The sequence below is a fragment of the Nocardia cyriacigeorgica genome, assembly GCF_010868145.1.
Classification (GTDB): domain Bacteria; phylum Actinomycetota; class Actinomycetes; order Mycobacteriales; family Mycobacteriaceae; genus Nocardia; species Nocardia cyriacigeorgica_D.
The window spans coordinates 173,015-260,359 of sequence record NZ_JAAGUY010000005.1; the positions used below are offsets into that span (position 1 = coordinate 173,015).

Consider the following 87,345-nt stretch of genomic DNA (forward strand, 5'->3'; position numbering starts at 1 on the left):
CATCCGCCACCTGCGCAGCGTCCGGGTTCGCGGGTTCAACCGGCTGCGGCCCCACCTACTGCGCCGCAACAATAAGAACAGGTGAGCGGCGTATCCGTCGTCCGGGAGGGCGCGGCCGGCCCCATGGTTGTCCGGCTGAGCGCGGTGTGCGCGCTCCAGTGGACCGCGGGATGCCACCGGATCGGTGTCGGGGGGCATGCCCAGGGTAGGAAGGCATAGGGCGAGCTGATCTAGGCTCGGCCGGTGGATATCGACTGGCCCGACCTGCGTCAACGATGCCGCCTCGACGAGGACGAGGCGATCGTGGCGTTGAACAAACCCGCGGGCATTTCGGTGACCGGCGAACGGCACGACACCGATATCGTGCAGGCCGCCGCGGCCGTCGGCGAGACACTGTATCCGGTGCACCGCATCGACAAGGTGACCTCGGGAGTGGTGCTGCTGGCCAAGGATCTGGCCGCGCACGGCGGGCTGACCAGGCAGTTCAACAAGCAGACCGCGCGCAAGGCCTACCTCGCGATCGTCGCGACGCCCGAGGGAGAGCAGCTGCCGGACACCGGCACCATCGACCTGCCGTTGAGTGTCGGCCGCAAGAACCGGGTGCGGATCGCGGCCCCGAGGGAGAGCATCCGGTCAGCCGGCGATCGGTGGTTCGTCGACCAGGCCGATCTGCTCGAAGGCAAGAACTACCCGTCGACCACCCGCTTCGCGACAGTGCTGCGCCACGGCGACTACACCGTCCTCGCGCTGCGCCCGATCACCGGCCGCCGCCACCAGATTCGCGTCCACCTGGCCTGGATCGGCCACGCCATCGCCGGCGATCCTCTGTTCGACAAATCCGCCACCCACGACCGGACTTACCTGCACTCCTGGCGACTGGGCATGGCCGCGGATTGGCGGACTCCGCCCGAGCTGAACCTCGAGGCGGCGCCTGGGGACGCCTTCTGGGCGCCGGTGGCCTCGGCGTCGGAGGATCCGGCCGAGCTGCTGGATTCAGCTGCCATTCGGCTGAGTGATTGAGCCACCGCGCAGCTGGTATGCCAGCTCGGTCGAACTACCTCCGACAGGGTCGGCGAGCGGCAGATCTCGCACGACGTTCGAACCACGTCCGATAGCAGGCATCGGCGTCGACCGCTGGAAAGTTCAACATGAATCACCTCACACCTTTCTTATCGGCGAAATAGCGGTGGCGAGCCTCATGACGACAACGATTCCGCTGGTCAACTACCCTCATACCCGGCGCCGCTCGAGGTGCGGTGCACTCTGTTTCGCAATGGAGCGATCCCCCAGAGAAAGCAGATGGGCATGATCCTGGTGGCACAGGTCAGCGACACACATTTCGATCTCGGACCCCGAAACGCCGAACGCGCGGAGCGGGTCATGGCCTACCTTGCCGACCTACGCCGGCGACCGGACGCCATCCTGGTCACCGGCGATGTCACCGATTCCGGTAAACCCGATCAATACGCCGAGGCCCGCATCGCCCTACAGGCCGATATCCCCGTGTACGCCATCCCCGGCAACCACGACGATCGCGGCGCGTTCCGCGAGGTCCTGCTCGGAGAACCGTCGTCGGTGGAACCGATCAATCGCACCCACCGGGTCGGCTCGTTGACACTGGCACTGCTCGATTCCAGTGTCCCGGGCGAGCCAAGCGGACAACTCACCGACGACACCTATGACTGGCTGCGCGGCGTTCTCGCCGATGCCCCCGCCGATGCCCCGATCCTGTTGGCATTGCACCATCCGCCCGCACACCTGTTCAGCCCGGTGGTCGACGAGATCGCGCTCGCCGAACCGGAACGTCTGGCCGAGATCGTCGCAGGCGATGATCGCGTTCTCGGTGTGCTCACCGGCCACGCGCATTCCGCCGCGACCACCACTTTCGCGGGCAAACCGCTGCTGATCGCACCGAGCACCGCGTCGGTGCTCGGTGGTGAATGGGAGCTCGCGCTGCCCGATCATGTGATGGACTATGCGCCGGACCCGGCGGTCGCATTGCATGTCATCGACGAGAACCACCGTCTGACAACACATTTCCGCAGTGTTCCGATGGGCGGATGGATCGGCGTCGCACCGATGTGAGCCAGGCGACGCCGTCTGCCGGAGTCCGCCATCGAAAGACGCGGGAAGCATTATCGGCGCCCGAAGGCGCAGAGAGTCGCCACTGGCGGTAATTCATAAATCGCATATATGCGCCTGAACAAGGCCGGTGAACGCTTCGGAAATATTGCCGATACCTTGTGGCTACCACCGGATTACCCCGGCGCAATAATTCCCAAAATTGGGAATTGTCGCCAGAATATGTGTTCTCCTGGAACCGCTATCCTCGCTGCTCTAGCCAAGATTCACACGCGGTTGTCCAGGAAGTTCGCATGCCACCCTTTCCGCCGTCGTCGGCTCTGCACGCCCGTAAACCGATAGCCCGATTGGAATCACCCCACGGATGGTTCGCTGTCGGCTGGAGCCGCGAATGCCGCCCCGGATCAGTGTTCACCACCCGCCTGAATTCCCGCGAGATCGTGGTATTTCGTACCGAATCAGGGAAACTCGTTGCCGCGGACGCCTATTGCCCACACCTCGGCGCACATCTCGGGCAGGGCGGCAAGGTGGTGCGGGAAGAAATCCGCTGTCCGTTCCACGGGTTTCGCTTCTCGACCACTGGTGCCTGCACGCACAACCCGTACGGCACGCCACCGCCTGCCGCGCGGCTCGGCACGATTCCGGTTCTCGAACGCTACGGCGCGATCCTGGTCTACTCCGGCCCGGAGACCACACCAGCATGGGAACCACCCGACGACGACAGCTCGCAATGGCGTGGCCTGCTCGTGCGCAGCCATAGCTTCCACGGACATCCGCAGGAAGTCACCGAAAACAGTGTCGACCTGGGCCATCTGCGTATCCTGCATGCGTTCGGCGAGGTCCGGGCAGCGCAACCGCTGACCGTTGACGGGCCGTTGCTCCGGGCCGGCTACGGCATCCGCCGCCGACTGATCGGTCAGGCCGGAATGGATGCGACATTCGATCTGGTGGCCGCTGGCCTCGGTGTATCGATCGTCGAATTGACTTTGCCGGCTTTCCGAGTTCGGTTACGCCTGCTCGTCCTCCCCACCCTCGAATCCGATGGGAAGGTCGTGCTGCGGCTCGCCGTCAGCGCCCGCCGCAGCCGAAAGGTGCTGAGCACAGCGCTTTCGGCGATCCTCGCCCGCATCACCTTGGCAGCTTTCTCCCAGGAAGTGCGCAGGGATATCGACATCTGGCGGCACAAAACCTATCTCGCCCGGCCCGCAATCGCCGACGGTGACGGCCAGATCGGCCGATACCGCCAGTGGGTCAAGCAGTTCTACTCGATGGATGGAGCACTGTGAACACTCGGCTCAACCGGGCCCCGCTCCGGCGGGCCGCGCTCGCCGCCGGAGCGGGCGCCGGACTCCTCATGTGGCGCGGATGGCGCGCGCACTGCCGTCCGCCGCAGGTACCACACGGATTCCGCGCCGCGCCGGTGGTCCGGATCGGGGCGGATGCCATCCCGATCCTCGGCGTCGTGTCGCGATTGCACAATGTGGTGACCCGGCCGGTGGAGATGGTGCACGATGCCGCCCGCGTGCACGGCAGCGTCTTCACCCTGCGCGTGCCGACCCGATTCGACCTGACCTACCTAACCGACCGCGCGGCCTATGATCAGGTCCTCGCTCTGCCCGCCGAGCACGCCATGATGGGCCCGGTCTTCGGCAATGTGCCGACCGTCGGCTTCTGGTTCCCACGGCAGCACAGCGACCACGATTCGCTGCAGGAACTCGCGCTGACCGGTAAGCGGATCATGGCGGGCCTGCTGGCACCGCATCGCGTCGCCGGCCTCGCGCCACTCACCGACACGGTGATGGCGGCCCACATCGATAGTTGGGGACGAACCGTCGACTTGGCCGAGGCGTTCCCACGCGCGATCTACGAGATCTCCGGACGGTACTTCGCCGGAGACGAGTTCTGGGACCGATACGGCGACCGCATCACCCCGTTGCTGCGCGCCATCGCCGATGGCATCGAGGTACCGCGCGCCACACTGGCGGTTACCCCGGCGCGGTGGTTCATGCGCGAATACCGCGCCACCAAACGGCTGGCCGCGATCCTGCGGGAAGCCGCCGAGGTGATGCCTGCATGCCTGCTGTTCCAGTCGATTCGAGCCGCGGGCGTCGCCACCGGGGACACGGCGTGGATGGCGATGTACGTGTTGTGGAATGCCGTCACCTATCCGGGCAGCTACGGACTGTGGACATTGCTCGATGTGGTGTCTCGCCCGCAGGTGTATCGGACGGCGCTGTCGTCCGACGATCCGGTGACCTATCTCAGCTGGTGCCTCTGGGAAACGATCCGGCTGAATCCGGTGTCGTCGCTGGTGCGCGCGCTGAGCAAACCGTTCACCTACGAGCAGGACGGCGTGGCCTACCATCTGCCGGCCGGCACCATCGTCGGGGTCGCACCGTCACTGCTCAATCAGGACCCGGACGTCTGGGAACATCCAGGCCGCTACCGTCCGGAACGGTTCGCCGAGCTGAACAATCCCCGGCGGGCGCTATTCGGTTCCGGCCCGTTCGGCTGTGTCGCGGGCGAATTCTCGCGTCAGCTGGTGGCCGAGGTGTGCGTGAAGATCCTGCGGAGCGCGGAGATCAGATTGCTCGACGGACTACCGAACCGGCAGTGCCGCGTACACCTGGCCTATCCGGACCGGCCGGTCCCGGTGGCACGCATGCCGATCGGAGCCTGATCTAATGCAGCGCACAGGTTTCGAGGTCTCGGTCGTGGTACCCGCACCTCCCGATAGGGTTCGCGACTTTCTGGCCGATCTGCGCGAATCCATCCGGATCCATCCGTTGATTGTTCGGGTGGACCGGCTCAACCAGCGCATGCCCGGCATCGACAGGTACCGGATACGCGACCGGATGCGGATGGGCCCGATGACCATCGCATTCAGCTATCTGGTCGAAACAACCCGCACACCGGAAGGCGATATTGTCTCCGACGCCTACCAATTCCCCCGCATCCACCTGCACAACGTCACCTCCTGCACCCCGGTCGACGGCGGAACCCTCGTCCATGAGCAGGTCACCATCACCGCGCCGCGGCTGCTGGTGGCAACGGTGCGCCGTGAAGGCGCCCGCGCCCACCGCACGATGCTGGACAACCTCGCAGCGGTGCTGGCCGAGGATCAGAGTCGGCGCGACCTGCGATAGGCAGCAGGCGTAGTCCCCGTCCATCGCTTGAACGCGTAGATGAATGTCGACGCCTCCGCATATCCCAACCGGATCGCCACATCACTCACCGACAGTGGTGTGGTGCTGAGCATTTCCTCGGCGAGGGCTCGGCGCATTTCGTCGAGGAGGGCGCGGTAGCTGGTGCCCGCGGCGTCGAGGTGGCGGCGGAGAGTGCGGGTGCTCATGTTCAGATCTCTTGCCACCGAGTCGATTCCGGGTGGGGCGGCCAAACCGTCGGCGCCGCCGTGTGGGACCAGGCGGGATCTGACCTCGGCGGCGATGCCGGTGCGGGCGCGACGGCGGTGCACCAGGTCCCGGCATTGGGCCAGGCAGATCGCGAGGGTGTGTTCGTTTGCCTGCGGTAGCGGCTGGTCGAGGGTGAGGGGGTCGAGCGCGAACAGGTTCTGTGGACGGTCGAAGCGCGGGCGGACCACCGTCACCTCGGCGATGCGGTCGGCGTATGCCGGTTCGGGGAAGGTGAATTCGGCTCTGGTCAGTGGCATGTGTTTGCCGATCAGGTCGCTCATCACCTGGTGCATCGCGGTCACATCACGCTCGATGAGGAACTGACGCACGTCGGCGGGCACCGATTCTGCATGAATCCACCCGATGAACTCGTCGTCGAGCAACTCGGTCACCGGCAGGCAGAAGGTGAAACTGAGGTCCAGATAGCGCAGTGCGAACGCGATGGCCTCGCCGAGCGTCGGACTGCTGATGCAAGCGAAGCCGAAGATGCCGAAGGTGGTGATCCGGTATCGCTGGCCGACCTCGACCCCGAGGGCGGGGCGGTCCGGCAGCGCACGGACCAGATTGCGGACCACCGTCAGTTCCGTGCGCGCATCGATCTGAGCGTCGGGGTCGTGCAGTAGCCGCTCGGTGAGGCCGGTGCCATCGAGCATCCGTTCCACCGGAACGCCGTGCTCGCCGGCGTAACCGGCGAGCAGCGCCACACTGGCCACACCGCGCGGGAAGTCCCAATCACGTACCGGGCTGTCCACCATGCCGCCCAGTATGGCCGAAAGTGTCGATTACCAGGAGAGCTCCGCGCAACGACGAGCGGAATCGGAGGTCTCCACCTGCAATGTGGCGTGACTGATATGGAAGCGCTCGGCCAGCAGATGCTGGGCGGTGCGGAGGACCTGCTCGCTGCTCGCGCCCTCCGCGGTGGTGATGTGCGCGGAGGCGACCTCCATGCCCGAGGTGAGTGTCCACACGTGCAGGTCGTGCACATCGGCCACCCCGTCGACCGCGCCCAGTTCGGCGGCGACCTGCTCGACGTCGAGCTCCTCCGGGCTGTGCTGGAACAGGATCCGCAGCGAGCGCTTGGCCAGCACATAGGTCCGCGGCAACACCCACAGACCGATCGCGACACCGATGATCATGTCCGCATAGCGCCAGCCGGTGGTGAGGGTGATGGCCGCCGACAGCAGCACTCCGAAGGATCCGATCATGTCGGCGAACACCTCGAGATAGGCGCCGCGCACATTCAGACTCTCCTTGGCACCGCTGCGCAGCAGCAGGAAGGAGACGACATTGGCCAGCAGACCGACAACGCCGACGATCAGCACCGGCCACCCCGGCACCTCCGGCGGTTCACCGATGCGCATGAGCGCCTCGTAGAGCACATAGCCCGCCACCAGGAACAGCAACACCGCATTGGCCAGGGCCGCGATCACCTCGGCGCGGTAATAGCCGAAGGTGCGGGTGTAGGTGGGGCGGCTGCGGCGGGCCAGCAGGATGGCCGAGAGCGCCATACCGATGCCGACCACGTCAGTGAGCATGTGCGCGGCGTCCGACAGCAGCGCCAGCGAACCGGTCGCGAACGCGAACGTGAACTCGACCGCCATGAATCCGAGGCCGATGGCCAGCGCGAGCGCCAGGCGGCTCAGATATTTCCCGGACGCGCTCTCCGGCGCTATCCCATGCCCATGCGAATGATCATGTCCCACACCTGACAACATATGCGTACATGCGCATGGATGCAACACCTTCATGTCGGGCTGGCAGACTTGTGCCGTGAGTGATGTGTCCACCGAATCGGCCGAGCGCGCCGAACACGGCCCGCTACGGCCGATCGAGCTGGCCACCGGCGCGGTCCTCGGCGGTGTCACCGTCGGCCTGGTGACGATCGGTTCGGTGGTACCACTCGCGACCGCCTTGCAGCTGGTCGCCGCGGTGCCGATGGGCCTGCTGGCACATCGCTACCGCTTCCGTGCCGTGGCAACCACAACCGTCGCGGCGGCGCTTGTCACCTTCGTCGCGGCCGGGTTGCTCCCGGCCATGGGGATGGCGGCCTCGGCCACCATCGGCGGCATCATCGGCGGGGTCAAACGCAGACATGGCGGCATCGTTGCCGTCTTCGGGTTGTCGCTGATCGCCGGTCTGGCGTGGGCAGCCTTCTCGATCGGTTTCCTGCTGGTGTTCTCCACCTCACGCAACCTGCTGTTCGACACTATCCGCAATACCTCCGAAGGTGTGAAAGACCTCGCCGGGCGGGCGCCCCAACTGGAGCCGCTCGGCAACGGCGTCGCCGAACTGACCGATGTGGTGCTGCGCTTCTGGTGGATCTATATCGGTGGCGGCGTGCTGTTCGGCACGATGCTCACGGCTGTCATCTCCTGGTTCGTTCTGGGATCGGTCCTGGATCGGCTGGACTGGCTGCCCGGCAGCGATCGGCTCGACGCCCCCGTCGACGACCGGCCGGTGGCACCGCTGCCGGTGACCATGCGCGAGGCCGGATATCGGTATCCGGGCGCGAGCACCGATGCGCTCACCGGGATCGATCTCACTGTCGAGGTCGGCGAGTTCGTGGCAGTCGTCGGCCACAACGGCTCGGGCAAATCGACTCTGACCCGCCTGCTCGCCGGACTGCCACCGTCCACCGGCATCGTGGAACGGCCCGGCTCGGCCGGACTCGGACATCTGGGCGGCACCGCGCTGGTGCTGCAACGACCGGAGAGCCAGACCCTCGGCGTGCTCGTCGCCGATGACGTCGTCTGGGGTCTGCCCGCCGTGCTGGCCGAGCAGGTCGACGTCGACGGCCTGCTGGGCGAGGTCGGCCTCGACGGCATGGGCGAGCGCGAAACCGCCGCCCTGTCCGGTGGTCAGCAGCAGCGCCTCGCTGTCGCGGCGGCACTGGCGCGCCGACCCGCGCTGCTGATCGCCGACGAGGCGACCTCGATGATCGACCCCGACGGCCGCCGCGAGCTGGTCGCACTGCTGGCCCAGCTGCCCAAGCGCCACCGGATGGCCGTCGTGCTGGTCACCCATCACGAAGCCGACGCGGCCGCCGCCGACCGGGTCGTGCATCTGGCCGGCGGTCGCGCGGTGGATCGACTACCCGCCTGGCCGAAACCGGGTATCGATCAGCGCCGCCATCCGATGGGCGAGCCGATCATGAACCTGCGCGATATCCGCCACACCTACAACCGAGGCACACCGTGGCGGGCACCGGCGCTGCACGGCGTCGATCTATCGGTCCGCCGGGGTGAGGCATTGCTCGTCGTCGGCGGCAACGGCTCGGGTAAATCCACCCTGGCCTGGATCATGGCCGGACTGATCACGCCGAGCGCTGGACACTGCGAGCTCGCCGGGAAGCCGGTCACCTCGCAGATCGGCCGGGTCGCGCTGGCGTTCCAGCACTCGCGGCTGCAACTGCAACGCCAGACCGTCGGCGAAGAGATCGCCGATTGGGGAGGCCGGGCCACCGGGTCCGGCGCGGTCGGGCGCGCATTGGATGCGGTCGGCCTCGACCGCTCGCTGGCGGCCAGGTCGATCGAGGAACTCAGCGGCGGGCAGGCCAAACGAGTCGTGCTGGCCGCGATCGTCGCCAGCAGACCACAGGTGGTGGTGCTGGACGAGCCGCTGGCCGGACTTGACCCTGAGGGCCGCGCCGATATCGTCGACCTCCTCGCCCGGCTTCGCGATTCGGGGCTCACGCTCATCGTCATCTCGCACGATGTCGACGATGTCGCCGCCATCTGCGACCGGACGGTGCATCTACGCGACGGCCGGATCGCCGAATCGGTGCACGCGAGCGAACCGGGCGCGGCCTCCGAGTCTGTGGCACAGCACGCCAGAACCGCACCTCGAGGAACACCGCTACCCGGCGCCGCGTGGCGGATCGAACAGGGAGGCCGGCCATGAGCATCGTGCTGCTGCGACAGGTCCCGGTGGCCAGCCCGATCCACCGGCTGTGGGCCGGAACCAAGATGATCGGCGTCTTCCTGATCAGCGTGCTGCTCATGTTCTGGCCGACCTGGCCGATCCTCGGCATCATGACCGCGTTCCTGGTGCTGGTCGGCGTCCTCGCCCGGCTGCCGCTCGGCACGTTGCCGCGACTGCCGTGGTGGTTCTGGGGGCTGGCCGCGGTCGGCGCGCTGATCAACCTGCCGGTCGGCGGCGCGGCGGTCCTGAGATTCGCGCAAGTCCTGGTGTTCAGCCTCATCCTGGTGGCCGCATCGTTCCTCATTGCCTGGACCACCCCGATGAGCGAGATCGCGCCCGCACTGGCCAAGCTCGGCGCACCGCTGCGCAGACTGCGCGTTCCGGTGGACGAGTGGGCCGTGGTGGTCGCGCTGACGCTGCGCGGCCTGCCGTTGCTGATCGAGGAGATCCGGGTCCTGCACGCCGCGCGGCGCCTGCGCCCCAAGGACGACCTGCTGCACCGTGCCGCCGACAACGGTCTGATCGACATCCTGACCGCGGCGATGGCGGTATCCACCCGGCGCGCAGGCGAATTGGGTGAGGCGATCACCGCACGCGGCGGCACCGGGCAGCTCACTGCCAACCCGGCCTCACCGAGTCGCGTCGACGCGGTCGCGCTACTCGTTGTCGTCGCGGTGTGCGCCGGTTCCGTCATGATCGACTTGCTGTTGCTGTGACACACTGGTGGTCGGATCGGCCCGGATCACGGCACCCGCGAAATCGATGGAACCGAACGCAGGCCCACCGCGTCGAAATGGGTATACGGACCGAGTCTCGGAACAGGGGTAGGCGATGAATGACGACCGGGAAGCCATGCGCTCCCGCAACGACGCGTTGCGCGCTCAGGTCGGCGACATGCTCGAGACCTTCGAACGGCAGCGCCAGGATCTGGCCGCCGCGCAGCAGCGGATCGCTACCGCACAGGTCACCGCGTGGTCGTCGGACAATCTCGTCCGGGTGACGAGCAATGCCGCAGGCATTCCGCTGGATGTGCACATCGAACCCGATGCGTTCAAGCGCTCCAACCCGGAACGGCTCGGCCGCTCGATCACCGAGGCCGTCCAGGCCGCCGCCCGCGAAGGCGTGCAGGTCTCGCAGCAGGCGTTCGCGCCGATCGAGGCCGCCGCCGACAATCTTCCCGATCTGCCGGATCTGGTGCCCGGCGCACCGAGCATCCGCGATCTGGTCGACAGGCTGATCCCGGAACCGCCCGCCGTGCAGGACACCACGCCGCCCGCGTCGTCACAGCCTCCGCTCGACGATGACGACGAGGACGAGTACTACCGCAACCGCAGCTACCTCGAGGGCCGTTGATGAGTACGCTGAAGGCCGATCCGGAAGCGATCAAGGCCACCGAGCCGGGGTTCCAGAGCTTGGCCACCCAGGTGGCCGATGCCCTGAGCACCCTGAAGTCCGCGCTGGACGCCGAGGGCGAATGCTGGGGCGCCGACGAGATCGGCGAGAGCTTCGCCGGGAACTACACCCCGGGTGCCGAGAAGGCACTGAAAGCGGTGGAGATCCTCAGCACCACGCTATCGGCGATGGGCTCGGGCGCGACGACCACGGCCACCTCGCTCGAGGGCCAGGACCAGGCGATCGCCGCCGCATTGAGCAAGGACTCCGCCTAGCCGCTCCCTCATCAGATTCTCAATAGCTTTGCGCTATAACGGGCGGCAGGTTTGGTACTGGCCCAAACCTTCCGAAATACCCGTAATTCCGTCGTATCAAACCAGCCTCCGGTTGTAACGTGGCGTGCAGGAGAGCTGTCCACTTGATCACAAGCTCCGTGCGCGGGGCGGGGAAGTTCCACAGCGCGCGGAGCGTTCGGTAGGGAACCTGATGAAGATGGGAACAACAGAATGATCTTCCGTAAAATCGCCGCGTTGGTGGTGCCGGTAGCGGCTGCCATCGTGGTCGGCGCAGGCACAACCCATGCGCAGCCGGCCGCGGCCCCCGTACCCGATATCGGGTACGAGGCCAAGCTGGTCGGCGACAGAATCATCACCACACTGACCGGGGGTACGTTCGAAGTCGCCGGTAATACCTTGAATATCAAGGACTCCGCTGGCAATACGGCGATCAGCATGCCGTTGGCCTTCCGGCAGGACGGGCTGGAATTCCCGATGCCTCGCACTGTTCGCAACGAGGGGCGCGAGCTCGAGCTCACCGTCGTCAAGGACTACACGCAGGCGCGGCCTGTGCCTGTCACGCCGGTCGCATCGTTGGAGGAGAACCAGCGGGCACAGGATGCCTTCTTGGCACAGTTCGGGATCGCAACGGCCATCGGCGGATTCATCGGCACGGTGATCGGCGCAATCGTTGGACTCGTTGGAATCGCGCTCGGCCCAACCGTCATTGCGAGCGTCCTCGCCGGCGCAGCACTCGGCGGAATCATCGGCACCGTGGTCGTCGGCGGACCCACCCTGCTCATCGCCGGAATTGATCTGATCAACACGCTCGCCGCCCCGCCCGGCAGCACCAAGTGGATGGACCAGACCGGCAGGAACTGATCAGGAACCCACCCAGAAACACGACACTGGGCCGATCGCAGCCAGCGCGATCGGCCCAGTTCCGTTCACAGACCCGGAATCCCGGCCGGAGCGTCGGCCCGCGGCATACCGGATTCCGGCAATGCGCAGGGCTGCTTCAGCCCTGCTTGCGCACTGCGTTCTTCGCGGCTTCCTGCGCGGTGTCGACCTTGTCGGCGAACTTTCCGCCGGTCTTCTGATCGACGATGTCGCCTGCCTTGTCGATGACGGTGTCCACCTTGTCGGCGTTCTTCGCCGCCAGGTCCATCGCCTTACCGGCCAGGTTCTTGAAATCCACGTGCACTCCTCGGTGTCGAGCCGCGTTCGAATCGCGATCACCGTACCCGCGCTCACGGCGCTCGCCCGGATACGGCAGAGTGATTGCACCACATTCGACACCGGTTTGCTCAATTGTTGCCAGATGAATTCAGTTGGTGCGACCCAACCAGGCCGGATGCCAGAGCCTTCCGCTGTCGGTCCAGTTCATGAAGCGCACGGTGCCGCTCAGTTCCGGGGTCACCCAGGTGGCGTTCTTGGTTTCCTCGCGCGACATCTCGTTGACGAAGGGGCTGGTCTTGCGACGGCGCCGGTGCAGTCGCGCGTACAGGGTGCGCAGCTCGTCATCGCTGAAGCCGGTGCCGACCCGGCCGATGTAGACCAGTTTGCCGTCGTCGGGAATGCCAACCAGCAGCGAGGAGAACGGCCGGGCTTCGCTACCGCGCCAGCCACCGACCAGCACCTCCTGGGTACGCCAATTACGTTGTTTGACCCAGGAATGGCCGCGTTTGCCGGGCAGGTAGACCGAATCCCTGCGCTTGGCCACCACACCCTCGGTCCCTTCGGTGCGGCTGATCTCCAACGCGTCAACGCCATTGCCCTCCAACTGCGGCGGCACCATCAGCGCGGGCACGGCGGCGGCCAGCGCCTCCAGTACCTGACGTCGATCGCTGTAGCGTTTGCGCAGCAGCGAGGTGCCGTCGAGGTAGAGCAGATCGAAGGCGACCAGTTCGGCGCGGCGGGTATTGGCTTGCAGTAGAGCGAGATTGGCGACGCCATTCGGATCGAAGACCACCGCCTCACCGTCGAGCACCACCCGGTGCTCGGACAGCTCCTCGGCGAGCGCGGCGATCTTCGGATAGCGCTCGGTGACGATATTGCCCGCGCGGCTGCGCAATGTCGGTGTCCCGTGGTCGAATTCGACGATCAGCCGGTAGCCGTCCCATTTCGTTTCGAAGACCCATTCCTCGGGATCGAGACCGGCGACTTCGCCCGACGTGGCGAGCATCGGCGACAGCCCGCGGGGCAGATCTGTGCCGCCGGTAGCCGCGCCGTCGCCCTCCGCCGGCTGCTCCTTCATCAGATGCATCAACCAGTTCTTGCCACCGGTACGGATCAGCGCGTACCGACCCCGCAACCGCTCACCTCGCAACACAACGATCACCTCGTCGTCGCGCCACTTCTCGGTCTCGTACGTACCCGAGTCCCAGATCGTCATCTCCCCGCCGCCGTACTCGCCCTTGGGGATGGAACCGTGGAAGTCCAGGTATTCCATCGGATGGTCCTCGGTATGGACGGCGAGGCGGTTGTCTTTGGTATCGGTCGGCGGGCCCTTCGGCACCGCCCAGGACACCAGCACGCCGTCACGCTCGAGCCGCACATCCCAATGCAATCTGCGCGCGTGATGTTCCTGGATGACATACCGATTCCCCGGCCCAGGCGTCGGCGGTTGCGCGGGGACGGGTTCCGGTGTGCGGGAAGGGTCGCGCATCGACCGGTAGGTGCTCAGCGCATCGGGACGTGACGAATCCCGCTGGGCCAGTGTCGGATCGAGTTCTTCCAGCAGATCGCCGTCGGCCTGGTATCGGGCCAGGACTTCGTCGAACCGCAGATGACGCAGTGATTCCCGATCCTCGATCTCCTCCCAGCTGCGCGGCGCGGCCACATTCGGCTCGGCGCGCCCGCGCATGGAATACGGCGCGATGGTGGTCTTGGCCGGATTGTTCTGACTCCAGTCCAGAAAGACTTTGCCCGCACGCACTTTCTTCGCCATCGTCGCGGTGACCAGTTCCGGATGCATCTTCTCCAGATTGGTGGCGACCTGCTTGGCGACCGTGGAAGCACCGCCGGGGCTCAGCACCCGATCCAGCGGCACATACAGGTGAATCCCTTTGCTACCACTGGTGACCGGGAAGGCACGCAAGCCGATGCCGGCGACCATATCCCGCACCTCTAGCGCGACCGTGGCGCATTCGGCGAGCCCGGCCCCAGGACCAGGATCGAGGTCGAAGACCAATCTGGTTGCCGGACCCATCTCATTTCCGTCGAATCGCCATTGCGGCACATGGACTTCCAAGGAGGCCTGCTGGCCCAGCCAGGCCAGTCCGGCCTCGGAATCGATCACCGGATAGGTGACGGTGCGGTCGGAATGGCGTATTGAGCGCCGTACCAGCCAGTCGGGTGCATGGGCGGCGAGGTTCTTCTCGAAGAACGAGGATTCGGCGACACCGTTGGGCCAGCGTTTCCTGGTGACCGGACGTCCGGCGACGTGCGGGAGCATGGCGGGTGCGATCGCCGTGTAGTAGGCGATGACCTCGCCTTTGGTGGTCCCGGTGTCCGGGTAGAGCACCTTGTCCAGGTTGCTCAGTTCTATCTCGATATCGGGCTGCCCCGCCGCGTCTCGAAAGCTGCGGCGCAACCCGTTGTCCGCGACCCGGCGGCGGGAACCGGCGTTCATTCGGTCCCCGCCGCGGGCGGCCTGCGGACGGTCAATGCCCTGCGGGCGGTCTCGGCTGCGAGAGCGGACTAGGCCTGCGGACCCGGCTGTCCGCCCGGCTGCTGACCCGGCTGGCCGGGCTGCTCCGGCGGAACGGCCTTCTTCGCCGCTTCCTTGCCCTTCTCGATCTTGTCGGAGTACTTGCCCTTCGTCTTCTGATCAATGAAGTCGCCACCCTTGTCGATGGCTTGATTGATCTTGTCCGAATTCTTGGCAGCGGCCTCCTGACCCTTGCCGACCAGGCCCTTCAAGGTGTCCATCAAGCTCATATGCCCTACGTCCTTCCCTGTGCCGTCGATGAGGTGTTCACCCGATATCTTTCCACCACAACTGCCCGGACGGCAGGTCATCGGGATCCAGACGCTCGCCCGGCTTGGGCACTGCCACGGTGGTGCCCGCCGCGCGCGCCGCCGTCACCATCCGCTGTACCGGTTCCGACCACCCGTGGAAGGCCAGATTGAACGTGGCCCAGTGGATCGGCACCAACAGGCCGTGGCCGGCATCGCCCACGCACAGATCGGCGTGCGCGCGCACCGCCTCCTCCGGGTTCATGTGCACGTCGGTCCAGCGCTCGTCGTAGGCGCCGATCGGCAACAGCGTCAGATCGAACGGCCCGAGCTTGGCGCCCGCCTCGGCGAAGGCCTTGGTGTATCCGGTGTCGCCACCGAAATAGACGCGCCGGGTGGGGCCTGCCAGCGACCACGACGCCCACAGTGTGGTGTTGCGGACCAGGCCGCGGCCGGAGAAATGCCGAGCCTCGACACAGGTGATCGTCAGGTCAGTGCCGTCGCGGTCCCGGCCGAGAGCGGATAGGGAAATCGAACCGCCCCAGTCCAATTCGATGATCCGGTCGTCGGGCACACCCCAGTGCCGCAGATGTGCGCCGATACCGACGGGCACGACGAACGGCGCGCTCTGCGCCGCGACCAGCGCGCGCACGGTGGCGGCGTCGAGGTGGTCGTAGTGGTCGTGGGAGATGATCACCGCGTCCACCGGTGGCAGTTCCGACAGCGGTGCGGGCACCGGATGCATCCGCGCCGGGCCGACCAGCGGTGACGGCGACACCCGTTCGCTCCACACCGGATCGGTGAGGATCCGGTAGCCGTCCACCTCGATCACCGCGGTCGCATGCCCGAACCAGGTGACGGCGAGGTCGGCCGCCTCCGCGGGCAGCTGCGGCGTCACCAACGGCACCGGGCGCGCCGGGCGACCGGCATTGCGCTGGGTGAGGAACGAACGCAGCAGCGAGGGCGCCGCGCCGGGCGCGATCTGGCTGCTCGGCTCGGTGTTGTGGAACTGCCGGTTGCGGTAGCTGGTGGCACCGGTCGCATACGGCTGGATCGCCGAGATCGACGCCCCCATCGCCGAGGGCAGACCCCACAGCGCCCGCGCCACCCAGGTGACCCCGAGCGCGCCCGCTGCGCCGGTGACGATTCGTCGCATCCGCATCATCGCCCCGTGAACTTCGCCGCGCGCTTTTCTTGCCTGGCCAGGCGGCCCTCCTGGGCGTCGGCGCTGGTCCAGGCAGCCTCCAACGCCTCGCGCTGCTGGATATTGTCCGGTTCGCGGGTGCCGTCGTCGTTGAGCACCAGTTTGAGATGGCGCAGCGACAGCGGCGCCAGTTCCGCGATGGATTTGGCCCAGGCCTGCGCGTCGGCGAGAGTGCCGAGCCGGTTGGCGAAGCCGAAGCTGTAGGCGTCGGATGCCGAAATCGGCTCCGCACCGAGCAGCATGGTGCGGGCGGGTCCACCGCCGATCAGTGACACCAGGCGCCGTGCGGTCCACCGATCGACGGTGATGCCGAGCTTGGCGGCAGGGATGGCGATATAGGAATCCGGAGCGAGAACACGCAGGTCAGAGGCGAGGGCCAGCTGCACGCCCGCGCCGAGCGCGGCACCGTTGATCGCCGAGATCACCGGGACCGGCGCCGACTCGATGGTGTGCAGCATCTCCAGCAGACGATCGAGGAAATTCTCCGAGTACACCCCACCCAGATCGGCACCCGCGCTGAAGATCGGCCCTCGGCCGGTGAGCACGATGACCCGCGCCTGCTCGGCGGCATCGAGCACCGCATCACGCAGCCGCACGACCAGATCGATATTCAGGGCATTCCGACGGTCCTCGCGCTGTAGTTCGATGGTGACGACATCACCATCGCGGCTGACACCGAGCATGCTTCCTCCCCAGCTGAACGAAATCCGACTGTTGAGTTCATGCTGCCACAGGAGCTGACACAGGCCGGCGACGGCGCGAATAGCATCGGAAGCTGTGCTGTCCGATCACATGACAACCTCCGCCGCCGCCGATCCCGGCGCACCGGCGGCGGACTATCCGATCCTGGTGATCGGTGCGGGCCAAGCCGGATTGTCCGCGGGTTATCACCTGCGCAGGCGCGGGCTGGTCCCCGAACGAGACTTCCTGATCGTCGATCACGCGCCCGGTCCCGGCGGCGCCTGGCAGTTCCGGTGGCCCTCGCTGACGCTGACCACGGTGAATCGGGTCCACGATCTGCCGGGGATGTCATTCGCCGATACCCTGCCGCCGGGATCGGAATCGGCACCGGCCGCCACCGCGGTTCCGCACTACTACGAGCTCTACGAAAAGCGGTTCGACCTGCGGGTGCGGCGACAAGTGCGGGTCACTGTGGTGTGTGACCGCCGTACGCACGACGCTCCGGCGGGCGAAGGTTCCGGTCAGCACAGCGGGCCTTCGAGCCGGGCCGATGGTGCCGGGCGCGGCGGGCTGCTGCACGTCGAGACCGATTCCGCAGGCACGATCCGGGTCCGCGGTCTGATCAACGGCACCGGCACCTGGGAGCACCCGTTCATCCCGCGTTACCGGGGCGCAGAGACGTTCTCCGGGCGTCAGCTGCACACCCGCGACTATCACTCCGCCGGCGACTTCGCAGGCAAGCATGTGGTCGTGGTCGGCGGCGGCATCTCGGCGGTGCAGTTGCTCGATGAGATCTCCGAGGTCACCACGACCACCTGGGTGACAAGGACCGAGCCGAAGTTTCGCGAGACCCCATTCCAGGAGGACGACGGCAGGCGTGCGGTAGCGATCGTCGAAGACCGGGTCCGGCGGGGGCTGCCGCCCGGCTCGGTGGTCTCGGTGACCGGACTACCGCTCGATGACCGGCTGCGCGACGCCAGGGACCGCGGCGCACTGCACCGCCTGCCCATGTTCCATCACATCGAACCCGACGGAGTGCGCTGGGCCGATGGCACCTTCCAGCCCGCACAGGTCATCCTGTGGGCGACCGGCTTCCGCAGTGCACTCGACCACCTCGCGCCGCTGCGGCTACGCGGGCCAGGTGGCGGCATCACCATGACCGGACGGCTGGCCACGCAGGTCGCCGTCGATCCGCGCATCCATCTCATTGGGTACGGGCCGTCGGCCAGCACCATCGGCGCGAACCGGGCGGGGCGGGCCGCCGCGGTCGAACTCACCGATCACCTGGGTGTGGGCAGCCGCTGACCGAGTCTCTAGTCGAGCCCGGCGGCGAAGGTCGCCGGGTCCGGGCCGACGCGTCCACCGTCGTCGAGTGCGCTGATCGCGGCCATCTGTTCGCCGGACAGCTCGAACCCGAAGACATCGAAGTTCGACACGATCCGCGATGGAGTCACCGACTTCGGGATGACGATATTGCCCAGCTGCAGGTGCCATCGGATGATCACTTGGGCGGGCGTGCGATCCACCGCCGAGGCGACCTCGGTGATCACCGGGTTATCGAGCAGGGTGCCCTGGCCGAGCGGGCTCCACGCCTCGGTCGCGATCGCATGTGCGGCGTGGTATTCGCGCAGCTCACGCTGGGTAAGCCGGGGATGGAGCTCGATCTGGTTGACGGTGGGGATCTCGCCGGTCTCCCCGATCAACCGCTCCAGATCCGGGACCCGGAAGTTCGACACCCCGATCGAACGCACCCGACCGTCGGCTTTGAGCGTCTTGAAGGCCTTGTAGGTGTCGACGAAGCGATCCGCGGACGGCGCGGGCCAGTGGATCAGGTACAGGTCGAGATAGTCCAGGCCCAGGCGTCCCATACTGGCGTCGAAGGCACGAAGTGTGGAGTCGTAGCCCTGTTCGGAGTTCCACAGCTTCGTCGTGACGTAGACCTCGTCACGCGGGAGCCCGAACTGGCGGATGGCCCGCCCCGTCCCCTCCTCGTTGCCATAGATGGCCGCGGTGTCGATGCTGCGGTAGCCGGCCTCCAAAGCGGCCGTGACCACGGGAAAGACATCGTCGGCCGGAACCTGGAACACCCCGAACCCGAGCTGCGGGATCACGTTCCCGTCGTTCAGCACGATCGAGGGAACTGCGCTGGTCTCGCTTCTGAAGGTCACTGTTCCGAAGGTAGAAGCGCCGGGCCGCATGGTCAACGAGCAGCTGCTACGTGTCTCGGTGGGCGAGCCGCCGCACCGGTACAGCAGCGGACCGCTCAGGTCCCCGCGTGGGGGAGGCCGAGACGGCGGTAACGGAGATGGCGGGTGGCACGCAGCTCGGTGACCGGGGTGGCACGCAGGCCGGCCAGTTCGCCGGCGATGGCGGCGACCATGCGGCGGGCGAATTCGATGGGCTCGTCTGCCGCGTCCGGCTTCTCGTCGACGATGCGGTCGACGATGCCCGCGGTCTGTAGATCGGCGGCGCGAATGCCCTGGGACTGCGCCAATTCCGGGGCGTGCGCGGTATCGCGGTGGACGATGGCACTGGCGCCCTCGGGCGGCAGCGGGGCGAGCCAACCGTGCGTTGCGGCGAGGACCCGATCCGCCGGTAACAGGGCGAGCGCGCCCCCGCCGGTGCCCTGGCCGAGCAGGACCGAAACGGTTGGGGTGTCCAGAGTGACGAGATCGGAAATGCACCGCGCGATTTCGGGGGCGAGGCCACGCTCCTCGGCCTCCTTCGACAGGGCAGCGCCGACCGTGTCGATCACCAGCACCAGCGGCAGCCGCAGCTCCTGAGCGAGCTGCATACTGCGCCGCGCCTCCCGTAATGCCGCCGGGCCCATGGTGTTCTCCCCCACCTGACCGGCCCGGTCGTGACCGAACACCACACACGGGTGGCCGCGGAAGCGCGCCAGTGCCAGCACCACGGTCCGGTCCGTTTCCCCCTGCCCGGTGCCACTGAGCGGAACCCGTTGTGTCACATGGCGTAGCAACTCGCGCAGCCCGGGGCGGTCTGTGCGGCGCGAACTCAGTACCGACTCCCAGGCCGGGATCTCCCGCACTGCGCTGCCGTCGTCCACGCAGACCCGGCCGGCATCAATCCGTCCCTGGCCGACGCCCCCCGAAGCCTGTTCCTCATCCGGCACTCCACTGAGCACACTCAAGGCCCGGTGCGCGATGCGACGGAACACCGAAAGCCCGACCACGCCGTCGATGACGCCGTGCCGGTAGAGGTTTTCGGCGGTCTGCACACCGCTCGGGAACGGGCGGTCGTAGAGGGCCTGATACACGCGGGGCCCGAGGAAGCCGATCATGGCGCCGGGCTGCGCGAAGGTCATATGGCCGAGCGAACCCCAGGACGCGAACACCCCGCCCATGGTGGGGTCGCGCAGATAGACCAGATAGGAGTGGCCTGCGGCCTTGTGGGCGGCGACCGCACCGGCGATCTTGACCATCTGCACGAAGGCGACGGTGCCCTCCTGCATCCGGGTACCGCCGGACGTCGGCGAGGCGATCAACGGCAGGCCGAGTTCGGTTGCCCGCTCGACGGCGGTCACGATCCGCTCGGCAGCCGCCACTCCGATGGAGCCCGCGAGAAAACCGAACTCGCAGGCGATCACAGCTACCCGGCGGCCGCGCAGCAGTCCTTCGCCGGTGAGCACCGCTTCATCGGTACCCGCCCGATCCGCGGCAGCGCGCATATCGTCGCGGTATCGCGAGGACATGTTCACCGCGAGTGGCGGCTGGTCCCAGCTACGGAAGGAGCCAGGATCGAGCAGCGCTTCGAGTAGATCGACGGCGCAGATCCTCCCCGATCCCGCGCCGACGCCTACCGCCGAACCGCTGCGTCGCTGCCCGCCGGCGCCGATCAATAGCCCTGCATCACCTTGCGCAGGGCGTACTCGGTGAGCGCGACCAGCGCCTGCTTGGCCGGCTCCCGACGGCGGGCGTCGATGGACATGATCGGCACATCACCGGAGACGGCCAGCGCCTGCCTGATGTCCTCGATCGGGTATCGCGGCGCGTCGTCGAACTCATTGAGCGCCACCAGGAAGGGTAGGTTGCGCGCTTCGAAATAGTCAACGGCCGCGAAGCTGTCTTCCAGCCTGCGGGTGTCGACCAGCACCACGGCGCCGATGGCGCCCTTGATCAGGTCGTCCCACATGAACCAGAACCGGTACTGGCCCGGCGTACCGAACAGGTACAGCACCAGGTCGTCCGCGAGGCTGATCCGGCCGAAGTCCATCGCCACCGTTGTGGTGTTTTTCATCGGAATGCCGGTCAGGTTATCGATTCCGGCACTCGCGTTGGTGACCAACGCTTCGGTGCGCAGCGGAACGATCTCCGAGACGGCGCCGACCAATGTCGTTTTACCCACACCGAAGCCACCCGCGACCACGATCTTGGCCGAAGTCGGCTTGGCGGTACGGGTATCGACCTGCGCCGTCGAATCAAATACGCCGGAGTCCACTGAGAACCCTTTCGATCAGCTCGCGACGTTCATCGTCGCTGGAGTCGTCTTTCAATGTGGCGGAAACGCGCACGTGCCCCGCTTCTATGAGATCTGCCACGAGCACACGCGCCACCCCGATGGGTATACCCAATCGAGCCGCAAGTTCAGCCACGGACGGCGATTCTCTGCACAACTCCACGATGGACGTTTCGATGTTGGTCAGTTCGAACTGCCGCTCGGGGGCGACCGGATGCGATGCGACGAGGGCCTCCAGCGCGAGCTCGACCGCGGGCCGGGTACGACCCGCGGTCAGCGAATACGGGCGAACCAGGCTCGGCTCGGAGCTCCCCACACGATGATCTTCTATGTCCATCCCACCATCAGGAACCCATCGTGACGCGTGGAGTGGCCTGAACTGTCTGGCCAACACGCTCGACCAACAACGCCATCTCGTAGCCGACCTGACCGATATCACACGAGGTGTTGGTCAGGACCGCCAGATACGAACCGTCGCCGACAGCCATGAGCAGTAGGTAGCCGTGTTCCATCTCGACCACCGACTGCAATACGGTGCCGCCCTCGAACAGGTTCGACACACCCACCGAGAGGCTCGCGAGCCCTGCGGTGACGGCCGATAGCTGTTCGGCACGATCGACCGGGAGCTGTGCGCTCGCGGCCATCAGCAGACCGTCGGCCGAGACCAGCACGGCATGGGCTACGCCAGGAACCTCGTTGGCGAAGTTCGAAACCAGCCAATCCAGCTGACGGTTCGTACCACTACCACCTAGATCGGGGTTCATCGGTCTCCTTTGTCTCCGGTTAGGTTCATTGCCTTCATTGCGCGGCCATCCCGGACGCCCTGCTGGTGACGACTCAAGCTGGACCGGATCGTTTCGGGATCGCGACTCGGTGCCCGATCCACGGCGCCGCTGACGGCGCCGGGCACGAGTCGTCCACCCGGATTACGCTGCGGCAGACCGGCTGCCGTTGTAGCGGTGGGTTTGGCTTCGCTGGCCCGCTGCGCAGCCTGCCAGCCTTCGTCACCGGGTGATTCGAAGGAGGCAGCCGCCTGAGATCGGTCCGCGTTCGGATCCGACAGCCAGGCCGACATCATTTCGGCGAAGATCGGCGTTCCACCCATCACCGGGTCGCCGCTCTCCTCGGCAGGCTGCAACCGGGTCTGGAAGAACGAGGCGGTCCGCTCCGGGTTGGCACGGTGGCTGTGCCTGCCCCGATCGCGTCCGGCGTCACCGGAGCCGTTGGGCTCCGAGTGCGCACCGTTCGCCACGGGCTGGGCGCCGCCGTCCCGCTGCGGCAGTGCGACACCCGGCGCGTTCTCGACCCGCGGCGGCAGGCCGTTACCACCCGGCTGACGCTGCGGCAGGCCGCCACCGGAGCCCGTCGAGCGCTGGGGCAGGTCGGTCTGGCGCTGCGGTAGTTCGGTCGAACGCTGGGGTAGATCCATCTGACGCTGGGGTAGCTCCGTGTGACGCTGGGTGACATCCGGGCGCCGAGGCGGCAGCCCCGGCTGCGCGCTGCCGTTGGCCAGGCCACCGACGGCCTCGATCTCGCCGGACCGATCCGCCGCGGGCTGACGCTGCGGTAGACCGGACTGTCCGGGCGCACGTAGCGGCAGGCCATTCGGACCCGCTTCGCGGGGCGCCGGACCATTCTGACCCGGCTCCCGCTGGGGCAGACTACCGGCCGACGGCTCACGCTGCGGCAAACCACTCGCACCGGCCTCACGCTGCGGCAGACCACTGTTGCCCGCTTCACGCTGCGGCAGACCGCCCGTGGACGGTTCACGCTGCGGCAGACCGCTGGGGCCCGCCTCGCGCGGCGGCACACCACCGGCCGACGGCTCACGCTGCGGCAGACCACTCGGGCCGGCCTCACGCTGCGGCAGACCACTCGGGCCGGCTTCACGCGGCGCAAGACCATTCTGGCCGGCCTCACGCTGGGGCAATCCGCCCGGTCCGGCCTGTCCCGGCTGACGCTGCGGCAGGCCACCGGGGCCACGCTGCGGCAGGCCGCCACTCACGTCAGGCTGCGGAGCCTCACCGGCACCGGACTCGCGCAGCGGGAGCCCACCGGTCGGCTGCGGAACGCCATTCGAGCCGGGCTGCCGCTGCGGCAGCCCGCTGTTCGGATCACGCGACGGCGGTGTGGCGGCGGGCCGTTCGGCCTGCGGACCACCCGGACGCGGCGGTACCGGACCACCGGGGACGACACTGCGCTTGGGCATGCTCGCCGCGGCGAGCTTGCCGCGCTGCGGGCCTGTGCCCTGCTGACCCGTTGGGGGTCGCAGCGTGGCACCGGACTGCTCGGCTTCACCGCGCAGACCCGAGGCCATTGCCGAGCCGGGCTGCCGCTGCGGCAGTCCGCCACCCGGGGTGGCGGGCCCAACGGACGCGTTCGCCGCGGCCGCACGATCCTCGGCACCGGCCGAAATCGGACCGCTCACGCCGGGATCGACGGTGACCATCATGTTGCCGCCGGGAGTGCGGCTGACCGAGCGCATCTGCATCGACGACGGAGCCGACGGCCGCTGCGGCTCACCGGCCGGAGCCGGGGACGGCTGCGGTACCAGCGGACCGGAACCACTCTTGTCGGCGACGATCAGGCCGACCGGCACGTGCACCGTGACGGTGACGCCCGGGTCGCGCGCGGTATCGAAGGTCGGGCGCAGCCGCACGGTGAGCCCGTGCCGCTCGGCCAACCGGCCGACCACGAACAGACCCATGTGGCGGGCGGTATCCGGACCGGGCTCGGCGGTGGTCTCCAGCCTGCGGTTGATCTCGGCCATCTCGGTCGGCGGCATGCCGATACCGCGGTCGGCGACCTCGATCAGCAGACCCTGGTCGTGGGCCTGGGCGAAGGTGAACTTCACATCCGTTTCCGGCGGCGAGGCACGCAGCGCGTTGTCGAGCAGCTCGGCGAACAGATGCGCGAGGTCGGAGGCGGAGGGTTCCTTCAGCGAACCGCGCGGGGTGGCGCCGAGCTTGACCCGCTCGTAGTCCTCGACCTCGGAGATCGCGGCACGCAGCACGTCGGCGATCTCGACCGGCGCGGACTTGGAGCGGCGCTGCTTGGTGCCGGCGAGAATCAGCAGGTTGTCGCCGTTTCGACGCATACGGGCGGCGAGATGGTCCAGCCGGAAGAGATTCTCCAGCAGACGCGGGTCCTTCTCGTCGTACTCCATCGCCTCGATGAGCGTGAGCTGATGATCGACGAGCGACTTCGAGCGGCGAGCGAGCGTCTCGAACATGTCGTTGACCTGGGTACGCATCTGCGCCTGGTCACTGGCCAGGCGCAGCGCCTGACCATGGATGTCGTCGACGGCGCGGGCCAGCTGACCGATCTCCTCCTCGGAGCGGATCGGCATCGGCTCCAGCGGCACTTGCTCGGGCGAGGCACCATTACGCAGCTGGGCCACCTCGTGCGGCAGGTCGCTCTCGGCGACGCGCAGCGCGGCGAGACGAAGACGGTGCAGCGGCACGATCATCGACCGCGCGACGAACACGGCGAGCAGCAGTGCGGCGAGGATGGTCAGCAGCACCACGATGCTGTACATGATGGCGTCGGACCGAGCCGTATCGGCGAGGTCGCGGACACCGCCGACGATGTCGTCGGTCGAGAACGCGACCAGCGCCTCGGTGGTATCGAGGCTGGACAGGATCGACTGGCGCGCCTCGCCCAGCGGCAGCTGCCCGGATTCGGCGGCAGGCCCGGTGAGCATGCCTTCACGGGCCTCGATGCCTTGGCGCAGGTCGTTGATGTTGCGGTCGTCGGCGGGGAACCGTTCGGCGAGCAGGGCGAGCAACGCCCGTTCGGTATTGGTCGCGACCAGATAGGTCTGGGTGCCCACTTCGCGATCCTGCAGGTACACCGCAAGACCGACGACCTCGCCGAGCATGGTCGAGCGCATGTTCAGCGCGTCGACCAGGCGCAGCTTCGCCGCGTCGATCTGCGGATCACTGACCTGTGCGACGATCTGTTCGACGGCCTCGACACCGTTGCTGCGGTAGCGGTCGATCTGATCACGAGCCTCGAGCGGCGGCAGCGGCGTCGGGGACAGCCCGAGCGCGCGCACCTCCTTGGCCTGATCGAGCATCTCCTGCAGTGGCTGCTGCGCACTCGGCAGGTCGGCGAGGGCGCCGATCGCATCCTCGGTCTCGGCAATGGCCTTGTCGAGGTCGACGAGGTTTTCCTCGGTCACCAGCGACCGGCCACCGATATTGATGACCTGGGAACCCGCGACCGTCGAGGTCGCGGCACTCAGGCCGGTGACGACCGGGATGACCTCGACGTTGTCGGCGGCCGAAGCGAGCCTGTTGGCCTCGCTCCACTCGGACGAAATCTTGGACACGCCGAGGCCGACCGCGACCGCCAGCGGCACGGCGAGCACCGCCGTAACCTTCCAGCGCAGGTCCCAGTTACTGAGCTCCCAGCGCTTTCTGCCGGACCTAGCGGCGTCACGCATCTCCCACTCACTTTCCACACTGGCCCCAGCCACGCGCCATCAGCGGAACCTCCACAATCGCATGCTGGCTCGACAGACGGTGCTGGCCGAGTACTGCGGCTGGCCGAGAAATTGCGTCTACGACGGACCGAATAAGTGACATCAGATTCTAACGGATCAATAACTTCTTGGTTTACCCCGCATCGGCACACTGCCAGTGACCAGCCCGTTCCAGGCAAAACCAAAGGTCGCGGCACCCACCCGGGCGTCGCGTGAAGTCTGCCACAATCGTGCTGATCTATCGAGGCGGGCATCGAAGCGAGGCTAGGGAGCACGGGTTGAACGCGAGGAACGAGTACCGACCGGTCTACCAGACCAGCCTCGTCGATCCCGCCGAGTTCTGGGCCCATGCTGCCACCGCCATCGACTGGGAGATACCCCCGGACCAGGTGATCGATACCACGGCCCGGCCTGCGGCGCGCTGGTTTCCCGACGCCAGGCTCAACACCTCGTTCAATGCGCTCGACCGGCATGTGCGTGAACTGCCCGAGAACGGCGAAGGCGCGGGCGGCCGAGCCGACCAACCCGCCCTTATATACGACTCGGCTATGACCGGCGTCAGGGGGGTTTACAGCTACGCCGAGCTACTGACCGAAGTGTCACGGTTCGCCGGCGCGATGTCACGGCTCGGTGTCGCCAAGGGTGATCGGGTCGTGATCTATCTGCCGATGATCCCGGAGGCCGTTATCGCGATGCTGGCCTGCGCACGCATCGGCGCGGTGCATTCAGTGGTCTTCGGCGGGTTCGCCGCGCCGGAGCTCGCCGCCCGCATCGACGACGCGGAGCCGGTGCTGATCATCACCGCGTCCGGCGGGTTGGAGCCGGGACGCCGGATCGAGTACCCGCCGATCGTGATGCAAGCGCTCGACCTGGCGCGGACCACCATGCCGCGCAACGTCATCGTCAAGCAGCGGGCCGCCTTCCCGACCATCCCGTTCCCCGAGCCGCTACCGGCCACCGAATCACTGCCGAGTTCGGCCGATACGGTCGCCGCCCGCTGGCTGGATTGGGAAGACGCCATCCACGAGGCCCCGCTCGCCGAGCCGGTCTCGGTCGCGGCGGCCGATCCGCTCTACATCCTCTACACCTCTGGCACCACCGGCAGCCCGAAGGGCGTGGTCCGCGACAACGGCGGGCACGCGGTCGCACTGAGCTGGTCGATGCGCAATATTTACGACGTGAGCCCGGGCCAAGTGATGTGGGCGGCTTCGGATGTGGGCTGGGTCGTCGGCCACTCCTACATCGTCTATGCGCCGCTGCTCGTCGGTGCCACCACACTTCTGTACGAAGGCAAACCGATCGGCACCCCGGACGCGGGCGCCTATTGGCGCGTGGTCGCCGAATACGGCGTGCACGTACTGTTCACCGCGCCGACCGCGCTGCGCGCCATCCGTCGTGCGGATCCGGACGCCACCCTGGCCCACACCTACGACCTGTCCTCGCTGCGCGCATTGTTCTGCGCCGGTGAGCGACTGGACCCGACTACCTACGAGTGGGCCGTGGACACCTTGCTCGCCGAACGACCGGACTGCCCGGTGGTCGACCACTGGTGGCAGACCGAGACCGGATGGCCGATCTGCGCGAATCCGCTGGGGCTGCAGCAGCTGCCGATCAAGCCGGGGTCGGCGTCGGTGCCGGTACCCGGGTATCGGCTGCGGGTGCTGGATTCGTCGGGCAATCCGGTCGCGGCGAATGTGGAGGGCAATATCGTCATCGGCCTGCCGTTGCCCCCGGGTGCGCTCAGCGGACTGTGGCACGACGACGAGCGGTACAAACGTTCCTATCTATCGGCCTACCCCGGCCACTATCTGACCGGCGACTCCGGCTATTTCGACGACGACGGATACCTGTTCGTCCTCGGCCGCAGCGACGACGTGATCAATATGGCCGGGCACCGGTTGTCGGCGGGCAGCATCGAGGCCGCCATCGCGGGCCATGAGGCCGTCGCCGAATGCGCGGTGATCGGCCTGCCCGATGAGCTCAAGGGCCAACGGCCGATTGCCTACGTGGTGCTCAAAACCGGGGTCGAGGTGGACAAGGATCAGTTGCGCGAGGAGCTGATCCAGCGTGTGCGCACTCAGATCGGGGCCATCGCCACCCTGCACGATGCGGTCGTCGTCGCGGGGCTGCCCAAGACTCGTTCGGGAAAGATCCTGCGTAAGACCATCCGCCAGATCACCGCGGGCGAGACGTACGAGGCACCGTCCACCATCGAAGACCCAGCGGTGCTCGTCGCGCTCGAAGACCAGATCATGGCCGCGCATCCCGAGCTGTTCACCAGCCGTCCGGCCGGCGGTGACGGCAATGGAAACGGCAACTCCGGCGAGATCGTGCCGGATTCGGATCCGGTTGCCCAATAGGGTCATACATCCGTGACGTCCTCAGAGTTTTCACAGGAGCGGTTCACGCGCATGCCAGCCCCGACCAATAGCGTCGAGGCGTCCGTCACCGATCTTGTAGGAGGCAGCATTATGAACCGTTTTCGTGGCAGGGCCACCCTCGCGGCACTCACCGTGGCCGGAGCCGCCACCGTGACCGCGTTCCTCAGTCCCGCCGTCGCGTCCGCGGGCCCGATGGAGCTGGCCGCGCCGCTGCTCGAATCCGATTGTTCGTTCACACAGGTCGATGCCGCGTTGCACGACCAGGCCCCACAGCTCGCGGCCATGCTGGACGCGAACCCAGAGGTCAAGGCGGAACTGCAGGCCAAGTTCGAACAGCCGGTCGAGCAGCGTCGCGCCGAACTGCAGCGTTACATCGACGAGAACCCCGAGGCCGCGCAGCAGGCCGAGAACGATCCCCGCGCCGCCGGTCTGAGCCAGACCCTCCAGAAGGTGGCCGACACCTGCCGCAACTACTGAGCACCGGGCGCGCGGTTCGGTGATCGCACCGGGAACTGACGGCACAATGAACGACGTGACCAGCGATCGCACCGCGAACCCGACCGTCCTCGTCGTCGACGACGACGAGGACGTGCTCGCCTCGGTGGAGCGTGGGCTGCGCCTGTCCGGCTTCCAGGTTCTGGTGGCCCGCGACGGTGGCGCGGCCCTGCGCGCCGTCAACGAGCACTCCCCCGACGCCATCGTGCTCGATATGAATATGCCGGTACTCGACGGCGCCGGTGTGGTCACGGCGCTGCGGGCCATGGGTAACGAGGTGCCCATCTGTGTGCTCAGCGCCCGCAGCTCGGTCGACGACCGGATCGCCGGGCTGGAATCCGGCGCCGACGACTACCTGGTGAAACCGTTCGTGCTCGCCGAACTGGTGGCGCGGATCAAAGCGCTGCTACGTCGTCGTTCCGATACGCAGACACCAGCCACCCCCGGCGCGGTCACCGTCGGGCCACTCGAGGTGGACGTGGCCGGATATCGGGCACTGCTGAACGGCCGCGAAGTCGACCTGACCAAGCGGGAATTCGAACTGCTGTCCACACTGGCCCGCAATGCGGGCGTGGTGTTGAGCCGGGAACGACTACTGGAGTTGGTCTGGGGCTACGACTTCGTCGCCGATACCAATGTGGTGGACGTGTTCGTCGGCTATCTGCGGCGCAAGCTCGAAGTGGAAGGGACGCCGCGGTTGCTGCATACGATTCGCGGGGTCGGGTTCGTGCTGCGAGCGCCGAAATGACAGGGCGGACATGAGCGCCGGCTCGGCGCCGGATCAGCCCGGCCCATCACATGGAGCCAACACCTCGCGACCGCGCGATGCAGTCACCGGCACACCGGGCCGGACATCTCCCGCTGGCACTGCCGATCGCCCTCGTAGACGGGCCTATTCGCTGCGCACCAGGGTCGCCGGCGCGGCAGCGGCAGGCGCGATTCTCATCATCACGATCCTGAGCGTCATCACCTTTCAGACGATCGAGCGGGTCAATGTCGAGCAGACCGATCAGCAACTCACCCTCGCGTCCAGGCTGGTGCTGATCGATCCGGTGATCGCGGTCGGCCTGGTCAATCTCATCGGCCCGAACGAGAACATGGCGCTCACCGTGCGAGACGACGGCGAGCTGACCGCGACTACCGCGATCGAACTTCCCGATCTGCCACCGGGATCGCGAACGGTCACCGTGGACGGCGCGTCGTATCGCGTCCTCACCACGACCGAGAATCAGCAACCCGGCCGGACCGTGTCGATGGGCATTCCGAACGCCGACGCCGCCCGCGCCACCGCTGAACAGCAGCGCTGGGTACTTGGTGGGGGCCTGCTCGCCATCGCCGCCTCGGCCGGGCTCGGCTGGCTCTTCGGTGGCCGCGCGGTGCGGCCGATCGTCGACCTCACCAGTCAGGTCGGCGCGCGCAGCGGCTATCGCGACCCGGAACAGCCACCACAACCGGTGGACGGCTCCGGCGTGCTCGAGGCCGAGAAGCTCGCCGACGCGGTGAACACCATGCTGTCGCGGGTCGATCAAGCCCAGGGCGAAACCGCCGCCGCGCTGGAAACCGCCCGCGACTTCGCCGCCGTCTCCGCGCACGAACTACGCACCCCGCTCACTGCCATGCGCACCGACCTCGAAGTCCTGCGCACCCTCGACCTCGACGATGCCCAGCGCGCCGAAATCCTCGACGACCTGCACCGCAGCCAGGGCCGGGTGGAGGCGACGCTGTCCGCGCTGGAACGCCTCGCCTCCGGCGACCTCACCCATGAGCGCGACCACGTCGACACCGACGTCGGCGATCTGTGCGACCAAGCCGCTCACGACGCCATGCGCCATTTCCCAGGTTTCACCGTCCGCATCGACACCGATGCCGAACTCGTCACCCGCGGCCTACCCGCCGGACTGCGCCTCGCCGTCGACAATGCCCTGGCCAACTCGGTCAAACACGGCGGCGCCACCGAAGCCCTCGTCTCCGCCCACCGAGCCGATGGCGGCCACATCGTCGTATCGATCGACGACAACGGCCGCGGCATCCCACCCGACGAACGCTTTGCAGTCTTCGACCGCTTCTACCGCGGCAGCCAAGCCACCAAGGGCGGTTCCGGACTCGGACTCGCGTTGGTCGCCCAGCAGGCGCAATTGCATGGTGGGCAGGCATTTTTCGATGACGGGACGCTCGGCGGTATTCGGCTGGTCCTCGACCTACCCGCACGTCCCGCACCAATGGCCTGAGTACCGCAGATTCCGTGTGCGACGGCCGTACCGGGGCGCGGCTCAGCAGCTTCACGACTGTGCCGGTCCTTACCGAAACCTCAGAGAATCACCAACAGCCGGAACATAACCCGGTTCTAATGTCGGCGCTGTGATCGGAAAACGCGCCCGCTGGGCACTTCTCGCTACTGTCGTCGTCGGGGCCGGGGCGGTGGGTGGGTTCGCCGCCTGTGGGCGTTCATCGGCAACGCCGAGCGGGATCGCCTTGGTCAACGCCGATTCCGGGCCGACCGGTGAGCGCGTTGTTCAGGCAGTTCAGCAGGCTGGTGGTCATGAATGGACAACGGTGGCGCCGGGTGAGGCCGACAGCGACGACTACGCGGCCGTGATCACGCTTCCCGCCGACCTGACGGAGTCCATGGGCACGCTGGCCGGGCCGGACCCGCGCCGGGCGAAGGTCACGGTGGCGACGAGTCCGGGGGCGGACGCCGATCTGGTGAACGGGGCGGTCGCCACGGTGACCAAGCACATCGGCGCGGTGGGTGTGGATGCGGCGTTGTCGGCCACGGCTGCCGCCAGATCGGAGATGACGAGTGTGCAGTTCACCGCTCAGATGTTGAACGCGGGGGTGAACGTGGCGGCCGCCGGTGCCGATCAGTTCACCGCGGGCGCCGATCAGCTGCTCGGCTTTCTGGATATGGCTACAAACGGTTCCGCGCAGTTGACTTCGGCGATCGAACTGCTGAACACCACTGTCGACGGCGCCGCCGCCCAGGCCGAACAGCTCGCCACCGCTCTGGATTCGACCAACCTGACGATCGCGCAGGTGCGGCAGTCGGCGAACACGATGACGTCGGGGCTCGATCAGATCCTGCCGCTGCTACGCGGACTGCCGTTCGCCGGCGATCCGCAGGTGGCCGACGTGATCGACAAGTTGCAGGCGTTGCGCGATGTGTCCGGCCAGGCCGGTGCCCAGCTCACCGGCCTCGGCACGCTGACCGGCGCCGCCGTCGACCCGAACACCGACCTCGGCACCCTGCTGCGGACTGTGGTGTCCCGATTGACCAGTGCGAGCGATCAATTGACCAAGGGCGCCCAGCTCGCCGAATCCCTGCCTCGGCTCGCCGAAGAAGGCGGCGCCCAACTACTGGCCGCCATCGGCATGATCGAGACCGGCATCGGGCAGCTTCAAGGCATCGTCACCAACCTCAACGGTCAGACCGGCAAGGCGCTCGCAGCCCTGCCCCAGCGCGGCACGGCACAGCAGTCGGCGGTTGCCCTCGCGCTCACCGATCCGGTCGAGATCGTGCGGGAGTGAGCAGCCGGACCGGGTTCGTCGACTATCCACCCCCCACACAGCGAATGAGCGTGAGGTGGTCACACCGGAAAAGCACTGCGGCCCGCACTCCATGAGCGCGGGCCGCAGTAGGCCGGTACCGGAAGCCGGACTTACTTGACGTCCAGCAGGTCGATGACGAAAACCAGGGTCTTACCGGAGAGCTTGTGGCCCGAACCGACAGGGCCGTATGCCTGCTCCGGCGGGATGGTGAGCTGGCGGCGGCCGCCGACCTTCATCCCGGGAATGCCGTCCTGCCAGCCCTGGATCAGACCGCGCAGCGGGAAGATGAGCGACTCGCCGCGGTTCCACGACGAGTCGAACTCCTCGCCGGTCTCGAATTCGACGCCCACGTAGTGGACCTCGACGGTGCCACCGGGCACCGCCTCCGCGCCATCACCGACGGTGATGTCCTTGATGGCCAGCTCGGTGGGCGCGGGGCCCGCCTGGAATTCGATCTCCGGCTTGCTCATTCGCATATCCCCTTCGATATGTGTGTTCTAGCGGTTGGTGATCTGGTTGTAGTCGCGCGCACCGTAACCGGTGTAGATCTGGCGCGGACGGCCGATCTTCAGCGGCTCGCTGTGCATTTCCCGCCAGTGCGCGATCCAGCCGGGCAGCCGGCCCATGGCGAACAGCACGGTGAACATGCGGGTCGGGAAGCCCATCGCCTTGTAGATGACGCCGGTGTAGAAGTCGACGTTCGGGTACAGGCGACGCGAGACGAAGTAGTCGTCGGTGAGGGCCGCTTCTTCCAGCGCCTTGGCGATGTCGAACAGTTCGTCGTCACCGCCGAGCTTGGCCAGGATGGCGTCGGCGTGCTTCTTGGCGATGGCGGCGCGCGGGTCGTAGTTGCGGTAGACGCGGTGCCCGAAGCCCATGAGCTTCACGCCGTCTTCCTTGTTCTTGACCTTGCGGATGAACTCCTTGACGTCGCCGCCCTGCGCCTTGATGTCGTCGAGCATCTCGAGCACGGCCTGGTTGGCGCCGCCGTGCAGCGGGCCCCACAGCGCGTTGATGCCACCGGAAACGGAGGTGAACAGGTTGGCGTCGGAGGAGCCGACCAGGCGCACGGTCGAGGTGGAGCAGTTCTGCTCGTGATCGGCGTGCAGGATCAGCAGCATGTCAAGTGCGGCGGCGATCTCCGGGTCGACCTCGTAGGGCTCGGCCGGGAAACCGAAGGTCATCCGCAGGAAGTTCTCCACCAGGCTCAGCGAGTTGTCCGGGTAGAGGAACGGCTGGCCAACCGACTTCTTGTACGAGTACGCCGCGATGGTCGGCAGCTTGGCCAGCAGGCGGATGGTGGACAGCTCGACCTGCTCGGGGTCGCGCGGGTCCAGCGAGTCCTGGTAGTAGGCCGACAGCGCGTTCACCGCCGACGACAGCACCGGCATCGGGTGCGCGTTGCGGGGGAAGCCGTCGAAGAACCGCTTGAGGTCCTCGTGCAGCAGGGTGTGGCGGCGGATCTTGTCGGTGAACGACTCCAGCTGCGCCTGCGTGGGTAGCTCACCGTAGATGAGCAGATAGCTGACCTCGATGAAGGTCGAGCGCTCGGCCAGCTGGTCGATCGGGTACCCGCGGTAGCGCAGGATGCCCGCTTCACCGTCGATGTAGGTGATGGCCGACTTGGTGGACGCGGTGTTGACGAAGCCGGGGTCGTAGGTCGTGTATCCCGTGCTCGCCAGCAGCTTGCCCAGATCGAGACCGTCATTGCCCTCGGAGGCGTCGGCGATCGTCATCGGGTATTCGCCGCCGGGGTACGTCAGCACCGGCTTGGCGTCGTTGATGTGGTTCTCGGGCACGGAAGGATCCCTCTCAGGCTATGACCGTCGGCACCGGGTGCGGTCGGCACGGCGGTGCGCTTGACCATGACGCTAGTCGCTGCTTCGCTGGGCTCGGGCAGGAGGGTGCCCACCGCACGATCTCACAAACGTACGCAACGACGGTGAGGTCCGGGTACTCATACATGTACCGGTTCGGCCTCTGACCGGCCCACGCGGTATCGAACGAAGGCCGGGAAGGCCAGTGCCGCGACCACCACACCGACCACGACCAGCACCCCTCCGCCCGCGGCGGCGACGGCGGTACCCAGGCTCGCTGCGGCAAAACCGTGCGCAACATCACCGATCCTGGGCCCACCTGCGACCACGACGATGAACACACCCTGCAGCCTGCCACGCATTTCGTCGGTCGCCACGGTCTGCAACATGGTCATTCGCAGCGCGGCCGAGACCATGTCCACCGCCCCGCCGAACGCCGAACAGGCCAGCGCGATCCACAGCCCGGCGGCGACACCGAGACCGTGTCCGGTGAACCCGACCGCGACCCCGAATCCGACCATGGCCAGCCCCCACAGCGCGATGCACACGATCACCGCGAGCCCCTGCCGTCGCACCCGGGGAATCCAGCCGGAGAACACTCCGCCGAGCACCGCGCCGACGGACATGGACGCGAACAGCAACCCGAGGGCCACCCCACCGGTGGCCGGATCACCGAAGGTCTCATGCGCGATCTGCGGGAACAGTGCCCGCGGCATGCCGAACACCATGGCGATGATGTCGACGGCGAAGGAGGCGAGCAGGATCCGCTGGGTGGCCAGATAGGCGAAGCCGTCGAACACGGTGCGCAGGCCCGCTCGGCGCACCGAACCGGTCGGCGGCAGCGAGGGTAGCCGCCATACCGCCCACAGCGTGACCAGCAGCGCGATGGCGTCGATGAGGTACAGCGTGGACAGGCCGATCAGCGGGATGAGTGCGCCTGCGAGCACCGGCCCGGCGATGGCACCGAACTGGGTCACTGTCATAGAGAGCGAATTGGCCGCGGCGAGTTGGCTTTCCGGCAGGAGCCTGGGGATGGTCGCGCTGCGGGTGGGCTGATTGACCGCGAAGAAGGCCTGTTGCACCGCGAACAGGCCGAGCACCACCCAGACGTTGCCCGTCCCGGCGGCGGCCTGGAACCAGAAGGCGAGCGCGGTCAGGCCGGTGCCGGCGTTGGTGATCAGCATCAGCGTGCGCCGGTCCATCACATCGGCGAGCGCACCACCCCACAGACCGAACACGATGAGCGGTACCAGCCCGAACAGGCCGGCCAGGCCGACATAGCCGGAGCTGCCGGTGAGCTGGAAGATCTGGGTCGGGACGGCGACCACCGAGAGTTGCGCGCCGATGGTGGTGACGATGCCGGAGGTCCACAGCCTGCGATAGTTCGGATCGCGCAGCGGCCTGGTGTCGGCGAGCAGTCTCACCAGCCGCAGATTATTCGACCGTGGCCTGTTCGATCCAGACCTTATTCATCACATCATTGGATGCATTATCTCGGCGAGGTCAGGGCTGCAGGCGCTGGACGGTCATGGTGTCGCCCTCGATGTCCACCCGGATGCGGTTGTGCAACCGCCCCTGCCGCCCCTGCCAGAACTCGACCTCGTCGGGACGCAGCAGATAGCCACCCCAGTGCGGCGGCACCGGAATCTGATCGACGCCTGCGAACCGCTCGGTGGCCTCGGCCAACGTGCGATCGAGTTCGGCGCGCGAGGCGATCGGCCTCGACTGATGTGAGGCCCACGCACTGAGCTGGGAATCGCGCGGCCGGGACCGCCAGTAGACGGCGGTGGCCTCGGCCGAGACCCGCTGCACCGGTCCGCGCACATGCACCTGCCTGCCCAGTGCGGGCCAGACGAAGGTCGCCGCCGCGAACGGAACCGAGGCCAACTGGGTGCCCTTGGCCGAGTCGTAGTTCGTGTAGAACGTCACACCGTCGGGCGAGAGTCCTTTACACAGGACGGTCCGCGCGACCGGCCGCGGCGTGCCGTCGGCGGTCAGCGCCACGGTGGCGAGCACCATGGCGTTCGGTTCGGCGATTCCGACGGCAGTCGCCTGCTCGATCCAGTGCCGTAGCAACGGTTCCCAGCCGCCGGCCAGCCAGTTCTCGTCGAGGTCCGCATCGCGCGCGCCGGTACCGGGCGCGCCCTCACTGTCGAAAGGGCCTGCGCCGTACTCGACGCGCATGGCGGCGAGATCCGGGTAGGAATTGTCCAGGTCACGCATGGGGCAGACGTTACTCCGCAGTAGCTAGGGGCTAAGGTTTGTTGATCGGCATGTGCCGCGACCACCGTGCACCGCGAGCCATGCGACCCGACGTGCAAGGAGAGTCACTACATGACTACCAGCCCCGCGGTTCCCCCGGATTTCGTCAGCGGTCTCGAGGGCGTCGTCGCGTTCACCACCGATATCGCCGAACCCGACAAGGACGGCGGCGCACTGCGATACCGCGGGGTGGATATCGAAGATCTGGTCGCCAACCGGGTGACCTTCGGTGATGCCTGGGCGCTGCTGGTCGACGGTGAATTCGGCCACGGCCTGCCGCCCGCCGAACCGTTCCCCCTGCCGGTGCACACCGGTGACGTCCGGGTCGACGTGCAGGCCGGCCTCGCCATGCTCGCCCCGATCTGGGGCTATGAGCCACTGCTCGACATCGACGACGCCACCGCGCGGGAAAACCTGGCACGCGCCTCGGTGATGGCACTGTCCTACGTTGCGCAGTCCGCGCGCGGCATCTACCAGCCCGCGGTCCCGCAGCGGAAGATCGACGAGTGCACCACCGTCACCGAGCGGTTCATGACCCGCTGGAAGGGTGACCCCGATCCCCGGCACACCGAGGCCATCGACGCCTACTGGGTTTCGGCCGCCGAACACGGTATGAACGCCTCCACCTTCACCGCCAGGGTGATCGCCTCCACCGGCGCGGACGTGGCCGCGTCGCTGTCGGGCGCGATCGGCGCGATGTCGGGTCCGCTGCACGGTGGCGCCCCGGCGCGCGTGCTGCCGATGATCGAAGAGGTCGAGCGCACCGGCGATGCCCGCGCGCTGGTCAAGGGCATTCTGGACCGCAAGGAAAAACTGATGGGCTTCGGGCACCGGGTCTACCGGGCCGAGGACCCGCGCGCCCGCGTGCTGCGCAGCACCGCCCAGCGCCTGGCCGCACCGCGCTTCGAGGTGGCGGCCGCGTTGGAGCAGGCCGCGCTCGCCGAACTGCGTGAGCGTCGCCCGGACCGGGCCATCGAGACCAATGTCGAGTTCTGGGCGGCGGTCATCCTCGACTTCGCCGAGGTACCCGCGCACATGATGCCCGCCATGTTCACCTGTGGCCGGACCGCGGGCTGGTGCGCGCACATCCTGGAACAGAAGCGGCTCGGCAAGCTGGTGCGCCCGGCCGCCATCTACACCGGCCCCGGACCGCGCAAGCCCGACGAGGTCGCGGGCTGGTCGGTCATCTCGCACAGCTGAGTCCACCGGGCTACCGCTCCCCCAGCGAGGCAGCCCAATCGACGGCGACCGATTCACCGCGATCGACGGTGAAGAACGCCACTTCGAGTCGTTTACCGAGGTCGACGAGGCCTATCGCGGCCAACGGCACCGGCTGCACCAACCGCACCCGCCACGGCGACGGCTCGTCCCATGCGTGTAGTTCGAGGTCGAGCCGCAGGACCGGATCGTCACGGCCGGAATAGTCGGCGGCCATGGGTGTGGCGGCCAGGACCGTCGCCTCGGCGCGACGGCCGTCGGACAGGATTTTGGCGATCCCTACCCGGCCGGGGTCGGCATCGTCGGAGACATGCAGCACCACGCGCTCGCGGTCGCCCGGGTCGACCCGGCAGAAGATGACGTCACCCGGCCGCATCCGGTCCAGATCCGCCTCCCGCACGCGCTGACGCACCCTGGTCTCGTAGGGCAGCTCGCCGTCGAGCTGCACCCGCACCCAGAACACGTGCCCGGCTTCCCTGCGACGCGGGCGCACGCCGAGCACTGTGGCGGTGCCGTGCGCACCGCGCAACAACAGCTCGCGGCGTGCCGACCCCGATAGGGCGCCCCCCTGTGAGCCGATGCGCCACCGCAGCCGCGGCCGCAGACTCGACAGCGCCAACCCGACGCCGAGCAGCCACAGGCCGATTCCCGAACGTCGCGCACCCGCGATCGTCGTCACCGCCCGCGGCCTGCTCCGCCGATCCCGCCGCGCGGCCCGCGACAACCGCAGGCCATATCTGGTGTGCGACCGCCGCCCGGAGTTTGCCGACAGCATGCTCATGAGGGTTCAGGTTAGCCGGAGGGTGGTACACACCACAGCGATACCGCGACTACGCTGTTCGCCATGACCAGTGCGTTCCCGACCATTCCCGACGACCTCAAGCCCGCCGACGGACGTTTCGGCTGCGGCCCCTCCAAGGTGCGACCGGAGCAGTTGCGGTCCCTGGTCGAGGTGGGCGCCTCGGTGTTCGGAACCAGTCATCGGCAGAAGCCGGTCAAGGATGTCGTGGCGCGGGTGCGCTCGGGCCTGCGTGAGCTCTTCTCGCTGCCGGACGGCTACGAGGTCGTGCTCGGCAACGGTGGCACCACCGCGTTCTGGGACGCCGCGGCCTTCGGCCTGATCCGGGAGCGTTCGCTGCACCTGACCAACGGTGAGTTCAGCTCGAAGTTCGCCTCGGTGGCCAAGAACAACCCGTTCATCGGCGACCCGATCGTCGTCTCGGCCGATCCGGGCAGCGCGCCGGAGCCGGTCTCCGACCCGTCGGTCGACCTGATCGGCTGGGCACACAACGAGACCTCGACCGGTGTGTCCATCCCGGTGCAGCGTCCGGCCGGCTCGGAGAACGCGCTCATCGCCATCGACGCCACCTCCGGTGCGGGCGGTCTTCCGGTGAACATCACCGACGCCGACGTCTACTACTTCGCGCCGCAGAAGTGCTTCGCCGCCGACGGTGGTCTGTGGATCGCGCTGATGAGCCCGGCCGCACTGGCCCGCGTCGAGGAGATCAAGTCCTCGGGTCGCTGGACCCCCGACTTCCTGTCGCTGCCGATCGCGATCGATAACAGCACCAAGGACCAGACCTACAACACCCCGGCGCTGGCCACGCTGCTGCTGTTCGCCGACCAGATCGAATGGCTCAATGGCAACGGCGGCCTGGACTGGGCGGTCAAGCGGACCCTCGATTCGTCCTCGCGCCTGTACTCGTGGGCCGAGTCGAGCGAATACGCCACCCCGTACGTCACCGATCCGGCGCACCGCTCGCAGGTCGTCGGCACCATCGACTTCGCCGATTCGGTCGATGCCGCCGCGGTGGCCAAGGTGCTGCGCGCCAACGGCATCGTCGACACCGAGCCCTACCGCAAGCTGGGCCGTAACCAGCTGCGTATCGGCATGTTCCCGGCCATCGATCCCGAGGACGTCACCCAGCTGACCAAGGCCGTCGACTGGGTCGTGGAAAAGCTCGCCTGAGCCGTCGAAACCAGCGAGAACCCGCCGCGCCGACCGCGTGGCGGGTTCTCTTTTGTCAAGCGGGGGAAACTGCTTGGTTCGCAACGGAATAGAGCAGATTAGCCGTGCGCGGCGCGATAGGGGTAGATTTCGATGCCGCGTGTCTTGCGGCGGGATTTACAGAAGTGCACTACTGTTCCAGAACGTGGGCGGTGTCGCGAGCCGACGCGATAAGGAGGTAACGGTGCGTGAACTTCGAGTGATCGGTGTGACGCCCGATTCCGCCCATATCGTCTGTGTGGACACCGAAAGCGGCCAGAAATTCCGGCTTCCCGCCGATGACAAACTGCGTGCCGCCGCCCGCGGAGACCTTGCCCGATTCGGCCAGATCGAGATCGAAATGGAAGCGACTATGCGACCACGCGATATCCAGGCCCGTATCCGAGCCGGTGCCTCCGTAGCCCAGGTCACCGACGAATCCGGCATGCCCGCCAGCCGGGTAGAACGTTTCGCCTACCCGGTCCTGCTGGAACGGGCCCGTGCCGCCGAACTGGCGCAGAAGGCCCATCCGGTACGGCCCGACGGCCCCGCGGTGGAAATTCTCATCGATGTCGTCACCGCCGCGTTCACCGCGCGCGGGCACACCTTGGAAAATGCCGAATGGGATGCATGGAAAGACGAGAAGGGTTTCTGGGTCGCCCAGCTGCAGTGGCAGAACGGACGTTCGGAGATCGCCGCGCATTGGCGGTACCAGCCGGACGCGCACGGTGGCACGGTCTCCCCGCTCGATGATCCGGCCGCCGATCTGATCGATCCCGATTTCGGACGCGCGCTGCGTGGTCTGGCCACGATCCTTCCGGAGGAGCCGGAGGCACCTGCGCCGGTCGAACCGCCCGCCGAGCCGAGGCAGCCGCGCGAAACCGCCGCCCTCCCGCAGAATCAGCCTGCGCTCGAACAGTTCTACGAGCAGCGCGCGGTCGCCGCGGGCGGCACCACCGCACTACCCGCCGCGGGGACAACGGGCCCGATTCCGGCGGCCGGTGGTTCGGCAACCAGCGCCGCGGCCACCGGACCAAAGGCGCCGACCGCGGGTGGGCGTGTCGAGGCCGAGCCCGCCGCGCGCACCGACGTCGACACCAGAGCCGAATCCAACGGCCGCGCCGAGCCCGCCGCTGACAGTAACCCTGCCGAAGCACCCGAGGTCCTGACTGCGACAACGGAATCGGCCGAGCCCGAAGCCAAGAACGCCGTCGAGGACGCCAAGGCGGGTAACGGCAAGGCTGCCGCCAAGCCCGCCCGCACCAAGCGCGGTAAGGCGCCCATGCCGTCGTGGGAAGACGTGTTGCTCGGAGTTCGCAGCTCCGGTCACTGAGCCCGCGTCGGCGCAGGTACGCCGATGTCGTAACGGGCAAAGCCGCAGCATTGTGCGGCGGGGGCGGGTAGATTTTTCGGTGTGTTGTCGACTGCGGTCGGCGAGGGCATGCACGGAACGCGTTCGGCGCACCGTGCGTTGCCCGAAGTTCGCGGAGCTCTTTCGTGCAACTCGGGAGGTGCCGAAAAATGCTGTCCAAGGCTTCGTCACTCTGGTACGTCGACGCACCCGATCCGGCGGCGGTGCTGCAGGAGGATCACGCATCCGATCCCGAGGCCGCACGAGCGCTGGCCGAACAGCTGCACCCCGACAGCGACGTGGTGCCGATCATGGTCGGCACGCTCGGCGGCTGCGCCGGGCCCGACGCCGACGAGGTATACATCGGCTGCTATCCCGGTGTCACCGTGGTGTGTTCGCCACAGATGGCACGGGTGCGCCCGACCGCGTTGCCAACGCCGCTGATCCGGCCGCTGGCTTCCGAGCACACCTATCTGATCGCCTTCGACACCGCGCACCGCTGGGGTTCGTTCGCGCATTGGGAGCGTGGCGAATTCCGGCGCGCATTCAGCGCCAACCGAGTGAACATCCTCGAAGACGAGGGCTTGCCGCTGGTGTGGGAGCGTACTTATTGGGCGGGTGAGCATCCGGTCCGATTGCAGGTGGGCGATTTGCCCGACCCGCAGATTCTGCCGTTCGATCCCCCCGATTTCGCCGATGCGGCCAATAGCGAATGGCTCGGATTCCATTACCGCGCACCGGCCGCCGACGGCGCACTGCTGCCCGGCGATATCTCGGTATGCGGTTTCACGCTGTACCCCAAGGGACAAGCACCCGATCCCGCGACGCTGATCGCCGAGAGCCGGCCGCATCTCGCGAACGGTAAACCCCGTCGCGGACTACTGTCATGGTTGCGCCGTGGGGATCCGGTGGGGTGAGGTCACGGCACTCAGCGGGCCGGACGGTGCAGCCAGCGGCGTAGTGCTTCGGTCACCTGCTCAGGGCATTGCTCCATGAGGAAGTGGTCAGCATTGATGCGCACGAGCTCGGCGCCGTCGATATCGCGGGCGAGCTGCTCGGCGGTGGTGATCGGAATGGCTGGGTCGCGGACGCCCCAGATGATGGTGGTCGGGCAGGTGATCTCGGCCAGCCGCACCGCCAGTTCCGGCCGCTCACGCACCTGGTAGCCCGCCCAGAAATGGGCGTACCAGCGACGTCCCTCCGGTGTGCGGAGCATCTGCAGGTAGCGGTCGAGACGAGCGGAATCGAAGGTGCCGTTGCGCAGATAGCCTGCCATCCCCCAGCGGTGCACCCAGTAGATCGGTGCGGCGGCGAGCAGCGGCCGGGTGACTCGGTGCCGCGCGGCCACGGTGAACATCCCGAACAGGAGGTAGTACGGCGGGATGAAGGTGCGGTGCGCGCGCGGATTGAAGAGTGCGAAGCGACGGACCCGCTCGGGATACCGCTGGACGAATCCGAGCCCGAGGAAGCCGCCGTAGTCGTGGCAGGCCAGATGGCTTTCCGGCCAACCGTGCAGCAGCACCAGCGGATCACCGGTCCCGGCTTCGGCGTAGTGGAGCCCGGCACCGTCCACGGTGATGTCTCGCAGGGCGATCGGGGATGGGCTCGTCACGGGTTCGATTCGGTCGGTGGTCATCGTCGCCTCCTGTTGGTTGTCCCGGTATCGTCGCGCCCATGACACGGTCGGCACTTCCGGAAACGTGCGCCGAAACACCCGTGGCGAAGCTGTGGCTGCGGCCGGGGCATGCGGTCTATCTGGGGCCGAGCCTCGGACTGGCCGCACATTCCACCGCGATCGCTTCACTCGGTGTCGGTATCGATGCGCCGTTTCGGGTCCGGGTCGGCGACGGGTCCGATATCACCGCGCGTAGTTTCCTGTTCCGCGCCAGGGTGACCCACCATCTGGTCGACAGCGACGGCCGGATGTTGTTCTGCTTCTTCGACCCGACCTCCGCGCGGGTGGCCCGGTGCCTGGGTGGGATGACACGGTCGGTCGGTGGGTATTCGGTCGATCACGCCAACGAGGCCGACATCATCGCACTGTGCCGGGACCCGGTACCCGATGTCGGACGGCTACTGGAGCTGGCAAGCATCCCTGTACCCGCGGTGTGTGACCCGCGGATCGCTGCGGTCGCCGCCGCCATCCGTGCCGATCCGGCGCGCGCACAGCGCGCACCGGAAAGCGCCGGTCTCGCTGGGCTTTCCACCTCGCATTTCCTGCGCACCTTCACCGAGCAGACCGGCACCAGTTTCCGGCGCTACGTCCAATGGGCCCGCATGTTGCAGGTGGCGCGGGCCTATGCGGCAGGACATGATCTGACCCGCGCCGCGGTCGACGCAGGCTTCGCCTCACCCTCGCACTTCAGCGATACGTTCCGGGCGATGTTCGGGCTCACCCCGACCGCCTTCATCGGGATCGGCGGCGATATGCAGATCATCGACGACGAGGTGTCCCCGCAACCGGTGTGATTACCCGCCGAGCAGCAGCCCGAGCCACGCCAGCAGTACACCGATCGCGCCGCCCGCGAGCACCCAGCGGGTGACAGGTGCCGACCGCCAGCGCCATGCGGTGGGCGCAACCCCGCCGACCGCGACCAGGTTGACCGCCACCGACAGCAGCGGATGGACCTCGGCCAGTGCGGCGCCGAAAGCGTAGACCGCGACCGTCGTGAGGGCAGCGACCAGCACCGTCACAGTGATACCCGCCGACCACGGGGTCGGGTCCTGGTAGTCGCGGCAGGGCCCGTAGGGGCCGTTCGACAGATCGCTCATGTCGTCCTCACGCGTTCATAGAACGCCATCGCGGCCGCGGTCGCCACATTCAGCGAATCGGTGCCAGGGCTCATCGGGATGCGCGCGCGGACGTCGGTGGCCGCCATGGCGGTCTCGGTCAGTCCTGGCCCCTCGGCGCCGAGCAGCAGCGCTACCCGATCGCCGGTCATGGCCGTCGCGAGATTCACCGCCGCCGGATTCGGCGTCAACGCGATGATCTGGAACCCTTCGCGGCGCAGAATGTCCAGACCGTCGGGCCAGTCCGGGACGCGCGCGAACGGCACTCGCAGCACATGCCCCATCGAGACCCGCACGGCCCGCCGATACAGCGGGTCGGCGCAGCGCTCGCCGAACAGAATGGCGTCGGCGCCGAGCCCGGCCGCATTGCGGAACATCGAGCCGAGGTTCTCGTGGTCGTTCACGCCCTCGAGGACGGCGACGGTGCGCGCGCCTGCGATGACCTCGTCGAGGGTGCGTTCGGGTGGCCGGTGCGCGACGGCCAGCACGCCACGGTTGAGGTGGAAGCCGACCACCTCGGCCATGACCTCGGCCGAGGCCCGGAAGTAGGGCGCGTCGATCTGCTCGAGGTCGGCGGCCAGTTCCGTGCATCGCTTCGCGGTACCGAGCAGCGCGTGCGGGCGGAACGGCGACTCCAGCATCCGCTGTACGACCACCACGCCCTCGGCGATCACCAGTCCCTTGCCGCCGGGACGGTCGGGCCTGCGATCGACCGACTTCAGATCCCGGAAGTCGTCGACCCGCGGATCGCTCACGTCGTCGATATCCACAACCACCGCCACGCCCGACATCCTGCCAATCGCGCGGCGTCCGGCCCGACCCACCCCGAAACGTGCGGCCCACCGAGAATCAGTGTGGATTCATCGGGGTCCGTGTGTGTTGAGGACGACAACCGGTTCGGTGGCGAAACGGCCGGCCCTATCGAGGTCGATCAACGCCGCAAAAGCCTTCGCTGTGTATGTCATCTCGAGTGCGAGACCGGCGTCGGCTGCCACCTTGGCCGCCTCCGCCGCGGCGGCCGTCACGTGCCCGTATCCCGGCCCGAGCCAGCCGTACTCGGTATCAATGTCCGCCGCGGCGTCGTCGACGTGGGCACCATGCGAGTTCAGTAGACGGGCGGTCTTGCCGGCCAGGCGGGTGAGGGTAACGCTGTCGAGCGGCAGCGTGTCGTTGACGACCACGCCGAGCACCCGGGTGCGCAGCCCGGCCAGCCGCAGGCCGAGCGCGAGGCCCGCCGCGGTGCCGCCGGAGCCGACCGCCGTCACGATGTATCCAGGCTCGGGCACGGCGCCGGCGGCGACTTGATCGGCCAGCTCGAGTGCCGTCTCCACATGACCGAGCACGCCAAGCGCCGATGAGCCACCGGCAGGCAGGTAGTACGGCGGCCGGCATCGGTGTGAATGTCGAACGAACAGCCACGGCGCGATGGCGATCAGGCGGGCTTTGGAGTGCGCGAAGTGCAGTGACGCGCCGGACTCACGCAGCCGTTGCAGCTGACGCCGGATGTGGTCGTCGACGGGCTGGTCGATCAACCCCAGCGCGGTGTGGATGCCGTACGCACGGGCGTACAGCGCTGTGGCCAGGCCCCAGTTGGTGCCGAGGCCGCCGACGGTCAGGATCGTGTGGGTGCCTCGCCGATGCGCGTCGGGCAACAGCCATTCCAGCTTCCGCACCTTGTTGCCACCCCACCCGCCACGGCCGTACCCGCTCTCGTCCTTGACCCAGACAGGCGAGCGCAATCCTCGGCAGTTGATTTCACGCACGGGCGTCGGACCGTCGCCGAGCCGGTCATACGGCAGCGACAGATGCGGGAATCTCTTGTGCAGCAGGCTGTTCATTGACTACCGCCGTCTTCAGGGCCGATCCACGTGCCGCCGAGACGGGCTCCGGCATTGCCGCATGACATCCCGTCCGACAATGTTGGACCAATGACCAAATTCTCGATGCGGCGGACTATATTCCGGACCACGCGGCACCGCAACAGCGAGCTCACGAACACGTCGCAGACCGTCGGCGCCCAGTTATCAGGTCGGCGACGCGTGAAACCATGAGCATCCTCGCGGAACTCTCACCGGCGTGATCGCAAAGAAATCGAGTGCGCGTCCGGTCGTCGAGATGGCATCGTCGGTACATGGCCATCCAGGACGAAGTCGTGATCCGGTCGGCGACACCCGCCGATGCTGACGCCATCAAGCTCCTGCTCGAGGTGAGTTTCGCGACGCGCACCTCACCGGAGGAAAACGAACACAGTCCGCGGCTGTTCCCGCTGGAGCAGGCGCTGGTCGCCGAGACGGGCGGCCGGGTCGTCGGGCACACCCAGTCCGCCACGATGACGGTCACCGTCCCCGGTGGCCACGAGGTCTCCGCGGCCGGGATCTCCGGCGTCGCCGTGGCGCCAACCCATCGACGCCGCGGCATCCTGCGCGCCATGTACACCGAGCAGCATCGGCGCACCGAGGCCGCCGGGCTGCCGCTGACCATATTCACCGCGAGCGAGGGCGGGATCTACGGACGCTTCGGCTACGGACCCGCTGTGGTCGAGAAGAGCATCCGGGTGAACCGGCGTGCGGCGGCGTTCCTGCCGTCGGCACCGGATCCGGGTGGGGTCGACGTGGTAGCGCTGCCCGCCGCCGGCGAGGCGATCCGGGCCGTCTACGACCGTTGGCGTCGCGTGGTCCCCGGTGCACAGGTGCGTCCCGATGCCGCCTGGGCGATTCGCTTCGGTGATCCCGAACGTTTCCGCGGCGGCGGCACCGACCTGTTCGTGCTGCTGCATCCCGACGGTTACGCGCTGTACCGCTATCGTCACGGCCCCGACGGTTCGGTGGTCGAGGTGGTCGAACTGCGCACTGTGACCACCGACGCCCACGCCGCGCTGTGGCGCGCCCTGCTCGGCCTGGATCTGGTGGATCGGATCGAGGCCGTGGTCACTGACGGCGACCCGCTCGAGTATCTGCTGACCGATCCGCGGCTCGTTCGGACCACCGGCCGTTACGACGGATTGTGGTTGCGGCTCATGGACGTTCCCGCCGCCCTGTCGGCGCGCTCCTATCACTCCGACCTGGACGTGGTGCTCGCGGTGCACGATCCCTTCCGCGAGGCGGGCGGCACCTTCGCGCTGCGGGTCCGTGACGGCGTCGCCGAATGCGCGCCGACCGACCGGGATGCCGAGCTGGAACTCGGGATCGACGTGCTCGGCAGCCTGTATCTGGGCGCACATCCGGCGCGCGGATTCGCCGCGGCGAACCGGCTGCGAACGAAGGATTCCGGCGTGGTGCGTGCCGTGGACCAGGCATTCGCCGCCGAACGTGATGCCGAACTCGGCTGGTTCTTCTGAGCAGGAGCACGCCAGGTGCCTCAGGGGGATGCAAACCCCGGTCGATCCTGGCATGCTCGAATCATGCAGGTGATCCGGCTCATCCTCAATATCCTCTGGCTGATCTTCGCCGGATTCTGGATGGCGGTCGGCTACCTGATCGCGGCGGTGATCTGCTTCATTCTCATCATCACCATCCCCTTCGGCGTCGCCGCACTGCGCAATGCCGCCTACGTACTGTGGCCGTTCGGACGCACCACCGTGGACAAGCCGGGCGCCGGTGCGGGCTCGCTGATCGGCAACATCATCTGGTTCGTGGTCGCGGGCTGGTGGCTGGCACTCGGCCATCTGCTCACCAGCATCCCGCTGTTCATCTCGATCATCGGCATTCCGTTCGGCTGGGCGAACCTGAAGCTGATCCCGCTCGCGCTGTTCCCGCTGGGCAAGGACATCGTGGATTCGGATCAGGCATTCGCCCCGAACTACCGCTATTCGTCCTGAGTTACCGGGCGTAGCCCGTCGTCAGACCGCGCATGGCCGGAGGGAATGCGGAGGTACGCCTTATAGCGAATGCGGAGGTACGCCTTATTCGGATTCGGCGACGATCTGCTTCATGATCGTGACCGCGCGCGACAGCACATCGAGCTGATCCGGGGTCAGGCTGGCGAGCTGGTCGGTCATCCATGCCTCACGGGCGCTGGCCTCATCGGCGATCAACGCACGGCCCGTCGCCGACAGCGACACGATGATCTGCCTGCCATCGGTCGGATGTGGTTTGCGTGCCACCAGACCGAGATCGGTGAGCGAGGCGATGACCCTGGTCATCGACGGCGGCTGCACCCGCTCCCTGGCGGCGAGAGCACCGGGGGTCATGGCACCGTCGCGGTGCAGGGTGGCCAGCACCGAGAGCTGGGTCAACGAGATCTGCGAATCGGTCCGTCGCCCGCGCAGATGCCGCGTCAAACGCACGACCGCCAGCGACAGCTCACCCGCGAGCTCCCGAACATCCGATGGCGTTGTCACAGTTGTGCACGATACGGGACAGTGCCCCGAGTTCATGCATGTTCGCCCGGTCCGCGTACCTCCGCATCAGCTGCTGCCATGCCCCCAGGCCGACAACCGACTTCGTCGTCGGCGTCCACTAATCTGGCAGCGTGACCCAGAAGGTTCCGCAGATCCCACCGCGACTCACCGATCCTCGGCCTGTCCTCGCGGTCGGCAGCGCGTTGTGGGCGCTGGCCACGGTGGTGGTGTTCCTGAGCGGAGACCGATGGGAGACGGCGCGGCCGGTCTGCCTGATGGGGCTTGCGGTCGGGTTGCTCGGGTACACGATCTTCTTCATTCAGCGGCGCGGTGCGCGCCGCGGCGACAAGGGTGCGCAGACCGGGCTCTGAGCTCGGCTCGATCGGGTCAGCGGATATCGAATTCGTCGCTGGTGCCGGTGATCGGTGTCAGTGATCCATCGGCACCGCGCCGATCGGCGAAATGCTGGAATCGGTACCGGCCGGGCGTCGCATCGCCCGGAATATCCCAGGTGAACCGGGCCACCGAGATGCCGGGACCGGGTGAGCTCCAATGGAACCGCACCGCCCATTCACCCTCGTTGGCCACCCGCTCCCAGCGGCCGGACCCCGTACGCCGCTGCACTTCGAGGAAGGTGCCGTTGCGGCGGGGATTGTGTTTCGGATGCGCCGAGACGAATTCGACTTCGGCGCGGGTCCCGAGTGCGCAGACGGACGCCGGCTGCACCAGCACGTCGCCGAAGCCCCGGCCCGGTGGAGTGACATCCGGTCCGGGTGCGGGAACGAAGTTCGGTTGCATGCCGGATACATCACGCGGCGCGGGGCCACGCGCGATCTGCTGACGGGCCGCGAAGGCCGTTGCCAGTCGGGTGAATTCCTGCTGGTAGGCGCACAGGGTGTAGCGGCCGTACAGCGTCGAGGCGCCCTCGTACTGCTGGGCGTCGTACTCCTCCGGCGTGGTCACGTATTCGTGATAGGCGTTGGCGTACCCCTGCATCAGTACCTGCCCGATGTCCACGCCGAGTGCCGCGGCGACCGCTCGGCGCACCCGCAGGCCGGACACAATGGTGAACTCACCACCCGCCGCCGCGAGATACAGCTCACCGATGCGGACCAGCTGGATCGGCAGCACATTCGGCACCCACGGCACCGGCGGCAACAGACCGAGCGGTGCGGCGATCGCCTTGGGCGCCTGCGCATCGGCGAGCCAGGCGGGCGCAGGTGCGTTCGGATCACCGACCGCGGACAGGAACGGGTTGGTGACGCCCTCCGGCACCGGCCCACCCGGCAGGCCAGGGCCGTCCTCGACACTGCCTGCGATGAGCGAAACACCCGCCGCGGCCGGCGAGGTGCGGCGTGGTCGGCCGTCCGGGGTGAAGTGGCCGTCGACGGCGATATCGGCCAGATCGATGTAACACAGCATTGCGTCGACCGGCCCGTCGATCGATGTCGCCGCCGACAGCGCGGACTTCGCGGCGCGGTATTGCCGATCACCGAGGATGCGGGTGTTGTCGAATTCGTTGTCTGTCGGCCCGGAACCTGGCCGCAGATTCAGATTCGGTGACATATCACCGGAATTGGTCTGCGCGAAGGCCGCGATGAAGTCGGCTTTGCCATCGAGATATCGCACACCGTGCTCGGTGTGTTCGAAGCTGAACGAGGCGTAACCCTTGTTGTCCGAGCTGATCAACCGGTTCTTGTTGGTCATCGAAGTGTTGTGTGTGGCGAACCAGGTGATGGCGCCGACCTCACGCCCACCCTTGCGCAGCGACAACACCGTGACCGCCGGGTCGATGGCATCCGGGAAGTGCCGCTTATCGGCTTCAGGATTGCGGTCGAAGGCGATTCGAGACCGGTTGACGCTGGCATCGTGCAGCTGTGCGCGCCCCAGCGCGAGCGAGCCGGGGCCCAGATCGGCATGCGCGGCGGCGATGGCCTCGACGATGCCCTGCACCTCGGCGTCGTAGACCTGCTGCTGGAATCCGAGAATGGACAGGTTGTAGGCGTAGTCGTGGGCGGAACCACCGCAGGTGGCGTGCGAATGCGTCGAGGTCAGCAGCACGTTCTGCTCGGTGTACAGATCGCCGAATCGGCTGGCGAGCTCGAGCACGACGCCGCGGTGCACGGATTGGAAGACCATGCCGTTGTCGGCGACAACGTAGACGATCCTGCGGCCACCGGCGGCGATGATGAACGCCCTTGCGCGCGGTCGCAGGTGAATGCCCGCGGTGGTCTGGTCCTGCTGGGAGTAGCCCATCATGCCGCACTCCGCGGCAGGACCGGTGATGTCGGACAGGCCCGCGCCGATCTCGTACTCGCCGGGCTCCGCGCCTGCCGATGCCGCGAACACACCCGACAGCCCGGGCACCGCCGCGAGTGCGGCCGAGCCCACCGCAGCCCGGGCGAGCATCGTCCTGCGCGTTACCGACATCACAGACTCCCTTCGATCAGATGGCAGCGAACCACACATCTGGACGATCGTCCAGTACCAAATTTCCGGGTCGGCGAATTGACTGTTCGCGTCGCGAGCGCTTAACTCGCTCACGTGTCCTCCCGATTGAGCGTCGAAGAACGACGGGCCCACCTTATCGAGGCCGCGATCGGCCTTGCCGAGAAAAAGGGTGTAGCGGGCGTGACCACGCGCGATGTCGCGCAAGCGGCAGGCGTGTCGCTAGGTGTGGTGCATTACTGTTTCGAAAACAAGGACGCGCTGATGACCGAGCTGGTCAAAGCGCTCTCGATGGAATTGCGCGATTCCGTCGACGCCAATGAAACGGTATGGCAGGACGCAGGAACCGGAAAAGCGGCCCTGCAATCTTTGGTACGTGCGGGTCTGGAACTCATGTGGCTCAACATCGAAGCCACACCGGAACGTCAGCTGCTCACCTACGAGACCACCACTTACGCGCTGCGCGAGGGCGAGCAGACGCCCGCGAAATTGGCGATCGCGCGAGAGCAGTACGCGTTCAACGATTCGACGGTCGCCGACATCCTCGACCACGCGCGCGACGCGACGTCGACGGAATGGTCGGTGCCGGTGCAGACCTTGTCGCGATTCACCCTGAGCGTGATCGATGGGATCGTGCTGCGCTGGCTGGTGGACAACGACAGCGAGAGTGTGCGCACGCAGCTGGACGTCCTCAGCGAGATGCTGAGCACCTACGCGAAATAACACGGTCGCCGCGACCGGATCAGGCCCGGGCCTGCGGGTTTCGGATATGCGTTGTCTCGCCCTCGCGCCACCACGGCACCGAAACCGTGTCCGCCACCGCACCGGCCAAGCGGACGCGCAGCTCGTCGTGCAGCACCAGATCGCCGGAGTCGTCGGGTAGCCGGAACAGTTGGCGCAGAACCACGCCCATCGGTTCGTTCGCCCAGGTACTCACCCGCCCGGTGCTGATCACCTCGGCCGTCACGACTTCGGAGACGAGCGGAAGATCCAGCAGGGTCGCCAGCGCAGGAGCCGACTCGACGGCGCCGGTGACAAGCCGCTCCGGCGGAATCGCCAGACCGAACCACGGTTGGTCCAGGACCATCGCGTCGGCCGGATCGACCGTCGCGCCGGACAGGGCTCGCACCAGGTCGGGCAGGGCGAGCTCGGTGAGGTCGAGATGCTCCTCGGCCGCCGCGAGCAGCGCGTGGGTGCGTGCCGTGACCTGCGGTGCCGGCGTTTTCGCCGGGTCCGCGAGCGCCGTAAGCAGTGCCGCGGCGAGGTCCGGTGTGATGGCCGCGGGGTCGGCAAGGACGGGACGTAGCGCATCGATCTCGTCGCGCGAGAATCCAGGGGCGGCGAATTCGGCGAGCAGGCCGGCGAACTCCGGTTCGTCCGGATGCCGCAACACCCCGAGTGGTGTGCCGTCGATCCGAGCGAACCTGCGCAACCACCAGGCGGTGTAACCGTTCGGGTCGGCCAGCAGCGGCCGGGTCCGCTCGCCTGCGGCCAGCTGGTGCAGGGCTCGGGACCAGGCGGTGTCGTCGACCAGATCGAGATCGCGGACGGCGATCAACTCGGGCGGGTCCTCGGACAGCCCCGCCCACCAGGCCTCTTCATCCGGGAGATCGTGATCGGGGCCGGTCGGATCGGTTTCGGTGACGATCGCGAAATCCCAACCGACGCCCACCGCCCGCAAGGCCTGGGCACCGTAACGATCGACCATCTCCCGGTCGACAGTGCCGAAGGGGGAATCGGCTGCCAAGACCTCGAACAACGGCGCACCGGGCAGCAGCAGCTCATCGGCGGGCAGCAATTCGCCCGCGTCGTCGGTCACTTCGACCAGACCCAGCCACGAGGGCAACGCCGCGGGATCGGCATGGGCGGCCAGTCGCAGCACCGCATCGACGGTGTCCGGTTCGCCGGGATTGTCCTCGAGTTCCGCCCGCAACCCCGGATCCGACAGCAGATCCGACACACTCGCCTGCCGTGCCCCGAGCCGCGACAGCAGCGGATGCGTGGCCTCCGGATGGATCAGTCGCGCCCAGTGCACCGGAATCGGCACCTGCAGTTCGTCATCGAGGACGGCGGTGCGCGGGCCGGTGACCAGACGCCCGTCGGCCAGCGGCACCGCGAGCGCGCCCAGCTCCTCCACCGCGAGCGGGTCGGTGACGTAGGGCTCGAGCGCCGCATACAGCTCGCGCCACCAGTGCGGCGAGCGTTGCAGCCCGGCCGACAATTCGGCCAGACGCGCCAGGCCGATTCGGTGTACGTCGAGGACCGACAGCGCCTCGGCGTGCGGGCCGCCCGAGAGTTCCGGAATCACCAGCGGACCGAGCACCTCGGCGAGCATGTGTGCCAATTCGGGGCTGAGACCAGGGAATACACTGGCCCGGGTCGGTAGGGCGACGGCATCGTCGGCTCCCCCATCCTTCCCGATTCGCTGGACCGGGAGCCAGGGGTGGGTTTGCATTTCGCGGACGATGGCTTCGCGGAGCAAGCCGTCGGCCTCGCTGCGGGCGAAACCAGGGACCGGCACCAAGATGAGGCGATCGCGCGGTGGTAGGGCGCACGCGAAATCGGCGTACCCCGAGACCAGTTCGGCCAGATGCGCGCCTGGGAGCAGTCGGCGGCGGTCGGGCTGCATCGGGACGTCCGCGATGAGCAGGGCGGGCAGTGACAGTTCCTCGTCGGAGCGGGTAGGCGCGCGCAAGACATCCTGTGCCGCGCGCACCGGCCTACCGTCGCGGATCGGTAGCAGCCACCTCGCGCGGGGCGTTCGATACTGCCACCAGCGCTGGTCCACATCCGGGCCGGTGATCCGCAACTCCTCCACACCTGCGTCGGTCGAGGTGCTTGCCGCACTGGTGAATTCGTCATCACCGACTCGGATAGTGTGCAGCGCGGGTAGCTCGAGCAAGAGGTCGGCGGCCTCGTCCCGCATGGCCGCGAGCAAGCCCTCGGCGTCGATATCGTCGCGCAAACGCAACACGATCTCGGAATCGGTCCCGGGCGCCGGCACCGTCGAGCCCGGCCAAACCAAGCGCAGCGCGGGTGGCCTCGATTCCTCGGCAGACGGGCTACCCGGAAGGTGGATTCCGGACTGCCGCAAAGCTTCCCGAGTGCGGTCTCGGGAGAACCGCACTGATCCAGTGGTCGAACGGAGTTCGATCTCATCGCTGACCGTCAGCACCGCGGTGAAGCCGACGCCGAAGCGCCCGACGGTGGCGGCGGGATCGGACTTACCCGACGCGCGCAGGGCCGTCAGCGCATGTACGCCGGAAAGATCCAGCGGCGCACCGGTATTCGATACATGCAGAGTGCGGCCGTCGAGCCATACCGCGACCCGCCCCTGTGTTCCGGCTTTCGCAGCGGCATCGGCGGCGTTCTGCGCCAGCTCGGTCAGCAGCCGATCCCGATACCCGGCACGCACCAGATCAGCCTCGGTGGCCGCATCCTCACGCAACCGCGTCGGCGAATCCCGCCACGCGGCAAGCACACCTGAGCGCAGAACCGCCGTATCGAACGGGTCGTCGCCCCCAGGCGCGCTCAGCTCTGCGCCGATGATCCTGGCTCCGCCTTGGCGTCCGTCTCCGCCGCGGAATCAGTGTCAGCGATCTGCTCGGCACTCGCGGTGGTCGTCACATCGGATTCGGTCGCAGTGCCGTTCGAACCGGATTCGGGAGCCGAGTGGGTGGACTGGTCCGACGACTCGGAGTCGATGGTGTCCTTGGCCGCGTCCGGCTTCGCCGTCTCGGCAGCCGGCTGAGCGATCTCATCACCCGGCGTCAGCGGGGTGATTTCCGGCTGAGCGTCGTGTGCCGCGACCGGGCCCGGTGAGTCCCCGGCCTCGGCCAGCGCGGAATCGGCGATATCGGAACCCGCGATTGCGTCGATATGGTCGGTGATCGCCGCCTCGGTGATGTGGCTCGACTCGATTACCGTCGCACCGCTCAGCACGGACTCCGCGGTGACCTGTACGGCCGGAGCCTCGCCGGCATCGACATCGGAGGAGGCGACTTCCACGCTTTCCGCCGCGACCCCGTCGGTCACTGGCGCAGCGACAGCGTCACCGTTGGCACCACTCGTTTTCGACCCACCCCGCGGCGATTCCACCGCAACGATATCGAACGCCGCATCGTCGTACGCCTCGTACAACGGCGAACCGGCGCCGGTGGGAACGGTGACGTCGGAGTGGGCACCGCATCCGTACTCGGTGTGCACGACGTGACCGTCGGCCCCCATGGCGTTACCGCAGACACCGAACGCGGCCCGCAGGGCGCCGGACAGCGGGAGGTAGAAACCGCAGCGGCCACAGGTGGACGGCGCGGCCTTGGCCATCTCGGTGTCGGGCCCGAACTCGGTGTACCAGCGCTGGGCGGCCTCTTCGCGGCCTTCGAGGCTGAGTACCTGGGTGCGGCCGAGACCGACCTGATAGGCGACGTCGTCGACCTCGGGGTCACCGGTGGCGGTGTAGCCGGGCGCCAGCCGGGGGTCCCCCGGCGGCGGGGCCAGCAGATCGCCTGGCGCCAGATCGCCGGGCCGGATGCGCTGGTCCCATGGCACGAAGTCGGGCGCGATCAACGCGTCCGGTCCTGGCAGCAGCGCCGACTCGCTGACGGTCGGATGGTCCGCGCCCGGCGGCGCCGCCACCACGACCGCCCACTGCCAGCCGCGATAGCCGGGCAGCGTGGCCTCGAAGCGATGCGTCGCGGCGTTGTCGTCGTCCTCGGCGGACACACCAAGATGCGTACCGACCCCGGATGGCTCCAGCTCGAGGAGCGCACGACGGGCAAGCTCGACGGCGTCGGCCAGGATCGGCCGCACGCCGGAGTCCGAAACAGAAACTGCGCTCACGGCCTACATTTTGCCGTATGGAGACCGATCGGCGTTCGCTGGCCGTCGCTGCCCTGCTCTGCCTGCTCACCGCGACGGGCTGCGCGGGCGCCGACGACCCGGCCGAGAACGCGCCACACCTGGTCGTGGAGGTCGTAGGCACGTCGCCACACGACACGCAGGCCTTCACCCAGGGCCTGCAGATCACCGACGGAGTGCTCTACGAGAGCACCGGCATGCCGGGCGAGTCGGGTGTGCGCGCCACCGACCGCGCGACCGGCGCCGAACTCGCCACCGTGCAGCTGCCGCAGCCGATGTTCGGCGAGGGCATCGCCACGGCAGGCGACACGCTCTGGCAACTCACCTGGAAGGACGGCATCGCCTTCGCCCGCGACACGATGACCCTGGCAGAACGCGGGCAGGTCTCCTACGAGGGCGAGGGCTGGGGTCTGTGCGCCCAGGCCGGGCGCCTGGTGATGAGCGACGGTTCGGCCACCCTCACCTTCCGCGATCCGATCACTTTCGCACCCGCAGGCTCGGTCGAGCTGACGGGCCGCAACTCGGCGCGCCTGAACGAGCTGGACTGCGCGACCGACGGATCGGTCTACGCCAACAACTGGCCAACCGACGAGATCCTGCGTATCGACCCCAACACCGGCGACGTCCTCGCTGTGATCGATGCCTCCGGCCTGCTCTCCCCCGGCGAGCGCGCGGGCGCCGACGTCCTCAACGGCATCACCCAGATCCCCGGCACCGACCGCTTCCTGCTCACCGGCAAGTACTGGCCCACCATGTTCGAGGTCCGCTTCGTGCCCTCCTGATACGCGAACCGCGTCACTTTCGGCGAAATCGACGGAGAGTGCGTGAACCCCACGCACGGTTGTGGGCCAGAATTGAGGTTGTGAATACTCCCAGCGATCCCCCCGGTCCCGATCGCGGGCGGTGGGACGGCGAAGAGTACCCACCGAACGAGCGGCACCCCGGCTTCGACCGGTACCCACCGCCGAACGCACCGCGGCGACGTCGCCCGCTGCCTCCGCTACCGCCGGACCATCCGGGCACCGTCCCGCCGCCGACCCGGCCGCTGACCGAAGTCGGCCGCGATGCCGAGCGTGACAACGACCGCGGATCGGGCAAACGATTCACGCGGTCGATGCGCAAGGACGCACACGAACAACCGCGCCGCGACGACGACCGCCGTACGGAGCAGGCACCGGCCGACGATGCCGGACGTGTCGACGACCGCCGTGTCCCGCGCAAGCTCACCGTCACCAGGGTCGCGGCGCTACGCGGCAAGGAGCTCACCGAGAAGGGGTTCGCCACCTTCCAGCGCGCGGCCAAGGCCGATGGCGCCGACAAATCCGGCCTGACCGCGTTGACCTACGCGACCATGACGAACTTCGCCCTGGACGCCGCGATCGCAGTCGCACTGGCCAACACCTTGTTCTTCGCCAGCGCGACCGCCGAGAGCAAAACCAAGGTGGCGCTGTATCTGCTGATCACCATCGCACCGTTCGCGGTGATCGCGCCGCTGATCGGGCCAATGCTCGACCGTCTGCAGCGGGGGCGCAGGCTCGCGCTTGCGTCCTCGTTCGCGGTGCGGGCGGTGCTGGCGGTGGTGCTCATAGTCGACTTCGACACCTGGGCCTTGTATCCGCTGGCGCTCTGCATGATGGTGCTGAGCAAATCGTTTGCCGTGCTGAAGAGCGCGGTGACGCCACGCGTGCTACCACCAGGGATAGACCTGGTCCGGACCAATTCGCGATTGACGGTGTTCGGCCTGGTCGGCGGGACGATCGGAGCCGGCGCGATCGCGGCGATCGCGGCCGCAGCGTTCGGCTCGACGGGTGCGCTGGTGCTCGCGGTCGTCATCGCCTGCGCGGGCACCTACCTGAGCCTGCACATTCCGCGCTGGGTCGAGATCACCGAGGGCGAAGTGCCCGCCACCCTCAGCTATCACAGCGACGACCCCGCCACCGAGGTCATCCCCTCGGGCAAGAAGTCCGCGGTGCCGGCACGCAAACGCCGTCAGCCGCTTGGCCGCTCGGTGGTCACCGGCCTGTGGGGCAACAGCACCATCCGGGTGCTGACCGGATTCCTCACCTTCTATGTGGCGTTCGTCGCCAAGGCCACCGAGCACCGTCCGGTGCAGCAGGCCGCCATGCTCGGGGTGGTCGGCGCGGCCGCCGCGATCGGCAACTTCGCCGGTAACGCCAGTGGTGCGCGGATCAAACTGGGCAGGCCGTCGTTGATCGTGGTCAACTGCACCGCCGCATGCGCACTGGTCGCGCTGTTCGCGATTTTCGCCGACAACCTGCTCGGCGCGGCGCTGGCCGCCCTGGTCGCCGCCTGCGCCAGCGCCCTGGCGAAGGTGTCGCTCGACGCCGCGATCCAGGACGATCTGCCGCCGGAGTCGATCGCGTCCGGATTCGGACGCTCGGAGACGGTGCTGCAGCTGAGCTGGGTGGCGGGTGGCGCGGCCGGCGTGCTGCTGCCGACCGACTACTGGAAGGGTTTCGCGGTGGTGTCGGTGATCTTGGTGGCCGGCCTGGTCCAGACTGTGGTGAGTTATCGCGGCCATTCGCTGCTGCCCGGACTGGGCGGCAACCGGCCGCAGCACGCCGAACAGGTGGTGCCCGCACCGTCATCGGACACCACCGCCCGCATACCCGGCACCGCCCGACGCCACGGCGAGACCGCCGATATCAAACGAGGGGATCCCATCCGGTGAGCAAACTCAACGCCCGCACCATTGTCGCGCTGTTAACCGCAGGCGTGTTGCTGCTGTCGACAGCCTTCGTCGGTGTGCTGACGGTGCTCGTCCAGAACGCCGACGAGCACGATCCGGAGATCACCGCCTACGCGCACGGTCGCACGGTCACCGTGGCACCGTTCATGTACTGCACGGTCCGGATGGAGGATTGCCGCTACGGCCGGACCGTCAGCCTCGAGGTGCCACCTGGCTACCCGCTGCAGCTGTCGCTACCCAGCGAGATCGCCGATGCACCGTGGCTGATTCAGCAGGTGTACGCGCTGCCCTCCGGCGAGGAGATCGCCAAGGTGAGCAGGCACACCGATTTCCCGGATGGGGTGCGCGCCATCACCGTCGAGTCGCAGCCGGAGCCGGACCTGCGCCTGGTTGGCGTAGAGATGCAGCTGCCGATCCTGGCGCGGGACGAGACCGGCGCGGAGTTCTACGTACCGCACGCGGCCTGGTCGATCAGCACCGCCGAATAGTCACGACAGCAGAAACGGTCGTAGGCATCGCGTGATGCCTACGACCGTTGCGCTTTTCGACCTGGTACGCGCCGCTCAGTGATCGAGCTCGCGAGCGACGGCCCGCACCACCTCGGAGATCCGCTGCGCGGTCTTGCGATCCGGATACTTGCCCTTGCGCAGGTCCGGCTGCACGGTGGCCTCGAGCAAGGTGATCATGTCCTCGACCATGCCGTGCAGTTCGTCGGGCGAATGCCTGCGTGCGGCGGGCTCCTTGCGTCCCGCGCGCTCCTGACCCTGACGGACCGACGGCGGTGCCTCGAGCAGCTTCAGGCTCAGCGCCTGCGGCCCGCGACGGCCTGCGGCCATCCCGAACTCCACGCGCTGACCCGGCTTGAGGGTTTCGATGCCCTGGGGCAGCGCGGACGAGCGGACATAGACGTCCTCACCCTCGTCCTGGGAAAGGAAGCCGAAGCCCTTTTCGACGTCGTACCACTTCACCCTGCCGGTCGGCACTGCGCTCACCCGTTCATCATTCGAAACCCGGACCCTTGCGGCCCGGGCGGATCCGTATGCGAAGCACCTGCGCGGCGGCGCCGCGATCAGGCCTTGCCCTTTGTGCGAAAGAACGCGCCCCACAGGTATGCAGGACGCGCATTGCCGTCGAGTCTACCCCGGTGCCGACCGTGCAAGCACATCAGTTTTACGGTGCAGCTGTGACGAACACTCCCCCGCAACCGCCTTCGGGCGGATCGCCGCGCCGTTCCGGAGACTGGTTACTGCAGCTCGCGCTCGGTGCCTTCGCGGTCGGGTTGCTGGCGATCGTCGCCATTTTCTTGACGCCGATCCTCACCGACGGGAAGCCGGGGCTGTGGCTGTACCTGCTGGCGATGCTCACTCCGGTCGGATTCGTCTTGGCGCTGGTGTTCACACTGCGCTCCGGGCGACGAGCCAAGTGACGTAAACCGGTTACCCCGGGCGTTTGTTACCGAACCCGACTTGTGATCCTCGTCACATAACGGCCAGATAACAGAACGTTCTTGCAGCCGTCGCGACCATCCCGCACCCCGCCTAGCTGCACAGAGGCGTCTATGCCCACTCGAGACCGCTCCGAGACCACCGCGTACACGCCGGTTACCAAATGGTGATTTTTCGCGAGGATCGTCGTACCGTCTTACCCAGCCGGGACACCCGGCAACCAACCACCGGCCCGCCGCACCGAACCTCACCCCGCGGGTACCGGACCCCCGACGGAATTGAGGGGTGAGGGCGGGACGGACGACCTCTCAGTCCGGACCCGAGCGAGAGCCTCGCAGGTGCGTACGAGAGGAAGACGAACCCGATATGAGTGGACGCCATCGCAAGCCAACCTCCACCGGGCGCACCGTAGCCAAGGTCGCCGTCACCGGCGCCATCATGGGCACCGCAGGTGTGGCCCTCGCCGGAAACGCCAGCGCGGCACCCGACTCCGACTGGGATCGACTCGCGCAGTGTGAGGCCGGGGGTAACTGGGCGATCAACACCGGCAACGGTTACCAAGGCGGACTTCAGTTCTCCCCGAGCACCTGGAACGCTCACGGTGGTGGCGAATACGCCGCGACCGCGAACCAGGCCAGCCGCGAACAGCAGATCGCGGTCGCCGAGAAGGTGCTCGCCTCCCAGGGCTGGGGCGCGTGGCCGTCCTGCTCTGCCTCGCTCGGCCTGAGCAGTGGAGCCACCCCCCGTTCGGCTCCCGCCGAAGCCGAGAGCCCCCGCTGGCAGCCGGCCGCGCCGCAGCAGCAGGCCGCCGACAGCAGCCAGCAGGTGTTCGACGCCGTGGACCGCGCCATCGCGGTTGTGCAGGCGCAGGGCGTCCAGGTGCCGCAGCAGGCGCTGGACGTGTTCAACGCCGCCAAGGCCAACGGCACCAAGCTCGACCCTGCCGTCGTGAACTTCTTCGAGTCGAACCAGGGTCTGCTCCCCTCCTGACTCGAGTCGCACAACGATTGTGGCCCCGCATCCCATCGGATGCGGGGCCACAGTCGTTTTCGCGTGGGATGTGGTGGAGTTCTACTGCTCGTCGGCACCGGCCACACCGAATCAGCCCAGCCGCACCGAATCAGCTCCAGACACGCCGAATCCGTCCGCGGACATGCGTCAACGCGGACGGAGGGTCGAGAGCATCGCCGAATGCGATGAACTATCGAAGGCGACGGCCTTCATGGCGCCAACGGTCCGCGACGACGGTCTGCGGCCGGGGCGACGGCTCAGCGGTTGATAACGGTGTTCGGGTGCACGTAGGGCAGCTGATCGGCGGCCACCGGGAACTCGGTGTCCTCACCGAACGGCGACAGGTTGCCCGAGCGCGAGGACGACAGTTCGGTCACCGCATGCTCACCGTCGGCCACCTGCGGCCAGCCGTTGTCGACATAGGGCTTCTTCGATTTGTTCACCACGCGCCCATTCTGGCATGTGGTCGGCGCGAAGCGGCACATGGTCGGCACGAATCCACGGTGCGGGCGTGCGGCGCCTGCTCCGGCGGCACGCGGGCGCACATCGTAGGCTGAATCCGATGACCGGTACCGACTCTTTGGCCGACTGGCTCGGCGCCCGCGGCGATGCCGAGCTGGTTGCGCTGCTCGAGCTGCGACCCGATCTTGCGGTGCCGCTGCCGTCGTCGATGACGGTGCTCGCCGCCCGCGCCGAACAGCGCGCCTCGGTGCTGCGCTCCGCCGACGACCTCGACACCCTCGAATTCGCCATCGTGGAAATCCTCGCCGTGCGAGCAGCGTCGGCGCACGAGCCGTTGACGCGCCGTGAGTTGAAGAAGACGCTGCGCGATCGAGTCAAGGCTGCCCCGGTCGACGCCGCGGTGAAGCGTTTGACCGATCGTGCGCTGGTCTGGCTCGACGGCGACGCGCTACGTCTGGTTCCGACCGCCGCGGAAGCGCTTCCGTGGCCGATGGGCAGCACCACCGAGCTGCCGGATGCGCTCACCGAGCCGGAAGTAGCGGCCGAGCTGGCCGAGATCTCCCTCACCGAACGGGCTTTGCTGGACAAACTGGCCGCGACCGGCCCGCGCGGGCGCACCAAAGATGCCGCACCCGGCACGCCCGCCGATCGACCGGTGCAGCAACTGCTGAGCCGGCGGCTGCTACGTCCGCTGGACGAGGAGACCGTCGAGCTACCCCTCACCGTCGCCCAGGTGCTGCGCGGCGAACCCGTCACCGATCCGCACGCACTCACCCCACCGCAACCGACCACCTCCGGATATTCCCCGGCCGAGGTGAACGCAGTGGCCGCCGGCGAGGTCGGCGAACTGCTGCGCCATTGTGCGAGTGTGTTGGAAGTCCTCGGACAGGCACCCGCGCCTGCCCTGCGGGCGGGTGGGCTCGGCGTGCGGGAGACTCGGCGGATCGCCAAGCACGCGGGCACCGACGAACAGCGCACCGGTCTGCTGATCGAGCTGCTGTCCGGTGCCAAGCTGATCGATCGTGGTCTGCCGGACCCGCCACCCGATGTCGACAGCACCGACGACTTCTGGGCACCCACCCCTGCCGCGGACTCCTGGCTGGAAGCTCCGCCGGCCCGGCGCTGGGTAACGCTGGCGCAGGCCTGGCTGGAATCGGATCGGGTGCCGTGGATGATCGGCATGCGCGATGCCAACGACAAACCCCTTGCGGCCCTCACGCATGAGCTGCGCACCCCGCACGCCATGCGCGACCGGCGGGCGATGCTGCTTGCACTGGCCGAACAGCAGGCAGGCACCGCGCTCGAACCGGCCGACGCCGCGCGGATGCTGGCCTGGCGAGCCCCACGCTGGCGCAGGCATTTCCGGGTCGAAGCGGTAGAACGCACCTATGCGGAAGCGGCGGCGCTCGGCGTCATCGGCCGCGGCGCGCTGAGCGCTCCGGGGCGGGCGTTGCTTGCCGAGGAGCCGAACAGCGTCAGCGAGGCCGAGGCGGCCATGGAGCAGGCGCTGCCGGATCCGGTGGATCATGTGCTGGTACAGGCGGATCTGACGGTCATCGCACCCGGTCCGCTGACCGCGGAGTTGCAGAGCCGGATCGCGCTCGTCGCCGATGTCGAATCGGCGGGCGCCGCCACCGTCTACCGGATCAGCGAGACATCGGTGCGGCGGGCGCTCGACGCCGGACTCACCGCCGCCGAATTGCATGCGCTGTTCGCCCGCCATTCGCGCACCCCGATACCGCAGGCGCTGACCTATCTGATCGATGATGTGGCGCGACGGCACGGCCAGCTACGGGCCGGGATGGCGCAGTCGTTCGTGCGCAGTGACGATCCGGCGCTGCTGACCCAGGTCCTCACCGCTCCGGTCGCGGCCGAACTGGCCTTGCGCGCGATCGCACCGACGGTCGCGATCTCGCAGGCCCCGCTGGGCGAGCTGCTCGATCGGCTGCGTGCGGCGGGTTTCGCACCGGCCGGGGAGGATTCGGCAGGCGTGATCGTGGATTTGCGGCGGCGCGGCGCCCGGATCGCGGTCCGGCCGAACGCCAGACACGCGTATCGGCCGGTGCCGCCGAGCACCGAGCAACTGGAACTGCTGGTGCGGGAACTGCGGGCCGGTGAGCGGGCGGCCAGCGCCCGGTCGGCGCAGGCGGTGCGCACCGACGGCACCCGCACCGGAACCGCCGCGACGCTCGCGCTGCTGCAATTGGCAGCGCGCGGGCGCCGGGCGGTGAATATCGGTTACGTCGACGCGCAGGGCACGGCCATCCAACGGGTGGTGGAACCGCTGCGCATCGGCAACGGTCAGCTCGACGCGGTGGATCCGGTGACCGGCGCGGTCCGGCATTTCACTTTGCACCGGATCGCGTCGGTCGCCCTGCTGGAATAGCAGCCCTGCGGGAACAGGCGCTGATCAGGCCTTGGGATCGCCGAGGCAGAAGGTGGTCTTGGGATCGGCCACCGTGATGAACTTATTGGCCTCGGCGCCGCACAGCAGCTCATCGGCCTGCCCATCGATCCGCTGGATCACCCGGAAGCTGGCGTCGGTAGAAGCGCAGTCGGCGAAGCTATAGCCGGAGAGCATGCTGTCCGCGTAGCAGCTGTCCTGCTTGAAATTGGGCGCCAGGCACAGGAACGCGGTGGTCCCGCCGTTGAGGGTTTCCTCGTAGGAGGTGTAATCCTCCGCGCATTCAGTCTTGGTCTCGTGGGTCTGGACCACCTTGTAGACGGCCTTCTCCGATGAGCAGTCGACCGGCTCGGTCTCGGAATCGACCGCCGAGCTGCTGATGACGTTGATGCATTCGCCGACCTCGGACTTCGCCGTGTCGGACTTGCCCGCGTCTTCGAACATCGAACATCCGGTCACCGCAACCGCCAGCGCGACCGCTGCGACGAAGGCGAGCATGATGCGCGCCAGCAGCCGCGTTCCTGGGAACTTCACGTGAAAACCTCTCTCACCGAAGCGTTCACTGAATCATGAACGCGCGGGTGAGGATACCCGCACGATCATCACGGCCGCATCTGGTCGGAGTGCGGAGCCCGCTCGTCAGTAGATGCTGGACATGCCGAGCATGGACAGCGCGAGAATGCTCGGGAGCAGTCGACCGAGCATCTGGAAACCGAAATAATTCATCGATAGTGCCTTCCACATTCCGCCCACATGATGGACGTACGTCCAGTCCAAGCACTCTGTCGGTGCCGGACGGCGCGTTGTTACGCCCCATGAGTATGGCCGCCGACGGCTGACACCGCGACCCCTACGTTCAGCGGCCCTGAGCTCAATATTCCTGCCCGGCAGTGACTCTGATCACAACATGGCGCCTATGCGACGTTCACACCCTGAGGTCACCGGGGTACAAGTACTCGTCCGCGGGCGGGGCGGCCTGATCGAGCCACGCGGCGAAGAATCCGGTCAGATCGGTCGCTGATGTGGACTGGATGAAATCACGGAACTGCGGCATCGAGGCATTGCCGTAGGCGTTGGCGGTGACGAACTCGCGGATCGCGGCGAAGAAGACATCGTCGCCGAGCTGCTTGCGCAGTGCATGCAGGAACAGCGGGCCTCGGTAGTAGACGGAGGTGAATTCGTTTCCGGCGCCAGGGTTTTGCAGCGGAATGTCCCAGAAGTGCGGCATGGTCGCGCCTTCCCGCACGGTCTCGCGGTATAGCGCGTCGACGTCGACGCCCTCCATCCGCTCCGGCCACAGATAGTCGGCGGTGTAGCTGGCGAAGCATTCGTTGAGGCAGATATCGGCCCAGCTGTACACCGACACCGAATCGCCCCACCACTGATGAGCGATCTCGTGCACCACGGTCTGCAGATCGGTCCACGGCGCGTAGATCGGGCGGGTCTGGGTTTCCAGCGAGAAATTCAGATCGGCGTCGACGTAGATACCGCCGGAGGTATCGAACGGATATGGGCCGTACAGGGATTCGGTGAAGTCGAGGATCTCCGGAAGGCGCTGCTCGTGCTCGAGATTGTCCGCCGCACCGGGGGCGAAGGCGCTGAGCAACGGCGTGCCGTTGGCACGGTGCTGCTCGAGGTAGGTGAATTTGTCGATGGCGATGGTGGTCAGGTAACCGAGAATGGGTTGGCGCGATTCCCAGCTCACCGTGCGCGAACCGTCGCGCACCTCGTCACGGGTACGCACACCGTTGGACACGACCTCCCATTCGGCGGGCACCGTGGCATGCACGGTAAAGGTCGCCTTGTCGCGCGGGGTGTCATTGAGCGGGTACCAGGTGGTGGCAGAATGCGGCTCACCGACGACGAACGCACCTCCGCTGGGCGCGAAGGTCCAGCCCTCACCCTTGGCATCCACCGCGGGTCCCGCGTAGTCGACGGTCACGGTGAACGGCAATCCCGGCAGCAGCGGCAGCAGCGGCCGAACAGTCAGTTCGTGCTCGCCGTTGCGATCGAAGCCCGCGGGCATATTGTTCACCGAGACCCGCTGCACCGGCGGCCCGGCGAAGTCCAGGTTGAACGAGGTGAGAGCCTGGGTGGCGGTGGCGTCGATCCGGGTGGACCCGGTCAGCTGCCTGGCCGCAGGCTCATAGCCGATGCCGACCTCGTAATGACGCACGTCGTATCCGCCGTTGCCGTCCAACGGGTAATACGGATCGCCGAGTCCCGGCGCACCGGCCAGCGGGTCGTTCGCCGACTGGGCACCCGCCGGACCCGCGAATCCGAGCAGCAGCACGGCCGCAACCGCGACAGTTGAGAAGCCGGACAACCTCATACGAACCCAACCCCTCGTTCGACACCGCATCATCCGGTTCGCGCGCACCGGCCCCCGATGGATGGTAGTCGCCTCAGCCGGCGCGCCTGCTCAACGCCACCGACGCGCCGAGTCCGATGATCACCACGCCACCCGTCTGGTCGACCGCTTCCAGCCGCCGCGGCGAGCGCGAACCATGCCGCACCACGGGCACCGACTTCAGCCGATCGGCAACCGGATCATCACTCGGTCCAGGGTCGGCGCCTGGTTCACGATCCGAGATCGCCGGGTAGCTGCTGCGGATCCAGCAGCAGCCGTTTCGCAGAGCTGCGGCGCACCTTGTCGGCGAGGGCGAGATTGTCCGACAGCAGCCGCCACTCCACCTCGCTGATGGCGGCGCGGGCGCGTTCGATGACGTTGCCGTCCCTGGTACCCCACGCGATGGGCATGGCGTTGACCGTCTGACGCAGCTCACCGACCGCGCGCGAGGCGTGATCACCGCGGACCGCGACCGACGGCACCCGCTCGCCCGCTTTCGCCTCGTGACCAGGCAGCGCCCGCACCTTGCGGACCACAAGGGCGTAACGGGTTTCGGTGGTCTCCGGACGGCCGATATTCACCAGCGCGAGCAGCACCATCCCGCTCGGATAGGTGTGCGAGACGACGGCGGGGACCAGCTCACCTTCGGCATACAGCCGGTCGATGCGGGAACGGCGCGGTGCCCACAGCGCCACCCAGAGTGCGGTCACCGCACCCAGCGCCGAGGCCACCGCCAGCAGGTAGGACCAGGGGTGGTTCAGCCACACCAGATAGGCCGTGACCGCCGCCGCGATCGCGGCGGCGACCACCGCACTGATGCGCAACCGGCGCAGATCGGCGACAACTTCGTTGACCGCATGGGCATGGCTGCGGTCAACCACGAATTCGAAGCGTCGCACGTCTCATTCCTAGCACACGTTGTGGAGGTATTGCCTCCACTTATCCGATGGCCGGTCCCAGCAAGTCGTCAGCATCTGTAATGCGATAGGCATACCCCTGTTCGGCCAGGAAACGCTGACGATGGGCCGCGTACTCCGCATCGAGCGTGTCGCGGGCGACCACCGAATAGAAGTGCGCCTGACCCCCATCCTGCTTCGGACGCAACAGCCTGCCGAGACGCTGCGCCTCCTCCTGCCTGGATCCGAACGTACCCGAAACCTGCACCGCGACCGATGCTTCGGGGAGGTCGATGGAGAAGTTCGCCACCTTGCTCACCACCAGAACGGGGATCTCACCGCGACGGAAGGCGTCGAAAAGCGCTTCGCGCTCTTTATTTCTCGTCGACCCCTGGATGATCGGCGCGTCAAGCGCGGTACCCAGCTCTTCCAACTGCTCCAGATAGGCGCCGATCACCAGGGTGGGAGCGTCTTTGTGCTTGGCCAGAATGGATTCGACGACGGCGATCTTGGTGTGTGCGGTGGAGCAGAGCTTGTAGCGCTCCTCGGGCTCGGCGGTGGCGTAGGCCATCCGCTCCGCATCGGTGAGCGTCACCCTGACCTCGATGCAGTCGGCGGGCGCGATCCAGCCCTGGGCCTCGATGTCCTTCCAGGGCGCGTCATAGCGTTTCGGCCCGATCAGGGAGAACACGTCGCCCTCGCGGCCGTCTTCACGCACAAGGGTGGCGGTGAGGCCGAGACGTCGGCGGGATTGAAGATCGGCCGTCATCCGGAACACGGGTGCGGGCAGCAAATGGACCTCGTCGTAGATGACCAGGCCCCAATCGCGGCTATCGAACAGCTCGAGGTGCTTGTATTCGCCCTTGGTGCGACGGGTGATGACCTGATAGGTGGCGATGGTGACGGGGCGGATCTCCTTGCGCTCACCGGAGTATTCACCGATCTCGTCCTCGGTGAGCGAGGTGCGCGCCAGCAGCTCGCGCCGCCACTGCCGTCCGGCGACGGTATTGGTGACCAGGATCAGGGTGGTCGCCTTCGCCCGCGCCATGGCCGCCGCGCCGACCATCGTCTTACCCGCCCCACACGGCAACACCACCACACCGGAGCCACCCGCCCAGAACGAATCGGCGGCCATTTCCTGATAGTCGCGCAGATGCCACGCGCCGCCGGTGTAGTCGAGGTCGATCGGATGTGCTTCACCGTCGACGTAGCCGGCCAGGTCCTCGGCGGGCCAGCCGATCTTCAGCAACATCTGCTTGATGTGACCGCGTTCGGACGGATGCACGATCACCACGTCGTCGTCGAGGCGTTCCCCGAGCATCGGCGCGATCTTCTTGTGCCGGAGCACCTCCTCGAGCACGGCCCGATCCAGGCTCACCAGGGTGAGTCCATGCGCCGGATGCTTCACCAGCTGCAACCGGCCGTAGCGGGCCATGGTGTCGACGACATCGACCAGCAACGGCTGCGGCACGGCATAGCGGGAGAAGCTGACCAGGGCGTCCACCACCTGCTCGGCGTCGTGGCCCGCGGCGCGGGCGTTCCACAACGCCAGCGGCGTCACCCGGTAGGTGTGCACATGCTCCGGCGCACGCTCGAGCTCGGCGAACGGCGCAATGGCCTGCCGCGCCGCGTCGGCCAGTTCGTGATTGACCTCGAGCAACAGCGTTTTGTCACTCTGAACGATTAGTGGACCTTCAGCCACCGGTGCCTCCTGTGCAGTGCTCCCACCCATTGTTCCCGAACCCACCGACACCCACCCGCGACGACGGTACTCCCCTGATCACCGGCGGCGACGGGTCCACCGGTGCCGAACTGGACCGAGACGAACGGCCCCGGCCCACGCGAGGATCATCGACATGATCGAGATGGCGGCGATGACCGGCGTCGCGGCGGCAGCACTCGGCATGGTGCTCACGCCCGGACCCAATATGATGTACCTGGTGTCGCGGACCGTGTCACAGGGACGCCGCGCCGGATTGGTGTCGCTGACCGGCGTCGCGGCCGGATTCGGGGTGTACCTGATGGCCGCGGTCGCGGGCATCACGGCGGTGTTCTCCGTGGTCCCGGGCCTGTACACCGCAATGAGGCTGGCAGGCGCCGGGTATCTGCTGTGGCTGGCCTGGCAGGCGCTGCGGCCGGGTGGTGTGTCGGTGTTCACTCCGGCGGAGCTGCCCGCCGATCCGACTCGGCGATTGTTCACGATGGGCCTGATCACCAATCTGCTGAATCCCAAGATCGCCATCATGTACATGGCGCTGATCCCTCAGTTCGTACATCCGGGGCCCGCACCGGTGTGGTTACAGAGCCTTTGCCTCGGCGCGGTCCAGATCGTCGTCGCATTGACGGTGAACACGCTCATCGTGCTGGGTGCGGGGCAGGTAGCCACCTTCTTCACCGCTCGCCCGGCCTGGTTGCGGATGCAGCGCTACGTCATGGGGACAGCGCTGGCAGGGATAGCGACCATGGTCGCGACAGATCGCGCGCGGCCGCTGCCGGCCTGACAAACTGGCCGGTTCAGCCGATCGGGGCGCCAACGCGCAGGCGCCGGATCCCTTCGTTCAACGTCTCCTCCCGCTTGCAGAAGGTGAAGCGCACCAGGTGATTCCACTCGTCGGGATGGTCGGTGAAGACACTGACCGGCACCGCGGCCACACCGAGGCGGGTGGGCAGTTCGCGGCAGAAGGCCAGACCGTCGGTCGCGCCGAACGGACGGATATCGGCGCAGACGAAATAGCCACCGGCGCTGGAATAGACATGAAATCCGGTATCGGCCAGCGCGGCCGACAACCGCAACCGCCTGTCGGACAGCGATTCGCGTAGTGCGGTCACCCAGTCCAGTTCTTTGGTCAGCGCGTGCGCAACCGCGGGCTGGAAGGGACCACCGGCCACGAAGGTCATGAACTGTTTGGCGGCGAGCACGCCGTCGATCAATTCCGGTGCGGCGCAGACCCATCCGGTCTTCCAGCCGGTGACGCTGAAGGTCTTCGCCGCACTCGACACCACCAGCGTCCGCTCGGCCATACCCGGCAGGGTGGCGAGGCTGATGTGCTCGCCACCATCGAAGACCAGGTGCTCGTAGACTTCGTCAGCCAACACCAGCAGATCGTGTTCGCAGGCGATCTCGGCGATCGCGGTGAGGTCGGCGCGATCGAGCACAGTGCCGGTCGGGTTGTGCGGTGAGTTCACCATGATCATCCGGGTGGCGGGCGTGATCGCGGCGCGCAGGCTGTCCACATCCAGGACGAAATTGTTACCGTCGGAGACGAGCCGGGCGGTGCGCCGCCGCGCGCCTGCCAGCGCCACCGCAGCGGCATAGGAGTCGTAGTACGGCTCGATGAGCACCACCTCCTGCCCCGGCTCGACCAAACCGAGCACCGCGGCGCTGATCGCCTCGGTCGCCCCGACTGTCACCAGGACCTGGGTGTCCGGGTCGTATTCAGTGCCGTAGCGGCGTGCCCGGTCGGCGGCGATGGCATTACGCAGCACCGGCATGCCGCGCCCCGGCGGGTACTGGTTGAGCCCGTCGGCGATGGCCTGCCTGGCCACTTCGAGCATGCCCGCCGGACCGTCGGTGTCGGGGAAGCCCTGTCCCAGGTTGATCGCGTCGTGCCGGACGGCGAGTTCGGTCATCTCGGCGAAGATCGTGGCGCCGAAAGGCCGCAGGCGGGCGACGGTCGGGAGCTGCTGGCGCATAGCAGGAGCCTAGAGGAGCGCCGATGGCCCTCGATTTGCCCACAAATCGCTATCGTTGCCACCAGATAGCGAACAGCTATGTTTCACATTTATTTTCCAGCTTCTACCTGCATGGTTGTGCGTTGTCCCATAGGCAGCTAGCCTCGCCGTGTTCTATTTCACAGCCCGCATCGCGGGTATCTCGAAAGGGGCGTCTATGGCCTCATACCTCGACCTGATAGCGAATCCGGCCGCGTCGGAGGTCGCCGGATTCATGTTGGGTCAGCTTCGCGACGTAGCCAACGACCTGATCGCAGGCTTCGGTTCCTCGACCCCCGACTGGGGTCTCGGATCGTCGACCGGCGACCACAGCACCGGTTCCTCGACCGGTGACTGGTTCACCGGCTCGGCTACGCCGTAGCGCATGAACCCGTCGGGCCGGCGATGCGCGGCCCGGCCCGACGGGCGCGCGCTCAGTCCGTCCGGATACCGGTGAGCTTGGCCGGATTGGCGATATCGTAAGTGCCCCACACCAATCCGTCGCGCACCGCGAACCCCACGACCCGCTGCGGCGTCCCGGGATCTCGTCCATCGGCCGCCCGCTCCGGCACCAGCGCACCCAGCTGGCCGTTGACCGACACGATCTCCATGCTGCGCAGCAGTTCCTCGCCGGATTCGATCCCGTACTTCTGCAGCAGCCCGACGAAGAACCGAGCGATCCGGTCGGCACCGTGCAGCACATTGACAGCGGTAGAGGTGGTTCCGTTGGCATCGCCGATCATCACCGCGTCCGGATGCAGGGCCGCGGTCACCGCCTGCACATCACCCGACATCAACGCCTCGAGCAGCCGCTGCACCGCCGCGACGTGATCGTCGTCGGCGACCGGTTCCGGCGCCCGCGACACCGCTTTTCGCGCCCGTACCGCGAGCTGCCTGGCGGCGTCGGGCGTGATCTCCAGAATCTCGGCGATCTCGTCGAACGGCACCGAAAGACCGTCGTGCAGCACGAAAGCCACGCGCTGCGGCGGAGTCAGCGAATCCAGCACGACCATGGCCGCGAACCGGAATTCCTGTCTGCGCACCACTGCGTCGAGCGGGTCGGGGGCGGCACTCGACGAGCCGAGCCCGGTCACCACCGGCTCCGGCAACCACTGCCCCACATAGCTTTCCCGCCGCACCGCCGCACTGCGCAGGCGATCCAGGCAGATTCGGCTCACCACAGTGGTCAGCCAGGCGCGCAGATCTTCGATCTCGGACTGCCTGGCCCCGGCCAGGCGCAGCCAGCTCTCCTGCACCGCGTCCTCGGCGTCGGCCACGCTCCCGGTCAGGCGGTAGCCGACCGACAGCAGATGCGACCGATGCGATTCGAACAAGTCAGCGAGCAATGCGGCTACCACCAGTCGGAGTCTACGGACCCCGGATGACCCCCCAGCGTCGCCCTCACCACCGGAAAACCCGGTGAACCGACCGGAGGGTGGAGTCCGGCGCGACAGCTGGCTTGGCGCGCGACTGGTGACCGATCCGCCTGGCCCGGCGGCCGACTGGCCCGCACAGACCTTTGCGAGCCACGATGTTCAGTAGTCGAACACCTCCACAGATCCGGAGGCAGGGCGTAGTTTCGCCAGGTATGGCCCACGATGCTCGGTTCCTGTGGTTTCGCCAGATCGTCGACCCGGCGCCGGGAGATCGGCTGCTCGAGATCGGACCTGGTTCCAGTGATTCGCTCGCGGTCATGGCAGAGCTGCTCGACACCGGCTTCATCGTCGGCATCGACCGCTCCGCGACCGCCATCGCACGGGCCGCGAAACGGCATGCGGCGCTGATCGAGTCCGGCAAGGTCCGGGTGCGCAACCTCGCGTTGGAGAAACTGACCCGCGAGCAAGCCACCGAGCTCGCGCCCGGCGGATTCGACAAGATCCTCGCCGTCAATGTCAACGCGTTCTGGACCCGCAACCCGGTGACGGAGCTGTCGGTCCTGCGCGACTGCCTCACCCCTGGCGGCGCTGTGCACCTATTCTACGGCTACGGGGAGCCCGGCCCACCGACGTCGATCGGCCCGGTGGCGACCCCGCGCAACCTCATCGACCACCTGGCCGGGGCGGGCTTCGACGTCGAGACAGCCACCTCCGGCGAACTACTCGGCGTCATCGCCACACCCCGGTAGCCAGCTCAGCGCGCGCGGCGCCGGGCGACCGCGTCGGCCAGCCGATCCAGCTGGGCGGCGGTGGTGTTCCAGTCGATGCAGGCGTCGGTGATGGACTGGCCGTAGGTCAGGTCCTCGGCACGACCGAGGGTCAGGTCCTGGCGACCGGCTTCGATGAAGCTCTCCAACATCACACCGACAACGCCCTGCTCACCCGCTGCATGCCGTTCCGCAATATCGGTGACCACATCGACCTGCTTGTTGTGGTCTTTGTTGCTGTTGCCATGGCTGGCGTCGATGACGATCCGCTTGGGCAGCGACGCCTTGTCCAGCCGCATGCAGGCTTCGGCCACCGAGGCGGCGTCGTAGTTCGGTCCGGTGCTACCACCACGCAGGATGACATGGCAGTCCGGGTTGCCGGTGGTGCGGATCAGCGCCGAACGACCGTCGAGGTCGGTGCCAGGGAACACGTGGCTCGCCGCGGCCGCGCGCACACCGTCGACCGCGACCTGCACATCGCCGTCGGTGCCGTTCTTGATCCCCACGGGCATGGACAGTGCGCTGCTCAGCTGCCGGTGTACCTGGCTGGCCGCGGTGCGGGCGCCGATCGCGCCGTAGGAGACCAGGTCCGCGATGTACTGCGGGGTGATCGGATCGAGGAACTCACACGCCACCGGCAGACCGAGCGCGGTGATATCGGTGAGCAGTTTGCGGCCGATCCCGAGGCCGGTGTTGACGTCGAAGCTGCCGTCCAGGTGCGGATCGTTGATCAGACCCTTCCACCCGAGGGTGGTGCGCGGCTTCTCGAAGTACACCCGCATCACCACATGCAGCCGGTCGTCCAGCTCAGCGGCCTTGGCGGCCAGGCGACGCGCGTAGTCGAGGGCGGCAGCGGGATCGTGCACCGAACACGGTCCGACGATCACCATCAGGCGATCGTCGGCACCGTTGAGCACCTCGACGGTGGCCTTGCGGCCTGCGCGCACAGTGTCGGCGAGCTCGTCGGTGATGGCGTGCACCAGGCGAACTTCCGCGGGCGAGCGCAACGGGCTCACGCTGAGGGTGCGCTGGTCGTCGAGATCGGAATGCCGTGAATCGACATCTACTGCGGTTGTCATCGTGGGTGTAGTTCCTTTTCTCCAGGCCGACCCACGGACATGAACCCCGTCGAGCCGGTCGTCATCCGGCTCGGGGTGGGAATCTGGTCAGCGCGCGCGGTTGCCGCAGACCGACCCACCCAGGGCCGGCTTGCTAAACCAGAAATACACGCGCTGCACGGAGCTGACAGTACCAGCCGATGAACAGCAGGTGCCCGTTCGCCCGTGTCAGATGCCGCGCAGTGCCGCTTCGCCGCCGCTCAGCCCAGTGAACCAGGGACGTAGCCGCCGGCCGGGGTGTGGGCGATGACGTTCATCCGGTTCCACGCGTTGATGGCGGCAATGGCAGCGATGAGGCCGCCGATCTGGTCGTCGTCGTAGTACTTGCGCACCAGCTCCCACGTCCCTTCGCTGACGCCGCCGCCATCGGCGATGCGAGTGGCCTCCTCGGCCAATGCGAGCGCGGCGCGCTCCTCCTCGGTGAACACGGTGGCCTCGCGCCAGGCGGCGACCAGATTGATGCGCACCTGGTCCTCCCCCGCGTGTGCGGCGTCCTTGGTGTGCATGTCGACGCAGAAGGCACAGCCGTTGATCTGGCTCACGCGAATCTTGACCAGCTCGAACGTGACGGGCGCCAGACCGGAATCCTCGACGACCCGGTTGGCGGTCACCAGACGCTTGCCGAAGCTCGCGGTGATCGAGTTGGCGTAGAGGTTCAGACGGGGTTCCATGATCCTGCCCTTTCGGTAAGTGCGTTGGCTTCATCGAGAAGACGACGCGGCTCGGGCAGGCGTGACATCAGGCGCGGGTGTGCTGGATCACACGGAGAAATCGAAGGTGACCCCGGTCAGCCGTTCGGACAGTTCCCACAGCCGGCGGGCGGTTTCCTCGTCCTTGGAGCGTTTGCTCGAACCCGAACGTCCCGGGTAGCCGCGCAGCCCGCGCCAACCGGTCGGGCCGTAGTAGGCGCCTGGTTCGACGTCGGCGGTGGCGGCGTACAGCTCCGGCAGCGCGCCCATCTCGGCGCTCTGTGCGAATATCCGATTGCCCACCGCCATCACGGTGTCCTGGATGGATTCGGTATGCGACTGGAGTTCGGTGGCCGCGTAGCCGGGATGGGCGGCGACCGACAGCTTGGACCATCCGGCCGCTGTCAGCTTGCGTTGCAGTTCGTAAGCGAACATCAGATTCGCGAGTTTGGCCTGCCCGTAGGCCGGCCAGCGCTGGTATTTACGGCGCTGCCAGTTGAGGTCGTCGAGATCGATGGCGCCCATCGCATGCGCGCCGCTGGAAACCGTCACCACGCGGTCGGCGATGCGGCCGAGCAATAGCCCGGTGAGCGCGAAATGACCGAGATGGTTTGTCCCGATCTGCATTTCGAACCCATCAGCGGTGCGCCCGTAGGGCACCCCCATGACGCCCGCGTTGTTGATGAGCACATCGGCGCGGTCGATGGACGCGGCGAATTCACGTACCGACGACAGATCGGCGAGGTCGAGCCTGCGCACTTCGGCGCGGGCGCCGATCTCGTCGGCGACCACCTTCCCCTTGTCGACATTGCGGCAGGCGAGCACGACCTGCGCACCGGCCCCGGCCAACGCGCGTGCGGCCACCGCACCGAGTCCGCTGTTGGCGCCGGTGACGATGAAGGTCCGGCCGTGCTGATCGGGAATGTCGGAGACGCTCCAGCCACTCATGCGGTGAGTCTAGTTGCCGCCCGCGCCATGAGGCAGCGCTCTTCGGGAGCGAAGTCACGAGTCCGTCACCACCGCCGCTCCCGACTGAGATAGGGTTGCCTTACCTACATCATTGAAACCAGATTCGCGCACACATTTCTCCTGATCACCGCCGATTCCGTTTGTGAGGCAGACGTGAGTTCCACATCCACCGCATCCGGCACGCACCGCGACGGCTACGTGCCCTTTTCCGAGGCCGACGCCGAGCAGTACCGCTCCGATGGCTACTGGTCCGGCCGCACCCTCGACGCCCTGCTTCGCGATACCGCCCGACAGCATCCGACCAGGACCGCACTGATCGGCGAGCGCACGCTCACCTACGCGGAATTGGACGTCGAGGCCGACCGGATGGCCCACGGCCTGCTCGCGCTCGGCCTCGTTCCCGGCGACCGGGTGGTGGTCCAGCTCCCCAACGTCGCCGAGTTCCTGACCGTGCTGTTCGGCGTGCTGCGCGCCGGGATCATTCCGGTGCTCACCCTGCCCGCGCACCGCCGCGCCGAGATCGAGCATCTGTCCACCCTGTCCGGCGCGGTCGCGTACGTGATCGCCGCGCAGGCAGGCGATTTCGACTATCGCGAACTGGCGGCGACGGTCCGCGCGAACGTACCGAGCCTGCGCCACGTGCTGGTGCTCGGCGAGCCCGGCGAGTACACCGCACTGGATTCGATTCCGGTGCACGGCGATACCCGCATGGCGAGCGGGGCCACCCTGCCCGACATCGACCCGGCCGATATCGCGCTGATGCTGGTCTCCGGCGGGACCACCGGTCTGCCCAAGCTGATCGCGCGCACTCACGACGACTACGTCTACAACGCCACGGCGAGCGCACAGGTCTGCGAACTCACCGCCGATGACGTCTACCTGGCAACATTGCCTGCCGCGCACAACTTCCCGCTGGCCTGCCCCGGCATCCTCGGCACCGTCGGCGTCGGCGGCGCGGTGGCCTTCGTCGCCGATCCCAGTCCGGAAAACGCCTTCGCTGTCATCGAGAACCACCGGGTAACGGTCACCGCGGTGGTGCCCCCGCTGGCCCAGCTGTGGTCCGCGGCGGTCGAATGGGAAGAGGCCGACCTTGGTTCACTGCGTCTGCTGCAAGTCGGTGGCGCGAGGCTGGCCGAGGTCAACGCCCGCGAGGTGGAGCCCGCGCTTGGCGTGAAGTTGCAGCAGGTATTCGGCATGGCCGAGGGGCTGCTGAACTTCACCCGCCTCGACGATTCCGACGAGCTCATCTGCACCACCCAGGGCCGGCCGCTGTCGGACGCCGATATCGTGCGCGTCGTCGATGCCGAAGGCAATGAGGTCGAGCCGGGCGCCGAGGGCGAGCTGCTCACCAAGGGTCCCTATACGATTCGCGGCTACTACCGCGCGCCCGAACACAATGCCCGCGCCTTCACCCCCGACGGCTTCTACCGCAGTGGCGACCTGGTGCGCAGGCTGCCGAGCGGGCATCTGATGGTGTCCGGCCGGATCAAGGACGTGATCAATCGAGGTGGCGAGAACATCTCCTGCGACGAACTCGAGGAGCATCTGCTCGCCCATCCCGCCGTCCGGCACGCGGCTGCGGTCGGGCTGCCCGATCCGAGCTTGGGCGAGAAGGTGTGCGCGGTGCTCGTCGTCAGCGGCGATATGCCGACGCTGGTCGAGATCAAGACCTTCCTCACCGAACGCGGCCTTGCCACCTACAAGCTGCCCGATGTGCTGAGACAGGCCGAGAGCCTACCGATCACCGCCGTCGGCAAGATCGACAAGAAGGCGTTGCAGGCCGCCGAGGGGTGATCGTCGCAGTCGTGGCGGCACTGTTCGCCACGACTGCACAACGCCGACCGCAACAGCGAAGGCCGTGTGGTTGTGTCGGACACAACCACACGGCCTTCGACGAATCCGCCCCTACGCCTTGACGACGTACGGCGCGATACTGCCCAGCTTCTCGCACGTCTCCTCGAACTCACGCTCGGGTGTCGACTGGCCGACGACTCCGGCCCCCGCGCGCAGCCACGCGCCCGCGGTGGTCTGGTACACCGCGCGCAGCACCAGGGTGGCCTCCAGCGCGCCGGTGGGTGAGACCGTCACCACCGCACCGGAATACAGGCCGCGCGGGTCGTGATCGAGCCGGAAGATCGAGTCGACGCCTGCCCGCTTGGGAATTCCGGAGGCGGTCACCGACGGGAAAAGCACCTCGAGCGCATCCCAGCTGGAGCGGTCGGCGGCCAGTCTGCCGCGCACGGTCGAGGCCAGGTGCTGGACGCTGCCCCGTTCGCGCACGGCCATGAAATCCGAGACCGCGGGTGTTCCGGGATCGGCCACCGCCGCGATTTCGGCAAAGGAGGTCTGCACCGAGATCGCATGCTCCACGATCTCCTTGGGATCGGCGAGCAGGTCGGCGCGTGCGGCCAGATCGATCTCGTCACCGAGGCCGAAGGCCCTGGTTCCGGCCAGCGGTTCGGTGGTGACCACCCGGTCGTCGTCGACGGAGGCGACCAGTTCCGGACTGAAGCCAGCCGCCTCGAGCCCGCCGAGCCGCAGCAGGAACGACCGCGCCGGGGTGTTGTTCGCCCTGCCGAGCCGGTAGGTGGCCGGAATGTCGACCGCGAAGGGCAGATCGACCTTCCGCGACAGGATGACCTTCTGGTACTGGCCGGATCGGATCTCGGAGATCGCCTCGGCCACCCGGCCCTGATAGCCGGTCGGATCGATGCGGATATCGGCCGGATGCGGTACCGGCAGTTCCAGGCCCTCGGACCCGGCGATCAGCTCATGGATGGTGTCGATCTCGGCCTCGGTGGCGCCGCTGATCCGCACACCGGCCTCGCTGACGCAGACCTCGATACGCGGAATCATCAGGTGCACGAGAGAGGTTCGCGGAGACAGGTGATCGGTGGCGCCGAGCGACCAGGCGCAGAATTCGAAGCCGATCCAGCCGTAGGTGTTGCGTCCCTCCAGGGGGAGGGACCTGAGCGCCCGATCGACGACGGTGGCCGGGCTGCCCTCCCAGGCGCCGGCGGTGGTCTCGCCGTTCCAGGTGACGCGCAACTCCTCGACGTCCAGCTCGATGCCGCCGATCGGATCCGCGGCGAACACCCATTCACCTGGGCGTTCGTACATCACGTACTCGCCGAACCGTTCATCCGCCGCCAGGCGGGACATCGCTGCCGCCGGATCGGTCACATACTCAACGCGCGAGCGTTCGTCCGTGGTCGACAACGATCCTCCATGTAATGCTGACCTAACTAAACCAGGTAAGGTTAGCATTACCTCCGCTGCGCCATGGCGTGGCCGAGACCACAGCTGGGGAGACTCTCGGTCCGGAGTTCCTGCGCGGATCCCTCTGGCGGGCTTGAATAGAGGGATCGTCGTCTTTGCGGAGGGACCATTCATGATCGATCGCGGCGGCGCACCGGCCCGCAGCTCCGGTGAGCCGGCCACCGGCTCGGTGGTCGCGCTGGTAGAAGCGGCCTCGCGGGTGGAACGGGAACTGATCGGAACCTGGCTGGCCGACGGTGGTCTCGCCGCCGAGCTCGGCACCGACGCTCCCGTCACCCAGATCGACCTCGACGCCGGAGCCATCGCCGACCGGTTGACCGGACGCACCGACGATCCACTGGTGGTTCCGGTCCGCGTGCTGTGGCTGCCACCCGAACGCGAGGGCGTGCGCCGCACCACCTTCGCCGATCTCGTGACGATGAGCAATCCGCGTAAACCGCACCGATTCGCCCAACGCGCACTGGTCCGGCGCGAACCGGATCGTCAAGTCGTGCTCACCGGCCGCCCGGCCCGGCTCAGCGAGCTGCGCGCCAATAATCCGGAAGCCTCGGCACTGCATATCGCAGGCACCGCCGAGCCCTTCGCGCGTGCGATTCTGCGGGCGGGCGTGGTCGCGCTCGAACGCGCCGAACGTTCCGTCATCGGTGATCGCTACAAGGTGCCGCGGCTGGTGGCCGAGGAGATCCTCGACTCCCCCGATTTCCTGCGCCGTCTCGATCTCATCGCCGACCGGATCGGCGCGAGCAGGCATGAGGTGTACCGACGGGCGGAGAAGGCGCTGCAGGAACTGGTCGCCGCACAGAGCAGGCTGGTCTCGGACCTGTTCACCCAGGCCATGCGCCCGGTGCACGCCTCGACCTGGAAGGTCGACATCGAGGAATCCGGGCTCGACGCACTGCGTGACCTCAACCGCCGGTATCCGCTGGTGTTCCTGCCCTCGCACCGCTCCTACGTCGACGCCTTCGTCCTCGGTGACGTGCTCGCCCGCAACGACTTCCCGCCCAACCACGTCATCGGCGGCGCCAACCTGCGGTTCTGGCCGATGGGCCCGATCGCCCGACGCACCGGAACCGTATTCATCCGGCGCAGCTTCGGCGACGACGAGGTCTACAAGGCCGTTGTCGAGGAGTACTTCGGATACCTGCTCGCCAAACGCTTCAACCTGGAGTGGTACTTCGAGGGTGGACGCACCCGCACCGGCAAACTGCGCCCGCCGCGCTACGGCCTGCTCAACTACCTGGCCGCCGCGGTGCGCTGGAACCGGATCGACGATGTGATGCTGGTGCCGGTGTCGATCACCTACGAGCGGCTCAACGAGCTCGGTGCGATCGCCAGCGAACAATCCGGCGGCAAGAAGAAGCCCGAGGGTCTGGCCTGGATGGCCAGATATGTGCGCAGCCAGCAGCATTCGGCCGGTCACGTCTACGTCCGATTCGGGGCGCCGCTATCGGCTCGGGAACGGCTCGCCGCCTACGGCGACCCGCTGACCGCGCCGCCGCTGTCGATTCCGCTGCATCGTGCCGACGGAACCGCTGCACCGGTCGTCGATACCGGCGACGAAGTCGGCGAACTCGAACGCAAAGCGGTGCAGCGGCTGGCCTTCGAAGTGGCGGTCGGCATCAACGAGGTCACCCCGATCACCGTCAACGCTCTGGCCACCCTCGCGCTGCTCGGCGTCCACGAACGCGCGCTCACCCTGCGTGAGGTCTGCGATCTGCTTGCCCCGGTCCTGGACTACATCGAACGCCGCGATCTGCCGCGCGGTGAGGTGGCTGCACTGCGCGATGAGCAGAGCCTCGCGGTGGTGCTGGAACAGCTGTCGCTGGCCAAGGTCGTCACCGTCTACCGCGGCGGACTCGAACCGGTGTACTCGATCGAGTCGGGGGCGCATCTGGAGGCCGCGTTCTATCGCAACAGCGCCGTGCACTGGTTCGTCAACCGGGCGATCGTGGAATTGTCCATCCTGGCCGCGGTCGACAAGGCAACCCAGGACCTGGACGAGGGCATCGACACCGATCCGCTGCGCACCGGCTGGGAGGAGGCGCACCGGCTACGTGACCTGCTCAAATTCGAGTTCTTCTTCCCCGAACGCAGCGAATTCTCCGAGCAGCTGACCGCCGAGATGCTGCTGATCGACCCGGAGTGGAACCGTCGAACCAGGGACACCCTCAGTGTGGAGATCCTGGCCCAGCTCACCGCCTCCGGCTTCATGATGGCCCATCGGGTGCTGCGCTCGTTCGTCGACGCCCAGCTGGTGGTGGCCGAACGACTGGCCGACCGCGGCGGCGAATCGATCGCCGACCGCAAACAGTTCATCGACGAATGCGTCGCGGTGGGCAAGCAGATGCTGCTACAGCAACGGCTGCACAGCCCGGAATCGGTATCGACGGAATTGTTCACCAGCGCACTCAAACTGGCCGCCAACTACGATCTGGTCGATCCGGAAGAAGCCGAGGCTGCCGAATTGGCCCTGCGCCGTGACGAATTCGCCGAACGGCTCAGAGTCATCGGCGCGCGGATCTCGCGCGCCGCCGCCCTCGACCCGTCCAACATCCCCGGTGCGGAGCGATAGTGGGCGGCGAAGAGCCGGTGCGCGCGCTGGGGCTGGACGCCGCGCATTCCGATATCGATTCGGTCGTTGCCGCGATCAGGTGCGGCCCGCAGGGGCCCGCCGTTGCGGCGGTGTTCGAACTGGGTGGTGTGGTGGTCGACGGGTTCGGACCCGCCCGCCGACGCCTGATCCGCCGCCGTAACCGCGATGAGCAGGCGGCCGCCTTGCTGCTCGACGGCATCCACGATCACCCGTCCGACGGCTCCTACGGCCGGATGCTACAGACCGCCACCCGGGTGTTCACCGGACGGACCGAAGCCGAACTCGGCCAGATCGGTACCCGCCTGTTCAAACGCACCACCTACGGGCGCATCCACCCGGAGGCGTGGCGGCTGATTCGGACCCATCGGGCGGCCGGGCACACCGTCGTCCTGGTCTCCTCGGCGCCCCGTTTCGCGCTCGAGCCGGTGGCGGCCGCACTCGGCATCGAGCACACCCTCTACACCCGGATGGCCACCGATGACGGCGGTGCGCTGACCGGATATCCGGAGGGCCGGACGCTGTGGCGCTCGGGCAAGGCCGACGCGATCCGCGAGTTCGCCGCCGCGTCCGGGATCGAACTCCACAACAGCTACGCCTACGCGGCGAGTTCCGTCGATCTGACGACTCTGTCGTCGGTCGGTTTTCCGGTCGCGGTCAACCCGGATTCCGGGCTGGCGGTCACCTGCGTGGAGCGCGATTGGCCGGCGATGATCTTCCGTGCGCGCACACCGCCGCACGCGGCCGACATCACGCGAACCGTCGCCGGATTCGCCGGGCTCATCGGCGGCGCGATCACCGGTGTGATCAGCAAGTCCTACACCCGCGCACGCAGGCCGATGGCCGATGCGCTGATGAAGTTCGGCACCGGCGCCACGCTGCGGGCCACCGGTGTGCGGCTGCGGGTCACCGGTGCCCACAATGCGCGCTCACCGCGACCGGCGGTCTTCGTCTTCAATCATCAGAGTCAATACGACGTCATCATCGTGCCCGCGGTGCTCGGCGGCGGGGTCACCGGCATCGGTAAGAAGGAGCTGACCAAGAATCCGGTGTTCGGACCGCTGATGCGGTTCGTCGGGGTCACCTTCATCGATCGCTCCGATACCGCTCGCGCCAAGGCGTCGCTGGAACCGGTGGTGCACACCCTGCGCGACGGGCTGTCCATTGCCGTGGCGCCGGAGGGCACCCGCTCTTATACCCCGGAGGTCGGCCCGTTCAAGAAGGGCGCTTTCCATATCGCGATCCAGGCCGGAGTACCGGTGATCCCGGTGGTGATCCGCAATGCGGGCGAGATCTCCTGGCGGGATTCGATGGTTGCCCGGCCTGGAGTGGTCGATGTGGCGGTGCTCGATCCGATCGACGTCAGCGGGTGGGACCCCGTGGATATGCACGACCACGTCGAACGGGTGCGCCAGCTGTTCATCGATACGTTGCTGGACTGGCCGGAGTAGCCGGTTAGTTGGCCGTGTGTCCTCAGTCTCGGCGCTGCGCGGCTGTCCTGCGCGGAGTGCCCTGACCCTGGAAACGACCACGGCCCGCGTCCTCGGTCGGACGCGGGCCGTTCAGTGATGTGGGGGCGTGATCACACCGCGCGGCCGAACAGCAGCTTCCACGGCATGAGCGCCGATTCCAGCTGCACCTTGAGGCTCATCTTGGATGCGCCGAGGGTGCGTTCCTCGAATCGGATGGGCACCTCGGCAATGGAGATGCCCTTCTTGACGGTGCGGTAGTTCATCTCGACCTGGAAGGAGTAACCGTTGCTGCGGATCGAGGCGACGTCGATGGCGCGCAGGGTGTCGGCTTTCCAGGCCTTGAAGCCCGCGGTCGCGTCCTTGACGCCGAGGCGAAGGATCAGGTTCACATAGAAGTTCGCCCAGGCCGACAGCGCCTTGCGGTACCACTTCCATTCGGCAGCGGTAGAACCTCCGGGCACATAGCGGGAGCCGAGCACGACGCCTGCCTCGGTGCTGGTGAGCTTGTCCAACATGGCCGGGATGACCTCGGCGGGGTGCGACAGGTCGGCGTCCATCTGGATCACCACGTCGGCGCCTTCGTCGAGGGCACGGGTGATGCCCGCGATGTAGGCGCGACCGAGGCCGTCCTTTTCGGTGCGATGCAGCACGCCGACGACGTTGGGCAGTTCGATGGCGAGCTTGTCGGCGACTTCACCCGTGCCGTCCGGTGAGTTGTCGTCTACAACGAGAACGTGCAGGTCGGCCACCGGTAGCGCGGTCAGCCGTTCCACCGCAACGGGCAGATTTTCGCGCTCGTTGTAGGTCGGCACAACAACGGTAACCCTCAAGGGTCGCCCTCCCTGCTCACCTGGTCGCGCCCGGAGACCCGTGCGCAGGCCGCGAGCGATCGTCTGATTTCTCGTGAACGGTAGCTGATCCGCCTCCCCGCGAATTCAGCGCACCAGGCCCACACTCTGCCATCTCATGGCGCCGGGCGCACATCCGGTGACCTTACGAACACCACCGTTCACCCGAATTCGATTGCCGCCCAGCGCACTGTCCGCCCATGGCGCCGCCGAATGCCCCATACCTACAGGAGGCGCTCAGTTACCTCCATCACGCCACTGCCGGTCCCGCGCGTCCTCGGTCGCATTGCGCTCCCGCACGATCTCCAATGCCCGCTCCGCCGTCGCCTGATCCGGAAAGGGTCCGAGCCGATCCGCGAACCAACACCGTTTCCCCTGTTCGGCCCGCTTGTGCTTCAGGCAGTAATACCAGGAATCAGCCATACACCCAGCTTCCCACCCAGCCCGGCGCGCGACATCGGAAATGGGCTGATCATCCAGGCCGGTTTCCTCGCCCGGCCACCCCATGGGAGCGGTCGGGCGAGGACCTCCGGATCAGGGAAAACTCGCGATCGCCTCGCGCACCAACCTGGTGAGGTCGCTGCCGCCCGAGCACCAGTTCTCCTCGCCCGACAAGACGATCTCGCCGACAGCCGCGGCAACGGCTACGACGTAAGGCCCGTCGGCCCAGAATCCGAACATCGGGCTACCGGACTGTCTGGGCCTGAAGTCTGCGGCGGTCGTCATTGCTCGGCCGCTGCCGTAGTCCCACTCGTCCTCATCCATCTTCTTGTCCCGTTGGAAATAGGGAAACGTGGCGGCTGCACCGACGGGGATGTCACCGGCATATCCGATATTCCACCAGAGGTTTTCGTCATCCCACGAGCTGTTGTAGGTTCGCACGCCCAAGGAGCCGAACCGGTCCCCGAGCCGCTGGTCGGTCACCAGGACCGCGTAATCCTCGTCGATCGTGGAGTAGGTGGGATCGCTGGTGAGCTTGGTGAAGGCCATCCGCCGGAACGTTCGCGCGGTTGCCTGGATCGCCGATCCTGCGCGGTGCACTTGGATCACCTCGGCCGGACCACCCCAGTCGACGACGTGGCTTGCGGTGAGAACATGCCGAGGCCCGACAATGACTCCCGATCCGGCCGCAAACCGGCCCTGGATGTGGCAGACGCAGACCCATGGAAATCTGAGATCGTTGTAGATGTTGCGATCGTCCGGCGGGTAGATGATCAATGGCTTGAACGGCACGCCACGGAGTTCCAGCCGCGGTGGCCGCACTCGCGGAGGAGCCTTCGGACGCAACGTAGACCCCACCCAGCTCGGTCGTTGCGGTTGTATCGGGTCATCGGCGCCCTTGCCCTTGTCGATGTACACCGCCTTGGCGTCTCCCGGATCGGCGAGGTCCGACCAGAGTGCGGAGAGATTCTCCGGCACGTCGGCTTCCTCGACGGCCTCGAATGTCTTCTGATCGCGTAGCTCGGCCCAGGTCAGAGGCCGTTCCGGCGCCGACGTCGCGCCTTCGCTGTCGTACGACATCACTTTCACCTTCCCTCAACTTTTCTGATCCTGATCTGGAAGAGGATCTGCCGGCACTGCCGACGGCCTATCGCCGCGCCGCCGTCGCCCGCCGGCAGTCCGATAGATCCCGCGCATCGCCACCGATGTCTCGGTTCGAGGTCGAACTCGTTGCCGGCCCGCTCGAGCGGGTATTCGAGATTCCGGCCAGGGTCATCTGGGCGTTGCTGTCGTTGCTTGATTCGTCCACTTGCCCGATGGCGGTGCGATGCCCCGCCTAGCGAATCACCTGATCTCGGTGTCGAGACACCGGGAATCCTGCGGCGGCGCAGGCCGGCGCGAAGACCAGGGACACCTGATTCGCCCCTGACAGGCACAACGGGCGGCGTAGTCGAGACGCCTTTGGGTCTGTTGTGACGATGGTGTCGCCATCCACGGTTTCGAACACCGCTTGAACTGGGCCCCCACGCCCGGACCGAAATCGTCGAGATGCGCAGTAGCGCGCTACCAAAAAATTGTTCAAGCGGGGCCGAAGTTTGTCAAGACAGCTGGGCGCCAAGGGCGTTCCGGAGCCGGTGCCCGAGCACGAGATGAAAAATCCCCCTGACCAGATGCTCAGTCAGGGGGAGGATGTGGCCAGGGCCGGGATCGAACCGGCGACCTTCCGCTTTTCAGGCGGACGCTCGTACCAACTGAGCTACCTGGCCGCAGGCACCCGAACGGAATGCCATACGTGAAACGCCGGATTTCTCCGGCGTTTACTTGCGACCCTGACGGGACTCGAACCCGCGACCTCCGCCGTGACAGGGCGGCGCGCTAACCAACTGCGCCACAGGGCCTTGCTCTACTGCTTACGATCCGAAGATCGTACCCCCTACGGGATTCGAACCCGCGCTACCGCCTTGAAAGGGCGGCGTCCTAGGCCGCTAGACGAAGGGGGCTCGTCCCGGATTTCTCCGGACCGGCTTTACAACGGCTGTCCGTTGGGAGCTCGCATAGCTTATGACAGAGTTGCGAGGTTTCCCAAACCGGCTGGTCAGAGCGCTAAACCGAGCTCTTCCAGGCGTGCGTCCGCACGCCAGCCATCGCGACGGAATCGCTCTACCCACTCCGGGGTCGACATGGACTCGATCACCACCTCGAGCGCCTCCTGGAACCGCGAGCGCAGATCGACGCCGTTGCCGAACAGGTCGATGAAGTAGCGCTGGCCGGCGAGTGCGGCCGCGAGGGTGCGGGCGAAGCGGTCGGGGTCGGCGTCGGCGCGCAGCTGCCCCTGCTCGATGGCGCGCACGGCGAGAGCGCGGGTAGCTCGGGCGATGATCCGCCCGCCGCCATTGGGGACGTCGCGGTAGAAGTCGGGCTCGATGATGAGCCGGAACTCGGCCTGCACGATGATGTCGTGCTCGAGCCGCAGTGCGATCTCGTCGAGCATGCCGTGCATGACGTCGAGCGGGCCGAGGTCGGTGCGCGCCAGCCAGCGATCGGCGGAGAACCGATAGCGATCCAGCGCCGTGTCGAGGACGGCGCGCGCCAGGTCTTCCTTGGAATCGAAATGGAAGTACATGGCGCCCTTGGTGGCTCGCGATCCTTCCAGTATGCGGTTGAGCGATGCGGCGGCGTAGCCGCTCTTGCCGAACTCAACGGCAGCGGACCTGATGATCGCCGCACGTGTCCGGCGGGCCCGCTCTTGCTGCCGTGCCATCTTCGAAACGCCTCCGAAGCCTTATGGAGCCCAAGGGGTTCCACCCCGATGGGCTCCTTCGCGCCGATGGCCGACCCGAACGGAAACAGGCCATCGACGCGAAGTTATGAGTTTTATCAACACTTACAACAGGGTTTTCGCCCCGAATGCAAACTTTTGGTACGAAAACTAGGCGAGAAACCCGAAACACACCGACTGGTATAATTTTGCTGCCCGGGTGCGCCGCAGGGGGTGCGCATCCGGGCCTTATCGTCGTCGCGCTTTTCGTCGTCCCCGATTTGCCTCCTGCGGCGTCAACTCATGGGAAGCCCCGAATTCACCGATTCGCCACGGTACCCGGAATTGTCACTCGACACGCGGCAAACCGTAAGAGTGAGGTTGCCGGCCGGCGCAGGACCAGCCGCAGCTAACTTCACGCAACGGCTAGGATGAATCGGCACACACCGAATCGGTAAGCGACACAGTGTCGTTCGAGTATTCGGTTACCGTGTTCCGTACCAGGAATCGCTACACCAGCCACCGCCGACATCGCCCGCCGACGACCGGCGAATATCCGAACTCCTTGGTATCCAACATATTTGGATGATATCGCGCCCATCCGAAGCAGGACAAAGCCACCCGCGCCCACCCCTGACAACACCCCTGACACCCACCACCGCCCGCAC

At 67.2% G+C, this 87,345-nt stretch carries 79 protein-coding genes, 3 tRNA genes and 1 pseudogene (1 of these 83 running past the window's edge); 38 read left to right on the top strand and 45 right to left on the bottom strand.

Annotated features, from left to right (window positions below):
• The 6 genes from GV792_RS09800 to GV792_RS09825 all read left to right on the top strand — a co-directional run.
• Positions 1-85, top strand: the end of a protein-coding gene (locus GV792_RS09800; RefSeq protein WP_163823727.1) for an adenylate/guanylate cyclase domain-containing protein. 923 nt of this gene lie to the left of the window's left edge; 85 of the gene's 1,008 nt are visible here — the last part of the coding sequence; the start codon falls outside the window, past its left edge; it ends in the stop codon at positions 83-85.
• Between the two features lie 158 nt (positions 86-243).
• Positions 244-1,020, top strand: coding sequence for an RluA family pseudouridine synthase (locus GV792_RS09805; RefSeq protein ID WP_163823728.1), 777 nt, complete (start codon positions 244-246; stop codon positions 1,018-1,020).
• A gap of 285 nt (positions 1,021-1,305) precedes the next feature.
• Positions 1,306-2,085 (top strand): metallophosphoesterase, encoded by a 780-nt coding sequence (locus tag GV792_RS09810; protein ID WP_163823729.1) that lies wholly within the window; start codon positions 1,306-1,308, stop codon positions 2,083-2,085.
• A gap of 290 nt (positions 2,086-2,375) precedes the next feature.
• Positions 2,376-3,368, top strand: coding sequence for a Rieske 2Fe-2S domain-containing protein (locus tag GV792_RS09815; RefSeq protein WP_163823730.1), 993 nt, complete (start codon positions 2,376-2,378; stop codon positions 3,366-3,368).
• Entirely contained in the window at positions 3,365-4,762 is a 1,398-nt protein-coding gene (locus GV792_RS30215) for a cytochrome P450 (protein ID WP_163823731.1), read from the top strand. Before GV792_RS09815 ends, GV792_RS30215 begins: the two co-directional genes overlap by 4 nt.
• 4 nt (positions 4,763-4,766) lie before the next feature.
• The gene (locus tag GV792_RS09825; protein WP_163823732.1) at positions 4,767-5,228 is read left to right on the top strand and encodes an SRPBCC family protein; all 462 of its coding nucleotides are present in this window, start codon (positions 4,767-4,769) and stop codon (positions 5,226-5,228) included.
• On the opposite strand, the gene GV792_RS09830 is transcribed toward GV792_RS09825, so the two are convergent.
• Both GV792_RS09830 and GV792_RS09835 read right to left on the bottom strand, forming a co-directional pair.
• Positions 5,204-6,250 (bottom strand): AraC family transcriptional regulator, encoded by a 1,047-nt coding sequence (locus GV792_RS09830; RefSeq protein WP_163823733.1) that lies wholly within the window; start codon positions 6,248-6,250, stop codon positions 5,204-5,206. The two genes, GV792_RS09825 and GV792_RS09830, sit on opposite strands and share 25 nt — an antisense overlap.
• 27 nt (positions 6,251-6,277) lie before the next feature.
• Positions 6,278-7,198, bottom strand: coding sequence for a cation diffusion facilitator family transporter (locus GV792_RS09835; protein WP_163823734.1), 921 nt, complete (start codon positions 7,196-7,198; stop codon positions 6,278-6,280).
• Between the two features lie 76 nt (positions 7,199-7,274).
• Between GV792_RS09835 and GV792_RS09840 the strand changes: the two genes are divergently transcribed.
• The 5 genes from GV792_RS09840 (at position 7,275) to GV792_RS09860 (ending at position 11,965) form a co-directional block, all read left to right on the top strand.
• On the top strand, positions 7,275-9,395 hold the full coding sequence (locus GV792_RS09840) for an ABC transporter ATP-binding protein (RefSeq protein WP_163823805.1): 2,121 nt from the start codon (positions 7,275-7,277) through the stop codon (positions 9,393-9,395).
• A complete protein-coding gene (locus GV792_RS09845; protein WP_163823735.1) occupies positions 9,392-10,132 on the top strand; it encodes an energy-coupling factor transporter transmembrane component T family protein in 741 nt (246 codons plus the stop codon). Before GV792_RS09840 ends, GV792_RS09845 begins: the two co-directional genes overlap by 4 nt.
• A gap of 115 nt (positions 10,133-10,247) precedes the next feature.
• Positions 10,248-10,769 carry a YbaB/EbfC family nucleoid-associated protein gene (locus tag GV792_RS09850; RefSeq protein ID WP_163823736.1) on the top strand — a complete coding sequence of 174 codons (522 nt, stop codon included), beginning with the start codon at positions 10,248-10,250 and terminating at the stop codon, positions 10,767-10,769.
• Positions 10,769-11,083 carry a WXG100 family type VII secretion target gene (locus GV792_RS09855; protein WP_163823737.1) on the top strand — a complete coding sequence of 105 codons (315 nt, stop codon included), beginning with the start codon at positions 10,769-10,771 and terminating at the stop codon, positions 11,081-11,083. Before GV792_RS09850 ends, GV792_RS09855 begins: the two co-directional genes overlap by 1 nt.
• Before the next feature lie 231 nt (positions 11,084-11,314).
• Positions 11,315-11,965 (top strand): ammonium transporter, encoded by a 651-nt coding sequence (locus tag GV792_RS09860; protein WP_163823738.1) that lies wholly within the window; start codon positions 11,315-11,317, stop codon positions 11,963-11,965.
• Positions 11,966-12,101: 136 nt separating this feature from the next.
• Here the strand turns inward: GV792_RS09860 and GV792_RS09865 are convergent, their stop codons facing one another.
• The 5 genes from GV792_RS09865 to GV792_RS09885 all read right to left on the bottom strand — a co-directional run bounded on the left by GV792_RS09865 (position 12,102) and on the right by GV792_RS09885 (position 16,930).
• Positions 12,102-12,281 (bottom strand): antitoxin, encoded by a 180-nt coding sequence (locus GV792_RS09865; RefSeq protein WP_280234876.1) that lies wholly within the window; start codon positions 12,279-12,281, stop codon positions 12,102-12,104.
• Positions 12,282-12,410: 129 nt separating this feature from the next.
• The gene (locus tag GV792_RS09870) at positions 12,411-14,717 is read right to left on the bottom strand and encodes an ATP-dependent DNA ligase (RefSeq protein ID WP_163823739.1); all 2,307 of its coding nucleotides are present in this window, start codon (positions 14,715-14,717) and stop codon (positions 12,411-12,413) included.
• Between the two features lie 68 nt (positions 14,718-14,785).
• Positions 14,786-15,025: an antitoxin gene (locus GV792_RS09875; RefSeq protein ID WP_163823740.1), complete on the bottom strand. Its 240-nt coding sequence runs from the start codon at positions 15,023-15,025 to the stop codon at positions 14,786-14,788.
• Between the two features lie 37 nt (positions 15,026-15,062).
• Positions 15,063-16,205, bottom strand: coding sequence for an MBL fold metallo-hydrolase (locus tag GV792_RS09880; RefSeq protein ID WP_163823741.1), 1,143 nt, complete (start codon positions 16,203-16,205; stop codon positions 15,063-15,065).
• Positions 16,205-16,930 (bottom strand): enoyl-CoA hydratase, encoded by a 726-nt coding sequence (locus GV792_RS09885; protein WP_163823742.1) that lies wholly within the window; start codon positions 16,928-16,930, stop codon positions 16,205-16,207. The genes GV792_RS09880 and GV792_RS09885 overlap by 1 nt, the downstream gene beginning before the upstream one ends.
• 109 nt (positions 16,931-17,039) lie before the next feature.
• On the opposite strand from GV792_RS09885, the gene GV792_RS09890 reads away from it, so the two are divergent.
• Complete coding sequence (locus GV792_RS09890) at positions 17,040-18,233, top strand: NAD(P)-binding domain-containing protein (protein ID WP_163823743.1); 1,194 nt, start codon at positions 17,040-17,042, stop codon at positions 18,231-18,233.
• Positions 18,234-18,241: 8 nt separating this feature from the next.
• Here the strand turns inward: GV792_RS09890 and GV792_RS09895 are convergent, their stop codons facing one another.
• The 6 genes from GV792_RS09895 to GV792_RS09920 form a co-directional block, all read right to left on the bottom strand.
• Positions 18,242-19,096, bottom strand: coding sequence for an aldo/keto reductase (locus GV792_RS09895; protein WP_175582974.1), 855 nt, complete (start codon positions 19,094-19,096; stop codon positions 18,242-18,244).
• A 95-nt stretch (positions 19,097-19,191) separates the two neighbouring features.
• Positions 19,192-20,721, bottom strand: a complete 1,530-nt coding sequence (locus GV792_RS09900; RefSeq protein WP_375154301.1) for a carboxyl transferase domain-containing protein — start codon at positions 20,719-20,721, stop codon at positions 19,192-19,194.
• Positions 20,722-20,783: 62 nt separating this feature from the next.
• Positions 20,784-21,386: a GTP-binding protein gene (locus GV792_RS09905; protein WP_175582973.1), complete on the bottom strand. Its 603-nt coding sequence runs from the start codon at positions 21,384-21,386 to the stop codon at positions 20,784-20,786.
• Positions 21,367-21,741: a DUF742 domain-containing protein gene (locus GV792_RS09910; RefSeq protein ID WP_163823745.1), complete on the bottom strand. Its 375-nt coding sequence runs from the start codon at positions 21,739-21,741 to the stop codon at positions 21,367-21,369. The genes GV792_RS09905 and GV792_RS09910 overlap by 20 nt, the downstream gene beginning before the upstream one ends.
• Positions 21,742-21,748: 7 nt before the next feature.
• The gene (locus GV792_RS09915) at positions 21,749-22,168 is read right to left on the bottom strand and encodes a roadblock/LC7 domain-containing protein (RefSeq protein WP_036533017.1); all 420 of its coding nucleotides are present in this window, start codon (positions 22,166-22,168) and stop codon (positions 21,749-21,751) included.
• Positions 22,165-25,851, bottom strand: a complete 3,687-nt coding sequence (locus tag GV792_RS09920; protein ID WP_218579869.1) for a sensor histidine kinase — start codon at positions 25,849-25,851, stop codon at positions 22,165-22,167. Before GV792_RS09920 ends, GV792_RS09915 begins: the two co-directional genes overlap by 4 nt.
• Before the next feature lie 317 nt (positions 25,852-26,168).
• Between GV792_RS09920 and GV792_RS09925 the strand changes: the two genes are divergently transcribed.
• The 5 genes from GV792_RS09925 (at position 26,169) to GV792_RS09945 (ending at position 32,291) form a co-directional block, all read left to right on the top strand.
• On the top strand, positions 26,169-28,250 hold the full coding sequence (locus tag GV792_RS09925) for an AMP-binding protein (RefSeq protein ID WP_163823746.1): 2,082 nt from the start codon (positions 26,169-26,171) through the stop codon (positions 28,248-28,250).
• 111 nt (positions 28,251-28,361) lie between these two features.
• Positions 28,362-28,748 carry a hemophore-related protein gene (locus GV792_RS09930; RefSeq protein ID WP_163823747.1) on the top strand — a complete coding sequence of 129 codons (387 nt, stop codon included), beginning with the start codon at positions 28,362-28,364 and terminating at the stop codon, positions 28,746-28,748.
• Between the two features lie 46 nt (positions 28,749-28,794).
• Complete coding sequence (locus tag GV792_RS09935) at positions 28,795-29,514, top strand: response regulator transcription factor (protein ID WP_163823748.1); 720 nt, start codon at positions 28,795-28,797, stop codon at positions 29,512-29,514.
• Positions 29,515-29,524: 10 nt separating this feature from the next.
• On the top strand, positions 29,525-30,994 hold the full coding sequence (locus GV792_RS09940) for a sensor histidine kinase (RefSeq protein WP_175582972.1): 1,470 nt from the start codon (positions 29,525-29,527) through the stop codon (positions 30,992-30,994).
• A 130-nt stretch (positions 30,995-31,124) separates the two neighbouring features.
• Positions 31,125-32,291 carry a hypothetical protein gene (locus GV792_RS09945; protein ID WP_178124421.1) on the top strand — a complete coding sequence of 389 codons (1,167 nt, stop codon included), beginning with the start codon at positions 31,125-31,127 and terminating at the stop codon, positions 32,289-32,291.
• Between the two features lie 131 nt (positions 32,292-32,422).
• On the opposite strand, the gene GV792_RS09950 is transcribed toward GV792_RS09945, so the two are convergent.
• The 4 genes from GV792_RS09950 to pdxH all read right to left on the bottom strand — a co-directional run bounded on the left by GV792_RS09950 (position 32,423) and on the right by pdxH (position 36,352).
• On the bottom strand, positions 32,423-32,782 hold the full coding sequence (locus GV792_RS09950; RefSeq protein ID WP_163823749.1) for an FKBP-type peptidyl-prolyl cis-trans isomerase: 360 nt from the start codon (positions 32,780-32,782) through the stop codon (positions 32,423-32,425).
• 27 nt (positions 32,783-32,809) lie between these two features.
• Positions 32,810-34,111, bottom strand: a complete 1,302-nt coding sequence (locus GV792_RS09955; protein WP_163823750.1) for a citrate synthase — start codon at positions 34,109-34,111, stop codon at positions 32,810-32,812.
• A 158-nt stretch (positions 34,112-34,269) separates the two neighbouring features.
• Positions 34,270-35,553: an MFS transporter gene (locus GV792_RS09960; RefSeq protein ID WP_375154459.1), complete on the bottom strand. Its 1,284-nt coding sequence runs from the start codon at positions 35,551-35,553 to the stop codon at positions 34,270-34,272.
• A gap of 79 nt (positions 35,554-35,632) precedes the next feature.
• A complete protein-coding gene (pdxH, locus tag GV792_RS09965) occupies positions 35,633-36,352 on the bottom strand; it encodes a pyridoxamine 5'-phosphate oxidase (protein WP_163823751.1) in 720 nt (239 codons plus the stop codon).
• A gap of 111 nt (positions 36,353-36,463) precedes the next feature.
• Here pdxH and GV792_RS09970 point away from each other — a divergent pair, with 111 nt between their 5' ends.
• On the top strand, positions 36,464-37,591 hold the full coding sequence (locus tag GV792_RS09970; protein ID WP_163823752.1) for a citrate synthase 2: 1,128 nt from the start codon (positions 36,464-36,466) through the stop codon (positions 37,589-37,591).
• 10 nt (positions 37,592-37,601) lie between these two features.
• Here the strand turns inward: GV792_RS09970 and GV792_RS09975 are convergent, their stop codons facing one another.
• A complete protein-coding gene (locus GV792_RS09975) occupies positions 37,602-38,390 on the bottom strand; it encodes a hypothetical protein (RefSeq protein WP_256673789.1) in 789 nt (262 codons plus the stop codon).
• A 63-nt stretch (positions 38,391-38,453) separates the two neighbouring features.
• Here GV792_RS09975 and serC point away from each other — a divergent pair, with 63 nt between their 5' ends.
• The 3 genes from serC (at position 38,454) to GV792_RS09990 (ending at position 41,864) form a co-directional block, all read left to right on the top strand.
• Complete coding sequence (gene serC / locus GV792_RS09980; RefSeq protein WP_163823753.1) at positions 38,454-39,578, top strand: phosphoserine transaminase; 1,125 nt, start codon at positions 38,454-38,456, stop codon at positions 39,576-39,578.
• Positions 39,579-39,801: 223 nt separating this feature from the next.
• Positions 39,802-40,929, top strand: a complete 1,128-nt coding sequence (sepH, locus tag GV792_RS09985) for a septation protein SepH (protein WP_163823754.1) — start codon at positions 39,802-39,804, stop codon at positions 40,927-40,929.
• Between the two features lie 188 nt (positions 40,930-41,117).
• Positions 41,118-41,864, top strand: a complete 747-nt coding sequence (locus GV792_RS09990) for a DUF6928 family protein (RefSeq protein ID WP_163823755.1) — start codon at positions 41,118-41,120, stop codon at positions 41,862-41,864.
• 11 nt (positions 41,865-41,875) lie between these two features.
• On the opposite strand, the gene GV792_RS09995 is transcribed toward GV792_RS09990, so the two are convergent.
• Positions 41,876-42,583, bottom strand: coding sequence for an alpha/beta fold hydrolase (locus GV792_RS09995; RefSeq protein ID WP_163823756.1), 708 nt, complete (start codon positions 42,581-42,583; stop codon positions 41,876-41,878).
• A 38-nt stretch (positions 42,584-42,621) separates the two neighbouring features.
• Here GV792_RS09995 and GV792_RS10000 point away from each other — a divergent pair, with 38 nt between their 5' ends.
• Positions 42,622-43,416 (top strand): helix-turn-helix domain-containing protein, encoded by a 795-nt coding sequence (locus GV792_RS10000; RefSeq protein ID WP_163823757.1) that lies wholly within the window; start codon positions 42,622-42,624, stop codon positions 43,414-43,416.
• Here GV792_RS10000 and GV792_RS10005 read toward each other — a convergent pair whose 3' ends face one another.
• The 3 genes from GV792_RS10005 to GV792_RS10015 all read right to left on the bottom strand — a co-directional run bounded on the left by GV792_RS10005 (position 43,417) and on the right by GV792_RS10015 (position 45,575).
• Complete coding sequence (locus GV792_RS10005; RefSeq protein WP_163823758.1) at positions 43,417-43,719, bottom strand: DUF2537 domain-containing protein; 303 nt, start codon at positions 43,717-43,719, stop codon at positions 43,417-43,419.
• Positions 43,716-44,519, bottom strand: a complete 804-nt coding sequence (locus tag GV792_RS10010; RefSeq protein WP_163823759.1) for a TrmH family RNA methyltransferase — start codon at positions 44,517-44,519, stop codon at positions 43,716-43,718. Before GV792_RS10010 ends, GV792_RS10005 begins: the two co-directional genes overlap by 4 nt.
• A 78-nt stretch (positions 44,520-44,597) precedes the next feature.
• On the bottom strand, positions 44,598-45,575 hold the full coding sequence (locus tag GV792_RS10015; RefSeq protein WP_163823760.1) for a 1-aminocyclopropane-1-carboxylate deaminase/D-cysteine desulfhydrase: 978 nt from the start codon (positions 45,573-45,575) through the stop codon (positions 44,598-44,600).
• Positions 45,576-45,868: 293 nt separating this feature from the next.
• On the opposite strand from GV792_RS10015, the gene GV792_RS10020 reads away from it, so the two are divergent.
• Together GV792_RS10020 and GV792_RS10025 are read left to right on the top strand one after the other, a co-directional pair.
• Positions 45,869-47,074, top strand: coding sequence for a GNAT family N-acetyltransferase (locus tag GV792_RS10020; RefSeq protein WP_163823761.1), 1,206 nt, complete (start codon positions 45,869-45,871; stop codon positions 47,072-47,074).
• A 63-nt stretch (positions 47,075-47,137) separates the two neighbouring features.
• Complete coding sequence (locus GV792_RS10025; RefSeq protein ID WP_163823762.1) at positions 47,138-47,554, top strand: YccF domain-containing protein; 417 nt, start codon at positions 47,138-47,140, stop codon at positions 47,552-47,554.
• Between the two features lie 84 nt (positions 47,555-47,638).
• Here the strand turns inward: GV792_RS10025 and GV792_RS10030 are convergent, their stop codons facing one another.
• Positions 47,639-48,076 carry a MarR family winged helix-turn-helix transcriptional regulator gene (locus GV792_RS10030; RefSeq protein WP_309139094.1) on the bottom strand — a complete coding sequence of 146 codons (438 nt, stop codon included), beginning with the start codon at positions 48,074-48,076 and terminating at the stop codon, positions 47,639-47,641.
• A 131-nt stretch (positions 48,077-48,207) separates the two neighbouring features.
• On the opposite strand from GV792_RS10030, the gene GV792_RS10035 reads away from it, so the two are divergent.
• The gene (locus tag GV792_RS10035) at positions 48,208-48,447 is read left to right on the top strand and encodes a DUF2530 domain-containing protein (RefSeq protein WP_163823764.1); all 240 of its coding nucleotides are present in this window, start codon (positions 48,208-48,210) and stop codon (positions 48,445-48,447) included.
• Between the two features lie 16 nt (positions 48,448-48,463).
• Here GV792_RS10035 and GV792_RS10040 read toward each other — a convergent pair whose 3' ends face one another.
• Positions 48,464-50,506 (bottom strand): neutral/alkaline ceramidase, encoded by a 2,043-nt coding sequence (locus GV792_RS10040; protein WP_163823765.1) that lies wholly within the window; start codon positions 50,504-50,506, stop codon positions 48,464-48,466.
• Between the two features lie 114 nt (positions 50,507-50,620).
• Here GV792_RS10040 and GV792_RS10045 point away from each other — a divergent pair, with 114 nt between their 5' ends.
• Positions 50,621-51,247, top strand: coding sequence for a TetR/AcrR family transcriptional regulator (locus GV792_RS10045; protein ID WP_309138643.1), 627 nt, complete (start codon positions 50,621-50,623; stop codon positions 51,245-51,247).
• Positions 51,248-51,266: 19 nt separating this feature from the next.
• Here the strand turns inward: GV792_RS10045 and GV792_RS10050 are convergent, their stop codons facing one another.
• The gene (locus tag GV792_RS10050; protein WP_163823766.1) at positions 51,267-54,005 is read right to left on the bottom strand and encodes a sacsin N-terminal ATP-binding-like domain-containing protein; all 2,739 of its coding nucleotides are present in this window, start codon (positions 54,003-54,005) and stop codon (positions 51,267-51,269) included.
• 620 nt (positions 54,006-54,625) lie between these two features.
• Positions 54,626-55,363 (bottom strand): annotated as a pseudogene (locus tag GV792_RS30065) (DUF3027 domain-containing protein); the annotation flags it as partial.
• A 17-nt stretch (positions 55,364-55,380) separates the two neighbouring features.
• On the opposite strand from GV792_RS30065, the gene GV792_RS10060 reads away from it, so the two are divergent.
• The 3 genes from GV792_RS10060 to GV792_RS10070 all read left to right on the top strand — a co-directional run bounded on the left by GV792_RS10060 (position 55,381) and on the right by GV792_RS10070 (position 58,579).
• Positions 55,381-56,163 (top strand): glutaminyl-peptide cyclotransferase, encoded by a 783-nt coding sequence (locus GV792_RS10060; protein WP_163823767.1) that lies wholly within the window; start codon positions 55,381-55,383, stop codon positions 56,161-56,163.
• 80 nt (positions 56,164-56,243) lie between these two features.
• A complete protein-coding gene (locus GV792_RS10065) occupies positions 56,244-58,073 on the top strand; it encodes an MFS transporter (RefSeq protein ID WP_163823768.1) in 1,830 nt (609 codons plus the stop codon).
• On the top strand, positions 58,070-58,579 hold the full coding sequence (locus tag GV792_RS10070; protein ID WP_163823769.1) for a DUF2771 domain-containing protein: 510 nt from the start codon (positions 58,070-58,072) through the stop codon (positions 58,577-58,579). Before GV792_RS10065 ends, GV792_RS10070 begins: the two co-directional genes overlap by 4 nt.
• A gap of 75 nt (positions 58,580-58,654) precedes the next feature.
• On the opposite strand, the gene GV792_RS10075 is transcribed toward GV792_RS10070, so the two are convergent.
• Positions 58,655-59,074, bottom strand: a complete 420-nt coding sequence (locus GV792_RS10075; RefSeq protein WP_175583157.1) for a cold-shock protein — start codon at positions 59,072-59,074, stop codon at positions 58,655-58,657.
• Positions 59,075-59,274: 200 nt separating this feature from the next.
• Here GV792_RS10075 and GV792_RS10080 point away from each other — a divergent pair, with 200 nt between their 5' ends.
• Together GV792_RS10080 and GV792_RS10085 are read left to right on the top strand one after the other, a co-directional pair.
• Entirely contained in the window at positions 59,275-59,517 is a 243-nt protein-coding gene (locus GV792_RS10080) for a hypothetical protein (protein WP_163823771.1), read from the top strand.
• A 385-nt stretch (positions 59,518-59,902) separates the two neighbouring features.
• Positions 59,903-60,526, top strand: a complete 624-nt coding sequence (locus tag GV792_RS10085) for a transglycosylase family protein (protein ID WP_163823772.1) — start codon at positions 59,903-59,905, stop codon at positions 60,524-60,526.
• Between the two features lie 278 nt (positions 60,527-60,804).
• On the opposite strand, the gene GV792_RS10090 is transcribed toward GV792_RS10085, so the two are convergent.
• Positions 60,805-60,993, bottom strand: coding sequence for a hypothetical protein (locus tag GV792_RS10090; protein ID WP_163823773.1), 189 nt, complete (start codon positions 60,991-60,993; stop codon positions 60,805-60,807).
• Between the two features lie 116 nt (positions 60,994-61,109).
• Here GV792_RS10090 and GV792_RS10095 point away from each other — a divergent pair, with 116 nt between their 5' ends.
• On the top strand, positions 61,110-63,395 hold the full coding sequence (locus tag GV792_RS10095; protein WP_163823774.1) for a helicase-associated domain-containing protein: 2,286 nt from the start codon (positions 61,110-61,112) through the stop codon (positions 63,393-63,395).
• 24 nt (positions 63,396-63,419) lie between these two features.
• Here the strand turns inward: GV792_RS10095 and GV792_RS10100 are convergent, their stop codons facing one another.
• The 4 genes from GV792_RS10100 to GV792_RS10120 form a co-directional block, all read right to left on the bottom strand.
• Positions 63,420-63,947 carry an LppU/SCO3897 family protein gene (locus tag GV792_RS10100; RefSeq protein ID WP_163823775.1) on the bottom strand — a complete coding sequence of 176 codons (528 nt, stop codon included), beginning with the start codon at positions 63,945-63,947 and terminating at the stop codon, positions 63,420-63,422.
• A gap of 391 nt (positions 63,948-64,338) precedes the next feature.
• The gene (locus GV792_RS10105) at positions 64,339-65,745 is read right to left on the bottom strand and encodes a M1 family metallopeptidase (protein WP_163823776.1); all 1,407 of its coding nucleotides are present in this window, start codon (positions 65,743-65,745) and stop codon (positions 64,339-64,341) included.
• A 248-nt stretch (positions 65,746-65,993) separates the two neighbouring features.
• Positions 65,994-66,662, bottom strand: coding sequence for a DUF3239 domain-containing protein (locus GV792_RS10115; RefSeq protein ID WP_163823777.1), 669 nt, complete (start codon positions 66,660-66,662; stop codon positions 65,994-65,996).
• Positions 66,663-66,702: 40 nt separating this feature from the next.
• Positions 66,703-68,361, bottom strand: coding sequence for a DNA repair helicase XPB (locus GV792_RS10120; RefSeq protein WP_163823778.1), 1,659 nt, complete (start codon positions 68,359-68,361; stop codon positions 66,703-66,705).
• Positions 68,362-68,515: 154 nt separating this feature from the next.
• On the opposite strand from GV792_RS10120, the gene GV792_RS10125 reads away from it, so the two are divergent.
• A complete protein-coding gene (locus GV792_RS10125; RefSeq protein ID WP_163823779.1) occupies positions 68,516-69,160 on the top strand; it encodes a LysE family translocator in 645 nt (214 codons plus the stop codon).
• 13 nt (positions 69,161-69,173) lie between these two features.
• Here the strand turns inward: GV792_RS10125 and GV792_RS10130 are convergent, their stop codons facing one another.
• Positions 69,174-70,352 carry a pyridoxal phosphate-dependent aminotransferase gene (locus GV792_RS10130; RefSeq protein ID WP_163823780.1) on the bottom strand — a complete coding sequence of 393 codons (1,179 nt, stop codon included), beginning with the start codon at positions 70,350-70,352 and terminating at the stop codon, positions 69,174-69,176.
• Between the two features lie 196 nt (positions 70,353-70,548).
• On the opposite strand from GV792_RS10130, the gene GV792_RS10135 reads away from it, so the two are divergent.
• A complete protein-coding gene (locus tag GV792_RS10135; protein WP_163823781.1) occupies positions 70,549-70,752 on the top strand; it encodes a hypothetical protein in 204 nt (67 codons plus the stop codon).
• Positions 70,753-70,804: 52 nt separating this feature from the next.
• Here the strand turns inward: GV792_RS10135 and GV792_RS10140 are convergent, their stop codons facing one another.
• The gene (locus tag GV792_RS10140) at positions 70,805-71,728 is read right to left on the bottom strand and encodes a sigma-70 family RNA polymerase sigma factor (protein ID WP_163823782.1); all 924 of its coding nucleotides are present in this window, start codon (positions 71,726-71,728) and stop codon (positions 70,805-70,807) included.
• Between the two features lie 230 nt (positions 71,729-71,958).
• Between GV792_RS10140 and GV792_RS10145 the strand changes: the two genes are divergently transcribed.
• Positions 71,959-72,495: a class I SAM-dependent methyltransferase gene (locus tag GV792_RS10145; RefSeq protein ID WP_163823783.1), complete on the top strand. Its 537-nt coding sequence runs from the start codon at positions 71,959-71,961 to the stop codon at positions 72,493-72,495.
• Between the two features lie 5 nt (positions 72,496-72,500).
• Here the strand turns inward: GV792_RS10145 and GV792_RS10150 are convergent, their stop codons facing one another.
• The 3 genes from GV792_RS10150 to GV792_RS10160 all read right to left on the bottom strand — a co-directional run bounded on the left by GV792_RS10150 (position 72,501) and on the right by GV792_RS10160 (position 75,268).
• Positions 72,501-73,592, bottom strand: coding sequence for a 3-deoxy-7-phosphoheptulonate synthase (locus GV792_RS10150; protein WP_163823784.1), 1,092 nt, complete (start codon positions 73,590-73,592; stop codon positions 72,501-72,503).
• 239 nt (positions 73,593-73,831) lie between these two features.
• The gene (locus tag GV792_RS10155) at positions 73,832-74,302 is read right to left on the bottom strand and encodes a carboxymuconolactone decarboxylase family protein (RefSeq protein WP_163823785.1); all 471 of its coding nucleotides are present in this window, start codon (positions 74,300-74,302) and stop codon (positions 73,832-73,834) included.
• Between the two features lie 87 nt (positions 74,303-74,389).
• The gene (locus GV792_RS10160) at positions 74,390-75,268 is read right to left on the bottom strand and encodes an oxidoreductase (RefSeq protein ID WP_163823786.1); all 879 of its coding nucleotides are present in this window, start codon (positions 75,266-75,268) and stop codon (positions 74,390-74,392) included.
• 174 nt (positions 75,269-75,442) lie between these two features.
• Between GV792_RS10160 and GV792_RS10165 the strand changes: the two genes are divergently transcribed.
• Positions 75,443-77,083 (top strand): (2,3-dihydroxybenzoyl)adenylate synthase, encoded by a 1,641-nt coding sequence (locus GV792_RS10165; protein WP_163823787.1) that lies wholly within the window; start codon positions 75,443-75,445, stop codon positions 77,081-77,083.
• 111 nt (positions 77,084-77,194) lie between these two features.
• Here the strand turns inward: GV792_RS10165 and GV792_RS10170 are convergent, their stop codons facing one another.
• Positions 77,195-78,508, bottom strand: a complete 1,314-nt coding sequence (locus GV792_RS10170; RefSeq protein ID WP_163823788.1) for a salicylate synthase — start codon at positions 78,506-78,508, stop codon at positions 77,195-77,197.
• A 172-nt stretch (positions 78,509-78,680) separates the two neighbouring features.
• On the opposite strand from GV792_RS10170, the gene GV792_RS10175 reads away from it, so the two are divergent.
• Together GV792_RS10175 and GV792_RS10180 are read left to right on the top strand one after the other, a co-directional pair.
• On the top strand, positions 78,681-81,140 hold the full coding sequence (locus GV792_RS10175; RefSeq protein WP_163823789.1) for a glycerol-3-phosphate 1-O-acyltransferase: 2,460 nt from the start codon (positions 78,681-78,683) through the stop codon (positions 81,138-81,140).
• Positions 81,140-82,609: an HAD-IB family hydrolase gene (locus tag GV792_RS10180; RefSeq protein ID WP_163823790.1), complete on the top strand. Its 1,470-nt coding sequence runs from the start codon at positions 81,140-81,142 to the stop codon at positions 82,607-82,609. The genes GV792_RS10175 and GV792_RS10180 overlap by 1 nt, the downstream gene beginning before the upstream one ends.
• 131 nt (positions 82,610-82,740) lie before the next feature.
• Here GV792_RS10180 and GV792_RS10185 read toward each other — a convergent pair whose 3' ends face one another.
• From GV792_RS10185 to GV792_RS10215, 7 genes are all read right to left on the bottom strand, one after another.
• Positions 82,741-83,460 carry a polyprenol monophosphomannose synthase gene (locus GV792_RS10185; protein ID WP_175584179.1) on the bottom strand — a complete coding sequence of 240 codons (720 nt, stop codon included), beginning with the start codon at positions 83,458-83,460 and terminating at the stop codon, positions 82,741-82,743.
• Positions 83,461-83,715: 255 nt separating this feature from the next.
• Complete coding sequence (locus GV792_RS10190) at positions 83,716-83,901, bottom strand: hypothetical protein (protein WP_163823791.1); 186 nt, start codon at positions 83,899-83,901, stop codon at positions 83,716-83,718.
• 111 nt (positions 83,902-84,012) lie between these two features.
• Complete coding sequence (locus GV792_RS10195) at positions 84,013-84,999, bottom strand: trypsin-like serine peptidase (protein ID WP_163823792.1); 987 nt, start codon at positions 84,997-84,999, stop codon at positions 84,013-84,015.
• 612 nt (positions 85,000-85,611) lie between these two features.
• Positions 85,612-85,685: transfer RNA gene (locus GV792_RS10200), tRNA-Phe, on the bottom strand.
• A gap of 58 nt (positions 85,686-85,743) precedes the next feature.
• Positions 85,744-85,817: transfer RNA gene (locus tag GV792_RS10205), tRNA-Asp, on the bottom strand.
• 29 nt (positions 85,818-85,846) lie between these two features.
• A tRNA-Glu gene (locus tag GV792_RS10210) sits at positions 85,847-85,919 on the bottom strand.
• A gap of 95 nt (positions 85,920-86,014) precedes the next feature.
• On the bottom strand, positions 86,015-86,680 hold the full coding sequence (locus tag GV792_RS10215) for a TetR/AcrR family transcriptional regulator (RefSeq protein WP_163823793.1): 666 nt from the start codon (positions 86,678-86,680) through the stop codon (positions 86,015-86,017).
• Positions 86,681-87,345: the final 665 nt, after the last annotated feature.

What these genes read in the sequence shown, in the direction of transcription:
- GV792_RS09990 (WP_163823755.1), top strand. Translation starts at nt 41,118, where the DNA reads ATGCTGTCCAAGGCTTCGTCACTCTGGTACGTCGACGCACCCGATCCG.
- GV792_RS09975 (WP_256673789.1), bottom strand. Translation starts at nt 38,390, where the DNA reads ATGAGCATGCTGTCGGCAAACTCCGGGCGGCGGTCGCACACCAGATAT.
- GV792_RS10105 (WP_163823776.1), bottom strand. Translation starts at nt 65,745, where the DNA reads ATGAGGTTGTCCGGCTTCTCAACTGTCGCGGTTGCGGCCGTGCTGCTG.
- GV792_RS09825 (WP_163823732.1), top strand. Translation starts at nt 4,767, where the DNA reads ATGCAGCGCACAGGTTTCGAGGTCTCGGTCGTGGTACCCGCACCTCCC.
- GV792_RS09885 (WP_163823742.1), bottom strand. Translation starts at nt 16,930, where the DNA reads ATGCTCGGTGTCAGCCGCGATGGTGATGTCGTCACCATCGAACTACAG.
- GV792_RS10150 (WP_163823784.1), bottom strand. Translation starts at nt 73,592, where the DNA reads ATGACAACCGCAGTAGATGTCGATTCACGGCATTCCGATCTCGACGAC.
- GV792_RS10095 (WP_163823774.1), top strand. Translation starts at nt 61,110, where the DNA reads ATGACCGGTACCGACTCTTTGGCCGACTGGCTCGGCGCCCGCGGCGAT.
- GV792_RS10015 (WP_163823760.1), bottom strand. Translation starts at nt 45,575, where the DNA reads ATGAACAGCCTGCTGCACAAGAGATTCCCGCATCTGTCGCTGCCGTAT.
- GV792_RS10000 (WP_163823757.1), top strand. Translation starts at nt 42,622, where the DNA reads ATGACACGGTCGGCACTTCCGGAAACGTGCGCCGAAACACCCGTGGCG.
- GV792_RS10145 (WP_163823783.1), top strand. Translation starts at nt 71,959, where the DNA reads ATGGCCCACGATGCTCGGTTCCTGTGGTTTCGCCAGATCGTCGACCCG.
- GV792_RS09850 (WP_163823736.1), top strand. Translation starts at nt 10,248, where the DNA reads ATGAATGACGACCGGGAAGCCATGCGCTCCCGCAACGACGCGTTGCGC.
- GV792_RS10190 (WP_163823791.1), bottom strand. Translation starts at nt 83,901, where the DNA reads ATGGCTGATTCCTGGTATTACTGCCTGAAGCACAAGCGGGCCGAACAG.
- GV792_RS10155 (WP_163823785.1), bottom strand. Translation starts at nt 74,302, where the DNA reads ATGGAACCCCGTCTGAACCTCTACGCCAACTCGATCACCGCGAGCTTC.
- GV792_RS10085 (WP_163823772.1), top strand. Translation starts at nt 59,903, where the DNA reads ATGAGTGGACGCCATCGCAAGCCAACCTCCACCGGGCGCACCGTAGCC.
- GV792_RS10160 (WP_163823786.1), bottom strand. Translation starts at nt 75,268, where the DNA reads ATGAGTGGCTGGAGCGTCTCCGACATTCCCGATCAGCACGGCCGGACC.
- GV792_RS10215 (WP_163823793.1), bottom strand. Translation starts at nt 86,680, where the DNA reads ATGGCACGGCAGCAAGAGCGGGCCCGCCGGACACGTGCGGCGATCATC.
- GV792_RS10005 (WP_163823758.1), bottom strand. Translation starts at nt 43,719, where the DNA reads ATGAGCGATCTGTCGAACGGCCCCTACGGGCCCTGCCGCGACTACCAG.
- GV792_RS10135 (WP_163823781.1), top strand. Translation starts at nt 70,549, where the DNA reads ATGGCCTCATACCTCGACCTGATAGCGAATCCGGCCGCGTCGGAGGTC.
- GV792_RS09995 (WP_163823756.1), bottom strand. Translation starts at nt 42,583, where the DNA reads ATGACCACCGACCGAATCGAACCCGTGACGAGCCCATCCCCGATCGCC.
- GV792_RS09845 (WP_163823735.1), top strand. Translation starts at nt 9,392, where the DNA reads ATGAGCATCGTGCTGCTGCGACAGGTCCCGGTGGCCAGCCCGATCCAC.
- GV792_RS09940 (WP_175582972.1), top strand. Translation starts at nt 29,525, where the DNA reads ATGAGCGCCGGCTCGGCGCCGGATCAGCCCGGCCCATCACATGGAGCC.
- GV792_RS09950 (WP_163823749.1), bottom strand. Translation starts at nt 32,782, where the DNA reads ATGAGCAAGCCGGAGATCGAATTCCAGGCGGGCCCCGCGCCCACCGAG.
- GV792_RS10020 (WP_163823761.1), top strand. Translation starts at nt 45,869, where the DNA reads ATGGCCATCCAGGACGAAGTCGTGATCCGGTCGGCGACACCCGCCGAT.
- GV792_RS10125 (WP_163823779.1), top strand. Translation starts at nt 68,516, where the DNA reads ATGATCGAGATGGCGGCGATGACCGGCGTCGCGGCGGCAGCACTCGGC.
- GV792_RS09830 (WP_163823733.1), bottom strand. Translation starts at nt 6,250, where the DNA reads ATGGTGGACAGCCCGGTACGTGATTGGGACTTCCCGCGCGGTGTGGCC.
- pdxH (WP_163823751.1), bottom strand. Translation starts at nt 36,352, where the DNA reads ATGCGTGACCTGGACAATTCCTACCCGGATCTCGCCGCCATGCGCGTC.
- GV792_RS09920 (WP_218579869.1), bottom strand. Translation starts at nt 25,851, where the DNA reads ATGCGTGACGCCGCTAGGTCCGGCAGAAAGCGCTGGGAGCTCAGTAAC.
- GV792_RS10040 (WP_163823765.1), bottom strand. Translation starts at nt 50,506, where the DNA reads ATGTCGGTAACGCGCAGGACGATGCTCGCCCGGGCTGCGGTGGGCTCG.
- GV792_RS09930 (WP_163823747.1), top strand. Translation starts at nt 28,362, where the DNA reads ATGAACCGTTTTCGTGGCAGGGCCACCCTCGCGGCACTCACCGTGGCC.
- GV792_RS09855 (WP_163823737.1), top strand. Translation starts at nt 10,769, where the DNA reads ATGAGTACGCTGAAGGCCGATCCGGAAGCGATCAAGGCCACCGAGCCG.
- serC (WP_163823753.1), top strand. Translation starts at nt 38,454, where the DNA reads ATGACCAGTGCGTTCCCGACCATTCCCGACGACCTCAAGCCCGCCGAC.
- GV792_RS09935 (WP_163823748.1), top strand. Translation starts at nt 28,795, where the DNA reads ATGAACGACGTGACCAGCGATCGCACCGCGAACCCGACCGTCCTCGTC.
- GV792_RS09860 (WP_163823738.1), top strand. Translation starts at nt 11,315, where the DNA reads ATGATCTTCCGTAAAATCGCCGCGTTGGTGGTGCCGGTAGCGGCTGCC.
- GV792_RS09870 (WP_163823739.1), bottom strand. Translation starts at nt 14,717, where the DNA reads ATGAACGCCGGTTCCCGCCGCCGGGTCGCGGACAACGGGTTGCGCCGC.
- GV792_RS09890 (WP_163823743.1), top strand. Translation starts at nt 17,040, where the DNA reads ATGACAACCTCCGCCGCCGCCGATCCCGGCGCACCGGCGGCGGACTAT.
- GV792_RS09810 (WP_163823729.1), top strand. Translation starts at nt 1,306, where the DNA reads ATGATCCTGGTGGCACAGGTCAGCGACACACATTTCGATCTCGGACCC.
- GV792_RS09880 (WP_163823741.1), bottom strand. Translation starts at nt 16,205, where the DNA reads ATGCGGATGCGACGAATCGTCACCGGCGCAGCGGGCGCGCTCGGGGTC.
- GV792_RS09915 (WP_036533017.1), bottom strand. Translation starts at nt 22,168, where the DNA reads ATGAACCCCGATCTAGGTGGTAGTGGTACGAACCGTCAGCTGGATTGG.
- GV792_RS10175 (WP_163823789.1), top strand. Translation starts at nt 78,681, where the DNA reads ATGATCGATCGCGGCGGCGCACCGGCCCGCAGCTCCGGTGAGCCGGCC.
- GV792_RS09815 (WP_163823730.1), top strand. Translation starts at nt 2,376, where the DNA reads ATGCCACCCTTTCCGCCGTCGTCGGCTCTGCACGCCCGTAAACCGATA.
- GV792_RS09910 (WP_163823745.1), bottom strand. Translation starts at nt 21,741, where the DNA reads ATGGACATAGAAGATCATCGTGTGGGGAGCTCCGAGCCGAGCCTGGTT.
- GV792_RS10060 (WP_163823767.1), top strand. Translation starts at nt 55,381, where the DNA reads ATGGAGACCGATCGGCGTTCGCTGGCCGTCGCTGCCCTGCTCTGCCTG.
- GV792_RS09875 (WP_163823740.1), bottom strand. Translation starts at nt 15,025, where the DNA reads ATGAGCTTGATGGACACCTTGAAGGGCCTGGTCGGCAAGGGTCAGGAG.
- GV792_RS10130 (WP_163823780.1), bottom strand. Translation starts at nt 70,352, where the DNA reads ATGCGCCAGCAGCTCCCGACCGTCGCCCGCCTGCGGCCTTTCGGCGCC.
- GV792_RS10195 (WP_163823792.1), bottom strand. Translation starts at nt 84,999, where the DNA reads ATGTCGTACGACAGCGAAGGCGCGACGTCGGCGCCGGAACGGCCTCTG.
- GV792_RS09970 (WP_163823752.1), top strand. Translation starts at nt 36,464, where the DNA reads ATGACTACCAGCCCCGCGGTTCCCCCGGATTTCGTCAGCGGTCTCGAG.
- GV792_RS10025 (WP_163823762.1), top strand. Translation starts at nt 47,138, where the DNA reads ATGCAGGTGATCCGGCTCATCCTCAATATCCTCTGGCTGATCTTCGCC.